110 protein-coding genes and 3 pseudogenes (2 of these 113 cut by a window edge) are annotated in these 115,343 nt (G+C 44.6%); 50 read left to right on the forward strand and 63 right to left on the reverse strand.

Annotation, left to right across the window (positions count from 1 at the left end; all coding sequences use genetic code 11):
* The 4 genes in view from IPL83_16855 to IPL83_16870 are tightly spaced (at most 18 nt apart) and all read right to left on the reverse strand, a layout consistent with a single transcriptional unit that may run on beyond the window.
* Positions 1–111, reverse strand: the beginning of a protein-coding gene (locus tag IPL83_16855) for a succinylglutamate-semialdehyde dehydrogenase (GenBank protein ID MBK9040795.1). Its footprint begins 1,407 nt before the window's first position; 111 of the gene's 1,518 nt are visible here — the first part of the coding sequence; the start codon lies at positions 109–111; its stop codon lies beyond the left edge, outside the window.
* Between the two features lie 18 nt (positions 112–129).
* Positions 130–1,143: an arginine N-succinyltransferase gene (locus tag IPL83_16860; GenBank protein ID MBK9040796.1), complete on the reverse strand. Its 1,014-nt coding sequence runs from the start codon at positions 1,141–1,143 to the stop codon at positions 130–132.
* Entirely contained in the window at positions 1,140–2,483 is a 1,344-nt protein-coding gene (locus tag IPL83_16865) for a M20/M25/M40 family metallo-hydrolase (protein ID MBK9040797.1), read from the reverse strand. The genes IPL83_16860 and IPL83_16865 overlap by 4 nt, the downstream gene beginning before the upstream one ends.
* Positions 2,480–3,853 carry an aminotransferase class III-fold pyridoxal phosphate-dependent enzyme gene (locus IPL83_16870; GenBank protein MBK9040798.1) on the reverse strand — a complete coding sequence of 458 codons (1,374 nt, stop codon included), beginning with the start codon at positions 3,851–3,853 and terminating at the stop codon, positions 2,480–2,482. Before IPL83_16870 ends, IPL83_16865 begins: the two co-directional genes overlap by 4 nt.
* Before the next feature lie 172 nt (positions 3,854–4,025).
* On the opposite strand from IPL83_16870, the gene IPL83_16875 reads away from it, so the two are divergent.
* From IPL83_16875 to hpt, 6 genes are all read left to right on the forward strand, one after another.
* Positions 4,026–4,814 (forward strand): tetratricopeptide repeat protein, encoded by a 789-nt coding sequence (locus IPL83_16875; protein ID MBK9040799.1) that lies wholly within the window; start codon positions 4,026–4,028, stop codon positions 4,812–4,814.
* The gene (locus IPL83_16880) at positions 4,808–5,356 is read left to right on the forward strand and encodes a cyclic nucleotide-binding domain-containing protein (GenBank protein MBK9040800.1); all 549 of its coding nucleotides are present in this window, start codon (positions 4,808–4,810) and stop codon (positions 5,354–5,356) included. The genes IPL83_16875 and IPL83_16880 overlap by 7 nt, the downstream gene beginning before the upstream one ends.
* Positions 5,353–6,414 (forward strand): AI-2E family transporter, encoded by a 1,062-nt coding sequence (locus IPL83_16885; protein MBK9040801.1) that lies wholly within the window; start codon positions 5,353–5,355, stop codon positions 6,412–6,414. Before IPL83_16880 ends, IPL83_16885 begins: the two co-directional genes overlap by 4 nt.
* 118 nt (positions 6,415–6,532) lie before the next feature.
* Positions 6,533–7,288, forward strand: a complete 756-nt coding sequence (gene bamD, locus IPL83_16890) for an outer membrane protein assembly factor BamD (GenBank protein ID MBK9040802.1) — start codon at positions 6,533–6,535, stop codon at positions 7,286–7,288.
* Positions 7,272–8,015, forward strand: coding sequence for a tetratricopeptide repeat protein (locus IPL83_16895; GenBank protein ID MBK9040803.1), 744 nt, complete (start codon positions 7,272–7,274; stop codon positions 8,013–8,015). Before bamD ends, IPL83_16895 begins: the two co-directional genes overlap by 17 nt.
* Before the next feature lie 6 nt (positions 8,016–8,021).
* Positions 8,022–8,537: a hypoxanthine phosphoribosyltransferase gene (gene hpt, locus IPL83_16900; GenBank protein MBK9040804.1), complete on the forward strand. Its 516-nt coding sequence runs from the start codon at positions 8,022–8,024 to the stop codon at positions 8,535–8,537.
* Positions 8,538–8,627: 90 nt separating this feature from the next.
* On the opposite strand, the gene IPL83_16905 is transcribed toward hpt, so the two are convergent.
* From IPL83_16905 to IPL83_16950, 10 genes are all read right to left on the reverse strand, one after another.
* A complete protein-coding gene (locus tag IPL83_16905; protein MBK9040805.1) occupies positions 8,628–9,869 on the reverse strand; it encodes a hypothetical protein in 1,242 nt (413 codons plus the stop codon).
* A 304-nt stretch (positions 9,870–10,173) separates the two neighbouring features.
* A complete protein-coding gene (rimO, locus tag IPL83_16910; GenBank protein MBK9040806.1) occupies positions 10,174–11,565 on the reverse strand; it encodes a 30S ribosomal protein S12 methylthiotransferase RimO in 1,392 nt (463 codons plus the stop codon).
* 11 nt (positions 11,566–11,576) lie between these two features.
* Positions 11,577–12,503, reverse strand: a complete 927-nt coding sequence (locus IPL83_16915) for an outer membrane lipoprotein carrier protein LolA (protein MBK9040807.1) — start codon at positions 12,501–12,503, stop codon at positions 11,577–11,579.
* 142 nt (positions 12,504–12,645) lie between these two features.
* On the reverse strand, positions 12,646–13,032 hold the full coding sequence (locus IPL83_16920; protein ID MBK9040808.1) for a hypothetical protein: 387 nt from the start codon (positions 13,030–13,032) through the stop codon (positions 12,646–12,648).
* A 368-nt stretch (positions 13,033–13,400) separates the two neighbouring features.
* Positions 13,401–13,874 carry a 23S rRNA (pseudouridine(1915)-N(3))-methyltransferase RlmH gene (locus tag IPL83_16925; GenBank protein MBK9040809.1) on the reverse strand — a complete coding sequence of 158 codons (474 nt, stop codon included), beginning with the start codon at positions 13,872–13,874 and terminating at the stop codon, positions 13,401–13,403.
* Entirely contained in the window at positions 13,871–14,929 is a 1,059-nt protein-coding gene (nadD, locus tag IPL83_16930; protein MBK9040810.1) for a nicotinate (nicotinamide) nucleotide adenylyltransferase, read from the reverse strand. The genes IPL83_16925 and nadD overlap by 4 nt, the downstream gene beginning before the upstream one ends.
* On the reverse strand, positions 14,919–15,953 hold the full coding sequence (obgE, locus tag IPL83_16935; GenBank protein MBK9040811.1) for a GTPase ObgE: 1,035 nt from the start codon (positions 15,951–15,953) through the stop codon (positions 14,919–14,921). Before obgE ends, nadD begins: the two co-directional genes overlap by 11 nt.
* Positions 15,954–16,070: 117 nt before the next feature.
* Positions 16,071–16,331 (reverse strand): 50S ribosomal protein L27, encoded by a 261-nt coding sequence (rpmA, locus tag IPL83_16940; protein MBK9040812.1) that lies wholly within the window; start codon positions 16,329–16,331, stop codon positions 16,071–16,073.
* Between the two features lie 70 nt (positions 16,332–16,401).
* The gene (gene rplU, locus IPL83_16945; GenBank protein ID MBK9040813.1) at positions 16,402–17,016 is read right to left on the reverse strand and encodes a 50S ribosomal protein L21; all 615 of its coding nucleotides are present in this window, start codon (positions 17,014–17,016) and stop codon (positions 16,402–16,404) included.
* Positions 17,017–17,170: 154 nt separating this feature from the next.
* Positions 17,171–18,694: an Rne/Rng family ribonuclease gene (locus IPL83_16950; GenBank protein ID MBK9040814.1), complete on the reverse strand. Its 1,524-nt coding sequence runs from the start codon at positions 18,692–18,694 to the stop codon at positions 17,171–17,173.
* Between the two features lie 224 nt (positions 18,695–18,918).
* On the opposite strand from IPL83_16950, the gene IPL83_16955 reads away from it, so the two are divergent.
* A complete protein-coding gene (locus tag IPL83_16955) occupies positions 18,919–20,274 on the forward strand; it encodes a PilT/PilU family type 4a pilus ATPase (protein ID MBK9040815.1) in 1,356 nt (451 codons plus the stop codon).
* Here the strand turns inward: IPL83_16955 and IPL83_16960 are convergent.
* Together IPL83_16960 and IPL83_16965 are read right to left on the reverse strand one after the other, a co-directional pair.
* Positions 20,271–20,687, reverse strand: coding sequence for a hypothetical protein (locus tag IPL83_16960; GenBank protein MBK9040816.1), 417 nt, complete (start codon positions 20,685–20,687; stop codon positions 20,271–20,273). The two genes, IPL83_16955 and IPL83_16960, sit on opposite strands and share 4 nt — an antisense overlap.
* Positions 20,672–20,974 (reverse strand): acylphosphatase, encoded by a 303-nt coding sequence (locus IPL83_16965; GenBank protein MBK9040817.1) that lies wholly within the window; start codon positions 20,972–20,974, stop codon positions 20,672–20,674. The genes IPL83_16960 and IPL83_16965 overlap by 16 nt, the downstream gene beginning before the upstream one ends.
* 93 nt (positions 20,975–21,067) lie before the next feature.
* Between IPL83_16965 and deoC the strand changes: the two genes are divergently transcribed.
* The 10 genes and pseudogenes from deoC (at position 21,068) to IPL83_17015 (ending at position 33,296) form a co-directional block, all read left to right on the forward strand.
* Complete coding sequence (deoC, locus tag IPL83_16970; GenBank protein ID MBK9040818.1) at positions 21,068–21,745, forward strand: deoxyribose-phosphate aldolase; 678 nt, start codon at positions 21,068–21,070, stop codon at positions 21,743–21,745.
* Positions 21,746–23,053, forward strand: a complete 1,308-nt coding sequence (locus IPL83_16975; GenBank protein ID MBK9040819.1) for a thymidine phosphorylase — start codon at positions 21,746–21,748, stop codon at positions 23,051–23,053.
* An 11-nt stretch (positions 23,054–23,064) separates the two neighbouring features.
* Positions 23,065–23,889, forward strand: a complete 825-nt coding sequence (locus tag IPL83_16980; GenBank protein ID MBK9040820.1) for a purine-nucleoside phosphorylase — start codon at positions 23,065–23,067, stop codon at positions 23,887–23,889.
* Entirely contained in the window at positions 23,889–25,214 is a 1,326-nt protein-coding gene (locus IPL83_16985; protein MBK9040821.1) for an amidohydrolase family protein, read from the forward strand. The genes IPL83_16980 and IPL83_16985 overlap by 1 nt, the downstream gene beginning before the upstream one ends.
* A 154-nt stretch (positions 25,215–25,368) precedes the next feature.
* A complete protein-coding gene (locus IPL83_16990) occupies positions 25,369–26,619 on the forward strand; it encodes a S8 family serine peptidase (GenBank protein ID MBK9040822.1) in 1,251 nt (416 codons plus the stop codon).
* A 148-nt stretch (positions 26,620–26,767) separates the two neighbouring features.
* Positions 26,768–28,057: an asparagine--tRNA ligase gene (asnS, locus tag IPL83_16995; GenBank protein MBK9040823.1), complete on the forward strand. Its 1,290-nt coding sequence runs from the start codon at positions 26,768–26,770 to the stop codon at positions 28,055–28,057.
* Between the two features lie 9 nt (positions 28,058–28,066).
* Positions 28,067–29,641 carry a methylmalonyl-CoA carboxyltransferase gene (locus tag IPL83_17000; GenBank protein ID MBK9040824.1) on the forward strand — a complete coding sequence of 525 codons (1,575 nt, stop codon included), beginning with the start codon at positions 28,067–28,069 and terminating at the stop codon, positions 29,639–29,641.
* An 11-nt stretch (positions 29,642–29,652) separates the two neighbouring features.
* Positions 29,653–31,154 (forward strand): annotated as a pseudogene (gene accC, locus IPL83_17005) (acetyl-CoA carboxylase biotin carboxylase subunit).
* Between the two features lie 2 nt (positions 31,155–31,156).
* Positions 31,157–31,681 (forward strand): acetyl-CoA carboxylase biotin carboxyl carrier protein subunit, encoded by a 525-nt coding sequence (locus tag IPL83_17010; protein ID MBK9040825.1) that lies wholly within the window; start codon positions 31,157–31,159, stop codon positions 31,679–31,681.
* Positions 31,678–33,296 (forward strand): annotated as a pseudogene (locus IPL83_17015) (methylmalonyl-CoA mutase). The gene IPL83_17010 and the pseudogene IPL83_17015 overlap by 4 nt, the downstream one beginning before the upstream one ends.
* Before the next feature lie 9 nt (positions 33,297–33,305).
* Here IPL83_17015 and tatC read toward each other — a convergent pair.
* The 4 genes from tatC to IPL83_17035 all read right to left on the reverse strand — a co-directional run bounded on the left by tatC (position 33,306) and on the right by IPL83_17035 (position 37,922).
* A complete protein-coding gene (gene tatC, locus IPL83_17020; protein MBK9040826.1) occupies positions 33,306–34,064 on the reverse strand; it encodes a twin-arginine translocase subunit TatC in 759 nt (252 codons plus the stop codon).
* Positions 34,057–34,395: a twin-arginine translocase TatA/TatE family subunit gene (locus IPL83_17025; protein MBK9040827.1), complete on the reverse strand. Its 339-nt coding sequence runs from the start codon at positions 34,393–34,395 to the stop codon at positions 34,057–34,059. The genes tatC and IPL83_17025 overlap by 8 nt, the downstream gene beginning before the upstream one ends.
* A 69-nt stretch (positions 34,396–34,464) precedes the next feature.
* Positions 34,465–35,094, reverse strand: a complete 630-nt coding sequence (locus tag IPL83_17030) for a hypothetical protein (protein ID MBK9040828.1) — start codon at positions 35,092–35,094, stop codon at positions 34,465–34,467.
* A gap of 227 nt (positions 35,095–35,321) precedes the next feature.
* Entirely contained in the window at positions 35,322–37,922 is a 2,601-nt protein-coding gene (locus IPL83_17035) for an insulinase family protein (GenBank protein ID MBK9040829.1), read from the reverse strand.
* Positions 37,923–37,938: 16 nt separating this feature from the next.
* Here IPL83_17035 and hemW point away from each other — a divergent pair, with 16 nt between their 5' ends.
* From hemW to IPL83_17080, 9 genes are all read left to right on the forward strand, one after another.
* Complete coding sequence (gene hemW / locus IPL83_17040; GenBank protein MBK9040830.1) at positions 37,939–39,120, forward strand: radical SAM family heme chaperone HemW; 1,182 nt, start codon at positions 37,939–37,941, stop codon at positions 39,118–39,120.
* An 81-nt stretch (positions 39,121–39,201) separates the two neighbouring features.
* Positions 39,202–39,777 (forward strand): nucleotide exchange factor GrpE, encoded by a 576-nt coding sequence (locus IPL83_17045; protein MBK9040831.1) that lies wholly within the window; start codon positions 39,202–39,204, stop codon positions 39,775–39,777.
* 16 nt (positions 39,778–39,793) lie between these two features.
* Positions 39,794–40,297, forward strand: a complete 504-nt coding sequence (locus IPL83_17050; protein ID MBK9040832.1) for a DnaJ domain-containing protein — start codon at positions 39,794–39,796, stop codon at positions 40,295–40,297.
* Entirely contained in the window at positions 40,258–40,818 is a 561-nt protein-coding gene (locus tag IPL83_17055; protein ID MBK9040833.1) for a hypothetical protein, read from the forward strand. The genes IPL83_17050 and IPL83_17055 overlap by 40 nt, the downstream gene beginning before the upstream one ends.
* Positions 40,815–42,527 (forward strand): ABC transporter substrate-binding protein, encoded by a 1,713-nt coding sequence (locus tag IPL83_17060; protein MBK9040834.1) that lies wholly within the window; start codon positions 40,815–40,817, stop codon positions 42,525–42,527. Before IPL83_17055 ends, IPL83_17060 begins: the two co-directional genes overlap by 4 nt.
* Positions 42,528–42,819: 292 nt before the next feature.
* Entirely contained in the window at positions 42,820–45,231 is a 2,412-nt protein-coding gene (gene lon / locus IPL83_17065) for an endopeptidase La (GenBank protein MBK9040835.1), read from the forward strand.
* 249 nt (positions 45,232–45,480) lie between these two features.
* On the forward strand, positions 45,481–46,251 hold the full coding sequence (locus IPL83_17070) for a hypothetical protein (GenBank protein ID MBK9040836.1): 771 nt from the start codon (positions 45,481–45,483) through the stop codon (positions 46,249–46,251).
* A 171-nt stretch (positions 46,252–46,422) separates the two neighbouring features.
* Positions 46,423–46,677: a hypothetical protein gene (locus IPL83_17075; protein MBK9040837.1), complete on the forward strand. Its 255-nt coding sequence runs from the start codon at positions 46,423–46,425 to the stop codon at positions 46,675–46,677.
* Positions 46,678–46,748: 71 nt separating this feature from the next.
* Entirely contained in the window at positions 46,749–46,973 is a 225-nt protein-coding gene (locus IPL83_17080) for a hypothetical protein (protein ID MBK9040838.1), read from the forward strand.
* 27 nt (positions 46,974–47,000) lie between these two features.
* Here IPL83_17080 and IPL83_17085 read toward each other — a convergent pair whose 3' ends face one another.
* Entirely contained in the window at positions 47,001–47,534 is a 534-nt protein-coding gene (locus IPL83_17085) for a hypothetical protein (GenBank protein ID MBK9040839.1), read from the reverse strand.
* A gap of 339 nt (positions 47,535–47,873) precedes the next feature.
* Between IPL83_17085 and IPL83_17090 the strand changes: the two genes are divergently transcribed.
* On the forward strand, positions 47,874–49,091 hold the full coding sequence (locus tag IPL83_17090; GenBank protein MBK9040840.1) for a patatin-like phospholipase family protein: 1,218 nt from the start codon (positions 47,874–47,876) through the stop codon (positions 49,089–49,091).
* Between the two features lie 238 nt (positions 49,092–49,329).
* On the opposite strand, the gene IPL83_17095 is transcribed toward IPL83_17090, so the two are convergent.
* The 7 genes from IPL83_17095 to IPL83_17125 are packed head-to-tail and all read right to left on the reverse strand — an operon-like array spanning position 49,330 to position 56,727.
* Entirely contained in the window at positions 49,330–50,805 is a 1,476-nt protein-coding gene (locus IPL83_17095) for an NADH-quinone oxidoreductase subunit N (protein MBK9040841.1), read from the reverse strand.
* Between the two features lie 16 nt (positions 50,806–50,821).
* Positions 50,822–52,390, reverse strand: coding sequence for an NADH-quinone oxidoreductase subunit M (locus IPL83_17100; protein MBK9040842.1), 1,569 nt, complete (start codon positions 52,388–52,390; stop codon positions 50,822–50,824).
* Between the two features lie 8 nt (positions 52,391–52,398).
* Positions 52,399–54,330, reverse strand: a complete 1,932-nt coding sequence (nuoL, locus tag IPL83_17105) for an NADH-quinone oxidoreductase subunit L (GenBank protein MBK9040843.1) — start codon at positions 54,328–54,330, stop codon at positions 52,399–52,401.
* A gap of 10 nt (positions 54,331–54,340) precedes the next feature.
* The gene (gene nuoK, locus IPL83_17110) at positions 54,341–54,667 is read right to left on the reverse strand and encodes an NADH-quinone oxidoreductase subunit NuoK (GenBank protein MBK9040844.1); all 327 of its coding nucleotides are present in this window, start codon (positions 54,665–54,667) and stop codon (positions 54,341–54,343) included.
* On the reverse strand, positions 54,654–55,190 hold the full coding sequence (locus tag IPL83_17115; GenBank protein MBK9040845.1) for an NADH-quinone oxidoreductase subunit J: 537 nt from the start codon (positions 55,188–55,190) through the stop codon (positions 54,654–54,656). Before IPL83_17115 ends, nuoK begins: the two co-directional genes overlap by 14 nt.
* 2 nt (positions 55,191–55,192) lie before the next feature.
* Complete coding sequence (locus IPL83_17120) at positions 55,193–56,359, reverse strand: NADH-quinone oxidoreductase subunit H (protein MBK9040846.1); 1,167 nt, start codon at positions 56,357–56,359, stop codon at positions 55,193–55,195.
* Complete coding sequence (locus tag IPL83_17125) at positions 56,356–56,727, reverse strand: NADH-quinone oxidoreductase subunit A (protein ID MBK9040847.1); 372 nt, start codon at positions 56,725–56,727, stop codon at positions 56,356–56,358. The genes IPL83_17120 and IPL83_17125 overlap by 4 nt, the downstream gene beginning before the upstream one ends.
* A gap of 205 nt (positions 56,728–56,932) precedes the next feature.
* Between IPL83_17125 and mfd the strand changes: the two genes are divergently transcribed.
* A complete protein-coding gene (mfd, locus tag IPL83_17130; protein MBK9040848.1) occupies positions 56,933–60,529 on the forward strand; it encodes a transcription-repair coupling factor in 3,597 nt (1,198 codons plus the stop codon).
* 14 nt (positions 60,530–60,543) lie between these two features.
* On the opposite strand, the gene IPL83_17135 is transcribed toward mfd, so the two are convergent.
* Positions 60,544–61,404, reverse strand: coding sequence for a hypothetical protein (locus IPL83_17135; protein ID MBK9040849.1), 861 nt, complete (start codon positions 61,402–61,404; stop codon positions 60,544–60,546).
* A 79-nt stretch (positions 61,405–61,483) separates the two neighbouring features.
* On the opposite strand from IPL83_17135, the gene nagZ reads away from it, so the two are divergent.
* Positions 61,484–63,199, forward strand: a complete 1,716-nt coding sequence (nagZ, locus tag IPL83_17140) for a beta-N-acetylhexosaminidase (GenBank protein MBK9040850.1) — start codon at positions 61,484–61,486, stop codon at positions 63,197–63,199.
* On the opposite strand, the gene atpC is transcribed toward nagZ, so the two are convergent.
* The 10 genes from atpC to IPL83_17190 all read right to left on the reverse strand — a co-directional run bounded on the left by atpC (position 63,181) and on the right by IPL83_17190 (position 71,429).
* Positions 63,181–63,585 carry an ATP synthase F1 subunit epsilon gene (gene atpC / locus IPL83_17145; GenBank protein ID MBK9040851.1) on the reverse strand — a complete coding sequence of 135 codons (405 nt, stop codon included), beginning with the start codon at positions 63,583–63,585 and terminating at the stop codon, positions 63,181–63,183. The two genes, nagZ and atpC, sit on opposite strands and share 19 nt — an antisense overlap.
* Positions 63,586–63,623: 38 nt before the next feature.
* Positions 63,624–65,024 carry a F0F1 ATP synthase subunit beta gene (gene atpD / locus IPL83_17150; GenBank protein MBK9040852.1) on the reverse strand — a complete coding sequence of 467 codons (1,401 nt, stop codon included), beginning with the start codon at positions 65,022–65,024 and terminating at the stop codon, positions 63,624–63,626.
* Positions 65,025–65,038: 14 nt separating this feature from the next.
* The gene (atpG, locus tag IPL83_17155) at positions 65,039–65,920 is read right to left on the reverse strand and encodes an ATP synthase F1 subunit gamma (protein ID MBK9040853.1); all 882 of its coding nucleotides are present in this window, start codon (positions 65,918–65,920) and stop codon (positions 65,039–65,041) included.
* Positions 65,921–65,929: 9 nt separating this feature from the next.
* Positions 65,930–67,456 (reverse strand): F0F1 ATP synthase subunit alpha, encoded by a 1,527-nt coding sequence (locus tag IPL83_17160; GenBank protein MBK9040854.1) that lies wholly within the window; start codon positions 67,454–67,456, stop codon positions 65,930–65,932.
* A 2-nt stretch (positions 67,457–67,458) separates the two neighbouring features.
* Positions 67,459–68,007, reverse strand: a complete 549-nt coding sequence (gene atpH / locus IPL83_17165; GenBank protein ID MBK9040855.1) for an ATP synthase F1 subunit delta — start codon at positions 68,005–68,007, stop codon at positions 67,459–67,461.
* Positions 68,004–68,576: an ATP synthase F0 subunit B gene (locus tag IPL83_17170; GenBank protein ID MBK9040856.1), complete on the reverse strand. Its 573-nt coding sequence runs from the start codon at positions 68,574–68,576 to the stop codon at positions 68,004–68,006. The genes atpH and IPL83_17170 overlap by 4 nt, the downstream gene beginning before the upstream one ends.
* A complete protein-coding gene (locus IPL83_17175) occupies positions 68,573–69,019 on the reverse strand; it encodes an ATP synthase F0 subunit B (GenBank protein MBK9040857.1) in 447 nt (148 codons plus the stop codon). The genes IPL83_17170 and IPL83_17175 overlap by 4 nt, the downstream gene beginning before the upstream one ends.
* A gap of 103 nt (positions 69,020–69,122) precedes the next feature.
* The gene (locus tag IPL83_17180; protein MBK9040858.1) at positions 69,123–69,509 is read right to left on the reverse strand and encodes a polymer-forming cytoskeletal protein; all 387 of its coding nucleotides are present in this window, start codon (positions 69,507–69,509) and stop codon (positions 69,123–69,125) included.
* A complete protein-coding gene (locus IPL83_17185) occupies positions 69,497–70,546 on the reverse strand; it encodes a ParB/RepB/Spo0J family partition protein (GenBank protein MBK9040859.1) in 1,050 nt (349 codons plus the stop codon). Before IPL83_17185 ends, IPL83_17180 begins: the two co-directional genes overlap by 13 nt.
* The gene (locus IPL83_17190; protein ID MBK9040860.1) at positions 70,539–71,429 is read right to left on the reverse strand and encodes a ParA family protein; all 891 of its coding nucleotides are present in this window, start codon (positions 71,427–71,429) and stop codon (positions 70,539–70,541) included. The genes IPL83_17185 and IPL83_17190 overlap by 8 nt, the downstream gene beginning before the upstream one ends.
* A 103-nt stretch (positions 71,430–71,532) precedes the next feature.
* Here IPL83_17190 and IPL83_17195 point away from each other — a divergent pair, with 103 nt between their 5' ends.
* Entirely contained in the window at positions 71,533–72,036 is a 504-nt protein-coding gene (locus IPL83_17195) for a hypothetical protein (GenBank protein MBK9040861.1), read from the forward strand.
* Positions 72,037–72,079: 43 nt separating this feature from the next.
* Here IPL83_17195 and rsmG read toward each other — a convergent pair whose 3' ends face one another.
* The 9 genes from rsmG to rpmH are packed head-to-tail and all read right to left on the reverse strand — an operon-like array spanning position 72,080 to position 78,992.
* Positions 72,080–72,742 (reverse strand): 16S rRNA (guanine(527)-N(7))-methyltransferase RsmG, encoded by a 663-nt coding sequence (gene rsmG / locus IPL83_17200; GenBank protein MBK9040862.1) that lies wholly within the window; start codon positions 72,740–72,742, stop codon positions 72,080–72,082.
* Complete coding sequence (gene mnmG / locus IPL83_17205) at positions 72,733–74,628, reverse strand: tRNA uridine-5-carboxymethylaminomethyl(34) synthesis enzyme MnmG (GenBank protein MBK9040863.1); 1,896 nt, start codon at positions 74,626–74,628, stop codon at positions 72,733–72,735. The genes rsmG and mnmG overlap by 10 nt, the downstream gene beginning before the upstream one ends.
* A gap of 9 nt (positions 74,629–74,637) precedes the next feature.
* On the reverse strand, positions 74,638–76,056 hold the full coding sequence (gene mnmE, locus IPL83_17210; GenBank protein MBK9040864.1) for a tRNA uridine-5-carboxymethylaminomethyl(34) synthesis GTPase MnmE: 1,419 nt from the start codon (positions 76,054–76,056) through the stop codon (positions 74,638–74,640).
* Between the two features lie 15 nt (positions 76,057–76,071).
* Complete coding sequence (locus tag IPL83_17215) at positions 76,072–76,626, reverse strand: hypothetical protein (protein MBK9040865.1); 555 nt, start codon at positions 76,624–76,626, stop codon at positions 76,072–76,074.
* A gap of 18 nt (positions 76,627–76,644) precedes the next feature.
* Positions 76,645–77,058 (reverse strand): membrane protein insertase YidC, encoded by a 414-nt coding sequence (gene yidC / locus IPL83_17220; GenBank protein MBK9040866.1) that lies wholly within the window; start codon positions 77,056–77,058, stop codon positions 76,645–76,647.
* Between the two features lie 37 nt (positions 77,059–77,095).
* Complete coding sequence (gene yidC, locus IPL83_17225) at positions 77,096–78,256, reverse strand: membrane protein insertase YidC (protein MBK9040867.1); 1,161 nt, start codon at positions 78,254–78,256, stop codon at positions 77,096–77,098.
* Positions 78,253–78,543 carry a membrane protein insertion efficiency factor YidD gene (gene yidD / locus IPL83_17230; protein ID MBK9040868.1) on the reverse strand — a complete coding sequence of 97 codons (291 nt, stop codon included), beginning with the start codon at positions 78,541–78,543 and terminating at the stop codon, positions 78,253–78,255. Before yidD ends, yidC (IPL83_17225) begins: the two co-directional genes overlap by 4 nt.
* A complete protein-coding gene (gene rnpA, locus IPL83_17235) occupies positions 78,476–78,853 on the reverse strand; it encodes a ribonuclease P protein component (protein ID MBK9040869.1) in 378 nt (125 codons plus the stop codon). Before rnpA ends, yidD begins: the two co-directional genes overlap by 68 nt.
* Positions 78,843–78,992 (reverse strand): 50S ribosomal protein L34, encoded by a 150-nt coding sequence (gene rpmH, locus IPL83_17240; GenBank protein MBK9040870.1) that lies wholly within the window; start codon positions 78,990–78,992, stop codon positions 78,843–78,845. Before rpmH ends, rnpA begins: the two co-directional genes overlap by 11 nt.
* A 189-nt stretch (positions 78,993–79,181) precedes the next feature.
* Here rpmH and dnaA point away from each other — a divergent pair, with 189 nt between their 5' ends.
* The 10 genes and pseudogenes from dnaA to IPL83_17290 all read left to right on the forward strand — a co-directional run bounded on the left by dnaA (position 79,182) and on the right by IPL83_17290 (position 90,547).
* Positions 79,182–80,615: a chromosomal replication initiator protein DnaA gene (dnaA, locus tag IPL83_17245; protein MBK9040871.1), complete on the forward strand. Its 1,434-nt coding sequence runs from the start codon at positions 79,182–79,184 to the stop codon at positions 80,613–80,615.
* A 228-nt stretch (positions 80,616–80,843) separates the two neighbouring features.
* On the forward strand, positions 80,844–81,962 hold the full coding sequence (gene dnaN / locus IPL83_17250; GenBank protein ID MBK9040872.1) for a DNA polymerase III subunit beta: 1,119 nt from the start codon (positions 80,844–80,846) through the stop codon (positions 81,960–81,962).
* A 20-nt stretch (positions 81,963–81,982) separates the two neighbouring features.
* Entirely contained in the window at positions 81,983–83,128 is a 1,146-nt protein-coding gene (recF, locus tag IPL83_17255; protein MBK9040873.1) for a DNA replication and repair protein RecF, read from the forward strand.
* A gap of 10 nt (positions 83,129–83,138) precedes the next feature.
* Complete coding sequence (gene gyrB, locus IPL83_17260; GenBank protein MBK9040874.1) at positions 83,139–85,589, forward strand: DNA topoisomerase (ATP-hydrolyzing) subunit B; 2,451 nt, start codon at positions 83,139–83,141, stop codon at positions 85,587–85,589.
* Between the two features lie 12 nt (positions 85,590–85,601).
* The gene (gene gyrA / locus IPL83_17265) at positions 85,602–88,052 is read left to right on the forward strand and encodes a DNA gyrase subunit A (protein MBK9040875.1); all 2,451 of its coding nucleotides are present in this window, start codon (positions 85,602–85,604) and stop codon (positions 88,050–88,052) included.
* Positions 88,033–88,866 (forward strand): tetratricopeptide repeat protein, encoded by an 834-nt coding sequence (locus IPL83_17270; GenBank protein ID MBK9040876.1) that lies wholly within the window; start codon positions 88,033–88,035, stop codon positions 88,864–88,866. Before gyrA ends, IPL83_17270 begins: the two co-directional genes overlap by 20 nt.
* A gap of 9 nt (positions 88,867–88,875) precedes the next feature.
* A complete protein-coding gene (locus tag IPL83_17275) occupies positions 88,876–89,094 on the forward strand; it encodes an AtpZ/AtpI family protein (protein MBK9040877.1) in 219 nt (72 codons plus the stop codon).
* A 2-nt stretch (positions 89,095–89,096) separates the two neighbouring features.
* Entirely contained in the window at positions 89,097–89,462 is a 366-nt protein-coding gene (locus tag IPL83_17280) for a hypothetical protein (GenBank protein ID MBK9040878.1), read from the forward strand.
* Positions 89,462–90,153 (forward strand): annotated as a pseudogene (atpB, locus tag IPL83_17285) (F0F1 ATP synthase subunit A). The gene IPL83_17280 and the pseudogene atpB overlap by 1 nt, the downstream one beginning before the upstream one ends.
* A gap of 19 nt (positions 90,154–90,172) precedes the next feature.
* A complete protein-coding gene (locus IPL83_17290; protein ID MBK9040879.1) occupies positions 90,173–90,547 on the forward strand; it encodes an ATP synthase F0 subunit C in 375 nt (124 codons plus the stop codon).
* A gap of 135 nt (positions 90,548–90,682) precedes the next feature.
* Here IPL83_17290 and IPL83_17295 read toward each other — a convergent pair whose 3' ends face one another.
* Positions 90,683–91,108 carry a response regulator gene (locus IPL83_17295; GenBank protein MBK9040880.1) on the reverse strand — a complete coding sequence of 142 codons (426 nt, stop codon included), beginning with the start codon at positions 91,106–91,108 and terminating at the stop codon, positions 90,683–90,685.
* Positions 91,109–91,485: 377 nt separating this feature from the next.
* Here IPL83_17295 and IPL83_17300 point away from each other — a divergent pair, with 377 nt between their 5' ends.
* Positions 91,486–93,381 (forward strand): hypothetical protein, encoded by a 1,896-nt coding sequence (locus IPL83_17300; protein MBK9040881.1) that lies wholly within the window; start codon positions 91,486–91,488, stop codon positions 93,379–93,381.
* A 75-nt stretch (positions 93,382–93,456) separates the two neighbouring features.
* Here the strand turns inward: IPL83_17300 and IPL83_17305 are convergent, their stop codons facing one another.
* The 8 genes from IPL83_17305 to IPL83_17340 are packed head-to-tail and all read right to left on the reverse strand — an operon-like array spanning position 93,457 to position 101,052.
* Entirely contained in the window at positions 93,457–94,821 is a 1,365-nt protein-coding gene (locus IPL83_17305; GenBank protein ID MBK9040882.1) for a phosphomannomutase/phosphoglucomutase, read from the reverse strand.
* Positions 94,822–94,838: 17 nt separating this feature from the next.
* Entirely contained in the window at positions 94,839–95,816 is a 978-nt protein-coding gene (locus tag IPL83_17310) for a 4-hydroxythreonine-4-phosphate dehydrogenase PdxA (protein ID MBK9040883.1), read from the reverse strand.
* An 8-nt stretch (positions 95,817–95,824) separates the two neighbouring features.
* Positions 95,825–96,787 (reverse strand): peptidylprolyl isomerase, encoded by a 963-nt coding sequence (locus IPL83_17315; protein ID MBK9040884.1) that lies wholly within the window; start codon positions 96,785–96,787, stop codon positions 95,825–95,827.
* A 2-nt stretch (positions 96,788–96,789) separates the two neighbouring features.
* Positions 96,790–97,740 carry a peptidyl-prolyl cis-trans isomerase gene (locus IPL83_17320; GenBank protein MBK9040885.1) on the reverse strand — a complete coding sequence of 317 codons (951 nt, stop codon included), beginning with the start codon at positions 97,738–97,740 and terminating at the stop codon, positions 96,790–96,792.
* 38 nt (positions 97,741–97,778) lie between these two features.
* Positions 97,779–98,597 carry a peptidylprolyl isomerase gene (locus IPL83_17325; protein ID MBK9040886.1) on the reverse strand — a complete coding sequence of 273 codons (819 nt, stop codon included), beginning with the start codon at positions 98,595–98,597 and terminating at the stop codon, positions 97,779–97,781.
* A 52-nt stretch (positions 98,598–98,649) separates the two neighbouring features.
* Positions 98,650–99,297, reverse strand: coding sequence for a lysophospholipid acyltransferase family protein (locus IPL83_17330; protein MBK9040887.1), 648 nt, complete (start codon positions 99,295–99,297; stop codon positions 98,650–98,652).
* Between the two features lie 7 nt (positions 99,298–99,304).
* Positions 99,305–100,270: an electron transfer flavoprotein subunit alpha/FixB family protein gene (locus tag IPL83_17335; GenBank protein ID MBK9040888.1), complete on the reverse strand. Its 966-nt coding sequence runs from the start codon at positions 100,268–100,270 to the stop codon at positions 99,305–99,307.
* A 5-nt stretch (positions 100,271–100,275) separates the two neighbouring features.
* Positions 100,276–101,052, reverse strand: coding sequence for an electron transfer flavoprotein subunit beta/FixA family protein (locus IPL83_17340; GenBank protein MBK9040889.1), 777 nt, complete (start codon positions 101,050–101,052; stop codon positions 100,276–100,278).
* Positions 101,053–101,231: 179 nt separating this feature from the next.
* On the opposite strand from IPL83_17340, the gene IPL83_17345 reads away from it, so the two are divergent.
* The 4 genes from IPL83_17345 to IPL83_17360 all read left to right on the forward strand — a co-directional run bounded on the left by IPL83_17345 (position 101,232) and on the right by IPL83_17360 (position 106,540).
* Complete coding sequence (locus IPL83_17345; protein MBK9040890.1) at positions 101,232–101,903, forward strand: succinate dehydrogenase cytochrome b subunit; 672 nt, start codon at positions 101,232–101,234, stop codon at positions 101,901–101,903.
* 2 nt (positions 101,904–101,905) lie between these two features.
* On the forward strand, positions 101,906–103,834 hold the full coding sequence (locus IPL83_17350) for a fumarate reductase/succinate dehydrogenase flavoprotein subunit (protein ID MBK9040891.1): 1,929 nt from the start codon (positions 101,906–101,908) through the stop codon (positions 103,832–103,834).
* Between the two features lie 54 nt (positions 103,835–103,888).
* On the forward strand, positions 103,889–104,635 hold the full coding sequence (locus tag IPL83_17355) for a succinate dehydrogenase/fumarate reductase iron-sulfur subunit (GenBank protein ID MBK9040892.1): 747 nt from the start codon (positions 103,889–103,891) through the stop codon (positions 104,633–104,635).
* Positions 104,636–104,893: 258 nt separating this feature from the next.
* The gene (locus tag IPL83_17360; GenBank protein ID MBK9040893.1) at positions 104,894–106,540 is read left to right on the forward strand and encodes a S8 family serine peptidase; all 1,647 of its coding nucleotides are present in this window, start codon (positions 104,894–104,896) and stop codon (positions 106,538–106,540) included.
* A gap of 45 nt (positions 106,541–106,585) precedes the next feature.
* Here the strand turns inward: IPL83_17360 and IPL83_17365 are convergent, their stop codons facing one another.
* Entirely contained in the window at positions 106,586–107,470 is an 885-nt protein-coding gene (locus IPL83_17365; GenBank protein MBK9040894.1) for an alpha/beta hydrolase, read from the reverse strand.
* Positions 107,454–108,263, reverse strand: coding sequence for an FHA domain-containing protein (locus IPL83_17370; GenBank protein ID MBK9040895.1), 810 nt, complete (start codon positions 108,261–108,263; stop codon positions 107,454–107,456). The genes IPL83_17365 and IPL83_17370 overlap by 17 nt, the downstream gene beginning before the upstream one ends.
* 203 nt (positions 108,264–108,466) lie before the next feature.
* Here IPL83_17370 and rpsF point away from each other — a divergent pair, with 203 nt between their 5' ends.
* From rpsF to IPL83_17390, 4 genes are all read left to right on the forward strand, one after another.
* Complete coding sequence (gene rpsF / locus IPL83_17375; protein ID MBK9040896.1) at positions 108,467–108,886, forward strand: 30S ribosomal protein S6; 420 nt, start codon at positions 108,467–108,469, stop codon at positions 108,884–108,886.
* 106 nt (positions 108,887–108,992) lie between these two features.
* Complete coding sequence (locus tag IPL83_17380; protein ID MBK9040897.1) at positions 108,993–109,358, forward strand: hypothetical protein; 366 nt, start codon at positions 108,993–108,995, stop codon at positions 109,356–109,358.
* Positions 109,359–109,375: 17 nt separating this feature from the next.
* Positions 109,376–109,822, forward strand: a complete 447-nt coding sequence (locus IPL83_17385; protein MBK9040898.1) for a DUF2232 domain-containing protein — start codon at positions 109,376–109,378, stop codon at positions 109,820–109,822.
* A 15-nt stretch (positions 109,823–109,837) separates the two neighbouring features.
* Positions 109,838–110,281, forward strand: coding sequence for a 50S ribosomal protein L9 (locus IPL83_17390; protein MBK9040899.1), 444 nt, complete (start codon positions 109,838–109,840; stop codon positions 110,279–110,281).
* 41 nt (positions 110,282–110,322) lie between these two features.
* Here IPL83_17390 and IPL83_17395 read toward each other — a convergent pair whose 3' ends face one another.
* From IPL83_17395 to IPL83_17410, 4 genes are all read right to left on the reverse strand, one after another.
* Positions 110,323–110,517: a hypothetical protein gene (locus tag IPL83_17395; protein ID MBK9040900.1), complete on the reverse strand. Its 195-nt coding sequence runs from the start codon at positions 110,515–110,517 to the stop codon at positions 110,323–110,325.
* A gap of 128 nt (positions 110,518–110,645) precedes the next feature.
* Positions 110,646–112,109 (reverse strand): replicative DNA helicase, encoded by a 1,464-nt coding sequence (gene dnaB, locus IPL83_17400; GenBank protein ID MBK9040901.1) that lies wholly within the window; start codon positions 112,107–112,109, stop codon positions 110,646–110,648.
* A 172-nt stretch (positions 112,110–112,281) separates the two neighbouring features.
* On the reverse strand, positions 112,282–112,593 hold the full coding sequence (locus IPL83_17405; protein ID MBK9040902.1) for a site-specific DNA inversion stimulation factor: 312 nt from the start codon (positions 112,591–112,593) through the stop codon (positions 112,282–112,284).
* A gap of 58 nt (positions 112,594–112,651) precedes the next feature.
* Positions 112,652–113,299 (reverse strand): radical SAM protein, encoded by a 648-nt coding sequence (locus IPL83_17410; protein ID MBK9040903.1) that lies wholly within the window; start codon positions 113,297–113,299, stop codon positions 112,652–112,654.
* Positions 113,300–113,446: 147 nt separating this feature from the next.
* On the opposite strand from IPL83_17410, the gene IPL83_17415 reads away from it, so the two are divergent.
* Positions 113,447–115,343: the 5' portion of a DNA translocase FtsK gene (locus IPL83_17415; GenBank protein ID MBK9040904.1), read on the forward strand. Its footprint extends 539 nt past the window's final position; 1,897 of the gene's 2,436 nt are visible here — the first part of the coding sequence; the start codon lies at positions 113,447–113,449; its stop codon lies off the right edge, out of view.

Consider the following 115,343-nt stretch of genomic DNA (forward strand, 5'->3'; position numbering starts at 1 on the left):
CTTCAGATTCGCAGGACTCAGATTGGACCAGCTTCCGTCCGGTCGCTCCGAAATAAGGAATCGCCCATCAATAAAATCCCCTAAATACTTATGATTCACCTGAGTGGACATAGTTCCTCCGATTCAGTTCTAAACTGGCGATACGAAAATCTCAGCGCCCAACCTCAACTTCAAAGCAGACCAGGTTTTATCTGGAAAGTAAACTGCGTCTCCCTGTTGCGAATATGATGAAAAGCCACCCCTAAAGTCATGACCCTTACCAAATCCTACAACGCCGATCTTATCGAATAAAACTCGCTTCTTTTTTCCAACCAAAGCCATTTTTCCGTTCCTGATCAAGCTTACTTCGCTCACTTTAACGCCCAGATGGGGGCCCCCATCAAAGGGATCCACTTCATTTTTATATTTAAATCCGAGTTTTTCCAGCATGTGCAGTGCCGCTTGAGTTTCTTCCCCAACTCTCCCCAACACTAAGCGTGCTCTCGAATCTAGCAGGCACAGATAAATATCTTCCTCTGGAAAGAGACTGTGAATAAAATTATTATTCTGCTGGCTCAGGAGATCCGCTTCCTTATAGGGCATCCCCGTAAAACGACGTCCCAACGATTCCCAAAATTCACTTCTCCCCTCATCCGTCAAGGGCGGAGCCATTTCAGAATGCAGCTCGGTTTCAAAGCGATCAGGGCACATGGCTATATAGGCGAACCTTGTGAGGCTGACTATCTTGCCAACTTTTTCAGGTCGCCTACGATAGCTACGATCCACCACCAAACCACCAACTTCTGTTGCGCCATCCGTATTTACTCGCAATCTGAGAATTTGATGTATAAATCCAATTCCCAATTCCTGGCTAAAACGCTCTTTCTTGAGAACTTGAAAACTATAGTTTGGAGAAGTTGGAGTGCCCGTTTTGGCTACAATGAGGGAACTGGCCGAAATAAAGTTATTCTCAAGATCCTCCGCAACGAAAATATATTCAGCGTCAGCAATTTTCTTTTTTCCCCGAAAAGACAATTGGCTGTTTTCGATCTTCTTTGCCAGGATCTTTTTATCTGCAGGCAAATTAAGAAGAGTAAACTGACTCGCAAGTTCAAAAAGTGCCGCTAAATCATCCTGATTCGCCACCCTTACAACAAAATTCATAGACAAAACCTCTCAACCACTCCTCGGTAAAATCTCCTGGCTACATCCAAATCATCGAGACTGACAAATTCATTCGGAGCGTGTGAGTTTCCAATGCTTAGTCCTGGCCCAAAAACCAAGCACTCTATCCCTAGCCGTTGAAACACACTCGCTTCAGTACTCGCGGATAGTTTGCCAAAGTCCTCCGAAATTCCCTGAGCTGCCAAAGCCTCATGACAAATAGAGTTAAATTCCGATTTCAATGGAGCCACAAATGCTGCCTTGTAATCTCGAAGAATAAATTCAGCTCCGACCTGTTCGCACATGAGGCGTAGCTGACTGATCCATCTATCATAAACATCTTGAGAAACACTGGGAAGGAGCCGACAACTTCCTGTGATAAGGATTCCAACCTCCGAAGTTCGGATGGCTCCGATATTGAGTGAAGGGTAGGGATATGCAAATCCTTCGTCCTTATACATGAGAAATTCCTCATTTAGCTCCTTCACCACGCTCCAAATTTTCATTATTTTATTAACCACTGAATTCCTCAATCCTCCTACCAAATCAAATTCGAGATAAGCATTAGCTGGGATAGAATTATAGTTCAATCCACCATCTAGCTCCATAATCGCTATACCCTCAGGCAAATATTCCAAGAACTGAAACATCTTAACAATTGCGCTCTCTCCCAAATGTGGAACTGTTGAATGAGCGGCCTTGCCCGAAAAGATTTTACTTTGCGACGAGCTGCTCTCAAATGTATCATGGTCCAGGCGATATTTTCGTTCTTCCGCAGAAAAAGGGACCCGGACTTCGACGACTGCAAGCCCTTGACCTGAACCCATTAGGCGTAAACCAGTAGGTTCGCCAACCAAGGCATATTTAACTGCAACCTTCCTTTTGCGAATCAAGCGAATGGCGCCTGCCATGGCAGATTGAGCGCCATAAGTGCCAACTAACACAAATGATCGTTTAAGGTCGCGTCCGCATAATTCGCCTGTCGCAAACATTTTACATAGAAAATCCAGTTTGGTATCGGCGGAACCAAGGCCAAAAAGTTCGCGATTATAGATGCTTGCATTAAACGGATTGGCACCTGTTTTGGTCCACATGGAATAGATTCCGGGATCTACCGTATCCAAATGAGTTTGTAACATTAATTTATCTCGTGGAGGCCCACCGCGAGGAAAAAGAAGCAAGTTAGCTTGTTCAACACCGCCGAGTGACTCCATCTGGATATCTGCTCGAAAACCGAGATCCTTGCCGACCTCAGCAAGATAGTCCACTGCCGCCCTGACGTCTCCAGCAGGACTTGTGTCCAAGGAAATTAAATGACGGCAACACTGAATAAAGCTCAATTCATCTCCAAAATAGACTTCTCAATGATGGACCCGGCGTTAACAATATCTTCTTTCGTCATAATGGCCGGAATGAGAAATCTAAGCCGAAACGGACCTCGTCCGCAATTAAATGCAATAAGTCCATTGGCATAAAGCCTTTTGAGCAAATCTCCAACCCGTTCTTTGCTTCCATCTAAGGGGGTGACAGCCACCATGAGCCCCATCCCTCCCGCATCTTGAAGCTTTCCTTTGCAAGAAGTTTCATTGAGTCTATTTAACATTCCAATAAACTCTCGATGTATTTTTATGACTTTCCCCTCGGGTCCCATATAGCCCTCAGTATCCATGATTTCGAGAATTTTTAATCCAACTCTCAGCTCTACACTTGCGCCAGCAAATGTCCCTGCGATGAGACCGGGCTTTGGGTTCATGTCTCCCGTAAACAGAGTAGCGCCCGTCTGCAATGTTTTAGCGACCGTGCAAACGTCGATGTAATCTCCTATATCGAGGGTTTCAAAAGCAAAGAACTGTCCGGTACGACAGAAAGTCTGAACTTCGTCAGCCCAGATAGGGATTCCCTCCCTTTTACACTCTTCGAATAGAGGTATAAAAAATTCCCTTGGAGCCGCATTGTAACCGCCTTCTCCTTGCATAGGTTCAAACATGAATCCACAAATATCTTTTTTATTATTGGCAATGTGACTCTTCAAAATATTCAGAGCTGAGGTTCCGCTGGCAGGATTTTTTTTGTCGTAAAAGGGCAGTCTCAAAATTTCATCATAGGAGGGTAGCCCTTGTTTGAAGGAAGGGTTATCTGTTATTTCAGCCATCATCGTCGTGCGGCCGGCAAAAGCGGCATCGAAAGCCAAGATTTTGCGAGCGGGAGAAGTTTTCTGCCGACAGGCTTTCAGAGCGTTCTCGTTCGCCATCGATCCACTCGTCGTCACCCAGGCATGCTTCAAGCGGCTCTTTCGACCTGCGATTTCCACAAGCTTTCTGGAAATCTCACCGTACTCGACGTTGGGCTGGAGATTACCTTGAATTGTTACATCTGAAAGACTTCCCCAAAGGGCCGCCTCTATCAAGTCAGGGTGACTGTGTCCCATGAGATGAATGCCAATCCCGTTTATGAGATCCATTTTTACACTGCCATCCCGTAACTCTACGTAAGGACCACGACCCGCTCCCGATCCGATGTAAGGATAAAAAAGTTCACGTCCTCGATAGCGACCAAATTCCTCCACCAAATTCTTATAGGAAACTTCCAGATCCGGATCAGAATTTTTTGAATGGCTCACCTGAGAACAGGTCGTCCGAACTTCAGCTACCAGCTCCTGGATCATCTTCTTTATCCGAGATGATTTTTGAATACCCTCTCCAATAAGCATTTCAAACTACTCCCATTTTGTTTAACACAGTCCTCTGATTCTAATCGTGAGCACCGCTTAACAGCAAGATATGGCACACAGCCATGCAGCAAATTAGCAAAGACTCAATGGACATCTTCCACGCTTCTCTTTAAAATGGCCGGACATGCGAAAACATCCTTGGATTATTTTTTTGCTTATTTTTTTGGTCACTCCTGGGTCTATTCTTGGAAGCGAAGCTGAAATTAACAAGGATCTCTCCAGTTTAGAGACCTATCAGGCCGCTATTCAAAGTTACCAACAAGGTCAAATAGCCAAAGCTCAAGAGCAATTTTTTCTATCTTTTGAAAAATCACCCGACAATACCTTCGTCCTCTACAACCTAGGGCTGGCCGACTATCAACTTGGCAAATATGGCCGAGCTTTAGGCGCTTGGCGCAAAGCATTATATCTTGATCCAAATTTTTCATTGGCCAGAAGGGCAATTGCCACAGCAAATAAAGAAAAGGGACCGATTCAGTCGGATGCCCTCTCAAGCTGGGAAATCATACGCAAGGAAGTTATTTTGAAGTTTTCGCTGAATGAATCCTTGGCAGCAGCCGCAATTATGCTGCTTCTCGGAGGAATCTTCCTTATTCGATACTCAGCCCAAAGACGTCAGGCTTTTAAAATGGAATTGCCGCTGCCACCAACTCCCTATTTGGGCATACTATCTTCTGTGTTCTTTTTTCTTTTTGTGACACTTACTCTTTTTCGAGCAATCGATTATTTTTCCCCACGCGCAACGGTCATTTCAGGGCACATCGATATTCGTTCCGGACCTAGCGGTGATGATGCGAGTCTCTTCGAAATTTTGGAAGGCCACGAAGTTATTGTCAAAAAGGTCACCGGGGATTGGGTCCAGGTGGCTTATCCGGGAGGTCTCACCGGCTGGACTGAAAAATCTGTGCTCTTTCATCACTCTGGAAAAAAGCCATGGTAAACACCTTATGGGACAATATTTTTAAACGTTCGACGCAACAAAACGATATCGTTCGAGTCCTAAGTCGCAATTTTTTGTTCGAATCTCTCTCTCCCCGAGAACTGCGCTTTCTAAAAGAACTTGTTCACCTCAGAAGTTTCCATGCCGGGGAATCAATTTTTAAACAAGGAGAGCTGGGAATCGGTATGTATATCGTGGTGAGTGGTTCCGTTGATATTTTCGTGTCTGATCTGCAGCAAATTGAACCAGAGGCCTCTTCTGTGCATATCACCCGGCTCGGTCCAGACGATTTTTTCGGAGAGCTTTCGCTCGTAGAGGATAAGGGACGGCGAACAGCTACGGCTCTTGCCTGTGAAGAAACTAAACTCGTGGGATTTTTTAAACCGGATCTCATAGAGATCGCGGAAAGAAACCCGTCGACGGGCGTTCAAATTCTTTTTCGCTTGAGTGAAGTATTGGGACGACGTCTCAAGGAGACCTCTGACAAGGTCACTCGATTGAGGCAGGAAATTCAGACCTTCCATGAGCAGACAGATCAATGAAGGTTGCCAATAAAACTTCGATTCAGCTTCGCAGAGAAAATATCACACGGCTCTTGTTTTTTTTGGCGGCAGTCGGCCTCGTTTTCCTCGTTTTGATTATTGTCGAGAACCTGTTGTTGTCTACAGTTCTGGCCTTCGTATTCAGTTATTTACTCAGTCCTTTGGTGAATCGTCTTGAACGCCGCGGAGTTAATCGCACCCTATCTGTAACTCTCATCTTCGCTCTGGTGACATTGACTCTTGCCGTCTTATTGACTGCACTTTTCCCCTTTATTTCTGATCAAATGACTAGCTTTAAATCAGAGATCTCAATTTACATCGAAGGAATTGCCAGGCTCATCAAGGATAGCGAGGCAATATTTGTAAAGCTTTCTGGCACCTTTTTTAATATTGATATCAGCCAAAAAGTGGAGCTCACCCTGACCAGTTGGACGAGTTCTCTTTTTGATGATCTTCCTTCCATTCTACAGAAACTATTCACCACGCTTCTTTTGGCCCCATTTCTTACGTTCTTTCTTCTCAAGGACGGCAGGCGGTTTTCGAAAATTATCTTGTCATTGGTTCCAAATAACATTTTCGAAATGATTCTCAACCTTTACTCACAGGTTAATGATCAGATTGGCCAATTTGTTCGAGCTCGACTCATGGAATCCATTTTTGTTGGCTTATTGATGTGGATTGGCTTGTTCGCCATAGGAGCAAGGTATGCCTCCTTGCTGGCGGCATTTGCTGCACTTACAAACTTAATACCTTACGTCGGTCCTTTTATCGGAGCGGTTCCCGCGCTTGTCATGGCCGTGATCAATGGAGAGTCATCTCTTTTCTTTTTTTTGACGATTGTAGTTTATCTGATTACCCAGCTTGTTGATATGCTTTTCATCATCCCCTTGGTCGTAGCAAAGATAGTTGATCTTCATCCCGTAACTGTCATTCTAGCCATCATTGTTGGCGCCCAACTCATGGGAGTCTTGGGAATGATTATTTCTATTCCTGTCGCAAGCGCCCTGAAAGTGACAGTTACGAGCGTCTATGTGCATCTCGTAGGTTTTCGCAGCTAACTCACTAACTAATTGTAACTACCAGCTTTTGGCTTCATTCTGAAGCAAGCGCATGAAATCAAGCTCTCTCAGATTGAGACTATTGACTTCGTATGGGCCAAAACATTAGACTGCCGCAATGATGACAAAAAGTGGGGCTTTGGTGCCCATCCTTCTCGTTGGCATAATCTTCGGGTGCTCTTCGACTGATAAGATCAGCTCGGATACTCCCGAGGGAGCGTATGAAATTGGTCAGAAATTTGAAAAGGACGAGCGCTACGAAGAAGCCATCTCTCAGTATCAAGAGGTGGCAAATAAGCATCCCTATAACAAATTGGCTTTGGACGCCAAACTTCGCGTGGCGGACATCCATTTTAAACGTGAAAATTACATTGAGGCGCAGACGGCCTATCAGATGTTCAAGGATTTCCATCCTCGTCACCCCAGATCCGATTACGTGACTTATCAGTTGGCGCTCAGCTATTTTTTTCAACTCCCCGAAACGATCGATCGCGATCTTTCAATCGCGAACAAGGCCATTCTATACTTTGATGAGGTGGTGCAAAGCTATTCCAACGGAGAGTTTGCCCCAAAGGCCAAGGACTATAAAATCAAGTGTTTAAAAATGTTGGCCGACAAAGAACTTTATATAGCTGACTTCTATTTCATTCGCGATCAGTACGGAAGTGCTTTGGGACGATTTGAAGACCTCCTTGAAAAATATCCTGCGCTGGGATACGAGCCTCGCGCTCTCTACGGAGCTTCAGTCAGCGCCCATCATCTGAAGGACAATTCCAAGTTTCTCAAATACTATAAAATGCTCGTTTCCCAGCATCCAAACTCCACTGAAGCACAAAGGATAGAGAGAGAATTGGGCAATGACATTACAAAATAGCGACCATGATGATTTGTTAGTTACGGCCAAAGAATATTTCAAAATAAATAAGTATTCAGCCGCAGAGCCTATTCTCAATCAACTCATCCTGCGTGGGACCAAGTCCGCCGACATATTTCACATGTTAGGCACAATCTATTACGATCAAGGGAAATTTAATAAAGCCATTCGTGCCTTTCGAAGAGCATTGGAAATCGAGCCATCCTTCACTGATGCATCAATTGGTCTCAGTATCATCTTAAATGACCTTGGACGATATGATGAAGGACGCAAGGTATTTGAAGAAGCCCAGGTCATGCTTGACCGCCATAGGGCGGATTCTGATCCCTATATAAATGAAAAATTAGCTATAAAACACGATGAATTGGGTGAACTTTATTTTCGCTACAATCGCATCAAAGAAGGTCTTGACCAATACTATAAGGCACTTAGTCTTTCGAGTCGGAAGGCTGAACTCACCATGAAGATTGCCGAGTGTTATGTAAAACTGGAAGACTATGGAAGAGCCATCAAGGAACTGAATCTTATAGTCAGAGATTTTCCCGCTTTTAGCACAGCACGCGTGCGTCTGGGACAGTTGTACTACGATTCAGGACAAGTTCCTGAAGGCGTTGCTCAATGGGAATCCGTATTGCAGCGCGATCCTAGTCACACGGAGGCAACACGACTCCTGAGACAAGCCCAATCCGTTGAACTCACAAATAATTCCGACCTTGCAAGTCAATGAGGAACCATGAAAAAGCTTAGAGAGCGAATGATCCCTTTCATAACAGCCCAAGAAATTGATGCAATGGTGAGCCGTCTGGCTGAGGAAATTGAGGGAGACTACGAGAAGACTGAGCTTGTGATGATCTGCCCTCTGAGAGGATCAGTCCTTTTTGTCGCTGACCTAATGAGAAAAATTCGTTTGCCACAAACTATAGACTTTGTTCACCTCACATCACCAAAAGGCAAAGGTGTTAAGATTGTTAAGGATATTAACATTGATATCACTGGTCGCCATGTTTTGATTGTTGAGGAAATAATAGATGCTGGCCGTACTCTCAGCTTTCTTGAACAACGCCTTCTTGCCTCTCGTCCGGCCTCGGTAAAGATCGTAGCACTTTTGGATAAACCGGCGAGACGTGAGTTACCGATCAAACCCGACTATGTGGGTCGTACAATTGAGGACCGATTTGTCGTTGGGTACGGAATGGATTCAGAAGATCTCGGACGCAATTACCGAGACATTTATATTTACGCTCAATAAATTCTCTCAGGCTCAGGTCGTCATAAACTTGCCCACAAGCCCTCGGTGAATCTGTTGCATCCGAGACACGCGCAGTTGGCCAGTTTACAATCAATACGCAAAGGATACTCCCAATTCAAATACTGAATTTGCAGAGGAATTTGCTCCCCACAACGGAACATAGGCATCGAAATGAGCACCTAGCAGACGTAGGCTGCGTGTCCAAATTTCACGAAGGCCTTGTTGTTCATAGGTTATTCCAAAGCGCCCCTCCTGCCTTTTAGCCGCCGTGTGATCACTCAGCAGCTCATATCGACCGCCTTCAAAACGACGACCTGAAAAACGGTCTGCTTCCTTTCTCGAAAAAGAAAATCCGGTACGAACAAGCCAAGATGAGGTCAGCTTTCGAAAAACAATCAACTCTGCGCTCACCTCATCCCCCGGATTTCTCACAACATCCGAGTCGATATCCCCGTCCACAAATGATCGCCCCTTCTCAAGCACTCGCATTGCGATTACATCTGGTAGCTGCAGAAGGTAACCAAGAGAGGCTGTCACACTCCAGTTTGGACCCCACCACCACTGCCACAGACTGTCTAAGCCAAGATCAAGCTGTCCCTCGTTGGTCATGAAGGGGTCAATACTATAGGGATTCAAGGGGGGCGAGGTTGGAAGAACCAAAGCATGCCTCAAAACCCAAGATCTATTTGGGCTTTGATTCACCAAATAAGCCCCAAGAATTTCGACATCCCCGATGTGATAGCGAACGCCAGACGACAGACCCTCAAAAAGTTGTCGTCCCTCTTCTTCGTCCCCCGGGGCCGACGGCCCTATACCTGAAACAGATTGATATCGGCTGAGAACTCTCGATTGATTCTCTTCATTGCTCGTCCATTCCTTTTGTCGACTAACCAATCGGTTTTCAGCCACGATCGACAATCTGGCTCCCAGAGTCCATTGATCCGAGAGTCCAAATGCCCAGAAAGGACGAATCAATGTTCTTTCGGCCACTGAGTAAACTTTCTCCATAATTGCGATATCGTCTTCGAGTTTGCCTTTTTGGGCCTGTAAGGCCCGAAGCTGAACTCTCTCCGATTCTGGAGACTCTTGAATAAACTGTCGCCAAGTCAACTCCCGCAAAACCAGGTCATGACCATTAACTCTGATGCCACGATCATTGAATTCAGAGTTGAATTCAGTTCTGGTGCCTGAAATCGAAAAAGTCATATCACCGACGTCAAGAACCTTTGCTTGGCGGAAAGCGGAGGGAAAATCTATGCCCGCGGCAACACCCGCAGCGCAAATATGTATCACCAATAATATCAGCATCGGGGGCAGCCAAGAAATTCTCAAGCTTAACTTCTCTTTTGGTTCCGTTTAAATCCACAATGACTCTTTTGTGGCTAGCTGAGTATCACAAAACACTCAACTTAAAACAGCGGCCTCGACAGAATTTACAAAACTGCCCAATTGATAAACACAGCGGTCAATTGACACACCATTAGTTTACTAAAGCGTTAACGACAAAAAAAATGATGACTGTATATACAAACAATACAATTAAATTGCCCGAAAACATGACGCCTCCCCCGTGCCCATGTCCATCGAGCCAGATATGACCAATGATGTCAATGATTATCCTAAGAATCTCGACTATTTAGTAGGCATTCTCGTCGCTCACGATTTCTCCAACCAGATCGTAATCGTGAGAATCGGTAACCAAAACAGACACAATCTCTCCAACTGTTGCCTCACCGGCACTGATGTAGGTCAAGCCATCAATATCAGGGGCCTGCTGAGAATGACGACCTTGAAGTAAGAGTTCAGTTTCCTCACTAATTCCCTCTACCAAAACTCTGATCGTTTTTCCAATGTATGCCCGATGCCTGTTTTGGCTGATTTCTCTTTGCAACACCATGAGCTCATCCGCCCGACGCAATTTAGTTGCTTCGTCAATCTGGTCGCTCATTTCGCCTGCCTTCGTGTCTTCTTCTCGAGAATAAGGGAAGCACCCAACTCGATCAAACTTCTGACTTGCAACAAAGGCCTTTAGCTCCTGAAATTCGGCTTCAGTTTCACCTGGAAACCCAACAATAAATTGAGTTCTAATGACAGCATCTGGAATCTCTTGTCTGATCCTGTCCAAAGAATGTTCAATTTGCTCGCGTGTCATGCGCCGGTTCATTCGCTTTAAGACTTGGGAATTTATGTGCTGCAGTGGCATATCAAAGTACTTCACCAGATTTTTTCGCTCTTTGAAAAGCTGAAGTAGCTCGGTATTAATACCATCTGGGTACATATAAAGAACGCGAATCCAATCGGCTCCGGACTCATCCGAAAGGGCTCTTAAAAGGTTTGTCGAGTTAGTCACATCATCTGACGGGTTATTTTTTCGCAAATCCCAGCCATAATCAGTGAAATCATGGGAGATCACAATGAGCTCTCTGACTCCCCCTGCAACGAGCAACTTAGCCTCGCTGACCACTGCTTTGAGCGTCCTCGACTGGAGATTTCCGCGAATCAATGGAATGGCACAGAAAGAACATCGTTTTTTACATCCCTCCGAAATTTTTAAATAGGCTCGATGTCTGAGTTGAGAATTGGTCCTTGGTGAACTCTCTTCCTGGAGATAAGTTGGTAGATTAAAAAAAGTCTTTTGTTTTGATCCCAACTCCGAATTCTTTATGATTGTCGAAATATTTTGAAATTCCCCTGAACCAACAAATAAGTCCGCCTCGGGCAATCCCTTAACTAGCTCGCCTTTGTAGCGCTGTGTGAGGCAGCCCGCTACCACCAGTCTCGATAGTCGACCGCTCTTTTTTAATTCAGACAGTTCGAGAATTTTCGAAATGGATTCTTTTTTTGCTTCCTCAATGAACCCGCAGGTATTCACTATTATGGTTTCGGCATCTTCAGGATTCTCTACAACGACAAAGCCGTCATTCTTCAAAGTGCCCAGCATGATTTCTGTATCGACCAAATTTTTAGGACACCCAAGACTTACAAAATGAACTCTCTTGGGTTGGATCTTTTCATTCAACGTTTCCATGATTACCTTTCTTAAAATTCAGATATTTCTGCGTCCGGAGGAGGCGAATATTTAAAATCCTTAGCGGATAGGCTGACATCAAAATCTACATCGCTAAACTTGTAACTGGTTTCATTTTCCAATTCATCCCAATAAGTGATCTCTGCAATTTCTGATAGCGATTCTTTCACCACTATCTTTATCTTTGTTACATCTAAGAGTTTGGCCCCAGGCTGAGGCCTCAACTCTAGGTGCAAGTTCCCATTTTGACGATGAGAAGTAACAATTTCGAATTTGCTCCATACGGCCTCGTCTCCAAACAAAATGGCCAAAAGGGCATTTGACTTCCTGATCTGTGACGCCTTCATCTTTGTCACCTGCACCAAACTCAAAGGATCATCTGTTAGTCTCGACTCGAGCCAAACTGTATGATTGTCCACAACCAACAAAGACCCTTCCGGTTTATCAATTTGCACCTTAAGGCGTCCCTTCGAAAACCAGAGCCGCCCCTTCCCTAACTTCGTCTCATCCAACAAAGCAAGATGTATTTTCTTTTCAACCTTCATGCCAACTGCTTGAGCATCTTTGTACTTGCCGACTACGGCCTTGATATCATTGATTTCGGGCGCGACCTGAGAGCTATTCTTAGAAGTTTTCAAGGTTCTGGATTCTTTCGTTTTTTCTCCGACCTGTTGATGATTATAGTTACTCCCTTTTGGGCGTTTAGCTGATTTTTTGATCCCTGGACTTGGCTCTTCATTTTTATTCTCAGACTTCTTCTTGTCGCTTATCCTCGGTAAAATTGTAGCTGAGCCCTCTCCTGCATTTAAATCTACTTTTTCAGAGGGCGAAGTCGTTTCGATATCATCCCACATTTCATCTTGGACAGACTGCTTGGCAGGAGCGCTCATGCAAGAGGCCCCTGATATCAGGCTCAAAATCAATACAATGACTCTCATGATGCGGCTTCCTCTCAGGTTTTCCTTAGATATCTCACAACTTGGCGAATCCGCCGGCTCGTTGGATGCTTTTAACAACAAATTGGAGAGGATGAAAGGTCCAGTTCAAGGTTTTTCAGATGCAAATGATACTCGGTAGAGTTCACTCCAACCGCCTAGCGAGCACCCAAACTTGGAAGTATTCCGGATATCCCAAGAGGGCTCTCGCCCTATTGGCAGTGGCGCCCGTGGTGATGACATCGTCAACAAATATGACTCTGCTATAGGTTTTACTCCCCTCCCGTAAGTGAAGATTGGCCCTTGCAGAGCGATGTCGCTCTTGTCGATGGAGCTGATGATGAACGACCCCGGCGCTCCCTCCTCGTTGCAGCTGCTGGGACAATGGGATTCCAAGGCTCTGAGCGATCTCTTGTGCCAATTTGACCGCGTGATCCAGCTGACCATCAATACGTGGTGGGGCCGGAATGACTATCCAATCTTTTACGGATTCTTCAGGATTCCAATTTGAACGGGCTATGAGCCATTGCACTAATCCCTTCCTAAATGCCTCTAGGCCACCTCCTCCTTTCAAACTCATGAGCAAGCGCCTGATCGTTTGATCATTTTTCAAACCCCAATCCCATAATGCCAAGGTGTCTAGTCCTTTCAAGGGACTCCGGCCGCAGGACAAATCATTTATGGTGAGCCTCAATTTTCGGAGGCAAAACTTGCAAATCCCGTCGTTTACCGGTTCTGGCATGCCACAAATAGCGCAACTTCTCAAAAGACGAAAAATAAGATTCATAGTGGCAGGAGGTGTGCATTTATACGGCCCGTGTTTTGATCAACTCCTATCTTAACGGTGCCGCAAACCTCCGATATAGAAACCTAAGCCGTCTCTCCATTAAATTAAAACATCTAATCATTGTGATAGGGGATACCCTTCCATATGGTAAGGCCCCGATAAATTTGCTCCATAGCGACGATCATGGCGAGATGATGGTTGAGAGTGAGTGGTCCTAAACTAATCAAATCGCTAGTCCTTTCCCGCAAACCAGCTCCCAATCCGAAGGCCCCCCCGACCACAAAAACAATGCGAGGCTTTCCCATTTCAATTTTTTTAACTAAGAATGCAGAGAACGCCCGTGAATCAACAAAAGTGCGGCCTTTTTCGTCAAATGCCAACACGAGATCAGTCGCCTTGATGGAAGAAAGAATCAATTTGTCTTCAGATTTAACTTTTTGAGAGCGATCCATGCGAGAGGAGGAGTCCGATTGAATTCTCTTCACCTCAAAGCTAAAAAAATGATTAAGTTTGGTGAGATATCTCTCCAAAGCCTCATCAAACCAGAGGTCGCGGCTTGTTTGAATATGGAGAAATAGACCCTTCATACAGAAGGGATACTTCCTTTCGCCTTGTGAAATTCAGCATGGGGATTTAAAAAATCTAAGGACTTTTTATCCCGCCAAAGATCTTCAATGCGATATTCGCCTCTAACAAAATCATAAAAGATATGAACGATGAGAGCACCATAATCCAAAATCACCCATCGTCCCTCAGATCTGCCTTCAATATTCTGTGGCCAAATGCCAAACTTTTCGCGCACCTGTTTAGACAAATAGTCCGCTATGGCCACGGTTTGACGGGTGTTGCTGCCTGAGGAAACAACCACAAAATCAGCTAAGTGATGGTGGGAACCAAGATCAAATCCCACAACGTTGACAGCATTTTTCTCATTTAAAATCCTACCGACTTCTAAAGTAAAACTTCGATAGTCACTGATACGGCTATGAAGATCCTTGTACCATCCTCTTTCGACAATAAGATTCTCAACTTGCTCAGGCACCAATCCCACCAAAGGCTCTTTTGCTCGCAGACGCCGACGAATCTCGCTTCCTGAAACATCAACGTCCTTAATTTCATGAAACTCAATGCTCCGACCAGAGATTAAAGTCGCTATCTTCCCATCGAAACTTTTTACTTTGCTGCGTAAACCGGGCGGGAAATCCTCTCTCAATTTTGGGAAATCATAGCCGGGACGATTCGCCACGACCACATTCGCCAGCTCCAGTATCTCTTCGAAATTACGCCAATGATCAAATTTCTCAAACTGGTCAGAACCTATGATCAAAAAAAGATTTGTTCCGGGACTCTCTGACAAAATATCCTGAATTGTATCCACTGTATAACTGAGGCCTCCGCGACGAATCTCGCGATCATCTAAGATCAAGAATGGCGCATACGGCTTGATGGCCAACCCAGCCATTTCCAATCGATCCTCAGCACTAGGTCCCTCGATTGGGTTTCGATCAGGACTCTGATAAGAAGGAATTATACGTATTTCATCGAGGGCCAGTTCTTCAACAAGAGTCACAGCACAATTAAGATGTCCCATATGAAAGGGGTTAAAGGTTCCCCCAAAAACACCAATGGATTTACTGTTCATGTGTTCTCTCCTTAAAAACCCAGCTACCAGCTGCATAGACCAACTCTTTTAGGTTGTGTCGAGTCGCTGCTGAAATGATCATCGGTTTGACCCCGAGGCTATTAAATCTAGCCTCAAGCTCACTCAATTGCTCCTCGCTGACGACATCCGATTTATTCAAAGCTAAAATCTGAGGTCGCGAGGAGAGCGGAATGAATCCATCTTCCTTCTCATGAAGCTTGTCATATTCTCTCAACTCATTGTTGATATCTAAAAAATCTTGGATCGGATCGCGCTGACTCATTTCACTAATATCAACAAGATGAATGAATACCTGTGTGCGCTGAATATGTCGCAAAAACTGAGTTCCCAGACCATGCCCAAGGTGGGCCCCAACGACCAATCCCGGAATATCTGCCGCGACATAACTTCTGTCTTCCCCATATCTGACAACTCCCAAGTTCGGAGAAAGAGTTGTAAATGGGTAATCAGCAATCTTTGGCTTCGCTGCAGAAATAGCAGAGATCAGTGTTGATTTACCAGCATTTGGGAATCCGATAATTCCAACATCAGCAAGAAGCTTCAGTTCTAATTTAATCAATTTCTGAGCCCCTGGAAGCCCCTTTTGTGCAACTGAAGGGGCCTGATTGACAGAACTCTTATAGAAAGTGTTCCCTTTGCCCCCCAAACCACCTTCAAGGATGACAAAATCATCAATGGTACCAAGATCGGCCAATATCTTGCCATCTTCGTCCTTTACAATAGTGCCTTTTGGGACATTAACGATAAGGTCTGGCCCACGTTTGCCGCTCATATTTTGACGCAGACCCGGCTCACCGTTGGCCGCCTGTAAAAGTTTACGATGATGAAGGTCAAGGAGGCTATTCAGATGCTGATTGACTCGAATAATGACATTTCCGCCATCTCCCCCATCTCCCCCGTCTGGGCCTCCTCTAGGAATCATAGATTCCTTACGAAAGCTCACGCAACCGGGCCCTCCCTTGCCAGAGGCCACGACGATCAATACTTCATCTATAAATTTCATAAATAGCCTATCGGCAACAAAAGACCAGAAGCCCAAGACTTACTCTGGAGCTAGAAAAGGAGTTCTCTTAGGAATTAAGATTACTTATTCGATCCAGATTATCTCCAAAGCGGACAACTATGCCGCCTTGGGATACACACTCACTTTACTGCGGGTTTTGGAAAGACGTTCAAACTTCACCAAACCCTCAATCAAAGCAAAAATTGTAAAGTCACGACCCATTTTCACATTGTTACCAAGAAAAAACTGAGTTCCACGTTGGCGCAATATAATCGTACCTGGACGAACAAATTCACCGCCAAATCGTTTCACACCCAGTCTCTTGCTGTGCGATTCTCGACCGTTTCTAGTACTACCCGCTGCCTTCTTCGATGCCATTGAGCAAACCTCGGTTAAAATATAATCAATACAATCAAAAAACTCTCTCTTCACCTAGACAAAGTCCCCCTTAGGACTTTTTCTTCGCCTGCTTCTTTTTCGCACCCACTTTTGTGGCGGCCTTTTTCGTGACTTTGGCCTTCTTTACAATCTTTTTCGCCTTGCCAGCTGCCTTTTTTCGAACCTTCTTTTTGGTCACGGCAGCCGACGACGTCAATTCCACCTTTTTTGTTGCAGCCTTAGCCTGTTTTCCCTTTGGGCCGCTTTCTTTTCTAGCCTGACGCAATTCTTGACCTTTAGCCAATTGCGCAGCTTTTTTTGCAGGATCATGGACCTGAGCTGATTTATCACCCACGACGCCATCTGTTTGACCTTCGGGGGTCGTAATAGACTTCACAAAAAGCTCAGTGTACAGCTGACGGTGTCCACGCATACGACGATAGCCCTGGCGGCGCTTCTTTTTGAAAACAATTACCTTTGGTGCCTTTTCTTGGCGGGTGACTACAACCGTCACAAACGCACCCTTAACAATGGGCTCGCCGACAAAGGTCTTCTCCCCACCGACAACTAAAACCTCACTCAGATCAAATTCTGAACCCAATTCTCTTTCAAGTTTTTCAACACGAAGCGTGTCTCCCGCTTGAACTTTATACTGCTTGCCGCCCGTGCGAATAATCGCATACATGATAAAATACCTCCGAAGCCAAAGTCATGAGTCTGGAGTATCTGCCACGCTGCAAAAGATCTGTCAATTAATTCAATTATTAAACCGCAGTTAAACCCGCTCATTAAGCCCTGGGTCATTCATCTCGCTAGCCTCCCAAGGAGGTAGCTAGATTCTAGTATGAAGAAATTTCGAATTGCTCAATATGGTAACTTGGCTCGACCTTAAAAACAACGGAGTGTCCAAGTCTTTTCTCCATAAATTCAAGTGTTTCCTGATCCTCACCGTAGGCCCAGTCTGCAATTTCACTATGACAGTGAACCACAGTTGCCGTTCGCGAGCCTCCGCGTAGCGACTCACGTTCCAGTGCCGTGAATATCTCGTTAGTCACCGTGTCCCTCTTTTTAATGTACCCATTGCCTTCGCAATAGGGACAAGATTGACAAAGCGTGGATACCAAGGAAGGCCTAATTCGCTTCCGAGTCATTTCTACAAGGCCTAGCTCTGACATGGGTGAAATCGTCGTTCGGGCGCGATCCTTCTTCAGCTCTCCCTCAAAAAACTGAACCAGTTTTTCTCGATGAGCCATTCTCTCCATATCAATAAAATCAACAATAATAATTCCCCCACAATTACGAATCCGAAGTTGATGAGCAATTTCTTTTGCGGCCTCCATGTTGGTCTTTAAAATAGTCTCTTCTAAGTCCTTTTTTCCCACATAACGACCTGTATTGACGTCGATGACAACCAGGGCTTCCGCCTCATCAATAACAATGTAGCCGCCTGATTTGAGCCAAATCTTTCTGCCCAAAGAACGGGAAATCTCCAAATCAATTTCATAAAAATCGAAAAGAGGCTCCTCGGTTTGATAGTGGACGATCTTGTCCTTGTAGTTTGGCATAAATTGACTAACGAAGGCCTCGACTCTTTTGTAGGCCTGGATATCATCGACAATGACTTTATTGACTTTCTCATTGAGCATATCGCGAAGTGCTCGCAGTTCAACGTCCATTTCCGAATGGATAAGCCCCGGTGATTTCACTCCCTGATAGGATTTTTCGATCCCCTTCCAGATTCGGTCGAGGTATTCTATGTCCGCCAGCAAACTCTGCTCACTAGCCCCCTCACCCGCAGTCCTTATAATTATCCCACCTTGAGGACTGATTCCCTCCACCAAACGTCGCAGTCGCTCTCTCTCATTAGGGTCCTCAATTCGACGAGAAATACCCAAGTGAACGATGGTTGGCATATACACCAGATGGCGTCCCGGAAGCGAGATATGAGTCGTAATCCTGGCTCCTTTGGTGCCAAGTGGGTCTTTTGCGACCTGCACCAATATTGATTCGCCCTCCTTTAGGAGATCTCCAATATTGACGCTATGTTTTTTTTCCTCAGAATCAGAATCTGCCGAGTCCCTCGATGCCTTTTCAGGCCCCTCTTGAACAGAGGACTCTTCAAATAGAGCTGCCTGATCAACCTGAACATCTCCAACATAGAGAAATGCGGCTCGATCGAGACCAATATCCACGAAGGCCGCCTGCATTCCCGGCAAAACTCTCATCACTCGGCCTAAATAGATAGATCCTACCAACGTAGGCGATGTCCGCCGCTCCACATACAAATCGACGAGCTCACGATTTTCGACGTAGGCCACTCGAGTTTGGTTTGGCCTCACGTTGATCAAAATTTCCGCACTCACAACAAATCACCTTCCGCTGCTAGGATTCTCAAATCGAGAATGACTCCTCACATGCTATCGCTCAAGGGCTAGACTCTCATCGTTCTGATTCGGTGCTCTGGCAAGCCCCATAAACCAAATTTATGCAGTGAGTAATCAGAAAGAACCCAATTCCCTTAAAATATCTTAGGTTTCTTCCGATTCCTATATCAAGAGAATGCAACAGCTAAAGACAAAAGGATGTCATGGCAGCTCAGATAGACAAGCTTTTTCAGGTAATGGTCGCGCAAAATGCATCCGACATGCATCTCTCCGCAGGAGCCCCTCCCATTCTTCGTATTCACGGAGAAATGGTCCGCCTCGAACACCCCAGTTTAACAAATGAGAACGTGCAATCTCTCATCTTTGAAATTCTCAACGACAAACAAAAGCGACTGTTTGTGGAGAACTGGGAATTGGATTGTAGTTACCAGATTGCCGGCTTGGGACGATTTCGGGTCAATGTTTTTATGCAGCGAAAAGGAATGGGCGGGGTCTTTCGCGTCATTCCGGAGGAGATCAAAACTGTCCATGAGCTTGGACTTCCGCCAGACTTATTGAATCTCGTTGAGGTCCCTCGTGGCCTCGTGCTGGTAACTGGCCCGACAGGATCTGGCAAGTCGACGACCTTGGCCGCTCTGCTTCATACAATCAACTGCGAGCGGAAAGAGCATATCATCACTATTGAAGACCCCATCGAGTTTGTGCATGAAAACCGCATGTGCCTCATAAATCAACGCGAAGTATCAAGTCATACCAAATCCTTTGCCAATGCATTGAAGGCCTCCTTGCGCGAAGATCCAGATATTATCCTCGTGGGTGAGATGCGAGATCTCGAGACGATCCATTTGGCTATGACTGCCGCTGAAACGGGTCATTTGGTATTTGGCACCCTCCACACAAATAATGCCGCAAAGACAGTTGATCGCATCATTGATGTGTTTCCTGAAGCCCAACAAGCACAAGTCAGAGTCATGTTGGCAGAAAGTTTGAGAGGAGTTATCGCCCAAACACTCTTTCCTCGCGCTGATAAACCTGGCCGAGTCGCAGCCATTGAAATATTGGTTAACACGCACGCTGTTGCTAATCTTATTCGTGAGGGCAAGACTTTCCAAATTCCATCTGCAATGCAGACAGGAGCGACACATGGGATGCTCACATTCGAATCCTCCATTCGAGCGCTCATCCGCGATGGTAAGGTAGCAAAGGAAGAGGGCGAGAATTTTCTAGGAGTCTCGAAACATCGCAAAGAGGAAGATGCTGAACCCTCAGCGGGACAAGCTCCCTCAAAAGGGGGCAGCCCAGCCAGACCATCTGGCGCTCCTGCCCCTCAGAAGAATCCGGCGCACTCCCAAAAGCCACCTCCCTCCTCAATGGGAGGAGCTGCGCAAAGACCATCGAGCCCAACTGGGGCTGCTCCAGGCTCTCGACCTACAGCGTCACATCCTCCCATCGGGGGAGGAATAAAAATCACAAGTACAAGTGACAACCTTGGTTCTGCAACTTCTGGAACGGCCAAGCTTCTTGAAAGCTTTGGTATTAATAAAAAGAAAATTGGCTAGAAATCCCACTCAAACTGCAGTTGAACGGCCGGTCGACCGACTCTCATTGCGAGAGTCGAGCCCATTATCCGTTCTTCTTCAATGGAGGGAACTAAACCCTCAAAGTAGGTCTTTGGCCTCGTTGCGGCCAGATATGTTGTGTATATGGTTCCGCTGATAATCCCGACCGCCAAACCCATACCAATGTTTGGCAACTTGTCTTGAGGTCGACCATAAAAACTCAAAGTACTCAATCCCAAAATAGCTCCAGCTAAACCTGCGAAAATTATTGTTGCCATTTGCTTCCGAGGTCCTAGCGATGGCTGCTGACCCTGAGTTCCGCCCGAGCCTCCGTATTGGGCAAAGGCACTGGCTGGATAGAAAGTAAAAATTAGAATCACTGCGGTAATTGTCGCAACTAATCGAATTGGCACGGAACATCCCCATCAAGTTCAATTGTGAAATCACTCAAATTGCCCTGAAAATCCACTTCTTCGAAAGTGAGGTTTTCTACTCGCGAAGTCAAAGGTCCCTTTCGCAATTTAGCTATGAGCGTCTCTATTGTTTTTTCCGACCCTTGCACGAGGACTTCCACTCGTCCGTCAAGCAAATTCCTCACCCATCCATCAAGCTTTAGATTTTTTGCCTCGCGTAGCACAAAAAATCTAAATCCAACTCCCTGAACAAGCCCCTCAATTAAAAAGTGTCTGCAAACCGACATCAATATAGACTAAGATCGCCAGTGACATTTGCAAAGGTTTTTTAAAAATTACCTCTCTAACGAAGGGATTTTGCGGTGGGTTTTCCTGAAGGCGTGACGCCAAGCAGCTCTCTGGCTTCATCTATCGATCACACACTGTTACGTGCTGATGCAACAGAAAATGACATCAAAAGACTTTGCGAAGAAGCGATTGAAAACCAATTTTTCTCTGTGTGCATCAATCCTTACTGGATCTCTTTATGTAAAGAGATTCTGTCCCCTTCGCCTGTCATTGTCTGCTCAGTTGTTGGCTTTCCGCTCGGGGCCACAGCTACGCTTGTCAAAACAACGGAGGCCCATTGGTGCGTTGAACAGGGTGCCAGTGAGATCGATATGGTGATGGCGATTGGAGCACTGAAATCCAAACAGTTTCAGATGGTTGAGAGCGATATACGAGAGGTCGTTAAGGTCGCCGCTCCCGCGCGCGTGAAAGTTATTTTGGAAACAGCTCTGCTGACTCATGAAGAGAAGCGCCTTGCTTGTCAAATTGCAGTTCAAGCAGGGGCTCACTTCGTGAAGACCTCGACGGGCTTTGCAAAAGCTGGAGCAAACCCAGCTGATATTCTGCTTATGCGCGAATGTGTGGGAGACTTATTGGGCGTTAAGGCAAGCGGTGGAATTCGCACCCGCCTTGATGCGGAGGCTCTTATCAAGGCGGGTGCCTCTCGCCTCGGAACCAGCGCAGGCCCCGCAATCATGAACAGACAGACTCAGGCCTCAGAGGTTTATTGAGTGGAAAACTACATTCCCGCAGAACTCATTAAGAAAAAACGGCGCGGCTCAAATCACAGCCGTGAAGAACTCGCTTACATCGTGAATGAATTTACGGCTCAACGCCTTCCTGACTACCAAATGTCGGCCTGGCTGATGGCTGTTTGTTTTCAGGGGATGAGCGAGAATGAAACCTCCGAATTTACAGCTCTTATGCGCGATTCAGGACAGGTCTTGAATTTTAAAAACACTCATCCACTCGTCATTGATAAACACAGCACAGGAGGAGTGGGTGACAAAACTTCTTTGATCGTCGGCCCCCTCGCCGCGGCTGCGGGTGTGCACGTAGCCATGGTTGCTGGCAGAGGGCTCGGTCATACTGGTGGCACGCTTGATAAACTGGAAAGCATCCCAGGCCTTTCGGTCCAAATGTCGTTAAGTGATTTTCAACGAAATGTTGTTGAGAATGGGATTGCGATTATTGGGCAAACTGCTGAGCTCTGCCCAGCTGACAAATTTATTTATGCCTTGCGTGACGTCACAGGAACGGTGGACTCCTTGCCACTCATTTGCAGCAGCATTATGTCAAAAAAACTCGCGGAAGGGCTAGGTGGCCTTGTGCTCGATGTGAAATTTGGCAGTGGCGCCTTTATGAAGTCCTTTGAGCAAGCCCTTGTTCTGGCCAAATCCTTGCAGAATATTGGAAAACACAATGGACTACCAGTCACCGCTCTCCTCACCAACATGGATCAGCCTCTCGGTCAGTTCGTCGGCAATGCACTAGAGGTCGGGGAATGCCTTCAAATCCTCAAGGGTGAATTATCCCCTTCCTTTGCTGATACTCGCGAGCTTTCAATAGACCTCGCGTCTCACATGATTTATCTCGGGAAGAAAGCCTCTTCGGTCGCGGAGGGGCGAACGCTCGCAACAAAACTCTTACAAACAGGTCAAGCTTACGAGGTATTCTCCGCCCTCTGCAAACGCCAGGGCGCCAGAAGCCTAGATAATTTGCCACGGGCAAAGAATATTTTTGATTTGCATAGCGAAGCCGAAGGCTACGTTGTCGGCTTCGACACAGAAATGATTGGTGTCGCGTCAATCATTTTGGGAGCGGGCCGAACATCAGCAAATGATCAAATTGATCCTGCCTCTGGCATTGAATGCCTTGTTAAAATCGGCTCTAAAGTAAACAAGGGTGATCTTCAATTTAGAGTGCACGGGAATGACTCTCATAGGATAAATGAAGCCATGAATAAAATTCGCACAGCGATTCGATATTCTTCAGCTCCTCCAGCCCCAACTCCACTTGTAGCAAAAATTTTATATTAAGGAGTTCATTGATGACATCAGGAGAACAGGACAGAATAGAAGAAGCGGCCTCCTTTATTCGCTCTAAAACGAACTTTTTGCCAAAAATTGGGATCACACTTGGGTCTGGTCTCTCTTCTTTTGCTGAGCAGGTAAATGAAAAGGTCGAATTTTCGTTCAGTGAAATTCCCCACTTTCTCCCCCCGACCGTAGACGGCCACCCGGGCAAGCTTGTTCTTGGTACGATCGGCAGGAGTACAGTTGCCGTGTTTCAAGGTCGTATTCACTTTTACGAAGGTCATTCTCCAAGTGAAGTCGTTTTCCCAACTAGAGTCTTGAACGCCATCGGGGTGGAAACCCTGATACTGACCAATGCCGCTGGCGGTCTCAATCCAAAAATGAGTCCAGGGGATTTTATGGTGATAACTGATCACATCAATCTCATGGGATATAATCCTTTACTGGGTCCCAATCTCAATTCCCTAGGGCCGCGATTTCCTGACATGACAAATGTCTATCATTCCGACTTGAGAATGCGTCTTTGCAAACTTCTGAAAGAAGAAAATATTCCTTACCACGAGGGAGTGTATGTCGGACTAACTGGCCCCAGCTACGAAACTCCTGCCGAGATTCGCTTTCTGTCTGGTATTGGCGGCAGTGCAGTCGGGATGAGTACCGTGCCCGAAGCCATTGCCGCAAGGCACATGGGCATGGATATCTTGGGGATCAGCTGTATCACTAATTTGGGATCAGGAATTTCGACCACTCCCCTATCCCACAATGAAGTCACTGAAACGGGAAAAAGAGTCGAAAAAATTTTTGGCCGATTTCTCAGAAAATTCGTGGAGAATTTTTAATGCAAGAAGAGAACACTCAGCTTATTCAAGGCGGACTCCTCGTTACCATGAACGAGAAGAGAGACGTTTTGGCTGGAGACCTCAGGATAAAAGACGGCAGAATTAAGGAGATAGCTTCCCATCTCCCTCCCCTGCCGGGCGAAGTCATCACCGCCGCACGAGGTAATTTTGTTATTCCGGGGCTCATTCAAGCTCACACGCATACCTGTCAAGCGCTGTTCCGAGGTCTTGCTGACGACCTCTCCTTGCTCGACTGGTTAAAAAAGAAAATCTGGCCTCTTGAATCGGCCCATAACCATGCCTCCATGACTGCCTCAGCACAAATTGCAATGCTTGAAATGCAGCGACTCGGAACTTCATCAATTCTCGATATGGGCTCGAGCCGCCACACAGACGCACTTTTTGAAGTCGCTGATCAAACAAAGATGCGATACTGGGGTGGCAACTGTTGGGCCGATCTTAAATCAAGTTCTGGTCCGATTTACTTAGACACAAAGACTTGCAAACGAGAATCCCTTCGCATAATTAAAGACTGGCACCATCGATCTCCTTTGCTTGAATATGTGATTAGCCCCCGCTTTGGTCTTTCATGTTCAGAAAAAATCCTCGGTTGGGCTGTTGAAATGCAACAGCAAGGAAATTTTCTCATACATACTCATGCCTCTGAAAATCGTAAAGAAGTTGAGCTCATCAAAAAACGCACCGGATACTCAAATGTTGAATATCTCTTCAGGCTTGGACTTCTCAATGATCGGTTCATTCTCGTACATGGGGTCCACCTAACGAGCGGAGAGGTCCGCAGAATGGTGAAAACAAAAACAAAACTCGTTCATTGCCCTAGCTCTAATCTCAAATTGGCAAGCGGAATTGCCCCTATCGAAGATTACCGCTCGAAAGGACTTGTTGTTGGTCTCGGGTCAGATGGAGCTCCTTGCAACAACGTCATGGATCCCTTTATGGAAATGCGCCTTGCGGCTCTTCTACAGAAACCTCATTTTGGGCCTACGGCATTGCCCGCCCAAGCAGTTCTGGAAATGGCAACTCTTGCGGGAGCACAAATTCTCGGTCGGGAAAATGACCTTGGATCACTTGAGGTCGGGAAACTGGCTGATGTTGTCATTGTCGATCGGAATCATCCGAGTGCCTGCACTGTTGAGAATCCCTACTCGGCGCTTGTTTATTCCTGTTCGGGACGAGATGTTCAGCATCTCTGGATAAACGGAAAGCAAGTTGTTAAAGATTTTCAATCCACTATTCTCGATCAAGCAGAAGTGACTAAAAAAGCCAAATTAGAACTTAAAACACTTCTTCGACGAATTGCCTGATCCCTACTTCAGTTTCGCTCAACCTAAGTCCAATTTGGTAGAAAATCTCAATTCTGGCAGATTCCCAGTCTCCCAGACTAACGAAATCAACGGGATCGATCCATAATTAAAATGAAGCCTGGTCATAATTTCCAAGGAAGGAAAACCAAGCATCATGAATGTCATCCGATTGAATCTCAAATTCGCAATGTTCCTTTTCTTTCTCATTTCTTGCGACAAACCTCGATCTCAGGAAACTGTGTTTCCTAAACCAACTGAGGAATGCAAACCTTCAGCAATAAAAGATCAGTACTTGGTCAGGTGGTCAAATGGTCAAATCACCAAAGAGGGGGGAGCAAGCCGAGATTCATTTATTCAAACTTTTCTCCTACCCAACATGAATAGAATTGATTTTGTAGAAAGCGATCAGCGAATCCATCTGGAAAACACTTTAGATAATCTGGCGAGTCCCCTTGGTGAAAATTCTGATTACCCGGACAACTGGGGAATTGAACGAATTGGCGCAGCACAATCCTGGGCAGCGGGTATTCGTGGCCAGGGAATTACTGTCGCCGTTATAGACTCAGGAGTTGACCTTGAACATCCAAGTCTCAAAAATCAAATCTATGTTAACCCGGGAGAATCGGGCCTTGATCATTTGGGACGTGACAAAAACAACAATGGCGTTGACGACGACGACAATGACCTCATCGATGATGTCAATGGCTATGACTTTGCGTTCGATTCAGAAATACTGACCGATCATTCTTTTCATGGAACTCACGTTGCTGGCATCATCGCGGCTGAACACAACTACGTCTCTTATCAGAAGGGACACGTTCAGGGGGTCGCTCCGAGCGCCAGGATTCTCCCTCTCGCCTTTATCGATTCTTCCGGTGGTGGCTCACTCAGTGACGCCATTCGAGCCATCGACTACGCAGTTCTGATGGGTGCAAAAATAATCAACGCCAGTTGGGGTGGAGCACCTTGTTCAAAGATACTTGGCGCAAAGATATCGTCCTTGAGCGAGCTTAACGTCCTCTTTTTATCGGCAGCCGGAAATCGGGGAGTCAACATCGATGAACAGCCCGAATATCCTGCCTCGTATAACCTCAACTCTCAAATTACGGTGGGAGCCGTTGGCCCTCTGAATCTGATGGCCGATTTCTCGAACTATGGAGACAGAAATGTTCACCTCTTTGCCCCCGGCCTAAGAATCGTGAGCACCGTCCCCGGGGGCGGCTCGCGATCAGCCACTGGAACGAGTATGGCCACTCCCTTTGCCTCCGGCGTTGCCGCCCTTCTCTGGAGCTCAATGCCCAAAGCCACTGCGAGCGAAATACGCAAGGCACTGCTGGAATCAGTCGATAAGGACCCCTCTTACAGAAATTCCTCTCAAGGACGGCTCCTCTTAAAACAGAAGTGACTTGTGCCCCTATAAGGCCTCTTTAATGCCTTGCATTTTATGCGAAGCGCTGTGAAGCTCAGATTTTTGAGTGAACTTCTCAGAATGGGCATGATAGGAATCAATCTTTGTTAATAAAACCCATTATTTATATGAGCAAATTTACACTATGAAGGTCTACATATCCGATCTGAAAGATCACCTTGGTAAAGAGGTTGAACTGAGGGGCTGGGTTTTCAATTCTCGCTCGTCTGGAAAAATAAAATTTTTGCTCCTTCGTGATGGCACAGGACTTTGCCAATGCGTTTACTTCAAAGGAGAGTGCGAAGAGGCCGCCTTTGAAAAATTCTCGCAGCTGACTCAAGAATCCTGTGTCAGCATCAAGGGTATTGTTCGAGAAGAAAAGCGCAGTCCGGGAGGATTTGAGCTCGGGGCAAAAGATCTCACCATTATTTCTTTGGCGGCAGAATATCCCATCTCTCCAAAGGAACATGGTGTTGATTTTCTCATGGGCAATCGCCATCTTTGGCTTCGTTCTAAGAAACAACATGCGGCTTTGCGCGTTCGCGCAGAGATCATCAGTGCTATCCGTGATTTCTTTGACGGTCGTGGCTTTACCTTAACCGACGCTCCTATTTTTACCCCAAGCGCATGCGAGGGAACCTCAACTTTGTTTGAGACTCAATATTTTGACGAAAAGGCCTACTTGTCACAAAGCGGACAGCTCTACATGGAAGCAACCGCCGCCGCCTTTGGCAAAGTCTATTGCTTTGGTCCTACCTTTAGAGCTGAGAAATCTAAAACGCGCCGTCACTTGATCGAATTTTGGATGGTTGAGCCAGAAGTTGCCTTTAATGATCTTTATGACAACATGGAGCTGGCTGAACAGTTTGTGGAATACATCGTACAAAGAACATTAAAAAACAAAAGTGAAGAGTTGGCCGTATTGGAAAGAGACACAACAGGTCTTCAGAAGATTCAGCTGCCATTTCCAAGACTTCACTATAAAGAAGCGGCCGAGATAATTTTGAAGGAAAATCCTGAGTTCATTATAGGCAATGACTTTGGAGGAACTGACGAGACCATCATCAGTTCGAAATTTAGTAAACCGGTTTTTGTTCACCATTACCCTTCGGCTATCAAGGCCTTTTATATGAAGGAGGATCCTGAAGAAAAAGGATCTAGCATGAGTTGCGATCTTTTAGCGACCGATGGCTACGGAGAAATTATTGGTGGAGGTCAAAGAGAAGAAAACATTGATATTCTCTGTGCCAAAATCAAAGAGCATCAACTCAATGAGAAAAACTTTGAATGGTATTTGGATTTAAGGCGATACGGAAGTTTCCCACATTCTGGATTTGGATTGGGAGTAGAAAGAACGGTTGCCTGGATCTGCGGTCTAAATCATGTGCGTGAGACAATTCCTTTTCCGAGGATGTATGGACGGTTTTATCCGTAGGGAGAATAAATGGAGCAATTGAATACCGAGTCATCATCAGCCACTTATCGTTTGAAACAGCTTGAAACTCGCAACGAAGAGGCCTTGCAAGGCGGAGGCGACGATCGTGTCGTTAAACATAAGGAAGGTGGTCGCCTCACCGCTCGTGAACGTCTGGACGTCTTGCTAGATCCTGGAAGTTTTGTCGAAATTGACCGTTTTGTAACTCATCGTTGCATCAATTTTGGTATGAGCACAAAGAAGGCTCCAGGCGATGGGGTGATTACTGGCTACGGAAGAATCAACGGAAAGATTGTCTATGTCTACAGCCAAGACTTTACCGTTTTTGGCGGAAGCATGTCTCGCACTCAAGCCAACAAGATCTGTAAAATCATGGATCTCGCTCTAAAAAACGGATCCCCCATGATTGGTCTGAACGATTCCGGTGGGGCAAGGATTCAAGAGGGAGTTGAAGCTCTAGCTGGCTACGCTGATATCTTCCTTCGCAATGTCACCACCTCGGGCGTAGTCCCGCAGATCAGTGCAATCATGGGACCTTGCGCCGGTGGAGCCGTTTACAGTCCCAGCCTGACTGACTTTATTTTCATGGTAAAAAATTCTAGTTACATGTTCGTAACTGGCCCGGAGGTAATTAAGGCGGTCACCCACGAAGATGTGACCAAAGAAGCTCTGGGCGGAGCCGTCACTCATAGCCAAAAATCCGGAGTTGCTCATTTCGCGACTGAAGATGACAAGAACTGTCTTTTGATGATTCGGGAATTGCTCAACTTCCTTCCCTCGAACAATCTGGACGATACTCCCATTTTGCCTACGAAGGATCGGCCCGATCGCATCGAAGAGTCTCTTAACTCTCTTATCCCGGACAGCTCCCGAAAACCCTACGATATGTTATTGCTTATTCACAAGGTTGTCGACGAGAGCTATTTCTTGGAGGTTCAACAACATTACGCACAAAATATTATTATTGGTTTTGGACGTTTTAACGGGCGCTCAGTTGGCATTGTTGCAAACCAACCTAAAATTTTAGCTGGCTGTTTGAATATTCAGGCCAGTATTAAAGCTGCGCGCTTTGTGCGTTTTTGCGATGCTTTTAATATTCCCATCTTGACCTTCGTTGACGTCCCAGGATTTCTGCCGGGAACAGATCAGGAATGGAATGGAATCATCACTCATGGAGCTAAGCTGCTCTATGCCTACGCCGAAGCCACGGTCCCAAAAATTACGATTATCACACGCAAAGCCTATGGTGGTGCATACGACGTGATGTCTTCCAAACATCTTCGTGGCGATGTGAATTTTGCCTACCCAACGGCTGAGATTGCAGTTATGGGCGCTGATGGAGCTGTTAACATCATCTTCCGTCAAGCTATCAAAGAGGCCAATGATCCCGAGAAAGAGCGTCGTCGCTTAACCGAGGAATATGAAACTGCTTTTGCAAACCCCTATGTTGCGGCGGAATTAGGATACATCGATGAAGTGATTGAACCTGCCATGACTCGCAAGCGCATTATCGACTCTCTTGAAATGCTGAAGAACAAGCGAGATACCAATCCCCCTAAGAAACATGGCAATATCCCTCTATAAGGAAACCAACTATGTTATTTAAAAGAGTACTTATTGCAAATAGAGGCGAAATTGCGATCAGAATTATTAGGTGCTGTCGAGAACTTGGAATTGATACTCTCGCGGTGTACAGCGAGGCTGATCGCAACAGCGCTCACGTGTTACTTGCGGATCGCGCTATTTTAATTGGTCCAGGCCCTAGCAAAGATTCCTACCTGCGAAGTGATAAAATCATAGCTGTCGCAAAAGAATTTGGGGCTGATGCCATTCATCCCGGATATGGTTTCCTGAGTGAGAATGCCGAGTTTGCTCGCTTGGTCGAAAAGGCAGGGATTACTTTTATCGGGCCCACCCCTGAAAATATTGAAGCCATGGGAGACAAACTTGCCTCCCGCGAACTGATGAAGGCAGCTGGCGTTCCAACCGTCCCCGGATCAGCTGGTGCGATTGACAACGAACAGCACGCACTCTTGGAAGCCGAAAAAATAGGCTATCCCGTCATGATAAAAGCTTCGGCCGGTGGCGGAGGCAAGGGAATCCGAGTGGCCCACCATCCGGATGAGTTGCCCGCGGCCTTTCGCACTTGCCAATCCGAAGGGAAAAATTATTTCAAGGACGATCGGGTATTCATCGAGCGCTTCATTCAAAATCCCAAGCACATTGAAATTCAGGTCTTCGGCGATAAATTCGGGAATGCCGTCCACATGTTTGAACGAGAGTGTTCGGTACAAAGACGAAACCAAAAAATTATCGAAGAGAGTCCAAGTATAGCCGTGCCGAATGAAATTCGAGAAAAATGGGTGCAGTGGCCGTTCGAGCGGCCAAGTCGATCAATTACGTCGGGGCCGGCACCATAGAATTCATTTTTGACAATAACACCAAAGAATTCTTCTTCATGGAGATGAACACGCGCTTGCAAGTTGAACATCCCATTACAGAAATGGTAACTGGAATTGATTTGGTCCAGGAGCAGCTTCTGGTTGCTGCTGGCCAAAAATTGTCCTTCCGTCAGGAAGAAATCAAACAGAACGGACATTCGATTGAACTCCGGATATGCGCTGAGGATCCAATTTCTTTTGCCCCATGCCCGGGAACGATTCGTAAGTGTCGAATCCCTCAGGGGCCCTTTGTTCGAGTAGATGGTTATGCCTACCCTGGGTATGAGATTCCCATTTACTACGATTCCATGATTGCAAAGTTAGTTGTTTGGGGACCCAATAGACAAACCTGCATTCGCCGCTTGAAACGGGCCCTTGCAGAATTCATGTTAACTGGCGTGAAATCGAACATTGTTCTTCACAAGAATATTCTGGAGCACCCGACCTTCTTGGATGGTAGCTACACCACTCAGTTCCTAGATAACCAAATGAAGGGTCGCGAACAAAAGCAGCTATTTATGTTTGTTGACGAGCATGTTTTTTTGATTTCGGCAGCTATCACTGCTTATATCGATAGCAAATCGCGCAATATTGGTGAATTTAATTTGGCTAGCCGCTGGAAAGAACTTGGGCGCTCCAAAGGCATGAGGGTTTAGATATGTACTTCGAAGCAGAAAGCAATGGAATAAAATACGAAGTCACCGTCACTGAGAGTCGTCATTCCTGGCAGGTTTCTATTCGTGAGGGAACCTCTGATTGGATAAATCACAAGATTCCCAAAGTAGACTACCAATTTGCAGAGGACACGATCAGTTTATTGTTTAACAACAGTTCCTACCTCGTGGATTGCATCGGTAAAGACACTGATTATACCGTTTTCACGCGCGGTACCTTTCGAAATATTAAAATTTACAACGAAGAAAAGCTACTTCATGAGAGTCTCAAGGCAGGAGGATCTTTTGGTGGTGGAGTCAGCCTCGACTCAGGAATGCCAGGAAAAATTGTCAAAATTTTGGTGGCGGAAGGAAGCATTGTTCCGGCAGGCACTCCTCTGCTGATCATGGAAGCGATGAAAATGGAAAACGAAATGCGAGCTCCACGTGAGGTGCAAATTAAATCCATTGAAGTAAAGGAAGGCGAAAACGTCGATAATGGAACCGTACTGATTCGTTTTGAGTCATGAGTGAAGTCAATAAGACTGAAAATGACAAATCGACTTTTTTCAATTCCAGCCGAATAGAACTGAAGACCTGTTACGATCAACGCGACCTCGCACCGATAAATGAGAACCAAGCTGATTCTTCTCTTCCTGGAGAGTATCCCTTTTCTCGCGGAATTCAGCCCAGTATGTATCGGGGCCGTCTCTGGACCATGCGCCAGTATGCAGGCTTCGGTTCTGCCCAAGAAAGCAATCGACTGTACAAGTCTCTGCTCGCTAAAGGAACCACCGGACTCAGTATTGCGTTCGATCTCCCCACACAAATGGGTTACGATTCCAATCACCCCATGGCAAACGGCGAAGTCGGAAAAGTAGGTGTCGCCATTTCGACCATTGAGGACATGAATTTACTTCTGGAGGGAATTCCTCTCGAAGAAATCTCATCTTCTATGACTATCAACTCAACTGCAGGAATATTACTTGCCTTCTACATTGCGATTGCCAAACAAAGAGGCTTTAGCTAAAGAAGCTGAGGGGCACCATACAAAACGATATACTCAAGGAGTACATTGCACGGGGTACCTATATCTATCCTCCTCAGCCATCCATGCGTATTATTACAGATATATTTGATTATTGCGGGCGGGAACTTCCGGAATGGAACACAATAAGTATATCGGGATACCATATTCGCGAGGCCGGGGCCACAGCGGCCCAAGAGATTGCGTTCACTCTTGCTAATGGAATTACCTACGTTGAGGCAGCCTTGTCTCAAGGGCTCTCTGTAGATGATTTCGCTGGACGACTTAGTTTTTTCTTTAACGTGCAAAATAATTTTTTTGAGGAAATTGCAAAGTTTCGGGCGGCCCGACGAATGTGGGCAAAGATCATGAAAGAGCGATTTGGAGCTAAAGATCTTCGCTCTATGAAGCTTCGTTTTCACAGCCAAACAGCAGGAGTCACTCTGACCGCCCAGCAACCAGAGAATAATATAGTTCGAGTGACACTCCAGGCCCTCGCAGCTGTTTTGGGTGGAACTCAAAGTCTACACACAAACAGCATGGATGAGGCCTTGGGTCTACCTACTGAAAACGCGGTCACTATTGCCCTTCGTACCCAACAAATTATCGCTCATGAATCTGGGGTCACCGATGTAGCGGATCCCATGGGCGGATCCTTTTTTATCGAATCACTCACCAATCAACTGGAAACCTTGGCAACGGGATACATCGACCGCATCGAAGCATTGGGAGGCGTGATCGCTTGCATTGAGTCCGGTTGGATTCAAAATGAAATACAAAATGCTGCCTACAAGTTCCAGCTGGACGTTGAGAGTGGCAATCAAAAGATTGTGGGCGTTAACTGCTTTGAGACGTCAGAGCAATCAAAAATTGAAACTCTGAGAATTTCAGATGAGATCTCCAGGGACCAGATCTCCAGGCTCAATATTTTTATAAAAAAGAGAAACGCCTCACTTGTAAAGACTTCGTTGGAGAGAATTCAAAATGCGGCTCAAGACAGTCGACAAAACCTTATGCCCCTATTTGTCGAAGCCGTTGAAAACAAAGTTACTCTAGGTGAAATTTCTGACACCCTTAGGAAAGTGTTTGGGCAACATAAGGAAACCCTGACCCTATAGATTCTGAACTCATGATTTTGTGGTCGGCTCGCTGCTCGGAATTTTTTCAAATATTTTTACCAAAAATATGGACATCTCATATAGAAGGATAAGGGGAACAAGCATCAATATCATGCTCAAGGCATCTGGCGGAGTGAATATTGCTGAGGCGACAGCCAATATCACATAGGAATATCTCCTGTATTTACTTAAAAATGAAGAAGACACGAGGCCCATAATTCCCAAAATTGTCAATATGAGCGGCATTTCAAAAGCAAGACCAAAAACCAAAGTCGTCGTCACAAAAAAGGAAAGGTACTCTCCAATAGTTATCATTGGAGTGTCCGTGCTGCCTCCAAAGGTCATCAGAAATTTAAACGCCATTGGAAGAACAATGAAATACACAAAACACATCCCGAGCATAAACAAGCCAGTGCCAAAGCCCACAAATGCGACGGCGTACTTTTTTTCCTTTTCATAGAGCCCAGGAGCCACAAATTTCCAGACATGGTAAAGCCAGAACGGCGAAGACACCAAAGTCCCCGCCAAAACAGCCACCTTCAAATGAGCCAAAAATTTGTCCATTGGGGCCGTAAAAACCAAGCCTCCAGCCGTGTTTTTCAGATAAGGCGAAATAGGCCCCCTTGCGATATCAAATAAGAAATCACTAAAGCCCCAGCAAACAATAAATCCAAGAAAAACCCCTAAGATTGACCACATCAACCTTATTCGCAATTCCGACAGGTGCTCCACAAGAGTTTGATTTGGTTCGTCGCTAAAATTATTCATATTTTAGTTTGTTCGCTTCAATTGGTTTGGATTCTTCCGAACTGACCTCGGCCTCAACCTTCAAACTATCGAAGTTGCTGTCGCCCTCGCCATCGCCATCTGGAGTTGCCTTATCCGCCTTACCTAATTTATCTATTGATAGCTGCTGGCGTACCTGGTCCTCAGTTTTATGCACAAAACGATCCGTTTGATGCTTGATATCAGTGAAAGAGGAGGTTAGTTCTCCCGTTGCCCTCTTAAACTCATTGAGCAAACGGCCAACAACCCGAGCTAACTCGGGCAACTGCTTCGGGCCAATAAATATGAGCGCTAGAACAGAGAGTAGAACCATCTCTGAAAAACCTAAATTAAACATAAGGGGATGCTACCATAGGGAAATTTGAAGGTCCATTGACCTTTCTTACTGCTTAACTACTTTTTTTGCGTAAGTCGTTGGAGTGAAAAGCCCTCGATCCAACAACTGATCCTCGGCTTGTCTTGAGCCAGTTAGAACATAACGATCATAAAGACGCAGCAAGTCCTCTTGATTTACAAAAAAGGCCTTTTGGCTCACACAAGTCAATACGTCCACAAAATCCAAAAATCTCAGAGAAAAATCATTGAAAACACCCGCCTTCAATGTCCGACCTGAAAGAGAGGCCAAGTGTCTGTAAGCAGACCCACCAATTCCGGCATAATAATCTACGTCCACAATCTTTCTTTTTAGCGAGTCTCCAAAGAACCCACTGATATATAGACTCGAATCGGCAAGCCTTTTAAACATCTCAAAGCTAACTGGAGGTTGGGCGCCGATAGCTTTCAAATAGAGCTCAGCCAACGTCTCCTGGCTCTTCTTCCCGTCCTCTTTAGACAGATAAAAAAGATTTCCTGTATGCAAATAGAATTCAAGTAAATCAACGATGTAGGTTTTGACGTCTGCAGAGGCTTCCAATTTGCATTCTCGAAACGCATCAGTGACTGACTCAGAAAAATACTCCCTGGAACTGGCGACAAGATCTGGACTTGCTACCTTCTTCTTCGTCTGATCCATCCTTCTTTCCTTAATGAAAGAGAGCCAATCAACAGCCAATACTCTCATATAGAATATCGGAACAATTACTCCTCGATTTTATCAAAAATAGTTTGATTTTTGCCAAAACCAAGACCTAATTGAAGAATGGACGGCCCCAGCGACTCAAAATGGATCATTTTTTCAAGTCTCGATAAGTATCCATTATCGATTTCATAAACGCCAACTATTGGTCTGACTGGCCTTGCCTACCAGGGTCGGTCTCTCCCAATCGCTGTGATCACTGAGGGCTGTGAAAATAGGGTTTGGGCGAGTTCCCGAATATCCTTGGCTGTGACGACCTCAAGCTTTTCGGCGTAACGAAAGGCTTCCCGATAGTCGAGACCATAGACCTCGTCAAAAAGAATCGCCGCTGTGATGGCCGAATTTTTTTGAAGATCAATATCATAACGACCAATCAAATAACTTCGTGCGCGAACAATCTCTACCTCAGAAACCAATTGGTCGCACAGTTTATCAAACTCTGTTTGCATCATTTCAATTGCCTTTGCGCCCTTTTCTGGGAAGCACCCAATGTACGCGCCGAAATAGCCCGCATCAATCCCTTCCATTCGCAAAGGAGCCACTGAATAAGCAAGAGATGCCTTGTCTCTCAGTTCAAGAAATAGGCGCCCTCCTTGACCGGCTAAAATTGACTGCAGAACTTGTAGCGTATAACGTCTCTTGTCTGTGAATGTTATTCCAGGATAACCAACAACAATGTGGGTTTGTTCTTTATCGCTTTGGAGATAAGATCTGATCGGAACGCTTGGTTTTTTGAACTCAAAGGTTTCCCCCTTGATTTCTCCCTCGGGCAATTTTTCTAAGAAAGCAGTTAGGCTCTCTCTGAGTTTGTCTTCGTCCAAGTGCCCCGATGCCACCGCCGTAAAGTTCTTCCTTGATACCATCTTTTTATAATGTGAAACCAAATCTTCTCGGGTGATAGATTTTATGCTGGATTCCTCACCAAGTGGATCACGACCATAAGGATGATTGCCAAACATGTTTGCCATGAAATCATGGATAGCCACCTGGGCTGGATTGTCATTTCGGTTCTTAAGCTGTTCCAGAATTACAATTTTCTCTCGTTCAATAACCTCCTCGCTAAATGAAGGCTCCAGCAGAACCTTACCAAAAATATCCAAGCTCTTTGACCAAAAGGCCGACATGGCAGTGAGATTAATCCCAGCTGTATTACGTCCTCCAAACGAGGACAGCCCGGCGGCCATGCTCTCCATGGTTTTATACATTTCGGATTCCGATAGACTTTCTGTGGTCGTCGCCCAAGTTCGCGCCAACAGTTCAGTAAGACCACACTTATTGGGACTTTCGAGTCGCAATCCACCTCGAAAGGCACATCTCAAATTAACGACAGGGGTGTCATGAGCTGTTCGAACAATAAAAATTCCTCCATTAAGGCGATGCCTCTGTGGAATGTTCTCGCCCGAATCCTTAATACCGGCCATTTTCCATTTTAGCTTAGGTGCACTTTTTTGTGCTCTCTTTGATCCAGCTTGGATTTTTGAGGGTATCGAAAAGGATTTTGCCCATTTTTTTAGTATTTCTTCAGCCGTCTTCTCTCCGCGCGACGTCGTCAATATCATGCTGAGGGTTTTGGGTTGAATATATTTTCTTGCAACTCGAAGAATGTCTGCTGAAGTCAAAGAATAAACCGATTTTATAAATTCACTAAAATACCGGTAGTCTCCAAAAAGATGTTCATAGGAGCCAAACTTCCTCGCCATGCCATCAACAGTTTCTAAGGCATAAAACTCCTCACTCGCCAAATTGACGACGGCTTTTTTTATTTCCTCCTCTTCAGGTGGTTGAGAAAGAATAACATGAAGCTCTTCACGAATTCCGTTCAAGGCCATTTCCAAATTTTCCCTTGTCGTGGAGAGTGAGACTGCGAAAAATCCAGGATCAATAGGAGAAAAATTACTCGCGCCAATGTAGTTTACCAATGGACGATCGAGCCTGAGTCGCTTTGTTAATCGGGAGCTGTCCCCTTGACCAAGAATGAGGGCTAGCACCTCAAGAGCTGGAGTGTCCTTGTGACTAATGGGTGGTGTCTTCCATGCTAAAGTTAAAAGCGTTTCTTCAAAAGACACTTTTTCTATCTTTATTCTTGGCGATTTCTGGACTAGTTCCTTGGTGCGTTTCACTTTTCTTAGCTTGAAAGGCTGTAACTCTCCGAACAGTTTTTCCACCTTCTTCTTCATTTCATTGTGTTGAAAGTCGCCAACGACCAATAGGGTCATATTTTTAGGAACATAACGACTCTGGTAATACTCAATGATTTTTCTTCTTGAAATGGATCGTATCACTTTTTCAAAGCCTATAACCGGAGTGCCATAGGGATGCTTCTTATAACTTGTCGAAAACAAAAGCTGACTGGAGCGACGATGAGGATCGTCCTGACCACGTTTGATTTCCTCAATCACAACTTCTCGCTCATTGTTAATTTCCTGTTCGTCAAAGAGCGGAAATCCCATCATTTCGACGATGGCGTCTAAAGCCGTGTCGGAAAAATGTTTTGAAATCGTTATATAAAATACCGTTTGATCAAAAGAAGTATAAGCATTGAGCTCGCCCCCGGCCCCTTCAACAGTCGAAGCAATTTGGCCAACCCCATATTTCCTAGTTCCCTTAAAAAGCAGATGTTCAATGAAGTGACTGATTCCTTCTTCTCCTTTGCGTTCGTCTGCACTCCCCGTTTTCACCCACATCTGCACTGAGACGACAGGTGATTTGTTGCTCTCTACAAATAGAACTTTCAAACCGTTTTTTAATTGAAATTTCTTAGACATCGTTTAATACCTGCCTATGGACTTTGGTGTTTATGTCCACATTCCTTATTGTTTACAGCGTTGTCGTTACTGCGACTTCACTACTTTTGAATTCAGCGAGATCATGCCTCCCGAAAAATACCTGCAAATTCTTCTCCGTGAAATTCAGCAACGATCCTCCTTATTTGAACCGACTAAATTGGCGAGCCTCTACTTTGGAGGAGGAACTCCAAGCCTTATCCCCGCTGCCTCCATTCTATCCATTATTAGTGAGCTTGCCAATTGCGGCTTTGAGATTGATTCGGATTCAGAAGTGACTATTGAAATCAACCCCGCCACAATTGACGAGGAGAAGCTAGACTTCTATATCAAATCTGGCATCAATCGGTTCAGCGTTGGTGCTCAATCCTTTGATGATGACCTATTAAAACTTTGTGGAAGACGCCATCTCGCTGAGGACACTCGTCACACGCTGAGATTATTGAGGGAGAGAAACCTCAATTATTCCTTCGACCTTCTGTTTGCCCTCCCCAGCCAAACCTTGGACCAGCTCAAGGAAGATTTGGATGAAGTCGAGCTGTTTGACCCGCCGCATTTGAGCGCCTATTGCCTGACAGTTCCAAGCGGCCATCCCATGGCCAAGAACCGGCCACCGGAGGGAACTCAAATTGACATGTTTGAGGCTATAGAGGAACGACTCAGAACAATGGGGATTAACAAATACGAAATTTCAAATTTTTCAAAGCCGAAAAGGGAGTCTCGCCACAACCTGCTCTACTGGAAGAATGGAGCTTATTGGGGTCTAGGCCTTAGCGCCCATTCCTATGATCCTCGAATTCAGCAGGGAGTGCGATTTTGGAACCTTAGTGGGCTGGACACTTACGAAAGCCAAATATATGGTCTTCAAGGTAACGAAAGACATCTTGGTTTTCCCTCGAGCCAGATTGAGTATTTGAAGGTCCACGAAGCTCTGACCGATTTCTGCCACACTTCGCTACGAATAAGGGAAGGACTTTCCTTTGTTCGTCTCTTCTCCGAATTTGGTCACTCCATAGGAGAAATAGTGGTCCCCAAATTGATAGATCTTGAGAAATCAGGCTTCCTTGTTAAAAATGAACAGGCTTGGACTTTGACGTCAAAGGGAGAACGACTGAGCAATCGGATATTTTTGGAGCTGACTTTTGAAAGGCAGGATTTTGCTGCAGAAAGTATGACCTAACTGGATTTGACGCATTGACAAACGGCGTTTTGCCTCCATACTTTGGCCTATAATAACGATACTATTTCTTTGGAGGCTCTCTTGTCGGGTGATGGTAGAAATCGAAGCAATGGAGACGGATCAGATCACAATGAAATTGCAAGCGAGGCGGGGGAGGTCTCAGTAGAAACTTCTCAGGATTATTCCTCCACTCAACTCAATGAAGAATTGGAAAAATGCAAAAGCGATTTCCTTTACTTAAAGGCCGAGTTCGATAACTATAAAAAGCATATGATTCGTGAAAGATCTGATTTGGTTAAATACGGATCAGAGAGGCTTATTCTTTCTTTGCTGGATGTACTGGACGTGCTGGACAGAGCACTTGAGATGAACGTCAGTCCTGATACGATTGAGGCCTTTGTGAATGGAGTCCGGCTGACAGCGGAGGAGTTGCGCGGAGTTTTGGCTCGTTTTGGAGTTCTGGGGACAGACCCGATTGGTGAGCAATTTGACCCTTCATTGCACGAGGCATTGAGCAGTGAGGAAACGAGTCAGATCCCTCCCGGGCATATAAGCAGGGTCTTTAGACGAGCCTATAAACTTCATGACCGCGTGATTCGACCCGCCCAGGTTGTGGTGGCAAGAGAACCTAAATCTGGGAATAGTGATCGGCAATAATGCAGCAGTAAAGAGGTTGATTTTGTCCAAACGTGATTACTACTCAGCGCTAGGAATTTCTCGCTCAGCGACCGTTGAAGACATTAAGAAGTCCTACCGTAAATTGGCATTAAAGTATCATCCGGACAAGAATCCCGGCAATCATCAGGCAGAAGAGCGCTTCAAGGAAATCAGCGAAGCCTACGAGGTTCTTAGGGATCCGAAAAAGCGCCAAATGTACGATCAATTTGGCCAAGTGGGAGCTCAGGCCGGAGGCTTCGGAGGCGGTAAGAATCCTTTTGGAGGAGGGGCTGCTGGCGGAGCGGGCTTCGGCGATTTTGGAGGATTTGGAGGCGGTGACCCCGGCTCAGCCAATGACATATTCAATGAATTTTTTGGCGAGGGCTTTGGTGGTGGTGCTCGGCGAGGTCGCGGAGGCCCAAGACCAGAGGCACAAGGATTTGATCGTCAGCAAGGTGTGACCTTCGATATACGCTTTCAATTAGTTTTGAAGAGGCCTCCAAGGGTTGCGAAAAAATGATCTCTTTCATTCGGAGAAGAGGCAATAAGGAAGAAACCGCAAAGCTTTCTATCACGGTCCCCTCAGGTGTTCGTAATGGTCAGCGTTTGAAGCTGCGGGGTGAAGGTGATTCAGCGCAAAAGGGCGGAGCTCCAGGAGACCTCTGCGTCATAGTGACTTTGCAGGACCATCCGCTTTTCAAGAGGGATGGAAATGACGTGACTTTGGATCTGCCCATTTCTTTTGTAGATGCTATTTTGGGCACAGAGACTGAAATTCCAACTCTGCTCGGAAAAGCCAGTCTAAAAATTCCACCGGGAACTCATACGGGTCAGGTCTTCAGACTTAAAAATAAAGGTTTTCCTGCAATTGGCGAACATGCGGCTGGCGATATGCTCATTCGCATTGTTATAGATATTCCACAGGAAGTAAATGAGTCAGAAAGAGCGGCTATCTCTAAGTTATCACATCTTACTCAGAAATCCCCGATGGTGGCAGAATTTATGACCAACGCTCAACAAGTTATAAAAAGCCGAAAATGAAATCAAAAATCTTCCATTTTTTTTCGAATTTTCTGATTTACCTGATGCTTCTGAGCTTGGGTTCTTGTGTCAGTACTCCAAAAAAAAAGGAGCCTACTGCGGCGGCTCGCCCTGTTCAGGATGTCCTGAGCAAAGTGCAAATTGATATGGCTGCAGGTTCCTACGAAAGAGCCTTAACAAAACTCAAGGGAATCGTTCAAAAACACCCCGAATCTGACCTGGCTGACGATGCCTATATTCTTATGGGTCAGATTTACATGGATCGTCGTGACTATCGGAGCGCCTATGAATCCTACATTTCTGTCGTCAATAGCACGGTATTTAGTCCGCGGGAAACAGATGCTCTGTTGGGAGCCGCTCGTGCCTTAGCTAAACTTGGCAGTTATGATGAAGTGCTTAGCCTAACCAATAAATGTCTGGCTGTTCAGGGGCTTTCGGATTCTGCTCGTCTGGACATCTATCGATTGAGGTTTCAGGTGTTGAGCGAAGTTGGGGATCGACTTGATGCCTTGAGAACATTGATCTTTCTCGCTGAAAACGATACCGATCTCAAACTCAGGGAAGTACACAGAAATCGGGCTTTGGATTTTGTTGAATCTCATTTGAGCGATCCTGATTTGGAAATTGTCGCAAGGGACAAAAATTTTGGCTTCGTCCGCAGTATTGCTGTATTGAGAATCGGTACTCTACTTTTTGAACAAAGGGATTTTTCGAGATCCTACGATTTTCTCGTCGAGGCAGTAGAACTCGCTCCAGAAAGCGATATTTCAGAAAAAGCCTCAAATCTTCTCAAACAAATTGAAGCCCGACGTAAAGTTGATCCTTTCACGGTGGGGGCCGTCTTACCCCTTTCGGGCAAAGCCTCCACCTACGCTTATAAAACATTAAGGGGCATTCAGCTCGGTCTGGGAATTTATGGACCCAATCCTTCAAAGATAAAGTTGGCTGTTCTCGATAGCGAGGGCAATCCTGATATTGCGAGAAGATCTGTCGAAAGACTCGTGACGGAAGACCATGTCATCGCATTGATTGGAAGCCTTCTTAGCAAAACAGCGGTCGCCGTGGCCTCAAAATCTGATGAGTTGGGTGTTCCAAGCTTTGAGGATCGTTTAGAGGAATATAAGCACAGATTAAAAGAGTGGCATAAAAAGATTGGTTCTGTTGGCGGACGTGTTTCTCCTCCTGAAGAAGTTCTACAGCCTTTGATTGATTTTGAGGCTTTGTTTATTCCAGATGGAGTTCGATCCGTCAGTCAGATTGCCCCAATGCTTGCGTATCAGGAAGTAAAGGGAATAAAATTGCTTGGAACCAATCTTTGGAATACACCTGAACTGGCTGAAAAGGGTGAGAAATTCGCTGAGGGGGCGATTTTTGTTGATGGCCTCCTGACGCACGATCCACATTTTAGAGAATCTCATTTTTTTCGGGATTTCGTTTCGACATTTCAGGACGAGCCCGGACTATTTGAAGTTCAGGGTTACGATGCGGGTTTAGTTCTTAGAGAGCTTATTGAAGATGGTGAACGCACTCGCATTGGGCTTACCGAACATTTGGCACAATTGAAGGCCTTCAGGGGAGTTCTGGGAACGCTCTACACAAATAAATCCCGGGAAGTTGAACGCCCGACCTTTCCTCTCTTTATTGACAAGGGAGTTATCAATGGGTGGAAAAATGTTACGCCCACTCAGTCAGAAAAGCGAACAAAGTAGTCCGTCAGATAAAGAGACTGATTGTGTCTTCTCGAAATGGACTTTCGGGACTTAGGTCCAAAATTTTTTTATTTGAATCAGAAGTATTTTTTATAGATAAAAATTAACAACATTTCAAAGCACCTGTACAAAGGTATCATCGATCTAACTTCCGCCCGCAAAAGGGCTGAGGCGATTTGTTAAAATTCTTCATTTCCAGACCATTTCTCCCCTTTTGCCATTAAAGGGATCCTCTATCGCTCCGAGAAGAGAGAGGGAGATTTATTGATTTCCCGCCAATTGCGGAGGCTATATGAATTTTGACGATAAGGTCATCGACATACCAAAAACCCTGCCAATGTTACCTGTGCGTGACATTGTCGTTTTCCCTTACATGATACTCCCACTGTATGTTGGAAGAGAGTCATCGATAAGGGCCGTAGAAGAGTCGCTCGCTAAAAATCGTCTGATCTTTTTGGCCTCCCAAAAGGAAATAACAGAAGAAAACCCCACCGAAAATTCAATTTATCGAGTGGGCACTATTGCTATGATCATGAGAATGCGAAAACTATCGGACGGCCGTGTTAAGATCCTGATACAGGGCGTGTCCAAGGGACGAATAGTTCAATATAGCAAATCCAAGCCGAGTTTTGAAGTCGAGGTCGAGAAGATCGACGATCCACAACAGGCTGGTGCTGCGATTGAATATGAGGCCATGATTCGCAATTCAAAGGAGCATCTTGAAAAAATCATAGCCCTGGGCAGAATGCTCTCGCCCGACATTCTATTGGTGTTGGACGACGTCACTGATCCGGGTCGCTTGGCTGACCTCATTGCTTCAAATTTAGGTCTCAAAGTCTCAGACGCACAGAGTGTTCTTGAAACAGGGGACCCGAAGGTACGCTTGAAACTTGTGAACGAAATTTTGGCGAGCGAATTAGAGGTCCTACAAATGCAAGCTCGCATTCGTAATACCGCTAAGGATGAGATGTCGAAAAGTCAACGCGAGTACTTTTTGCGCGAACAAATGAGAGCGATCAAAAATGAGCTCGGCGATACCGATTCAAAAACTGAAGAGATCGACGAACTCAGAGAAAGAGTTGGCAATGCTGGAATGCCGGAGGAAGTTCTGAACGAGGCCCTGAAACAGCTTGGTCGACTGGAACGCATGCATCCGGACGCGAGCGAAGCCTCGATGGTGAGAACTTACCTCGACTGGATGGTGGACTTGCCTTGGAATAAGGCTACTGTGGATAATCTGGACATTGATAGGGCTCAAAAAATTCTCAACGATGACCACTATGATCTACATAAAGTTAAGGATCGAATTCTTGAATTTCTTTCCGTAAGAAAGCTCAAAGTTAAAGATCTAAAGGGACCTATCCTTTGCTTTGCTGGCCCCCCTGGGGTTGGCAAGACCTCTCTAGGTAAATCTATCGCGAGATCTATGGGCAGAGAGTATTTCCGTCTGTCTCTTGGAGGCGTTAAAGACGAGGCTGAGATTCGCGGACATCGACGCACTTATGTGGGTGCAATGCCAGGAAAAATTGTGCAAGCACTCAAACAGGTAAAGACAAACAATCCAGTTATCGTTCTCGATGAAATCGATAAACTGGGGTCAGATTTTCGAGGCGACCCAAGCTCTGCAATGTTGGAGGTTCTTGACCCAGAACAGAACGCCTCTTTTCGAGACAATTATCTGAACGTTGACTTCGATTTGAGTAACGTGCTCTTTATTGCTACAGCTAACGTTTTAGAGAACGTACCTCCAGCTCTCCGGGATCGAATGGAAATCATTCACATCTCTGGATACACTGAAAACGACAAGGTACTTATCGCAAAAAAACATCTTGTTGATCGCCAAATAGAACAAAATGGAATCACCAAAAATGACCTCGAGTTTCTTGATGATGGGATCAAATATCTTATTTCGCATTATACCCGTGAAGCAGGGCTACGAAATTTGGAGAGAGAGATTGGTTCGATTTGCCGAAAAGTCGCTAAGCTTGTTGTGACTGGACATAAGGATAAGGTTGTTGTAGATGCGGAGAGAGTCTCAGACCTTCTTGGGCCGCCTAGATTTATCAGAGACGAAAAAATGAAGGAACATCAGATCGGAATATGCACAGGACTCGCTTGGACCCAAGCGGGGGGTGAGATCCTTTATGTTGAAGCTCTTAAAATGAAGGGAAAAGGTGCACTCGTCCTAACTGGTCAGCTCGGAGACGTAATGAAGGAATCTGCTTCTGCAGCTATGTCGTATGCAAAATCTCATTCAGCTGAATTAGGAATTGACGAAGACTGGTTTGACAAAAACGATGCTCATGTTCACCTTCCGGCTGGCGCGATTCCCAAAGACGGTCCTTCGGCAGGGGTCACATTGGCCACTTGCTTGACAAGCTTAATGACTGAGACACCCGTACGAAGCGACATTGCAATGACTGGCGAAATAACTCTATCGGGCCGAGTTTTGCCGGTCGGCGGAATCAAAGAGAAGGCGCTCGCGGCTCTGAGTCACGGAATCACCAAGGTCATTTTGCCATTGGCAAATAAAAAGGATTTATCAGATATTCCTGCGGAATTTAGAGAGAAGATGAGTTTTATTTTCGTGGAAAATCTGGATGAAGTCTTTGCTTTAGCTTTTGATAAAAAGCCAAAGAAAAAGAAGGACCTCATAAAGAGCACGAAAAAGCAGAAATTAGGTGCGAACCCTTCTGCTGCGTGATCCGCAGAGAAGGGTCTTTATCAAGTTGCTCGGATATCATACACCGCATAGGCCGATTGGATTGGCTTGGTTTTTTAGATCCAAGCCCGAACCCTCTCGTTTCATTATGAATGGTCTAAAACGATAAATTCTACCACACATCGATCCTCGCTGAGCAGGCCTGATTCGCCCTTCAATTCAGGGCAACTGGTCGAAGATCATGTTATCATATAATCTTGGGAAATTTGCAGTACGTGGGGGGATGATCTGATGAAATCGAGACGAAGCTTCCGATCTACGGAAATGTTGTTGCTTGCTGTCCTGTTTCTCAAACTCTTTGGTTGCAAAGTTAACAATACGATACAGGGAAATATCGGGTCGGATTCAAATAAGATTTCTGTTAGCTTACAAGGTGGAAGCTCTTCAGTCACTGTCGCAGAGGGGTCAAATACAAATTTCGTTTTAATTTTATCTTCGCCTCTTGCTGCGGAGGCTTCACTTGAATGGTCAATATTAGATGTAAATGGAACGGCCGCAACTCTTGAGTTCCCCATATCCTCAGGCACACTTGTTTTTCCCGCAAATCAACTTTCAGGGTACTTTAGTATACAAGGCTCCAATGATGCCCTACAAAAGGGAACTCGTCAGTTCTCCCTTCATTTTTCAAATCCATCTACGCCTCGCTTGGATATTGGATCAGTTGTTATTGCACTTTCAGTGACTGATGACGATTTTGTTCTTAGCTCAACAAAACTGGCATCCAATTCAACTAATTCATATGTTGATATTGATGTTGATTGGGATCTTAACTACGCATATTTGGGGTCACGTTTTACAAGCACCTGCTTTCAGGTTGTGGACTTTGCGAATATTTTGGCTCCAGTCGTTGTGAAAACTATCGGGTCTGCCACCACTCCCTCTCCGACCGGAAATACCTGTTTGGGTGTAAAACTATTTGCGTCCAATAGGCGATTGATCGTGACAAGCAATTCAGGTAATCGCGCTGAGGTCTGGAACTTGGGAACAAATCCATCTGTATAGAATTTTACAAGAGTTATTGATTTAGCCGTTACATCAGCTCGTGTCGTTGCTGGCATAAATGAAGCAAATGGACTTAATGACACAGATATTTCAATTGTAAGGACAAGTGGGGTTGCAAAGCTGAAATACAATGAGGGCGCTGCGAGTTTAGTTTCAACATGGAATACCGCTTTGGCCGGCTCTCGAAATGGAGGGGTGGTCGTAGATGGAAACTTTGTGTTGAGTGGCGGCTGGGCCAACGCGGATCCAATTCTCTCCCATGATTTTTCAACTGGAAACTTGTTGAGTACCTTTCCAATGGACAATGGCGGCAGCAGTGGGCTCTGGTCCGCTGCCATTTCTCCTGACCAATCAAAAGTATTCTTCGGCGGCTGGGTCTCAGGCTTTTTAAGTATTCCCCTCTCCCCTCTCCTGCCCTCTCTGTAACCAAGCGAGTTGATAACCCTAGCGGGTATCGCTCGACGGCATATGCTCAGATTGACGGCAAAGATTACTTTGTGGCTGTGTCTTCGGATCACTATGTTGATGTCTATGATGCGACTGATATTGATAGTCCCCAGCTCGCGTATCGCACTCTCGTCCCGGGCATGGAAGGCGAATTGTATGGCGTGAGGGTCAACCAGAATTCAAAGCGGTTGGTCATTGTGACAAACAAGGGAGATTTTGTCTTGGCCGATTGGGACAAAATGTTACCGGCACAGGCCCAACATCCTCAATTCTAATTCACTTTTTGTGGGATAATTCTGTGCTTATTTATCGAGCGAGAAAGCCCAATCAACGAGTGCCTCTGGATTTGCAGTTGCGATTGTGGTCTTTTTACTCGTCTCGGTCTTTAAGGAGAGAGTCGCGTTATTTTCCTCAAGCACCCGAACCAAGGTTTTCAGATCAGTGACCTCCTCTTTGAGCAGAATAATTTGCTCTTCCTTCTCCTGAAGGATGACGGCGTAAGCCTTTTTTATTTCCTGAAGCACAGAATGTACAGTCTGAGCTAATTGGTCAGACTCTACCCCTTGATTCAGTGGCAAATCCTGAATCAAGGGGCGGCCCTTTATCTCTGATATTGGCTCCGGCCCGATTGGATCTCTACTTACAGATGGGGGAGCGCTGGAAATCACACTGGCATGAAATTGGTGCATCATTAGGGGAATGTCCTTCAGCCAATATTTTCCATTTTCCAAATTATACTCTGCGGCATCTTCTTTTATTCTCCGCCTCAGAGTTGAAATGCTGACTTTGTATTTGCTTGAGTAGTCGTTTAAACTGATCCATTCGGGCCCGATCAAAGGACACCCCCTTTTGACTATTCAAAATTATCATAATTTTGTTGTATTGACACCTTGTTTGAATACTCAGCTCAATGTCTGGCCCTTTGTCCGTCCGGTGTTTTAGTGTGTATTTCTGGTTCCCATAGGAACCATTTGGATATCCATATCATCTCTGACTATTCAGACTATCCAAATCTGTGAGAAATTGCTCACTTTTGATGAATATTCTCTGGATATGATCAAGATGAGTATTCAATCCTCTCGCTTACTCTTACTCAAGGAGGCTAAGCCAGGCCAACTTCCCATCAAGTTGAGAATTCATTTCCTTTGTTAAAAAAATTTAATAAGATCAGCCTCATGCGCCTAAGTGAAAAAAAGCATCCTTCATTGGTACTGAGTGGAGGCGGGATTAAAGCCGCCGCCTTTCATATTGGCGTGTGTCTGGCATTGCAAGAGAAGGGCTTTAGCTTTGAGGGTGGATTTCGTAATTCGGAAGAGACTAAGAATCAACCTGACCCATCTGTTCCTCTTAGATTCCAAACTTACGTAGGATCTAGTGCAGGATCGGTGATCAGTACTCTGTTAGCAGCTGGCTATGATGTCGATGCGATCATCCATGCCTTTACTCAAGGTGCCGGACTAACTTCAGCGATCTGGAAGGCCAAAAGTACTGGCTCATATTTAAGACCTCTCACCTACCGCGATATTTTTGCTTTGAATATCAAAACTCCACGAGCCACTCGTATCCTCCCAAGCTTGTTTCGAAAAAAGCCAGTTATTTCAGGTGGTATTGAAGTTTTACTCAAAAGAGGTGTTAAAGTTAATGGGATTTTTACGACCGGTAACATAGAGAAGTATCTTCGGGAAGACGTATTGCTCTCCAATGATTTCCACTCGCTTCGTCCCAACCTCTTCATTATTGCCACCCAACTCAATCATTCAAGAAAGGTTGTGTTTGGGGCCTATGACAAGACCGTTAAAGAGAAGACAATTAAGTACGCTTCTTACTCCAATATCAGTGAAGCCGTCGCAGCCTCCGCCAGCCTACCTCCATTTTTTGCCCCTTACGGGATTACTAATTCAGAAGGAAAGGAAATCTACTTCTTTGACGGAGAAATTCGGGACACCTTGAGCACTCATGTCGCAGCTGATCATGGATCAGACCTTGTCATTTCTTCCTATTCAATCCAACCCTACCATTTCAATGAAGAGATTGGTTCGCTTCACGAATACGGAATGCCCATTATCGCCAACCAAGCTCTCTACCAGGTGGTCCAACAGAAGATTGCTAAGCATATTGAACACCAACAGGAAATCCGTGGCTTGATAAATGCTGTAAATGGATATCTAAGACAAGCCAACATCCCCCCTGAACACCGCGAAAAGTTAATGGAAATTTTGGTTTCTCGCACAAACTACAAGCCGAACGTTGACTATATTTATATTCACCCTAGTCCCCATGACTACGAAATGTTCTTTTTTGATCACTTCAGTTTGAATCCCAAAATCCTATCCAAAATTGTGAAAATTGGATTCAAGGCCGCAATGGCAACTCTCAGACAGTATAACATCTAAAGCAACGCAATAAGCTGAGCTGAAGCTTTAGACCGGACTCCACCGATCATCAGATCAAACTGCTAAAAAAAAGAGCCAATATGAACACACCCAAAAAAAAGACTCTCGACTGTTTCACGAAGACACCCCCATATTTGACCCACACAGAAGGTATCTCAAATGAATATACTTTACGAATCGAATAGTTTTGTAACTGCGATAACTGCCTGTTATAGACCGATAGGAGAGCAGCGAATTCTTAGAATAGTCCGGCAACAGCCTTTCGAATTTCTTCATAAAAGGGGTTTGAAAAAATCCCCAGGACTAAAGTCGCCAGAGCACATGCTCCCACAAGCCAACGGCTCAATATTCGTGATTGATCGACCTCAATGCCTCCGCCTTCCGACATATACATGTAAACAACTGGGCGCAAGTAATAGAAGACACTGATTGCGGAACTCACAACTCCCCAGAACGATACCCAAAAAAAGCCCTGCTTGATCGCTGCCGAAAAAATATAAAATTTCCCAAAAAATCCCAAGGTTGGCGAAAGACCTGCCAAGCTCAACATAAGTACTGTTAGGCAGGCAGCCAACATGGGGCTGCGCGCACCCAGCCCCTTAAGATCATCCGCAACTACTTCTGAATTTTCATTCTTCTCCAGTAAACTCAATATTCCAAAAGATCCCAAGGTCATGATCATGTAACCAAAAACATAAAACATCACGCTGGAAGCGCCAAGATGCCCTAATTCCCCAATTCCTGCAGCTAATACCCCAACCAAGATATACCCCGAATGGGCAATACTCGAATAAGCAAGCATCCTTTTCAGATTTCTTTGCAGGATCGCCGTCACATTTCCAGCGATCATCGTAAGGACCGCCAGCCACTGAATACCCACGATGAGGTCCTCCGTTCTCTCTCCGTTAAGAACTTGAGTCCCAACAAGGCGCAAGAACGCTGCAAATATGGCTAGCTTTACTCCGGCGGCCATAAAACCTGTAAGAGGCGTCGCCGACCCCTGATAGACATCAGGAGCCCAAAAATGAAACGGGACTATCGCAACTTTGAATGAAAGTCCCACCACAACCATTACAATCCCAAACAAAAACAGTCGATTTGTTCCAATCAGGTCAGCCCCGATCTCAGATAGATCAAGTAAATAGGTCCCACCTGCCGTCCCATAAATGAAGGCACACCCATAAAGAAATATCGCAGAAGCAAAGCTTCCTAATACGAAATATTTAAATGCGGCTTCTTTCGAAAGTCGTTCTTCTAAGCTCAATGCGATAGCCAAATACAAGCACAAGGACATGACCTCGATTCCTATAAACAACATAATTAAGTCATTGGACCACGCGACCAGCAACATTCCCATCGCAGCATTCAAAATGAGAAACACCAGCTCCTCAAACTGCCGTGTTGATGTAGCCAAATTATCTTTAGCAAAAATCAAACTCATTGCGGTTGCAATAATCACCAAAATGGCAGACCAACTACCAATTCCATCAAAGACCAGAGACTTGGAAAAAGCCGTTTGATTAATTCCATAATTCGAAATCGTCAACCCACCCGCAATTGTCAGCCCAATCAGCCCGTACAATACCGATGACATCGACTTTGGCGTCCGCCCCTTACCAAAAACCTTGACGCTCAAAGGAATGAGGCTCGCAATAAAAAGTGCAATCGCTGGGCTAACCAGTAACAAATCAACCAATTGAAAATTTACCGACATGAAAAGACTCCCAAGTCTATTTACTTAATCCGTTCGTTAAATAACGAGTAACAGATTCCCGCAAGCTCTCTTTACCTGAAATACTGAGCTCATAACTCGTACGATTGGCTACGATGTGGTCAACACTCGCATTCGACCACCGAAGAAAGTGTCCCGGAAACAACCCCATCCAAAAAATTAAAATAACCAGTGGCGCTATCACCAAAATCTCTCGAGAATTAAGGTCCAAGCCATGTTTTTCATGCTCAACAACCAAAGGTCCCTTTTCGCCATAAAAAATACGCTTAAACATCCAAAGCATATAGGCTGCTCCTAGAACAACTCCCGCTACAGCAAAGTAAGCGTAGGGCCGCGCTCCCATAAATGCCCCCATCAAAATGTAGAATTCACCAACAAACCCGTTTGTCATCGGTACTGCTATGCTCGAGAGAGTCACAACGAAAAAGACAATGGTAAAAATTGGTGCAGCAGAAGCCAATCCCCCATACTTGGTGATTTCACGACTATGAGTCCTCTCATAAATCATTCCGACAAGTAAAAACAAGGCCCCTGTGCTAATTCCATGATTTAGCATTTGATACAGACCACCATTAACGCCGTATACGTTAAAGGAAAAAAGACCCAATACAATATATCCCATATGAGAAACCGAAGAATAGGCGACCAATTTCTTCACATCGGGCTGAACCATGGCCACCAAAGCACCATAAACAATTCCAACCGCTCCAACTAAAAGAAAAACCCACGAATAGTATTCTGAGGCTTGAGGAAACATTGGAATCGAAAAACGCAACAGCCCGTAAGTTCCCATCTTCAACATCACACCGGCTAAAATCACAGAACCCGGAGTTGGCGCTTCCACGTGTGCATCAGGCAACCAGGTGTGGAAGGGGAAAAGAGGAATTTTTATCGCAAACGCAAGAGAGAACGCGAAAAAAAGCAAGGTTTGTGTTGATAAAATCTCCGCGGCCACAAATGGTATTTTCAATTTGTAAAAATCAAGGAGACTCGCCGAAATCACCCCGAGTTGGTCTTGGGCATAAAACATCATTGCAATTATTCCCAGAAGCATGAACAGAGACCCAAGCATCGTGTAGATAAAAAACTTAAGGGTCGCATAGATTCGTCTCTGCCCTCCCCAAATGCCGATCAGAAAATACATTGGCACAAGTGACAGCTCAAAAAACGTATAGAACAGGATGGCGTCCATCGCCACAAAGGTTCCTAGCATCGTTGTTTCAAGCACAAGCATCGCCACCAAGAAGCCACGAAGCTTTTTTTCAATCGAGGTCCAACTGCCCAAAATCGTCAATGGAGTCAGAAAAGTTGTAAGGAGAATCAACCAAAAGGAAATTCCATCTATACCCAGAAAATAAGACACCCCCGCAGAAGGAATCCATGGATACTGCTCTACCAACTGCAGCCCAGAGTGACTGGGATCAAACTTAATAAAAAGAATGAGACTAAGAACAAATTCAACCGTCGCAAAGCTCAGAGCCAAAGGCCTCAAGATTTTTTCACTTGGAGCAAACCACAGCACACCAGCCATCAACAGAGGAAGAAAAATTAAAGTCGTCAAAAACATGAATCACCTCAAAGGGAATAAATCATCAACGAGATCAGTCCTATCGCAATAAAAAGGGCATATTGTTGGAGATTTCCATTTTGAAGGGAGCGAATCCCCCTTCCTGTACTATTTATAAAATCAGAAACCCAATAGGTTATCTGATCAATAAATCTGACATCAATGTAAACCCATAGACCCTTACTCAAATTCACGAGCGGATTGATTAGTTTCCCAAAGTAAATTTCATCTATCCAGTATCTACCTTCGACAAGTCTATAAATAGGACCAATCTTTCTCGTAATTATCGCAGTTCGATCAGGATTCAAAATATAGGTGTCATACGAGAACCAAGCGGCCAAACCAGCAATACCCACTGAAACTCCCATTAAAGACCACTCTAAGATCGCGCTTCCCGGAGCTTTGCCAGGTAACTTAGCTAAAACAGGCTCGAGCCACTCTGAAAGGAAATGACCCGGATGCCCTGGCAAAATAGCAGATATTACGTGGGGAATACCGATCCATCCACCTATGACTGATAAGATAGCCAAGACAATCAATGGCAATGTCATAGAAAGAGGAGATTCGTGAGGATGAGTTTCAGACGAAAATCGAGGCTTACCCCAAAAAACAAATGCCATCAATCTCGTCATATAAAATGCAGTTGCGGCTGCAGTCAAAGCCCCCACAATCCAGAACAGGGGACCTACTTTTGGAAGGTTGAATGCATGCCAAAGAATCTCGTCCTTACTAAAAAACCCAGCAAAGGGAGGCAGTCCTATAATGGCGACCCAGCCGATCACAAAGGTCCAATATGTGATTGGCATGTAAGGTTTAAGACCCCCCATTTTTCGAATATCCTGCTCGTGATGCATGGCATGTATGACACTTCCCGAACCCAAAAACATCAGAGCCTTAAAAAAAGCATGGGTCATCAGGTGAAACATCGCCGGCATGAAAGCCCCTACGCCCACAGCTAAAACCATGTATCCCAACTGAGAAACCGTCGAATAAGCTAAAACTTTCTTAATATCCCATTGTGTCATTCCAATTGTCGCAGCCAACAAGGCTGTGAGGGCACCAACAATAGCCACAACCATCATGGCCTGAGGAGCCAGGACAAACACCGCACTTAACCTGACCATCATGTACACGCCGGCAGTTACCATTGTGGCAGCATGAATCAGTGCTGAAACAGGCGTGGGACCCGCCATAGCATCAGGAAGCCAAACATAAAGTGGTATTTGAGCTGACTTCCCTGTGGCACCAATGAAAAGAAACAAACAAGCAAGGGTAATTGGCCCAGACCAGCCGGTTTCAGCGGTGGCCGGCAATAGATGACTCAATTGAGAAAATTCAACTGAACCAAAAGTCGCAAAGAGAAGAAATATTCCCAATAAAAATCCTGCGTCTCCAATTCGATTTGTAATAAAGGCCTTCATTCCGGCCGCAGATTTTTCTTTGTCAGTAAACCAAAAACCAATCAGAAGATATGAACAAAGGCCAACCCCCTCCCATCCAACGAACATGACTATCAGGTTATCGCCGAGCACCAAAAGCAACATATTGAAAAGAAACAAGTTCAGATAAGCAAAGTACTTGGATGGCCTTTCATCATGAGACATATAGCCCACGCTAAAGATATGAATGAGCGAGCCAACACCCGTTATGACCAAAATCATGATCGCACTGATCTGATCCACCAGAAAAGCTGCATTGGCTTTGAATTCGCCAACAGCCATCCATTCAAAAAAATGGACCCTCAGAAATCGCCCCTCTCCGGCCGGCATTTGTATCAATAGAAAAACGAGTAGAGCCGAACAAATGAATGAAATGATTGCTGCGCCACTGGCAACAGACCCAGCTAATACGTAATTTGGATTTTTAAACCTCAAGCCATTAAACAGAAAACCAACCAGGGGCGCTGCTAACAGTATTGCAAACAAAAGCTGAATTACCATTTTTTCGGCCTTAACCTTTCAGTTGTTCAAAAGACTTAATGTCCACTTTTTTGAATTGCTTAAAAACCGTCACCGCAAGGGCCAGCCCAACTCCCGCCTCTGCTGCGGCCACTGTCATAACAAAAAAAACCATCAATTGGCCGTGAATATCACCCATATGATATCCAAAAGCCACAAAAGCAATGTTCACCCCGTTCAACATCAATTCCACTCCCATCAATATTACAATAACGTTTCTTCTCAGCAAAACGGCAATCATCCCCATAGTGAAAACCAAGCCAGACAAAGCTAAATAGTGATTTAATCCAACATATTTTAATGCCTCAAGTGCGTGCATGAGTGCCCCCCTTGCTGCGTGAAACTGCCACTACTCCTACCGCAATCAGAAGGAGTAGCACTCCAAGAATCTCAAATTCTAACAGATACTCCGAAAACAGTATTTGGGTCAGTTGTTTCATTTCTGATGAATAGCCTGAGGCTGCCGTCGAAGAAGAAATCGAGGGAACTTTCATCATCTCGGTAGAACGCTCCGCCGCCCCAAATATCAAACCCAAAATGGCTCCGGCGCTTGTGAGTTTTAAAAACCCAGAGAAAATTCCTCGCGAGAACGCCATCATTTCCCTTTTTAGATCAAATAGCATCAGGACCATCACAAAAAGGACCATCACTGCTCCGGCGTATACAATCAGTTGTACCCCAGCAATGAAATAGGCCTCCAAAAGATAAAAAATTCCAGAAATAGCTACCATCGCCATAACGAGAAACAAAGAGGAGTAGATCGGATTAACCACGACCACCATCAGAAATGCACTCAGCACAATGATCCCAGACAATATATAAAACAGTATGCTGTTCTCCATATTTACACCCACTTCGTTCGCAAAATTAATACGACCACAGCCGTCAGAATCGTATTAGCCAAAGCCCACGGAAGCATTGTCTTCCATCCTAAATCCATCAATTGATCGTATCTAAATCTCGGCAATGACCATCGAACCCAAATGAAAACCCAAAGAAAAAACAAAACTTTAATAAGAAATACCACATGAAGAATAAGGGCCGTTAACAGACTAGATAAAGTCACCGAAGACCCAAATCCAATCAGCACATCTTGAATCTGCTTCGGCTCTACCAAGGGAATATTATAACCACCTAAAAAAAATGTCACCATGATCGCTGACGCAACCAACATGTGCCCATATTCACCAATATAAAACATGAGCATCTTCAGCCCCCCATACTCAGTATGGTATCCGGCAACTAACTCAGATTCCGCTTCGGGAAGGTCAAAGGGCAGTCGGTTCGTTTCAGCAAACATGGCTGCAAAAAAAATGAGAGCTCCCAATGGTTGAAAAAATATTCCCCAATTGGGCAGATAGGAAAAAACAATGGGCTCTCCAAACGCAGAAAAGGTCAAAGGCCCCTGCTGAGCGAGAACCATTTCAGAAAAGGAAAAGGTATTGTATATTAAAAGGCTTCCCACAAGGGACAACCCAAGCGCCAATTCATAACTAATCATCTGAGCCGTGGCACGAAGGGCTCCAAAGAGAGAATATTTGCTGTTTGAGCTCCAACCCGCCAAAAGCAATGAGTAACTGCCCAGCGAAGAAATCCCAAGTACAAAAACAATACCTATTCCAATTTCAAAGCCCTGAAATAAAAATGTATAAGGTCCCCATGTCTTGCCAAAATACTCAAATGCTTCAATTTGAAAAGGTGTTGAAAGAGGTATCGCACTGAAGGCCAGAGCCCCAGGGATCAATGCCAATATGGGAGCAGCGTAAAACAACCAGGGACTGGTTTTGTCTGGAACGAATTCTTCCTTAAAGAGAAACTTCACAGCGTCAGCAAGGAGCTGTGTCAATCCCAAAGGTCCCACTCGATTTGGTCCAAATCGATTTTGGATAAAGGCGGAGCCACGCCGCTCTATCCACACCAACACAGGCACAAGTTGAACCATCATAAGAAAGATAAAAAGTATTTTGATAATATTAATAGAGATCTCAAATACATCGTGACCCATACTTATTCCCACTCCAAAGCCTTAGATCTAATCTCCCAAGCCAGTCCGAAAATGAAAATGGCCAAAAATATGGCCATCGCGATAAAAATGTAAATCCCATGTCCAGAGGAAATGAAATCACCATAAGCTACGGCCCACGGATACATAAAAATAATCTCAATATCGAATAAAATGAACAAAATCGCAGTAAGATAATATTTGACTGGAATTTTTGTGTCTTCCCTTATATCCCCTTCTAAACCACACTCGTAAGGTCGCTTCTTCATCGCAGATTGAATGGAACGCGGTCCGAGAAGAGAGGAGACCATGACTAGGGCAGCACCAAAAAGCGCAACAAAAACACCTAAAAATAAAACCGAAACCAAAGGTGACATTTAATTTCTCCGAGTCAATGAAGTGACAAAAGAGGATGTGTCTTTATATATACAGACTGCGCCAAAAGAGTCCAAGAAAATTGAATGGAATCAAGAAGATATCGTTTGTGGGAAAAATCCTCAAAACCCATTGCGCAAGAGATGATGGAGCATGGCGCAATAGTGGAGCATAGCCTCAGAGATCCCTCAGATCACGGAAGGAAATATGGATATTAAAGGAACTGCAAAGGACTCAATGCTCACCAATTCGAGCTCCTTAGATCTAAAACTCACAAAGCTAATTTCTGACCGACTTTTGAGGTTACCAGACAACAAAGTAAGGGTGATCGGAACTTCTTCCTACTCGCTCGCGTCTGCTCTCGCAACAAGTGATATTCCTTGGGACGAGCGAAGAGCTCGCCTCCTGCTCGTCCCCTCAGACAGCGAGCTTCGGCCGCTCACAGAATGCCTTAATTTCTTTGACCCGAACCGTAAGATCATGGAACTGCCCAGTTTTGATGTGAACCCCTATTCTGGCCTGTATCCCAATCCACGACTTGCTGCGGCTAGAGTGCGATGGCTTTTTGAAGCCCAAAATGCAAAACCTGGACAAGTCTTCATTGCTTCTATGGCTGGCCTCCTGCAAAAGACGCTTCCTTTCTCTCTCCTTGCTCGGACAAGCCTCAGAGTTTCTAGGGGTCAGACCTTGGATAGCAACTTTTTCAAAATATTGGAAGGCTTCGGATACCATGCGTGCAGCATTGTTGATGAGGTTGGTGGCTATTCCAGGCGCGGGGGGATCGTAGATCTCTTTTCCCCTTCATCTGATCAGCCCTTTCGCCTTGAATTGTTTGGCGATGACATTGAATCAATCCGGAATTTTGACCCGGAATCCCAAAGAAGTCAGAGCGATGAGATCAGCGAAATTGTTATTTTACCCCCTCACGAAATCATTTATTCAGAGGATGATCTGCAGCAGACAATCAGTCGTTTCCGAAATATGACGGATGGACGCAAGGTTGATTCAGCCGATCTTGATGCCATCTTGTATTCGCTCAGCCAACAGCAGTATTTTCCCGGAATTGAGTTTCTCCTCTCTCAATTTTACCCTCTTGCCGAGACTCCCCTTGATCATTTTTGCTCTCCCCTTACAATTATCTCGCTTGACCCGCTGGAGATTGCTCGGTCCCAAGATATGTATTGGGAATCATTAAAAGCCGGATTTGAAAACTCCCCTGACATGGCATTGCGTCCAACTCCTGAAGATCTCTACTCGAAATTGGAAACCTTGAACTGGCCCGAGGCCAGATTTGAGATTGAATTCTCTCGTATCAACTTTGAAAATGACGATCAAAATCATCCTCAAAGCAATTTAGGCCAAGATATTATCGAATACCCTGCTCCAGACATGGTTGAGTTTCGACAGCAGGCCGTTGCGCTGATGAGCAAGCCCAATGAGCAGGCCTCATACGTCAAAGATAAAATGTCCCATTTAAGAGATGAGGGTTTTGCCATTTTCATCTGTACCCATTCTCATTCAAATGCAAGTCGACTGAAAGTTTTTCTCGAAAAGTGCAGTTTTGAATCTCATATCATTGAAGAACGCAAGGCCTCTTGGGATGATCTTCGTTCAGACCAGAATCAAAACCGACGCCTGATTCATCTTCTTGTAGGGCCTTGTCCTAAGACGACTAAATCCAATCCGGACAAACTGATTTTTTTGAAAGACTCTGATTTTTGGGGATCAAAACTTGGAAAAAGAGAATATAAAAAGGAAGGTACTCTCACTCAACGGGCCAATGCCATCACGTTTGGAGACATGAAGCCAGGCGACTTCATTGTTCACAAGCTCCATGGAGTTGGAATTTACGAGGGTTTAAAAACGATGCCCATCCAGGGAGTTCCGACCGAGATGATTCACCTGCGGTATAAGGACAAAGATAGTCTCTATTTGCCTATCTATCGCATTGGGCAGATTCAAAAGTATTCGGGTCCCACCAATCCTCTTTTTATCGATAAATTGGGAGGGACTGGCTGGGAAAAAACCAAAACAAAAGTCCGACACCACTTGCGTGATATTGCTCTTGAACTTCTGCAGCTGTACGCAAAGCGCGCACAAATTAAGCGGCCTCCTTTTGCCTCTCCTGACAATGATTATTTTGCTTTTCAGAATGCATTTCCTTATGAGGAAACGGATGATCAATTAACCGCTATTCGTGAAATCGAGGGGGATCTTTGTAAGGATCAACCCATGGACCGGCTGATTTGTGGCGATGTGGGATTTGGAAAGACCGAGTTAGCAATGAGGGCCGCATTTTTAGCTGTATCCAGTCACAAACAAGTTGCCATCGTTGCTCCAACGACAGTTCTAACTTTTCAGCACACTCAAACTTTTCGAAGTCGATTTAAAAATTGGCCCATCAATATCAAACCTCTAAATCGCTTTGTTTCTAACAAAGAAACCAAGGAAACATTGACTGATTTGGCATCAGGTAAAATCGATATCATCATCGGCACTCATCGGCTGCTAAGTAAGGATGTCAAATTTCGAGAACTCGGCCTAATCATTTTGGATGAGGAACAAAAATTTGGGGTTAGGCACAAAGAGGCACTCCGCAAAATGAGGGCAAGTGTCGATACATTGGCCCTCTCAGCCACTCCAATTCCTCGCACTTTGAATATGAGCCTCATGGGAATACGGGACCTGAGCTTGCTCAGCACCCCGCCGCTTGATAGATTGCCGACGCGTACATTTGTCTGCAAGTTTGACAAAGAAACCATTCGCAAGGCAATTCTGGCCGAAGTCAGTCGTGGCGGACAAATATTCTTTATTCACAATCGGATCCAAAGCATCTACGGACTATCCGACGAACTTCGACAAATTGTACCCGAGGTCCGTATGGCCGTTGCACATGGCCAGATGGACGAAGACAATTTGGAGAAGACCATGGTTCGCTTTTTTAATCACGAAATTGACATGCTCCTTTGCACGACGATCATTGAATCCGGAATGGATATTCCACGTGCAAACACAATGTTTATTGATCGAGCGGATCAATTTGGATTGAGTCAGCTTTACCAATTGCGGGGAAGAGTGGGACGAAGCAAAGAGCGGGCCTATTGCTACCTCCTCATACCACCTCATCGACGACTTGATCCCGAGGCACTGGAAAGATTACGTGTGCTCCAAGAGAACACCTCCCTCGGAAGTGGAATAAAAATCGCCCACTACGACCTTGAGCTTCGCGGTGCTGGTGATTTATTAGGGGAGGACCAGTCCGGACACATTAATGCTGTCGGTTACGAATTCTATATGGAACTCATGGAAGATGCCATCAGAGCTGCCAAAGGAGAACCCGAAAAGGCAAATGAAATTGATCCTGAAATAAATCTGAGAATTCCTGCCTTTATTCCTGATAAGTACATACCGGACATACGGGTTCGCCTCTATTACTACAAAGCCCTGACAGAAATTTCCAGCCCCGAGGATCTGGAACGACTGGAAGATGAACTTCGCGATCAGTTTGGAAAGCCACCGGATGAAGTCCTCAATTTGCTAGGAGTCATGCTGATTCGCAAAATGTGTTGTGATTTGGGAATTCGCGATATTTCGGCTGGGCCAAAACGACTTTCTTTGGCATTTACGGACAATACACCCTTGCCTGTGGTCCGAGTTATAGAGCTCACTACGAGAGAAAATAAGAAGTTCAGTCTTACACCAGATAGCCGATTGGTTATCAGAATGAATAATATTTCCTGGCCTGCGATTTGCGATGAGCTCAATTTACTTAGCGGGATGTGTCCGAAAGATACTGTTCATTGAGTTGGCCATTCTTTTCAGTATTCCGCTCGAATACCAGCTGTGGGGAAGAAATCCGTTTCGAAGTCTGGATCCTTAGTTGCAGATGACGAAAGAAATTTTCGGCCCTCTAAAAAGAGAAAGGTATTTTCAACTCCCGATTCCAAATAGAAATCAAGGGCTGTATGAGGATCACACCAATTCAATTGAAAAAGAACTCCAAGCCCTGCATAGAAAGCAGTCTGAGTAAATCCATTGAAGGAGCTACTTGCCACTGATTCCGAATAGTGAATCGTATAGAGACCACCGGTAAGATAAGGGACAAGGTAGGGCTCAGAAGACAGGCCATCAATGGCGAAAACACCGCCCAATCGAATGGGGTAGATTTTAAGAGTCGAAGGCAGTTCCTCGACGTCGGACTCGTTTTGATAGGCTCCTAGGCCGAGTTCTACCCCCAGTGATCCAAAATGAAAATTTCGCTTCCAAGAGAAAGTCATTTCAATGAGCGGCAAGTCGTCGCTTGAATAGATTGTGTCAAAGTTCTCCGAATAAAAATTTGGCTCATAATAAATTGGAGTGAATTGACTATAGGAAAGGCTAAATGTCTTCCCCCAGTCTCTTCGTCGCTCTAGATAGGGACGCAGCACAGCGCCTTCGCCTCGAGTAGAAGCAATAAACTGATTCTGAGGCTCAACAACAATGAATCCGTCTTTCAGATTTTCTGCTGAATCCGGACGACGATTCTTGCCGACTCGAGACGATCTCGAAGAGCCAGAACCGAGAGGGCTTTGGTCCAAACCCATCGCTTTATCGTCAAATTCTATCAAAAGAACGCCGAGAAGTACTGCAATAAGAACAATGCGAATTGGTTGATCCATGCACTCCATCGTTAGAATCATATCCGAAAAGACCCTCTTTCTCCTTGGACAAATCTACCGAAGGTGCTCTGCGTGTACAATCACATCTTTGGTCCTGCTTATGCCCACGCCAAATGCCACAAGCTATGCCCAGATAATACCCCTTCCTAAGGACCAAGAGACAGAAATCGAAGTACAGGACAAATTGGCTTCTATGACGGTTAGGGACAAGGTGGGCCAACTCTTTGTGCTTGGTTTCAGGGAAACTGAAATGGATCATTCACTTCAAAAACGATTTGATCGCCTTCGACCTGGTGGAGTCATTGTCTTTGGTAGAAATATCAAGTCCGCAACTCAGATTTCGATTCTAAACAGAAATTTGCAAAAGGTATCTCAAAAGCACCTGGAGCTCCCCCTATTTATCATGGTGGATCAGGAAGGGGGAAACGTTGCTAGAATCAAAATCAATCCTTCCGCTCCAAGCGCCTTGGCTTTAGGAATGTCTCAAAACACCAAATTGATTCGAGAGGTTGGAGAACTCACGGGAAAACTTCTTTCACTTTTGGGTTTCAATATGAATCTGGCGCCCGTTCTTGATCTTTCTAATCCATTCAAAAAATCATTTATTGGCAATCGATCCTTCGGAGAGAATCCACACAAAATTAAATTCATGGGTGAAGCATTCTCTACGGGACTCATGTCTTCAGGTGTAATCCCTACTGCCAAACACTTTCCTGGCCATGGAAATATTGTTTCCGATAGCCATAAGTTGCTTCCCGTCAAACATGACACTCTAGAGGAACTCGAAAAATCCTCTCTGATTCCATTCAAATGGTTCGGCAATTTTCAATATCCTAGCGCCATTATGGTCGCTCATGTCGCATTTCCCAAGATTGATCCATCGGGCCTTCCTGCCACATTTTCAAAGGTACTTCTTCATGATCTCTTAAGAACCACCCTCAAATATCCTGGTTTGATTATCACCGATGATGTAGAGATGGTTGGTGCCGGTATCGGAGGAAATGTTGGGGAACGAGCTGTTCGTGCCTTAGAAGCAGGATGCGATCTTGTGATGGTAGCTTGGACCGCCGCTAAGCAGGAAGCCGCATTCAAGGCTGTTTTTCAAGCGGTTGAATCAGGTCGTCTCTCTGTTCCACAACTTGACGAGAAAATTAAGCGAATCCTTACCTTCAAGGTTGCAGTTAGGTCGTATCTTCCTAAAGAGAGAACACGCGAGCTCCCACTTTCTCAAAACTTGGCTTCGGTGATTTTTGACCTAAAGAAACTTTCCGAAGAAATCGCGAGAGAAAACTTCAATGAAAGTCTCCGCAACTCTCCTCAAATAATTGGTTCGGCCGTCGAAATTCAGAAAGCGATCATCTTCACCGCCGATGCCAAATTCTATTATAAATTTCGAGAAGCCTGGGGGGGGGGTGCGTCCATTAAACTCATGTCTCCACGCCAAGATCCCAGAATATCGGAGATCCTGAAAAATCATCCTCAGACGCTGGGCATATTCTATGTCACCGGAATTGGAAGCGCGCGAATACTAAATAACCTGAATTCATCAACAAAAGCGCGCCTTGTCGTAATCAACACAACGCACCCAGGAAATATTTCAAACAGCAGTGATTACCAAGGCGTCATCAACATCAACGCTCCGAATTTCAATGCGGGCACTTGGCTAGCAGAATCTCTAAAAAACCCTGATACAAATATTGAGGCTCACAGAGAGCCCTCAACTAAAGACCTGGAATCCAGACAGAATCCACTCAAATCCACTCAAATCAAATCAAACCCCAATCAATTGAAATACAACTATTTGCCTTCCAACTGAAGGCGGGTTCGCGCTCGTTTGATTTTTCGTTGAAATTTAATGATCTCATTTTCTGTGAGATTACCTGATTTTATTTTGCTTTCTGATGCCTTCAGACTGAGGCGCACTCGATCAAAATCAACTTCCTCTTGAGTTTCGGCCGTCTCAGCCAAAATATTAATTCCCTGAGGATTCACTTCACAATATCCCCAACTGATTGCCGCAGATTCAAATTTCTTAGAATCCTTGAGACGATACCGAAGAAGTCCAATCCCTAATGTAGACATGAGCGGTGCATGCCCAGGAAGTATATTCAACTCACCTCTAAAGGCAGGGACGATAAGTTCTTCAATCTCGACATCTGTGAGTAACTTCTTCTCCGGAGTTACCAGAGTGAGAGTAAACATATGAGGTTCCTCCAAAACAATCTCCGCCCTTCTCTAGATTAGAGGCGTTTTGCTTTTTCCTTTACATCTTCAATCGTTCCAACCATATAGAAGGCCTGCTCGGGCAGACTATCATGAACACCATCCAAAATCTCACGAAAGCCTCGTACGGTGTCCTTGACGTCAACGTACTTTCCCTTCATGCCCGTAAACTGCTCAGCAACAAAAAAAGGCTGACTCAGGAAACGCTGTGCTTTACGCGCACGAGTCACAACCATTTTGTCGTCCTCTGACAGCTCATCCATACCAAGAATTGCAATAATATCCTGAAGCTCACGATATCGTTGCAAAAGAGCCTGAACATCTCGAGCTGTGCGGTAGTGCTCTTCTCCAACTACATCAGCTGACAAAACTCGGGAAGTTGAAGACAATGGGTGCACCGCCGGATATATACCGAGAGCCGCGATATCTCGATCCAGATTTGTCGTCGCATCCAAGTGCGTAAATGTTGTCGCCGGTGCAGGATCTGTATAGTCATCTGCAGGTACATACACTGCCTGGACTGATGTGATGGATCCCTTCTTTGTTGATGTGATTCGCTCCTGAAGAGCTCCCATCTCTGTTCCAAGAGTTGGCTGATATCCCACAGCAGATGGAATCCGACCGAGCAAGGCCGAAACTTCAGCACCTGCTTGAGTAAATCGGAAAATGTTATCCACGAAGAGCAATACGTCCTGTCCTTCAACATCACGAAAATATTCAGCCTGAGTCAATCCAGTCAATGCCACTCGTGCCCGCGCTCCAGGAGGCTCATTCATCTGTCCGAACACCAGAGATGTCTTGGCAATAACACCAGACTCCGTCATTTCTCTATAAAGATCATTTCCTTCACGGGTGCGTTCACCAACCCCGGCAAATACAGAATACCCTCCGTGTTCTGTGGCAATGTTACGAATCAACTCTTGAATTAGAACTGTCTTGCCCACGCCTGCTCCACCAAAAAGTCCAATCTTCCCACCCTTTACATAAGGAGCAAGAAGATCAATCACTTTGATTCCCGTCATGAGAATTTCCTGAGCTGTAGCTTGGTCTTCAAATTTGGGCGATGGACGATGAATTGGCCAAAATTCCTTTGCTTCTATCTTACCGCGCTCATCAATCGGTTCGCCAATGACGTTCATAATTCGACCCAAAACCGCATTTCCTACGGGAGTTGTAATGGCCTGACCTGTATCTTCAACATGGGTTCCCCGAACGAGTCCCTCAGATGAGTCCATCGCAATTGTTCGAACAACTCGATTGCCAAGATGCTGGGCAACCTCAAGAACAAGGTTTCCTGATCGATCATCAATCGATTTATTGGTTGCTTTAAGAGCTGTATAAATTGCGGGCAGCTCTCCCTCTTGAAACTCAACATCTACCACTGGACCCAATACTTGTAATACTTTTCCGTTAGCCATTTAAAACTCCCTTTCTATTCCTTCAATGCCTCGGCTCCGCTGCAGATCTCAATTAGTTCTCTTGTGATAGAGGCCTGGCGAAGCTTGTTATAAGTTAGTGTCAAAGAAGAAATCATATCTCTCGCATTGTTAGTTGCATTTTCCATCGCCGTCATTCGAGCTGCGTGTTCTGCCGCAATACTTTCAGACATACAACGATAGACCTGCACAGAAAAATGCTTATGCAGAAGATCCTCTATGATATCTTCGGGAGGCGGCTCAAATATGAGATCCTTAGAAAAGCGCGCCCCTTCTTGGTGATCAAGACTCCCCTTACTGAGATCCACTGGGAGAAGCGTTTCAACCGTGAGATTTTGTGAAATTGCTGACTTAAATTCATTATAAACAAGGCGAATCTCGTCATACCCACCATCAGAGTAGCTCTTCAATAAACGCTCTGAAACTTCGGCGGCAAGTCCGTAGGAGATATCGCGGGCCAAATTTGTTATTGTCTCAATCCCGTGAATTTCTCGTCGCCGGAAATATTCAGACCCTCTGCGACCAATAAACAAAAAATCTAAAACTTCGTATTTGCCCTTGTTTTCCTTGTAAAACTTCTCAGCGAACTTGCTCACGCTGCCGTTGAAACCACCACAAAGTCCACGATCACTAGTGATAACAACCAATAATGTCTTTCGGGGGTGAGCACTGGGACTCAGAAGCGAATGATTCACTCTGTGCGTTGTGGCAATATCGGCAATGACGGAAAGAATTTTTCGGGAGTATGGACGCATATTGAGAATATTATTTTGAGCGCGCCTGAGCTTTGCCGCAGATACCATTTTCATGGCTCGCGTGATCTGTTGAGTGTTTTTCACACTCGCGATCCTGTTTCTAATATCCTTCAAACTAGCCATGGACTACCTTTATTTCTTTGAAGACGCTACAAATATGGAATTAAACTCTTCGAGAGCTTCTACAATGGCCACCTTCACGTCATCTTTAATGGCCTTGTGCTCATCTAAAAGATGAATAACCCGACTGTGCTTGTGAACCAGAAAATCCATCAATTCCGATTCGTAGCGCTTCACATCAGATTCTGGTATTTTGTCAATATAACCGTTTGTCGCCGCATAAATGATCACGACCTGCTGGGAGGCAGCATACGGGCTATACTGCCCTTGTTTTAAAATCTCGACAAGTCTTCTGCCACGAGCTAGCTGAGCTTGCGTCGCTTTATCTAAATCCGAGGCAAAAGCAGCAAAGGCTTCTAGCTCGCGAAATTGTGCAAGCTCAAGCTTTAAAGTTCCTGCCACTTGCTTCATGGCCTTGATTTGGGCTGATCCGCCTACACGGGAAACAGATTTACCTACTGAAATCGCCGGTCGCATCCCTCTGTAGAACAAGTCTGATTCCAAGAAAATCTGGCCATCTGTGATTGAAATGACATTGGTAGGAATATAAGCGGAGATATCCCCAGCTTGGGTTTCAATAATAGGTAAGGCCGTCAGTGACCCCGATCCCGCATCCTCGCTCAACTTAGCCGCACGCTCTAAAAGACGCGAATGCAAATAGAACACGTCGCCCGGAAAAGCCTCCCTTCCCGGAGGTCGGCGAAGGAGCAATGACATTTGTCTATAGGCCTGAGCTTGTTTGGTTAAATCATCATAAATGATGAGCGCGTGCCTTCCAGTATCTCTAAAGTATTCCGCCATTGTACAGCCGGCGTAGGGTGCAAGAAATTGTAAGGGAGCCTGTTCATTCGCAGTCGCCGCAATAACCGTCGTGTATTCCATTGCTCCGGCTTGTCGAAGCTTTTCAACGACCAGTGCCACTGTTGATTGCTTTTGTCCAATCGCTACATAAAAGCACTGAACATCTTTGCCCTTCTGATTAATGATTGTGTCAATCGCAATTGCGGTTTTTCCCGTCTGACGATCGCCGATAATCAATTCCCTCTGCCCTCGCCCAATTGGGATCATCGAATCTATGGCCTTAATTCCAGTTGCCATAGGCTCATGCACAGGGTGTCGTTTAATTATGCCTGGTGCCTTCAATTCAACAATCCGATGATGGGTTGATTCAATCGGACCACAACCATCAATAGGCTCACCCAAGGCATTTACAACTCGGCCCAGAAGCCCTTCCCCCACAGGCACTTGCACAACCTTGCCCGTTCGCTTTACCGTATCGCCTTCGCGAATTTCCTTGTCTTCACCAAATATCACAATTCCAACGGAGTCCTTCTCCAGGTTAAGAATCATTCCTGAAATATCACCCGGAAACGTAACCAATTCTCCGGCCATGGCATTATCGAGCCCGTAAACTCTGGCCACTCCATCTCCAACAGAGAGCACAGTGCCGGATTCTGAAACTTCCACGTTCTTTTTATAGTTCTTTATTTGTTCTTTTAGGACTCGACTAATTTCGTCCGCTCTTATTGAGATTTCCATTTTCAGTGAGCTCTCCTCTTAAGTTCTTCTTTCAATCTTTTTAAATGAGTCGCGAGTGTATCATCAAAAATAAAACTGCCTATTCGCGCAACAAGACCACCCAATAGCTTTGGATCCTCTTTGTAGGTGAGAATCACCTTTCTGCCAAGATACGAAGCAACTACATTCTCAATAGCACTTCGATCCTCTTGCATTAAAACAGACGCAGAATGCACAACCCCACGGGTCACTTCATTTGCCTGGTCAGTTAATTCTTGAAAGGACTCTACTATTTCTGGGAGTAAGGCCATTCGCCCCTTCTTTGCCAACAAAAAAACAAAAGACTCCACATGCTCGTAGAATCCTTTCTCTTTAAGGGCTTTTTCCAGAATTTTTCTTTTTTCGTCAGATTTGATAATCGCCGACTTGAAAAATAATTCGATGTCTCTGTCCCCGTTACAAAGATTGCTCACAACTCGAATTTGATCAAGAACCTGAGATACTTTCTTATGATCAACAGCTATTTCAAAAAGAGCTCGGGCATATCGAGTGGATACTTCAGAGACCGTCATTGCCCCACCACCTTAATTTTTGCGGCAAATTCACTGTGGAGCATTTTATGTTTGCCTGCATTAACATCTGTGGAAAGAATCGAGACAGCTCCATCAAAAGCCTGGGAAATCATTTCATTGCGGAGTTCCGTTCTAGCTCGTTCCAGCTCGAACTGGCTAAAGCGGGCAGCATCCGTCTCAAGTCTCTTTGCGATCTCCTGTGCATCACGGATAATATTTCTCTTTATATCAGAGGCCTCAGCTTTGGCCCTCTGAATGCTATCCGAGGTCGTCTGGTCCAACTTCGTGAGTCTTTCAACGATTTTTTGCTTATGATCTTCGGCCTGATTTTTGGCCAATTGAGATCTTGTGACAAGATCTGCATACATTGCCTTTCGCCCGTGAAAGTGAGCCGCAATTTTTTTTCGACCAAAAATCACAATCAGAACAATCACGGCTGTAAAATTCAAAAATTGCGGATAAAGGGCCGCCCAAGGAATTTCATGTTCACCACCACCGTGCCCCCCAGAAGAAGCCCAGGCCGCCGAAAATGATAACAACAAATTGAGGAGGAGGATCATTTTGTTCATTTCTCTACCTCAAACCCTATTAATTTATCCACTACGCCACGAGAAATATCTGGAGTCCCTGCTTTCATGAACTCACGAGCTCTGGCAAGTTCTCGCACTATAGAGATTCGATTTTTCTCCATTGTCGATTTGGCTCGCTCTCGCGCCTGACTTACTGTTCGATCGTATTCTTTCATTGCTTCAGATCTTTCGCTATCAAAGATGCCTTTGGTCTCATAGTTCAGCAGCCTTGCCTTCTGTTCAAATTCGATTTCAAGCTCCTTGGTTTCAGCAAGAATTCGCTCGGCAAATTCCGCGTTGCCAAGTGTTCTTTTTACCCGCTCCTCGTAGGCTCGGTGGTAAGGCTTAAAAACAACATTGACCAAAAAAACATATGAGACCAAAAATATTATAAACTGGATCCCCAGTGTGGCATCCACGCCAAGAGCTGAAAGAATATCCATAGCACTGAATTCCCCGTAAATAAGAACCAATAAACTGCAACAGCGCGATAGCATTTATCAATTCATTGAATGACGGGTCAAGGCAAAAGGAGGCGATAGTCGCTTATGTTTTGGGCATGTAAGAGGCGCCTTCGAAAACAACCCCCTCATCTATCCTCAAACTCGGCGTTGTAACTGTTCCCTTGAATACTGCGGGGGGATGCATGACAACTCGGCTGCGCGCAAATATATTGCCCTTTACAATTCCGCTTATGATTACGACGTCCGCTTCTATCTGAGCTTCAACTTTTGCCCCTGGATTAATTACCAGAGTGTCGTTAGTAAAAATTTCGCCTTGAAAGGTACCGCCTATTCGGACTGTGCCTTCAAAAGAGAGGCGACCCTCAAAAGAGGCCCCATGATCAAGTAAAGCGGTCACCTGGCCAATATGGACGCTATCTGAGGCTTGTGCCAATGCCGAAAATGATGGAAATCTGTCTACTTCTGCCATGCTGACTTAATCTTTTCTGCAAGGTTATTGAGATCATCATCGGAATAAAAACTGATAGAAATTTTACCTCGTCCTGACGAGTAATCAATGTCGACCTTGGTTCCGAGTAGTTTTTGCATTTCGTCAGCCAAACCACGCGCCGTTTTTTTTGCTAAGTTTTCTCCAGACTCAGTCGCTCGCTCAGCCTGATCCAGCTCTTTAAACGCCTTCAGCACTAATTTTTCAGTGGCCCGAACTGAGAGCCTATCGTTTTTAACCTTATCAGCAAGTCGACGCTGTGAGGCAAAGTCTTCGACAGACAGCAATACCTTCGCCTGGCCAAGGGACAGCTCGCCTTTTGATACCATGTTGCGAACCTCGGGTGCCAAGTTGAGTAGACGCATGGTATTAGCTATCGTTACTCTTTCTTTGCCAACTTTCTCTGAGAGCTTTTGCTGAGTTAAGTTATATTTTTTTATGAGGTGGGCGTAAGCTTCGGCTTCTTCCATGGGATTCAAATCCGAGCGTTGAATATTTTCAATTAGTGCCAGTTCCAGGGCCTCCTGATCATCAATTTCTTTTAAAATTACAGGCACATCGTGGAGACCAGCCAATTGAGCAGCCCGCCACCGACGCTCTCCAGCAACGATTTCGTAACCTCCGTCTTTCATCTTTCTCGCAACGATAGGCTGCAGAATCCCCTTTTCTCTGATTGAATCAGACAATTCCTTTAAGGCATCTGACGAGAACAATTGCCGAGGTTGATTCTTGTTTGGAAATACGTTTTCTATAGCAACTTGCCACACTCTGGCTGTGTCCGGCACCTTGGCTTGTATGAGCGGGAGCATTTGGAGGCCTTCAGATGCCTGCGTGTCAAACTCTGCCTCAGTTTTTGATGGATCAGACCGATGAGACATCCTGAACGAATCAATGGGATTCATATTGATACGCTCAGTCAAAGGTTCTGAAGCGGGCTCTCCGAGCAAACTCCCGAGCCCTCGACCCAAGGCCTGCTTCCTTGCCGGTCTTTTTATTTGATAATTCGATGACTCAGACATTTGCTTCATTCTCCGCGTAGTTGGGTGAATCATTCAGTCTTAATTCAGAATGAGATCGGCTTTCATCTCTCATCGATGATTGCTCAACGGACACCTCTGGTTCATTGCCAAATTTGCCAAAAACTTTTGCATCCAGCTCATGAGCTAAATCTAAATATTTTTGGGCTCCAATCGATTTGGGATCATAATCAAGGATAGATTTTCCATGACTTGGAGCCTCACTCAAACGGACATTTCGGGGTATTACAGCCTTAAACACCTTATCTCCGAAATGTGTCTGAATTTCCTTTACAACTTGATGACTTAGGTTGTTTCGAGTATCAAACATAGTTAATAAAATACCCTCTATTTTCAACTGAGGATTTAAATTCTTTTTTATTAGGCCGGCCGTATTGAGCAATTGGCTAAGCCCCTCGAGAGCATAATATTCACATTGGAGAGGGACAAGAAAAGTGTCTGCTGCAGACAGGGAGTTCACCGTCAAAAGTCCTAAAGACGGGGGACAATCTATGATGATATAATCAAACTGTGAGGAGACCGTGGCGATTGCCTGTTTTAAGCGATATTCTCGCTGAGAAACGTCCACCAACTCAATTTCTGCTCCAACCAAATCTGGGTTAGCTGATGCTACGCATAATCGAGGATTTTCAGTGGTTTGAATAACTTCTCGTAATTCTCTTTCTCCTATCAGGGCGTGGTAGATACTGCTTTCCTGATTCTCATATCGTTTAACTCCCAATCCGCTTGAGGCATTGCCCTGTGGATCCATATCAATCAGAAGCACCCTGCGCCCCAAAGATGCCAGCGACGAGGCAATATTCACCGAAGATGTGGTTTTGCCAACGCCCCCTTTTTGATTCGCGATGCAAATCGTTCTTGCCATACTATTTTCCCCATTCTTTGCGGTCTCAATTCGAGCCTGAAGGCTAATAAAAACCTAGAATTCGTCCGATTGTTCCACGTGGAACACCTGGAGTCTATAAGAAATGAAGCCTGACACTAGCTGCATTCAAACTATCTGTCTTACCTTCATGCCTCTCATCTTAATTGGCTGTAAATCGCGCAATCCGAATCCAGAATTATTGGATCCGATCTACAAGGATCTCACATCTGTTTATAAAGAATCCGAAAAATCGGTCAAGGAGCTCGAAAAGAATCAACTCGAAAATATGAAAGAGCTAGAAATGGCGGGTGCTAACGGTATGGACTTGAAGGTTGCGAGAAAAAAGATTCGCGAAACAGGCCACAAGATTAGCCAGGCTACTCAGATGCGTGAATATTCACGCATCCGCATGGAAATGCGCAGAGTTAACGGAAGAAGGGCCTATATTGAGGCCTTTGATAAGGATAGGCCTTGGCCTGAACCTAGCGAATATCAGTACTATTTGACAAATAAGAGGTTAAAAGAGGCCCCCATGAATTGGTCCTCTCGAGTTCCGAAAAACAATGACAGGTATATAGCTTCAAAACCAGAAAAAACTAAAAAATGACCCTCAATCAATGTTCCACGTGGAACAAGTTGACCAAATTTGGCTAAGCCATCTTTTTAGTGGCTACCAAAGATAACTTTGCATTGCCTAACGGAAGTGAGTAATCAGCGACATGCATAGGTATCCAAAAGCGACACATCTGGGAAGGGATATCCGTGACTTCCTTCACCCAGGCCTCACCTTTAAAATGAAAATATTTGGCATTCACACGGCAAGATCTCCTAGCTAGGAGGAGAGATTTCTGAATAGACGCAAATCCTCTCGACACAACGGCGTCAACTGAGTCCGCTGGCAGGTCCTCAACCCTCGAAAGGTGAATAATCACGTTCCTTAGACCTAGCTTCGCAACCACATGCTTCAGAAATTCAACCTTTCGAGCGTCTGATTCAACCAAATGAACTCGATGACTAGGAGCAAGCGTTGCCAATACAACCCCTGGCAATCCATTTCCAGAGCCAAAATCATAGATCTCACTCCCATTGAAGTCATTTAATACTAACTTTGATCCCAATATAGCATCTGCAAAATGTATCAGGTCCGCATCCAATTCAGTACGAGATGAAATCAGATTGATTGCTCTATTGAAGGTCAAAAGCTCCGCATGAAAACTACTTAACTGTAGCAAGGTCTTTTCAGATAGATCTGGGAACCACTCTCGAACGCGCCAATTTCCAGATCTCGTATGTGAAGATACTTCTATTGCCATGTTTCTCTTTCCCGCCTACGTTCCGCAGCTTTCAAATAAACTACCAATGCCTGGACTGCCGAAGGATTGACCCCACTTATTCGACCCGCCTGTCCGAGGGTCCTGGGCTTTACTCTGGTCAACTTCTCGATTTCCTCAAGGGACAGCCCACAGACTTCATCATATCGCATATCGTCAGGAAGCGAAAGTCTTTCCATTCTTTGAGCCTGATCAATCATTTCCTTTTGTCTCAATAAGTATCCGGAGTACTTGATATCGATTTCAACAGCCTCCCAGACATTGCTCTCCGCATTAATCTGAACTCCAAACCGCTCCATATCTAAACAACTAATCTCGTTTCTCCTGACTAAATCACTCAAACTAAGGGGCTTTACCAAAACTGGGCTTCCTAAGGCTCTCAAAATATTCTGGGTTTCCACATTTGGAACAATTTGGGTAGAGTCCAAAGCGATCTTTAGATTGCTGCGCTGAATTAATAGAGATTCCTGACGTTTCCGATGTTCCCCAGTTATAATGCCAAGCGCCACACCTTTATGATGCAATCTCTCTACGACGTTGTCCTCTCGGAGGTGCAACCGAAATTCAGCGCGTGCTGTCATCATCCGGTATGGTTCACGTGTCCCCTTGGTCACCAAATCATCTATCATCACCCCAATATAGGATTCGCTTCGTTCAAGAATCAGGCTTTCGCATGACTGAGATTGAAGGGCAGCATTTGCCCCGGCGACGAGTCCCTGTCCAGCAGCCTCCTCATAGCCACTTGTTCCATTTATCTGGCCGACTAAAAATAGCCCAGGAATAAGCTTGGTCTCCAAGGTGTGCTTAATCTGAGTTGGCTCAATACAGTCATATTCAACTGCATACCCTGGCATCAGCATTTCAACATTTTCAAGGCCCACAATTGACCTCAAAAACTCTTCCTGAATGGGGGCGGGTAGGGAGGTAGAGATTCCCTGTAGATATATTGAATTTGTAGTTAATCCTTCGGGCTCTAAAAATGTTTGATGACGATCCCGATCCGGAAATCTCACAATTTTATCTTCGATACTAGGGCAATACCGAGGACCAATCCCCTCAATAATTCCACAATACATCGGGGATTTATCCAGATTGTCCCTGATAATCTCGTGGGTTCGTTCATTGGTATATCCGATATGACATTCAATTTGAGCCAATTTTAATTCATTTTTACTCCGCAAACTGAATGGCACAAATTTCTCATCGCCCCTCTGAGCATTTAGCTTGCTCCAATCTATACTCTCGCTTTTGAGCCTCGCAGGGGTGCCTGTTTTCAAACGAATTACATCAAAACCAACCTCAGCCAACTGATCGGAAATTCCTATTGTCGCTCTATCACCAACTCGACCTCCCTCTTTCCGATCCAAGCCAATGTACATCACTGCCTTCATAAAAGTGCCGGTTGTCAAAACAACCGACTGAGAGCAAATGATGGCGCCATCTCCCAGCACGATCCCACGACAATACCCATTTTCTAAAATGAGTTCCTTCGCTTCCCCCTCAATCAACTTTAACCCGGGAAGCCCACTCAACTCATCTTTCATATAATTGCAATACAGGTCCTTGTCACACTGAGCACGAGACCCGCGCACTGCCGGACCCTTACGCGAATTGAGTCTTTTGAACTGAATGCAATTCTCGTCTGCAGCAAGACCCATCAGACCACCAAGAACGTCTATCTCTTTTACGATATGCCCTTTGCCCAGCCCGCCAATAGAAGGATTACAACTCATGTAACCGATACGGGAGATATTTGTGGTAACCATTGCGACACTACAGCCAAGACGGACCGCAACAGCTGCCGCCTCTATCCCAGCATGTCCAGCCCCAACAACTACCACATCATAATCGCGCTTTTGAAAGCTCATATTTTTTTCTCACTTGCCCAAGCAAAACTCACTAAAAACCCGATCAAGCACTTCATCGTCAAATTGTTTCCCCAGCAACTCATGAAGTCCAAAAAGAGCTTCTCTCAACTCAAAAGCAATAAAATCGGGACTTTCATTCCTGATCAGCAAATCCAATCCTCTCTCTAAACTCAGACCGATTTTATTGAAAAGCTCATAATGACGGGCCTGAGCCACAACAACAGAATTTTCGCTCGACTCAAAGACCGTGCATTGCTTAAGAGCGGCCCAAATTTCATCTAAACCACCATCACTAACAGAGGAACCAATCACCATTCTCGGCTCAGAACTCCATTCCAACTTGGCAAGAGATTTTGCCTTCTTCCACCAATCATTCAAACGTCCCAACGCTTCGCTCTTGGAAACTAAATCGGACTTGCTTCCAATCACCCACATCCGACTCGCACCCAACTCGCCAATCAGCTCCGCTTCCCTAAAGTCAGGCTCGCTGCTCAAATCCACCACCAACCAAACAAGGTCGGCCGTTTTCAAAAGCTTCTTCGTTCGTTCAATTCCCAACAACTCTACCTGATCTGCTGTGTCTCTGAAACCCGCAGTGTCCACAAGGTTTACTCGAATGCCATCAAGAAGAAAACTCCCCTCAACTTGGTCACGAGTGGTTCCTGGAACACTAGTGACTATTGATTTCTCCTCGCCGATCAAAGAATTCAATAAACTTGATTTTCCTACATTTGTTTTACCAATTAACGCAATTTGCATGCCCTCCTGCAAAAGCCGACCAGAGCTGTAGCTCGCCGCAGCCCTCTTGGCTCCCTCAAGAATTACCGATAATCGATCTATGAGGGAAACATTCGAAGCTGACTCAATGTCCTCGTATGCAAAATCAATATTGGCTTCAAGATTTGCTAAAACCCAATGGAGTGAGTTTTCCAATTGCATGGCGTACTCTGAAAGGGTCCCTCGCAACTGACGAAGTGCAAGTTTTGCAGCCCTTTTCGAATTGGCTTCAATGAGACTCAACACTCCCTCAGCCTGAACCAAGTCAATCCTTCCTCCGCAAAAAGCTCGATAGGTGAATTCACCTCGTTCTGCTAACCTACCACCTGCTTCATTTATGGCCTGAAGTATGCTACCAGTGACAACAGGTCCACCATGGCATGATATTTCGATAGTCTCTTCGCCTGTAAACGACTTTCCCACAGGAAAATAGGTAGCCAAAACTTCATCAAGCTTCTCGCCAGACGAGCTTTCTATCGCAAATCCATAATAGACACGATGGGATTCAGGCTGCTCAGGTAGAAAAGAACAAACTCTCCGGGAAACACTCAGAGCTAAAGCACCACTCACTCGAATAACCGCAATACCGCCGGTTCCAGGCGGCGTGCAAATCGCGCTAATTGTATCGCTGTCTCGCGCCAATCTAAACATTAATAAAGTAGCTGATTATAGCACCGATTCATTTAAAGAACCGACATCACGATCATTCTCCTTCGTGGGATAAATCTTAATTTTTTTAAAATGACCATCCCCAACGGACCTGCTCTTTACTCTTCCATCTTCGGCGAGATACTGATGCACAAGCTTTCTATCCTTCGGAGGTAGAGCTCTGATATAAACAGACTTTCCTTTAGATACAGCGATATTCTTAAGCTTATCAGCCAAATCCATCAAAGCCTGACTCGATTCCTCACGAAAACCGTCACTGTCTACCAAAACATGAATGTTTTGATCAGGAATCTGATGTTGCAAGACTCTTTTAACAAACAATTGAATTGCATCCATCAACTGGCCCTCTCTATCCCGAAGAAGGTCAACATCTTTACCCGTGAGTTCAACGTGAATTTCTGTTTCTAATTCACTCGTTACAACAAAGGAAAGATCAAGGCCACCCCGCTGGATCAATCCGTCCAAAATATCTTTTACAATTTCTACTCCCGCGCTCTCAGTTGATTCCTTCTTCTTTCCCCCACCAAATAATCTACTAAAAAATCCACTCATGATTCTCTCCTCTGATTCCTATGATATTGCTAAATTCGGTTTATCTCTCATAAAATATAGCTGCTGTAACACTCCAAACAGCGAACTAATAAAAATATACAAAGTTAGTCCGCTCGGCAAAGACACCATAAAAAAAGTAAATATAATCGGCATAAACATGAGAACTTTTGCTTGAGCAGGGTCCATTGTACTTGGAGTCATCTTTTGTTGGAGAAACATAGTTATACCCATCAAGATTGGCAGTATGTAAAACGGATCCTTCAAACTCAAATCATGAATCCAAAGGGCGAATGGTGCTTGATAAAGCTCAATGCTTTGACCTAAAACCTGATAGAGGGCTATAAAAACAGGAAATTGCAAAAACATCGGAAGACAACCGCCAAGAGGGTTCACCTTGTTGGTTTTCATTAAAAGCATCATTTCCTGATTCAACCGCGCTTGATCCTCCTTATATTTCTCCCTCAAAGATTTAATTTGGGGTTGAATGGCTTGCATATTCTTCATTGACTTGAAGGAAACCATTGCAAAAGGCAACACAATCAAACGAACAATGATCGTCAGTAAAATAATCGCCAGACCCCAGTTTCCTAAAAAGAGAATAAAACCACTTCATCATCTTGAGAATATATTTCGCGATCCAACTAAACATTCCAAAATCGACTAAAGAGGCTAGCTCCGCGCTGATCTCATCGAGTTTTTCATACATCTTAGGGCCAGCAAATGCCTTATACTGAATTTTCGAAGCGCTTGTCTTATTTAAAAAAGTGTACTGAAGACGGCCGAAAACCGAATCCTTAACTGCGTCCCCATAAGTCTTAAATTCCGGAAAAATCTCTGATTGATCAACGATGGCCTGTCCAAAATACTGGGTCCCAAGTGCCGCAACATGGACTTGAGTTTTTGTTGCGTCAAGTTTACCCAAATCCTCCGAGGATATTTTCAATCGATCTTTACCAGATTTAGAAGAAGTAAAAAACTCCTGGTGATCAAATTCTGGCAGCATAAAGTGGCTCCCAGAACTCTTGTGAATTAAATCACCCATCGAAACAGAAATACCCACAAAATTAGATTTAATATCGGTGACAAAAACTTCAGTATCTAAAACATATTGCGACGACTTCACGCGAACAATCTTAACAATACTTGTTCCGTCGACCCATCCCTCTCCCTTAAACTCCGTCGGGCTCATTTGCGAAATACCAAACTTAATAGGACTATTGCTCCCTATTGCAGCGGTAGCAAAAATTGGCTCGACAGAATCCAACCCGATGCCAACATGATCTCCTTTTCGATCTTTGTATTTCTTCAATCTCAAATTTCTAATACCCATGCCCTGTGAGCTAAAATCGAAGGACCATTCTTCGTCCTCGAAATGGGTCAACTTCTCTGGTTCAGACAAACTTGCTTCTTGAGGAACCAAACTATTTCCGTCTTGCACCACTTTGGCTGGATCAACCTTAAGTTCATTAGAATTTGCAGATTCTGCTACCTGAACATCAGCCTCTTTATTTAAAGATACCGGATACTTCTTTTTCATGTAGCTTTGCCAAGCGATCCAACTCACTCCAACCAAAACTATCGCTAGAATTGTTTTGCTATCAAAAAACGAACCATCAGAATTTCGACTCATTTTACCCTCTCACTTGTAGGAACAGGATCAAACCCGCATCCACCACACGGATGACACCTCAGAACCCGCCGAAAAATCAGCCTGATGGAATGCCCCAAACCAAGGCTTGTCAGCGCTTCAAGAGCATAATTCGAACACGAAGGATAAAACCGACAATTTCCACCCAACCAAACACTCAAGTGAACTTGATAAAAACCAACCAACATCACAAACAAAGACCTAACCACTCGCTGGCCTTTCTCTCTCAATTCTCCTGACAGCTCTCTCCAAAAATCCAAAAAATTCATCACGTCTGACATTTTTGAAAAATTCCTTATCCTTTCGACGGAAAATGATACAAACATCGCGGTGGCAGCTTTCCGAGAATGATTTCCCCCGAAAAAACTCTCTGCACCATCTTCGCAACCGGTTTCTAATCACCGCAATTCCGACATATTTAGGAATCGTCCAACCATAGCGATTAAAATCCTGATTATTTGATCTGTACGCTACAACAAACCAATCACAGGACCTAATCTGCCTACCATTTTTCGAAATTTCTAGAAAATCAGACCGTTGCCGCAAAGTTCGAAGCCGTCCCGAAGGATTACTTACCACCAATCGACACCGTTAACACTCTGCGTCCCTTCGCTCGCCGGCGCGAAAGAACATCTTGTCCATCCTTTGTTGCCATACGGCTGCGAAATCCATGAGTTTTTTTTCTACGTCTACGACTTGGCTGGTATGTTCTTTTCATATTTATTCGTCTCCCGAATTACGACTGTATTTATACGTCTTATTCAACACTTAGAACAGGCGTGGCATAAAACCACACGGCGGCATTCCCGTCAAGATATTGAACGAACTCCATTAGCATGCTAGATGCTTCAGTACTTATCCACATTATCAGGAAAAATATCAACATTTCTCTTATCAAGAGGCGTTCGTGGGCAGTGAAAAGGAAATCTGGAGTCAGATCAAATCGAGCCTGATTTCTAAAAACCGCGACAACAAGCCTTTTCAGGCTTGGTTTGAGGAAACCGACCTCCTTGATATTCGTGAGAACACTGACGGCGTTTCTACTTTCCGCCTTGGGGTTCGTTCCGAGCTCCATCGGGATTGGATATCAGCCTTCTGCTTTGATCGAATTTGTTCTGAAATATCAGCAGTTTATAAGCAACCATACGAAATTGAAATGGTCGTGACGGGCGCACCGATAACATCCCAGCAGCCAACTGCTCAAAATGAAAACCTGATTGCCGCCAGCTCTCAAAAAGATCAAAAAGCCCCTTTACACGAGGCTTCATCTGAGGCCAAACAACAAATTCGACCATCTTCTCCTATTTCCAGAGATAATCTCAATCAGGAGTTTACATTTTCAACCTTTGTGGTGGGTCGCAACAACGAATTTGCTCATGCGGCTTCCTTTAGTATTTCTGAAAACCCCGGCCAACAGAATTATAATCCCTTGTTTATATGCGGCCCAACAGGGATGGGAAAAACCCACTTGCTCAATTCGGTTGGGAACCACATTCGCAATAAATTTCCAAATCTTCGGATATGCTATGTGTCCGCTGAACGCTTTTTGAACGAATGCATTTCAAGCATTCGGCGACAAGAGATGCCAAACTTTAGAAAACGCTATCGCGAATCCTGTGACGTCCTGTTGATTGACGATATTCAAATTCTCGGACGCGGCGAAGCTGTGCAAGAAGAGTTTTTTCACACGCTCAACAATTTTTTCGAAAAAGGTCAACAGGTGATTGTCGCATCGGATCGAATGCCTCGTGATATCAAAGGATTAGAGGATCGTATCCGGACTCGTTTGGAGTGGGGTCTGATTGCGGACATCACTATGCCAGAACTGGAGACCCGAGTTGCTATATTGCGTTATAAAGCTGAAAAGAGAGGAATTCGGTTACCCAATGAAGTCACTAACTACATTGCCCGAATATCTAAAAGGTCTATCAGAGAGCTCGAAGGTAATTTAAACCGGATAAAGATGTTTTCAGATCTTCAAGGGCTTGAAATCAGCCTTGAACTTGCAAAACGGGTATTGGCTGTCAATGACGATACGGCGACTCTTTCAATTGACGATATCCAAAAGCTCGTCTGCGAACATTTTAAAATTCGGCCTAGCGATTTAAAATCCAAAACAAGAACAAAGCCTCTCGTTGTCGCTCGGCAGTCCGCTATGTGGCTGGTTAAGAAGCACCTTGACAAGTCCCTTGTAGAGATAGGTCGATCCTTTGGAGGCAAGGACCATACAACTGTGATCAATGCGGTTCGGAGAATCAGTTCTCAACTCCTAAAAGATCCAGATTTAAAGAGAGATATCGAGGACTTAGAAATGCGTATCCACAATATCACAGGGCTGTGAATTACGTCTGTGTATAAGTCTGTGGAGAAATCTGTGATTATTTTGGGGACTTAAATCTATCAACAAAAATTGGGCTTTTTTACCCAGATAGTGTTAGGTACTTATCCACGGGGAAACATAAATGTTCTTAGGGTTTTAGGTCGTAAAGTGAGTTATTAACAGCCCTACTATTACTACTGTTATTAATTTATTATAATTAGATAATAGTTAATGAGAGGATTGAAGCGTATGAAGTTGCAAATAGAACAATCCGTTTTTTTGACTCTCCTTTCTCGAACACAAAACATTGTTGAGAAGCGCAACACCATGCCTATCTTGATTAATGTCTTGTTGGACGCCGAGGGGAGCAGTTTGAGGATTTATGCAACCGATCTTGAGGTTAGCCTGACGGACCAAGTCTCCGCCTTGATAGAGACTCCAGGAAGAGTAGCGGTGAATGCAAAAAGCCTTTTTGATATTTTAAAGGAAATCCCCAGCGGCTCTATCGAAATTGAAAAGAGAGATAACAACTGGTTAAATATTCGGCAGAACCAAATAGAATCCAACATTGTTGGGATAAGTCCGGATGAGTACCCAGTATTCCCAAGTTTTTCCACAGAGTCGTTCATTAAATTGGATTCGGCGATTCTTTCTGAAATGATTGAAAAAACGATCTACAGTGTTTCTAACGATGAGACTCGATATCATTTGAACGGGGTTTATTTTCATCCCTATAAAGAAGGTGCTAAGCGAGGATTTAGAATGGTTGCCACAGATGGCCATAGACTCAGTTTAATTGAACGCAATTCAGGAGACGAAGGAGATCGTCTTGGAGAGGTAGGAATCATTATTCCGAGAAAGGGCCTTAATGAAATTCGTAAACTTCTTGATCAAGTAGATAGACCTATAGAAATGGCAATAGACGGAGCCCAACTGATAGTAAGGAGTGGGACGACAGTTTTGATGATTCGCCTCGTTGAAGGAAAATATCCGAATTATCAACAGCTTATTCCACGGGATCTCACTCAACAGATGTTGGTTAACAGAACCGCGCTTCTATCTTCACTTAAAAGAGTCTCGCTGTTCTCAAATCAGAAATCAAAAGGTGTTACTTTGAGTTTGAGCAAGAATCGCATGGAGATTTCGTCAAACAGTCCGGAATTGGGAGATGCGAAAGAGACAATTGACGTTGATTATACAGGAAGGGATCTCCGCATCGCCTTCAACGCAAAATACATTCTCGATGTACTAAATAGCATGCATGAAGAAACGGTTCAGATGCAATTTAACGATCAGCTATCGCCAGGCTTGGTTCGTCCTATTAACGACGATACTTACACATGTGTCGTCATGCCAATGCGGATTTAAATAATAATGATGATAATGAAATGATCATTAAGCGGTTGCGAGCCACGAATTTTCGGAATTATTCTCAACTCGACGTTTCGTTAAATTCAGGGGTAAATATACTTCTTGGCGAAAATGGCCAGGGGAAGACAAATTTTCTCGAAGCAATTTTTATTACTGCGAAGGGATCCTCTTTTCGGCCGGGGACATCTACAAACTGGATACATACTGGTAATAATATTGGAGCCTCTGTTGTCGCCTCTATGAAAAAGCAAAACAATTTTAAACATGAACTTAAACTTTCCTTAGATGGCAATAGAAAGGTGTTTTTCATTGACAACAAGAAAGCAACTCGATCAAAAATATTGAGGGAGTTTCCTTGTGTTCTTTTCAGTCCGGAAAGTCTTTCTGTCGTAAAGAGCGGACCTGAAGCGAGACGAGAGTTAATCGATGACTTTCTGATCTCGCACACACCAAGCTCCCTAGATTTCATAGATGCCTTTGGGAGGATTTTGCGTTCAAGAAATAGATTGCTCAGGGACACAAAGAGGGGACTTTTAACAAATAAGTTGGAAATCAATCAAGTTCTGGATTCTCTTGATCCAAAATTCATAGAGACAGCCATTCAATTTACTGAGGCTCGTTTGACAGCGATTCGAGCTATTCAGCCGGACCTCAACGAAATGCTAAAAAGATTGTTTCCACTTCCAGGGAATGTGGACATATCGGTGGACTATCTGATCAGCGGTGAATCTGCTCAGAACTGGAACACCGAGCAAATCAAACAGGCCATCGAATGTAGATTGAAATCTTTACGCTATGCCGAGCTCGAATCAGGAGTATCCTTAGTAGGACCCCAAAAACATGACATCCGGTTCCTGTTTTCAGGTCAAGATGCAAGGTATTTTTGTTCACAGGGTCAACAAAGAGCTATAATTTTATCTTTCAAGATGGCTCAAATCATGTATCATTACAGGGTTCACCACGAATACCCAATTTTATTACTGGATGATGTTTTATCTGAGTTAGATCAGGAGAGAAGGACCAATCTTATTGAAGCTCTGAAAAGCATAGAGTCTCAAATTATTGTGACAACAACAGATTTGTCTTTTTCTAGAGATTTTGGCGGTAGTGAGTTGATGGTTTATCGGGTAAAAAAGGGAACAATATTAGAATCTCGTTTTTAAGTTGAAGGGAATGACTGTGTCGGAACAGGGACAAATAGTTGGTGAGAAGGCAAAAGCTGGCGTCTATGATGCCAGTTCTATTCAAATTTTAGAAGGACTTGAGGCCGTTCGCAAACGACCAGGAATGTACATTGGCGATACGACAGCTCGCGGATATCATCATTTGGTTTATGAGGTTATTGATAATTCTGTTGACGAGGCACTAGCTGGTTTCTGCAAATCAATAAAGGTTATAGTTCATGTGGATGAGTCTGTAACGATTGAAGATGATGGAAGAGGAATTCCGATTGATACTCACAAAGACGGAAGATCGGCTCTTGAAGTTGTGATGACGGTTCTTCATGCGGGGGGCAAATTCAATTCGGATAGCTACAAAGTTTCAGGTGGGTTGCACGGAGTAGGAGCCTCAGTTGTTAATGCGCTTTCAAGTCGGTGTACGGTTGAAGTTAAGCGCGAAGGACATGTCTGGAGGCAGTCATTTCAAAAAGGTATTCCAAACGGGCCTCTTGAAAAAGTGGGAGATTCTGACAGGACCGGGACAAAAACCACGTTTAAACCTGATCGAGAAATTTTTAAGGATGAAACAATCATTTTTGATTTGAGCATTTTGTCTAAAAGGTTTCGCGAGCTAGCATTTTTAAACGCGGGACTTCTGATACACCTTCTAGATGAAAGAACAAATAAGGCTTACGATTTTCAGTACCATGACGGACTTGTTCAGTTTATTCGGTATATGAATGAAACTAAAAAGCCATTGCATCCTGAAGTAGTGCATTTTAAGGGAGAAAAAGACGGAGTAGAAGCCGAAATAGCCATGCAATGGAATGATTCATATTCCGAATCTGTTTATAGCTACTGTAACAACATCAACACGATTGAAGGTGGAACTCATCTTTTTGGATTTAGGGGTGCGCTTACCAGGACGGCAAATGCCTATGCCACCCAAAAGAATCTTCTGAAAGACCTCAAAGAAAATCTGGAAGGGGAGGATATTCGCGAGGGGTTGACGGCAGTTGTAAGCGTGAAGGTTAAGGAACCACAATTCGAAGGCCAAACAAAAACAAAACTGGGAAATAGCGAAGTCAAAGGGATTGTTGAATCGCTTGTTAATGATAAATTGGCGGATTGGTTTGATCGTAATCCGGCTACCGCAAAAAACATAATAGGTAAATGCGTAGAATCCGCGCGTGCTCGCTTGGCGGCAAGGAAAGCCAGAGACCTTGCCAGACGAAAAACAGCCTTGGATGGGGGATCTTTGCCAGGAAAAATGGCGGATTGTCAGGAGAGAGATCCTGCCTTATGCGAGCTGTATTTGGTAGAGGGTGATTCTGCGGGTGGATCTGCTAAACAGGCCAGAGACCGAAGGACACAGGCCGTTTTGCCTCTTCGTGGAAAAATTTTAAACGTTGAAAAAGCCCGGTTTGATAAGATGCTTTCAAATGAAGAAATTAAGATGATGATTTCAGCTCTTGGTGCTGGAATTGGTCGTGATCACTCCAATATTGATAAATTGCGATATCACAAAATCATTATCATGACGGATGCGGATGTCGATGGGTCACATATTCGAACTTTATTGCTGACTTTCTTTTATCGCCAGCTTCCGCAACTCGTGGAACGCGGTCATGTATATATAGCCCAACCCCCTCTTTATCGCGTCAAGAAGGGTCAGATCGAAACATATCTTAAAGACGACAGGGCTCTTACTGAGCATTTATTGAAGTCCTCTTTGTCTGGTATTAACATTAAAAGTTTAGCAACAGGTACCACAGAGGAGAAACTTAAAGCTTTTATTCTTAAAATTCATAAATGGGATCTTTTGGTTAAAACATTGGCTTCCAAGTATGATCGCGAAGTTCTAATTCATTTTTTGAAACAGAGCAAAGATCTCTCTGAGATCTTAAAAGCAGAGGAAACCCTGAAAAGCGTTTTTGCAGATTTTCAAAGAATAGCTAAAGAGGACAAGAGCCTTGGGATAACCGAATGTTCTCTCGTTGTAACTAAAGACGAATTAAACAGTGGAAATCGGGCTCTTATAGAAACTGTTAAATTTGGACATAGGTTTGCTTCCTCCTTTTCTCTTGAAACCTCCGAATCGCCGGAGTGGATCGAGCTAAAAGCCCTATGGGGCGATCTCTTTTCCACAGTTAAACTGCCAATAGAATTGAAAATTAACAACCATGACCATGTTTTTGCGGATTATACTGCATTTTACGATTTTGTTATGGAAGAGAGCAAGAAAGGTAGCTATGTTCAGCGCTATAAGGGGTTGGGAGAAATGAATCCTGAGCAATTGTGGGAAACAACCCTCAATCCTGAGTTCCGTTTGCTGTTGAGGGTAACAATTGATGATGCCATGGCGGCAGATGAAACCTTCAGTATTTTGATGGGTGATCAGGTTGAACCAAGACGTAAGTTCATTGAAGACAATGCTTTGCTCGCGCGTGAATTGGACGTGTAGAAAAGGTCCATTATGATGGAAAAAACAGATTTAAAGAACGTGATTGATGTTGATATTAACCGTGAAATGCGGGAGGCCTACCTTCAATACTCAATGAGTGTGATTGTCGGACGGGCTTTGCCGGATGTTCGAGATGGCCTCAAGCCTGTTCATCGCCGGATATTGTTTTCTATGCATGAGTTGGGAAATACCCACGACAAGGCGTACAAGAAGTCTGCCCGTGTTGTGGGGGATGTAATTGGTAAGTACCACCCACATGGTGATATGGCTGTGTATGATACGATCGTGAGGATGGCCCAGTCGTTTTCACTGCGTGAACCGCTTGTGGATGGACAGGGCAACTTCGGTTCGATCGATGGAGATGCCGCTGCAGCTCCGCGATACACAGAGATTCGAATGACGGCTCTGACCGAAGAATTATTGGAAGATATTGAGAAGGAGACGGTCGCTTTTGGTCCCAACTATGACGAATCTTTGCTTGTGCCGTTGGTGCTGCCAGCTAAATTTCCAAATCTTTTGATCAACGGCAGCTCAGGTATTGCGGTGGGAATGGCGACGAACATCCCGCCTCACAATCTTTCTGAAGTAGTAGACGGCTGTATTGCTCTTATTAAAGAACCAACAATTAAGACGGATGATTTAATTAAAATTATTCCAGGCCCCGACTTTCCAACGTCCGGAGTTATTGCTGGAACGCAGGGGATTCTTTCCGCTTATAAGAAGGGCCGAGGCGTCATCACTCTTAAGGCTGTTGCAGATATTGAGGTAAAAAAGGATCGAGAGGAGATCATTGTTACGGAGATCCCTTATCAAGTGAACAAGGCAAGGCTCATTGAGAGTATTGCAGACTTGGTTAGGGATAAGAGAGTTGAAGGTATTTCAGATATTCGCGATGAATCTTCTCGTGAAGGGATGAGAATAGTTATTCAGCTGAAGAGAAATGAGAATGCACAAGTCATTCTCAATCGCCTTTACAAGTTCACTCAATTGCAAGTTAGTTATGGCATTATTATGTTGGCTCTTGATTCTAGGTTACAGCCCAAGGTTTATAGCCTCAGGGGGATGCTAGAAGACTTTATTGAGCATCGTAAGGACGTGGTAACACGGCGGTGTATATTTGAATTGAAAAAAGTTGAGGCAAGGGCGCATATTCTTGAAGGCCTAGGCAAGGCTCTTGATGAGATCGAAGCGGTTATTCAAACGATTCGATCTTCGAAAGAAGCGGGAATAGCCCGTCAAAACTTAATTTCCAAGTTTGGCTTTTCAGATAAGCAAGCTCAAGCCATCTTGGAAATGCGCCTTCAGCGGCTAACGGGACTTGAACGGCAAAAAATTCTTGATGAATTGGATGAAATTGTTAAACGAATTGCTTGGCTTCGGCAGGTTTTGGGGAATGTATCGGAGATATTTGCGATCATCATTCAAGAGCTTGAAGATATTAAAAAGCGATTTGGTTCTCCACGAAGGACACGGATTGAGGCTTCAGAGGGAGAAATCGAAGATGAAGATCTGATTGCTGAAGAGGAAATGATCGTAACAATTACTCATACGGGCTATATCAAGCGTATTGCTGTTGATGAATATCGTGTGCAGAGGCGTGGCGGAAAAGGATTAAAGGGAGCTGAAAATCGTGAAGAGGACTTTGTTTGGAGAATTTTTACAGCATCTACTCTGACAACCTTGCTTGTGTTTAGCGATCGCGGAAAGCTTTATTGGCTGAAAGTGCATCGATTGCCCCTCGGGTCTCGCACTTCAAAAGGAAAGGCCATTAATAATGTTGTTAACCTTTCACCAAGCGAACAGGTCAGAGCGATTTTACCAGTAGCCGAATTTGCTGAGAATAGTTTTGTAGTGATGTTAACTGAAAACGGAATCATTAAGAAAACATCTCTTTCGGCTTTCTCACGACCGCGACCCAGTGGGATTATTGCTCTCACCACAGATTTGGACGATATTGTGATAGAGACCAAAATTAGCACTGGTAGTAATGATATATTTATTGTCACGAAGGAAGGCATGTCGATTCGTTTTGATGAATCCGATGTCCGCGCTATGGGACGATCTGCTCGAGGCGTAAAAGGAATAACCTTAGGTAAAGAGGATAAAGTAATAGGTGCTGAAGTCATTGAAAAGGCCGCAAAAGAGACGATTTTGATCGTGACGAAAGGTGGCTATGGGAAGCGAACGCCATTGTCAGAATACAGAACACAGAGCCGTGGTGGAGTTGGGGTGATTACTCAGAAAATAACAGAAAAAGTTGGTCCCGTGGTAGCGGCGAGATCAATTACTGACCAGGATGAAATTATTATTTCTACAAATGAGGGTCAGGCCATTCGTATGAAGGCCACAGATATCTCAGTTCTTGGTCGCAACACTCAGGGAGTTAGGCTCATCGACCTTAAGGATCAAGAATATGTGACTGGTTTCGCCATAGTGACCGAAGATGATAGAGAAACAGAATAATCTTTTCCGCCAGAAATTTATTTTTGCACTTTTGGGGTCATTGGTCGCTTTTTCTGGATGTCGATACAGCATCCAGACTGTAGAATATCAGCGGGCTGAACAGGCCTTTGAAGAGCAAAAATTCAAGGAAGCTTTGGTTCATTTAGAAAAAGTTGTTGTGGCCAAACCGAAAACCGCTATGGCTCTGGAAGCTGCTCGTCGTGGGGCGAGAATTGCCCACTTAGAAACAAATGAATTTCAAAAGGCAATCGCCTTCTATCGACATTTAGTTCTTTATTCACAAGATGAAAATGAAAGAATGGATGCCCAGAAAAAAATCGCGTCGGTTTATTTTGAAAAGCTGTCGGACTATTCGAACTCAATCAAGGAATATAGTCGTTTGGTTCAACTGCCGCATTCTCAAAGTGAGGATATTGAGTACCGATTTTCAATAGCAAAATCTTATTTCTACCTCAGTAACTTTTATCAGGCAGCAATTGAAATGAAGGAGATTCTGGATAGAGTCAAAGATAAGAACTCTCGATTTGAGTACCTTGCCTTTCAAGGAAACATCTTTTTAACGACAAAAAAGCTAGATGAGGCGATTGAGGTCTTTAGATTCATCATGGAACAATATCCGGAGGAGTCAATGAAGGAAAATGTTCCAATTAGTTTAGCGGTGACCTACGAAGAAAAAGGTGATTTCAAGGAAGCGATACAGGTCCTAGAAAAGATTAAGAAAATTCATCCATCCCCTGAGTTTCTGGAACTTAGAATCAAGCGCCTGAGAGAAAGAGTTCTCAATCAGCCAGGAGCACGGGGCCTTACAAAGTAGGACGTTTTCATGCAAAAAAATAAGGGAATTGTCTTTGCGGGCCTTGGGTTTGAACTCGTTGGAGTGGTTCTTGCCTGTCTTTATTTAGGTCAGTTGATAGATAAAATTTACGGATGGGGTGGCCTTGGAGTCGCTTTGATGATAGTGCTCGGCACAGCTGGATGGTTTTTCCATCTTATTATTTTACTCAAGCGTTTTATGAAAAACGACTGCAATACTAAGGAATAATCTTGGTCCTCAAGACTCTTGCCATACAAGCCTTATCAACTCTAGTTGCTATTTTAGGGGCGCTGATATTCTACGCGACGCATAAAATCCCATCGATCGTTATTGGCTCAGGTGTCATGGTGTTTTGTTGGATCATGCTCATTTGGTCGTGGTCAGAGATAATTCAAAAAAAATCAATTGCATTGGGCGTCAGTATCATTGTAATCAAGTACGCAATTTTAGGGCTAATTCTCTTCCTCGTTGTGACCAATGATAAATGTGACATGGCGGGCTTCTTAGTCGGTATTTCGACGACTGTAGTCACGGTAATTGGGTATGCAGCAAGTGAAAAGGTCCCCGGTATATTCAAACGGAAATTGGGATATTAATGGTACATTTCAATTGGACACAATTAATTCCAGGAGTCGGCCACCATTTCATTCATGTGGCCACTGTTCTTCTTGCATGCTTACTTATGTTCCTAATGGCTGTGGCCGCCCGTATTGCGTTGGGCTCAGGAGAGAAGGCGATAGCACCGGCAGGCAGTTTCTCTTTGAAGGGCTTTTTTGAGATCATTCATGAGTTTGTCGTGAGTCTCTCTGAAACCGTCGTTGGTCATGAAGGCAAGAAGTTTGCCCCGATGTTTGCAACAATTTTCTTTTTTATATTTATTAACAATCTGCTCGGCCTGGTTCCTGGAATGACACCAGCGACAGACAATTTAAATACCACGATAGCCATCGGATTATTTTCATTCTGTGCCTATAATTATTATGGATTTAAGGAACATGGGATTTCTTATCTGAAGCAATTTCTGGGTCCGGTGATATTTATGGCTCCGCTGATGTTGCTCATTGAGTTGATATCTCACTTTGTTCGCCCCCTTAGCTTGGGCTTGCGTCTTTACGGAAATATGGTTGGTGATCATACGGTTTTATCTATTTTTCTCAGTCTTGCTGGATACTATTTTGTTCCAGTGATTTTTTATTTTTGGGCATCTTTGTCTGTTTCATGCAGGCTTTTGTTTTTATGATGTTAACGATGATTTATGTGTCCATGGCGATTTCCCATGACCACTAACTACAAGGGAGTAAGGTAAATGAAAAAGGCGATCTTTTTAGCAGCTCTATTTGGTGCATTTTCAGCGTTTGCTCAAGAGGCGGCAGTAGAGGCAGCAGTAGCAGCGGCTCCAAATGCGGCAGCGGCGGCGGCAGCGGCAAAGGCGGCAAATGCTGCAATTTCAGCGATTAACACAGGATGGTATGCGCTTGGTGCGAGCTTGGCGATTGGACTGGCGGCCTTCGGTGGGGCCTTCGCACAAGGTAGGATTGGCGCGTCTGCAATGGATGGTATTGCCCGCAATCCCCAGGCTCAGTCAAATATGTTTGTTTCAATGATCATTGGCTTGGTTCTCATTGAGTCTCTTGTCATCTATTCATTGGTTATTGCATTTATGTTGGTTGGAAAAATTTAGATAAGAAAAAGGAATTGGGAGAGTTCGAGATTTACTATGCTCTCCATTCTTAGCTGGCTTAGAAAAGCTGCGTACTCGCGGCTTTTTTGTTCAGGAACTAAATGTATCTTCTGCCTCGTTGGGCATTGGGTAGTTTCAGTTAGATTGAGCTGCCTTAAGGTAGCCTTGGATGGATTCGACAAGATTGTATATTCCGGAAGGCTTGCGAATAATTCCGGCAGCCTTACAAGTTGGAATCTGATCGCTTCCAGTCAGAAAAATAACTGGAACAGTCTTTGCCAATTCGGGCATTCGGATCTGTAGGATATCCAAAAAATCTTGGCCCGTCATATCCCCCAGATAAAAATCAATCAGAATGATGTCAGGCGTATTCATTTGAGAGAGAAGAGTTGATAGCGCCTCTGTACCACTTTGGGCCGTTAACACACAAAAACCTCCCATTTCAAGAATGGATTGCTCGAGGAACAACAAATCTGGGCTATCATCAACCAGAAGTACTTTCTGCCTCATCGAAGAAGCAATCTTGGACTCAGCTAAAATGCACTTCTCAAATAAAATCAAATTCTCACCCTCCATCGGTCTGGGAAAAACTGGGAGGCGACGACACTATAGACGATAAAAATGCCCTAAGTCGAGTAAAAGTTAATGATATGTCGTTACTATGTACTTAGTGCGATTTGGTATCGTTGACCTGAGACACTCTAAGTAATTGATATATCAGGAAATTACAAATATATTTAGGAATGATAAAAACTGCCATTATGACAGACCCGTTTGGTTGAAGTACCGATGGTCGGCAGTCACACTTTGGTCGAATCCAATTTTCTAGACTTCTCAGGCATTTATGGGTCGTGACGTACTTATTTAGGGGCATTTTGCCGATATATTGCATGGCGATACAGTAAATGTCCAAACCCCTCCGAGATACAAGAGGATAGATGTCAGACGAAAAGAACACTCTGCCAAAGCCTCCCCACATCGATCAAAATGAAGATCTAGATTCTTCAGCAGGGAAGGCACCGACTACAGACTATCAGAACGAAATTCTGGCGGAGTATGGAATATCAAATTTATCTGAAATTGATAGCATTCAGCTTTCAATTTTAATTATTGCCAAAAGTAAAAGCCAATTGGAGCCGGCTGGGCTATTTCTTTCACGCCGGGGTTGGCCAACGGTGGTGACGTCCTCGATGTCGGAAGCGATCAACACAATGGTGAGTAGGAAACCAAAGTTTGTATTGATCTCTGCCAATCACCCAAACCCGAAGATAGCAAAACTTCCAGGAGTTTTAGGCCAGGCTTTCAATACAAGAAGCATCGGATTTGCTGAGAAGGGGGATGGCATTAGCCAAGGGCTCCTCAATAGCATGAGGACGACGTTAAAGTTCTTCGGCCAGCTCAGTGGTCCTAGTATACATCGGCAGATAAAAAAAGTAATTCTTGATGAAGTTGAATCGGCTAAGGATCGCAGTAATGCTTCACGTGAAAGTGAATCTAATGGGGGACAAGATCAGATTCGAGTTATGGGAGAGGCAGGGGGTGGAAACGATACTTTTATCCAATCCGGTGGCCAATCAAAAACAGTTGGGCCCGGTCTATTAAAGGGAAGTGCCCCTTCAGATGTTGCGAGTTTGCTCAAAATGTTTGGAGAAAATTCCTCTGACGAAGCAGAGAATGGGGGAACAGGTGATAGGAACGGAGATTCTGCAGAATCCCTCGTCTATCAAGAATCAGGTAGGGGAGGGGCTAAATCTAAAACCATTACAGCGCAGTCTGGAACAGCAGAGAAGACTGTTTCAAAACAAGCGAATTCTAATCAGGATTTTGATGGGGCGTTGGACCCTGAATCGTCCGCGAAAACAGGATCTCCAGGAGAGCATCCGATCAATCCAAGAGGCCAAGATATTCCAACTGGTTCTCAGGCAAGTTCGGCAGGCGATGGATCCTTTTTAGCATCAAATTCTGGAAGCTCCAAAACTCCAAATTCACCATCCCATGATGATGTTCAAGATTCTAAGATCCCTCTTGCGAGCATATCTTCAGCTTCTTCTTCAGCTCAAACCGATGTTCACACAAAGAAGGAGCATGAACCATCGGATGCTTCAAAAGGACTTCACGGAAAAGGGGTACCTGATTTAAAATCTCAGGAATCTCTTGGCTTGGCAAAGGCCATCAAAAAATCTCTCGAAGAAGTTTGTAGAGAGAGCTCTTCTCAGACAAACTACCTCGTAAAAGTTGAGAATCTAGGAGTGATTCCCTATATTTCGGCAAATAAGAAGGGCTTTGTGGCTGTAACCTGGGCCGAACCTATGCCAGAAAAAAATCTTGTCTTTCTTGAGGCCTTTAAGTATTCGCTCCTGAATTTTTTGGCGAATGAAGGCGTTGAAGCCTCTTTAGATCATGAATTCCTAATGGCTATTCCCAGCATTGAGTTCATGACTTGGGCGAGGAAGACTGGTGAAATGCTTGTCGTGAGGGAACACGAAGGCGTCGAAGTTGGAGTATCGTTCTTTGAGGGTATTCCCGATAGTTCTGCAAAGCCTCTGATCGAGAATCAAATGATTAAAATTGATATTGTGAATATCTTCCCAGAAAGAACTGTGTGTTTTAAGGCCTACCTAAAAATGGAACTAAATAACAAATATATTTTATATCTAGCCGAGGGTCGTAAGATTTCTGAAACGCAGAAAAAGAGACTCATAGGAAATTCAGTTAATTTTCTTCACATCAGAGATGAAGATTTCGAAAATTTCAGAAAGTATCAAAACGAGGTTGAAATTTCGAGACTTTTAAAAGCCTTCACTACCGATTTAGCCAAAAAGAAATCAGCATAAGTTCAAAAAAAATCAAGGAACAGAGCCGTCTGTTTACTTCGATCGGTGGAAGGCTACAACTCTAAGCAATGAGTTTTACAACAAGGGGTTAACAATACTCTCAAATTCCTTCTGAATCGTCTCCAAATACTCCTTTGAGTTTGCTTCAAATCGAAGGACAAGAACGGGTTGGGTGTTTGATGCCCTGGCCAATGCCCAGCCAAACGGATAGCTGACACGAATTCCGTCGATGAGGTTGACAGAGACATCTTTTCTCGGAACGGCAAAACTTTGTTTTAATTTTTCTACGATCAAATGCTTCTTTTCCTCTGTCGTATCAATGCGAATCTCGGGTGTATTAAAGGCCGGTGGAAAATCTGCCAAGAGGTCATCAATATTTTTTCCCGTTTCACCAAGTATTTCTATAATGCGTAGTCCAGCGTAGAGAGCGTCGTCAAACCCATAATTTCGATCCGCAAAAAAAATGTGGCCGCTCAATTCTCCACCAAACGGGGCTCCTTCCACTTTGATTTTTTCCTTAATGAGTGAATGGCCAGTTTTCCACATAATAGGGTGGCCACCATGTTTAGAAATATCGGTAAAGAGCCGGTCTGAACATTTCACATCACCAATGATTTTCAAACCCGGTTTTTTTGACAAAATAGACCTACTAATTAGAACCATCAATTCATCGCCGTAATACATGCGTCCATTGTGTCCGACAACTCCAATGCGATCGGCATCACCATCAAACCCAATTCCCAGAACGGCATTGCTTTTCTTAACGGCCTGAACGAGATCCACAAGATTCTCTTCGACAGTTGGATCAGGATGGTGATTAGGAAAAGTTCCGTCTGGCATTTCAAAAAGTATTTCAGGATGCAATCCAACGGCTTCGTACAATCGGCGTAAAACAGTTCCAGCGGCCCCATTTCCGCAGTCGACAACGAAAGGAATGTTTTTTAACTGACCAAACTCCTTTTTATATCTCTCGATATATTCGGGAATAATATCATATTGGCTCTCAGATCCATCACCCGTAACAAAATCAGCCTTCTTAATGAATTCCTCAAGCTTTTTAATTTTGTCTCCAAATATTGTGGATTTTCCAATTGAAATTTTGAAACCATTGTACTCGGGAGGGTTATGACTGCCAGTAACCATGATCGCACCAGTTACGCCAGGCACGTTAAAAGTTGAAAAATAAGTGATTGGACTCGTCACCGATCCCAATAATAAAACTTCTGCACCGCTTTCTGCCATTCCTCTGGAAAGTTCGCGGACCAATTCTGGACTGCTCAGTCGAGCATCTTGTCCAATACAGATCTTGGCTCGTTTAACGCCACATTCTTTGATCAGATAACTGACGTAGGCTCGGCCGAGGGCGCGCGCAAATTGGCTATCGTAGTCTTTTCCAACGACTCCACGAATATCATACTCTCTAAAAATGACAGAATTCATTAGCATGGTAGGACTCCTTAGATAATGAGAGATGGTCTATCAGCCGCCTGTTTAGCTAACATGATGGCCCACTGGATGGCCTCTCTCATAGAGTTGGGGTTTGCCTTATTTTTTCCAAATATATTTTTTGCTGTTCCATGGTCCACGCTTGTTCTAACAAACGGAAGTCCCATGGTGATATGTACGCCGGATTTTTGCCCGTGCACCATTTTAAAAGGGATCAGTCCTTGATCGTGATAGGGACATACGAAAACACTGTATTTGCGCCAGTTTTCCTCAAAAAAGGCAGCGTCTGGAACGAGAGGTCCTTCAATAGGAATCTTATGACGGCGAGCGTCCTTAATGGCCGACTGAAAGACGAAATCTTCCTCGTTTCCAATAATCCCACCTTCACCGGCATGAGGATTGAGGCCCACAAGTCCCAAGGGCCTTTCCTTTTTAGAACCACCGAGAAGTTTGCGAAGGCGATTGGCGGCAGATATAGCCTGACCAAGTAGTTCATGGTTCAGTTGGGCAGGAACATCCTTGAGGGGAATATGGCCAGTAACAAGAAGAACATTAAATCGTTTTCCAACAAACGCCATAAAAAGGTGTTTGGCATCTGCGACCTTCCTTAAAATTTCGGTGTGTCCAACGAGATCATATCCAGCATTCACAATCTCTAGTTTTGAGAGTGGTGCAGTGGCTATAGCGTCAACATGACCAAATAAACTTCCTTTGGCAGAGAGCTCGACCCAGGCAGGAGGGCGGAGATTGGAACAGATATCAACAATGTCTTTGTGACTTCCCGGTGCCACTCGAAGAGCCTCCGGCCATGTAGCCACTCGAATTCGTGAAAATTGAGAATCAATGAGTCTTAGATGTTTGGATGGACAACGAGGAGATCGCCAAAAAATAAAGTGAATACCCTTTTGAGGTTTCAGTTTTGTTAGGGCCTTGGCAGTGATTTCAGTTCCAATACCGTCACTGTCACCAGTCGTTATAACGATCTTAATGGGTCGATTCACGAAGGGTTAACCCGAATAAAGGCATCCTTGCGTTTTGCATCTAGCCATTGCCTAAGGCCACTCTTAAATGCCTGTGCAAATAAAATTCCTCGAATCTCGTCCTTTTTTGCCTCGAAATTTGGGTTGGCGACCACGGATTTTTTCGTCACTTGAACTATGTGGTATCCAGCCTTCGTTTTAATGATTCCGGTTATATCGTTGACTGCAAGCCCCCTTACCGCGGCCTCAATTTCAGGCAACATCTCCCCCGCCTTGAAGGTGCCTAGAAATCCTCCCTGTGAAAAATTTGGATCTTCGCTGAATTGACCAGCAAGTTTATCAAATGAAACAGTGCCAGATTTCAGTTTATCAATGATCATCTGGGCATTGTCTCTGGCGACCTTATCTCCCTTTTTTGTAAGAAACAGAATATGTGACAAGCTGTAACTGTATACATTGGCATTTTTATCGCCCATGTGATTCACATAATAAGAAGTGATGTCATCATCAGAAATCTTAATTTTTGAGCTGACCTCCTTCTCAATGAGCGACTGACGCTCCAGTGTTGTTTGAATAAATTCCTGATAGTCAGAAAAATTGACTCCCTTCTCTGTGAGAGCTGCCTTCAAATTTTCTCGTGATATTCCATTGCGACGTGAAATCGAGCGAATCTCCTGTTCCACCTTCTCTATTGGAACTTCAAGACCCTGACTCTTAACTTCCGAATCCAGAAGTCGTTCGTCTATGAGGTGGTTGATCAGAGCCTTGCGATCTGAAAGTAGCGCCGCTTTGTCGCTAATTCTCAGAACCGCGTCGTCAATGAGCCCGCCGGTATTTAATTTAGTCCTATAGGAATCAAGATCCGTTTGGATAATTATTTCATCATTTACGACAGCCAAAATCCTTTCAATTACCCGGGCGTTCGCAAAATACAAATTTGCCCCGAAAATAAAAGCTAAGGTTGCAATCCATCTTCCCATTTTTACTCATCCTTCGTTTCAACTGTCAGAGATCTTATCAATTCTTGATCCTTAAAGACGCGCGAGGATCTCAATTTCTCTTCTAGCCAGGCCGAGTAAACTTGCTGCTCAGCCTTTTCAACAAGGCGCCGTTTGATTCTGTCTTCAGTTGCCTTTAAGGTTTCTAGTGTCGCTCGTCTTTTATCAACAACCTCAAAAATATGGTAGCCATAAGGGCTTTTTACGACCTCACTTCTTTGTCCCACGCGCATTGCGAACGCCGCATCAAAAATATCGAGGGTTCCCTTTGCAATCCACCCGATATCTCCTCCTTTTTCGGCTTCTGGGGCAATTGAAAAGCTTGTCGCGAGGTCCTTGATGGAACGACCGCGACGAACTTCGTCATAGATGCGTTTGGCGTTGCTCTCAGAGTCAAGCACAATTTGACGCAAGCGAACTCGCTCCTGGCTCTGGAATTCTTCCTTGTGAGTGTCATAAAAACTCTTTATTTCGGCCTCTGTGGGAGGAGACATACCCTTCTTGATTTCGCTCAACACCTTCTTTTGGAGGAGGCTGAACTTAATTTTCTCCTGCCAATAGTCGAAGGTGGTACCTTGATTGCTGAGAGATCTTCGAAAGGCGAGATCATCTGGATACTGACCGCGGATAGATTTTACCTCAGACTCAAGTTCTTCGGTAGTGACATAGATCTTGTTTTTGGTTGCCCAATCTCGAGTTAATGTTTCGATAATGAAATCATTGATGACTTGATCTTTAGCTTGTTGCAAGACTCGTTCTTCCTTGACTCTAATCGCATCGAAATCCCTTAGTCGCAGAGCGAGTTGCTCTGCGAATTCCTTGGTAGAAAGAGATTGTTCATTGACTCGAACTATCGGTTTGTCGGTGATTTCAGATTTTTTATTGAAACATCCACTAAGGCAGATCAAAGTTGCAAAAAAACTTGCTGCTTTCATCCTTGGACGGAGGATCTCAATTACCCGAACACATTGAATCATTTCAAGTTTTTAACTAGTTTCGGATTTGATTCGATTTTATATTTCTTTTTGATATTTGCAAAGTACTCGTCAAAAATTGCCTTTCTCTTCTCATCGAATGTGGCGGCTCGAAGGTGTTGCTTGTTAGCATTTTGAAAACGCCCACGTTCGTTGAGTTTTAGTATGTGAAAGCCGTAACGTGTTTCTACCAGACCTTTGATTTCTCCCGGGGTCATTTTCACAACTGTATCATAAATTGGAGGTAGGAGAGTCACCTTAGATTGAAAGCCAATATCACCACCATTTTCCTTGCTTATCGTGTCGTCAGAATAGAGTTTAACGAGCTCTTCAAATGGGCGCTTGCTTGCTTTCACTTCGCGGAGAATTTCTTCCCCATGCTTTCGGGCCTCTTCCTTTTCCTTCTCTGTGGCAGTGGGCTTAAATTCAATGAGAATATGGCTAATTCTGAAATCAGGATTTTTCTTGTACTGGGCTTTCATTTCCTCTTCTGTGACTTTGATGGCCTTGATCTTATCGCCAATGGCCTTTTCAATGAGAACTTTGTAAAGTTCCTGGTTAATTCTCTCTAATACGACTGGATCGCTGCGAAGGCCCTTCGCTTCGGCCTCCTGCACGCCGATTTCGTAGCGAATGAGGTCCTCTAGAAACAGCTCTGGCGGAGGCGGATTAATAGTCTGCTTTTTAATCTCATCATATTTGGCGTTGAAGTCTTGAGTGGTGATGGTTTTTTTTCCGACTTTGGCGACAACATCAGCGCTTGCCTTGAATCCCAAACAAAATAAAACAAGGGACAAAACAAACTGCTGTCGAAGCATAGACCATCCTCTTTTTACTTAGGTTTCCTAGTTAAAAACGCTAGCACTCGTCCTATGGGACCGCAATGAATTTAAGAGCTTGCTGTTTTGCATTATCAAGAGACAGTGAGAGCCGCTCTGCCAGTTCAGAGGACCGAGGGTCTGCTTGTTTGCTCACTGGGGCAAGAGGTTTATCAAAGACGATGGCGATTCGCGAAAATGGAAAGGGTAAAATCGCTTTATTCCAGGATTTTTTGAAAACAAAAAAATTTGTGCAGAAAACACCAACTGGAAAAATGGGTGCATCAAGAAGTCTTGAAATCTCAAAAACACCGCTTTTGACTTGGTGCAATGGGCCTTTGGGGCCATCAACGGCCATCGAAAGAGGCCTTCCTGATTTTCCCCACCGCATGAGTCCTTTTAAGGCCGCAACGCCGCCTCGGGTGGAAGATCCCTTGGAGGTGACACCTCCAAGACGACGAATAACATAGTCAATGATTTGACCATCGGAACTGGTTGAAGTCATGGTAGCCAAATGGAGCCGGCCAACCAGATGCAACACCGCCAACTCATCTCCGTGCCAATGGGCAAGCACAGTCGGCAATCCAGCCCCCTTCCTACTTACAAAGAGAGGATCTTCTGTAACATGAACCCTCCATGTTGCTGACAGAAGGCGATAAAAGATCCAGGCAAGGCGAGAAAGAAGAACTGTTCTAAACACCAAGGAGTTAACTCAGCGTTCGTTTGAATTCTGCAGTCAGTTGGGGCACGACCTCAAAAAGATCGCCCACAATTCCAAAAGTTGCCTTTTGAAAAATGGGAGCTTCGGGATCTTTGTTGATCGCAACTATAACTTTGCTACCCATGATACCCGCCATGTGTTGGATGGCCCCCGATATACCCACAGCGATATAGAGGGAAGGATTTACCGTCTTTCCAGTTTGACCAACTTGCATTCCGTGAGGAACCCAGCCGGCATCTACCACTGCACGAGAGGCACCAACGGAGGCGCCTAAGGTATCTGCGAGAGCCTCCAATAAAGAGAAGTTTCCGGGCTCCCTCAGACCTCTTCCTCCAGAGACGATGATATTGGCCTCTGTAAGGTCGAGTTTTTTTGATGTTCCCATTACAACCTCTTTCACGAGAGTCTTCAAGTCAGACGAGGGTACTTTTACAGTTACGACCTCTCCTGTCCTCGTGATATCAGGCGCAAGAATAGGAAGCTGATTTTGCTTCATCAATACAAGTTTTGTCGCACAGTTTTTGAAATTAACAGAGGCCGAACATTTTCCAGAATAGAGAGCTCTTCGAACATGAAGGCCCCCCTCTTTCAAATTCAATTCGGTGCAGTCAGACGTATAAGCAGAATCGGTACGAGCAGCAACTCGAGGGAAAAGATCTCGGGCTAACAAAGAGGAAGAAGCGAGAACTAATTCCGGCCTGTGTTCCGATATAATTAGACTGAGCAGGTCTGCATAAATTTCCGAATTATAGAGCACCAGATCCTTGCTATCGCAAACGAGTGCCTTCTGAGCCCCATAGTGAAAGGTCTGCAATGCCACCGACGGGGCTTCCGGACCGAGTACCACAGAGACAACGGGACGACCCGATTGCTTTGCGGCACCGAGCAACTCAAGAGCTCCCTTTTTTAGTTGCCCATGTTGGAACTCACAAAAGACGAATACTGACACGATTTACCTCACAGTACTTTCGATTCATTTTTTAACAGTTGGACAAGTTCGGCAACCTGCGCGCTCATGTCTCCCTGCAGGATTTTGGTCGCAGCCTTCTCGGCAGGCAAAAGAAAAGAACCAAATGAAACCTTTTGGGTCTCTACTTCAAGCTCAAGTTCACCCAAACTGATTTCCTTGACGGGTTTCTTCTTGGCTTTAATAATTCCCGGAAGATTGGCGTAGCGAGGAGTATTGAGACCTTTGTTTGCCCCGATCAGACAAGGTCCCTTGAGCTGAATGATTTCACGCGTGCCTCCTTCAGTTTCGCGCTCCACGGTGGCGCTAGTTCCCTCGTATGCTAATTTTGAAACGACCGTCGCATGAGGTATCGAAAGGGCTTCAGCAATGGCCTGACTGACAAAGGAATTATTGCTATCAATAGCAAGTTTTCCAGTAAAAATTAAATCGAATGGTCCTTCGGCTTTAATGACCTTGGCCAAGGCCTTGGCCGTTAAATATCCATCTACAAAATCGGGAGAATCAATGAGTATCCCATCATCGGCACCCATTGCCAGAGCCGTGCGAATAGCATCTATGACACGTTTTTTGGGGCCTAGACTCAGGACAGTCACGGAAGATCCCGGCTGAGCCTCCTTTAACTTGAGTGCCTCTTCCAAGCCAAACTCGTCGTATGGATTTAAGACCCACTTTATTCCTGTTTCATCGATTCCTGAGGAGTCACTCTTAAGTCGAATTTTTGACTCGGTATCCGGAACCTGCTTTATGCAGACAAAGATTTTCATCGTGTCCTCTTGTCGGAAAAAATAAGAATTTATATTTTATTGGCTTTCAAAAGGCAAACGAGAGCTATGTGACTCTCTGCTTCTTTTTCGGCTGTTGTTGTTCCTGAGCAATAGACAGCTCGCCTTTGGAGAGTTAGCTTATGGAGCGCGAATATGAACTCCTTCGAGGATCTTTTAGAATGATTAAGAAGTCTTGTTTTATCAGTTCGAATATTGGGAAGAAATATCTCGTTGCAATAACTGGGATTTGTCTGAGTTTGTTTGTATTGGCTCACATGCTGGGCAACCTACTCATTTTGGTCAGTCCTAGGGCTTACAATCTCTATGGGCATGCACTGGTGACAAGTCCACTGTTGTATCCGGCAGAAATTGGGCTTGTGTTGTGCTTCTTTTTTCACATCGGTTTGGCGATAAAGTTAACTTTATCAAACAGAATGACTCGTTCGAGTCGTTACGCAGTGCCCGCTGCGGGCTCAAAGGCCACAGGCCTTATTTCTAGAACCATGTGGGCTCAAGGACTATTGATACTGGCGTTCATGATTCTGCATTTGATTACGTTCAAATATGGAAATGTCTATGAAGTGGAATATGGTGGTGTGGTTGCACGTGATCTGCATCGCTTGGTCGTAGAAGTTTTTCGCCAGCCGGGGTACGTGGCTTGGTACATTGTGTGTCTATTGGCTCTTGGCCTTCATTTGGCTCACGGTGTTTCGTCCTCCCTACAAACTCTTGGAATACATCATCCAAGATACCAATGTTTAATGAAGAAAATGGGGATTGTTTATGGGGTTGTGGTTATGTCTGGCTTTCTTTCTCAACCTCTTTACGTATTTTTTATCTATAGGGGTTAATCATGGCCACAAATAAATTGGATAGTAAATCTCCCTCGGGCCCGATTGAATCATCCTGGGAAAGACACAAATTCAATCTGAAATTGGTGAACCCAGCAAATAAAAGAAAATTTAATATTGTTGTTGTAGGGACTGGTTTAGCCGGTGGCTCTGCAGCGGCGAGCTTGGCTGAACTTGGGTACAACGTAAAGGCCTTTTGTATCCAGGACTCACCTCGCCGGGCTCATTCGATTGCGGCTCAGGGCGGCATTAATGCTGCGAAAAATTATCGCAATGACGGAGATTCCGTTTACCGCCTGTTCTATGACACGGTCAAGGGAGGAGATTTTCGCGCTCGAGAAAGCAATGTTTATCGATTGGCTCAGGTCTCAACTCAAATTATCGATCATTGCGTGGCATTGGGCGTTCCTTTTGCGAGAGAATACGGGGGGCTGCTCGATAATCGATCGTTTGGGGGAGCCCAAGTGTCGCGCACCTTCTATGCTCGAGGCCAGACTGGTCAGCAGTTATTGATTGGGGCTTACTCTTCCATGATGAGACAGGTGAAGGAAGGTGGGGTTACCCTTTATCCGCGACGAGAAATGTTGGACTTAGTTTTGGTTGATGGCATAGCCAGAGGGATCACTGTCAGAAATCTGACCACAGGTCAGATAGAATCCCATGTTGCCGACGCTGTGGTGCTAGCCACTGGCGGTTATGGTAACGTTTTCTATTTATCGACAAACGCAAAGAATTCAAATGTCACAGCGGCCTGGCGCTGCCATAAAAAGGGTGCTTATTTTGCTAACCCTTGTTTTACTCAAATTCATCCGACATGTATCCCGGTTTCGGGTACCTATCAGTCGAAGCTAACTCTTATGTCTGAGTCTCTTCGTAACGATGGTCGAGTTTGGGTTCCCGCACAGAAAGGTGATAAGCGACAACCTCAAGGAATACCTCTGGCAGAACGTGATTACTATCTAGAGAGGATTTATCCGAGCTTCGGAAATCTTGTGCCTCGCGATGTTGCTTCTCGGCAGGCCAAGTTTCGCGTTGATGAGGGGCGCGGAGTGGGGGCTTCTGGGATTGCTGTATATCTAGATTTTAAAGATGCCCTCGATCGGTTGGGAGAGGCTGCGGTTGCCGAAAAGTACGGCAATCTCTTTCAAATGTATGAGAAAATAACTGGAGAAAATCCGTACTCTGTACCCATGAGAATCTATCCGGCCGTTCATTATACGATGGGGGGGCTTTGGGTTGATTACAATTTGCAAAGCACAATTCCGGGACTTCATGTTTTGGGAGAAGCCAATTTTTCTGATCATGGCGCCAACAGGCTTGGAGCTTCGGCGCTGATGCAGGGACTTGCAGATGGTTTCTTCGTGATTCCCTATACTATAGGAAATTTTTTGGCATCGACCAAACTGCCAAAAATAGATGAAAATCATGATGCCTTTAAGGCAAGTCGAGAGGAAGTAACGCAGAAATACAATCGCCTTTTGGCTATAAAGGGGTCTTCTACCGTTGACGATTTTCACCGTCAATTGGGACACTTGATGTGGGAGCATGTGGGTATGTCGAGGAAGGCGGATGGGCTGAAGCAGGTTGGCTTGGAAATTCGAAGTCTTCGGGACCGTTTTTGGCAGGACGTGAAAGTGACCGGTGAACCCACTTTCAAGAATTCTGAACTTGAAAAGGCGGGCCGTGTGGCTGATTTCTTAGAACTGGGTGAGCTGATGGCCTTAGATGCCTTGGAGAGAAATGAATCTTGCGGAGGACATTTTCGAGAGGAGTATCAGACCCCCGAAAATGAAGCGATGCGCGACGATGGAAACTTTTGTCATGTATCTGCTTGGGACTACTCTCAAGATGGAGGGAAGATGCATTGGAATTTACACAAAGAGGCTCTTTTGTTTGAGCATGTGAAATTATCAACTCGTAGTTATAAGTAATTTAGAATTTTGAAACTACAGGAGAGAAATGTGGGCGGCACTTCACAAAAAAATATAAATTTAAAGCTTAAGGTGTGGAGGCAAAATGGTCCTGAAGATAAGGGCTATTTTATGGAATATGAATTGAAGGAAATATCCACTGATGCTTCTTTCTTAGAAATGCTCGATGTGATGAATGAGCAATTGGTAAAGATCGGTGAGGCAGCTGTTGAATTCGATCATGATTGCAGAGAGGGAATCTGTGGAGCTTGCTCTCTGGTCATCAATGGTAACCCTCATGGACCGGATGGGAGCACCACGACTTGTCAGCTGCATATGCGTCGATTTCAAGATGGAGATACTGTTGTTATCGAACCATTTAGGGCAAAGGCCTTTCCTGTCATAAAGGACTTAATGGTTGATAGATCTGCATTTGATCGAATTATATCTGCAGGCGGGTATGTATCAACTTCGACAGGAAGTGCGCAAGATGCGAATGCCATACCCATCGGCAAGGATAAGGCTGATCGCTCTTTTTCGGCTGCGACCTGTATCGGCTGCGGAGCTTGTGTTGCTGTTTGTATGAATGCTTCTGCAAATTTATTTGTTTCGGCAAAATTAGCTCACCTCTCTCTTCTTCCACAAGGTGAGGTTGAGAAACACGGAAGAGTTCTAGAAATGGTGAGACAGATGGACAAAGAGGGATTTGGCGGATGCACGAACACAGGGGCCTGTGCCGCAGCATGCCCAAAAGATATCTCTCTCGAGAGCATTGCTCAAATGAATCGCCAATTTTTGATTGGTTCAGTTCTCGAAAGATAGTTCAAGCAGATTGGCCGGATCTGGAATTCGTGGATAGATGTACCTGGTTGCGGCTATTGCTATACTCTCAGTCAACATGAACCCACAGAATTTTCCACAATTGTGATTTTGCCTTATTAATACTTAAGTCTAAATTGGGATGCTGAAGGAAGAAGCTTATTCGTTATCGAAACAGCATTTGGTACCATTTTGGAACTTGATCCTGAATAAGTGCGCCAGAATAGAGACCGTCGGAAAAAATTTAGCAGGGAGATCTAGATGCTCAATCATGGAAGATTGCTGCACAGTACTAAGCTTTTGGCTTTCCTTTTGTGTTTGAATTTAGTTTGCACATTGGCACTTGCAGAAGGGGACGTTCCCGCGGTACCCGGAGAATTTTTGGTTAAATTAAAAACGGGAAATAGCAGAAAATTGCCACCAAGTGTTCTGGGGAAAATGTTGGGTGGACTCGTTCGCTATTTGTCTTCACAATCCGGTTCCGTATTGGTGAGAAGACCTGCTATCGAAATAGCTTCTTCAGCCCTTCAAAAATTGTCTGAAAGCCCTTTTGTTGAATATGCGGAGCCAAACTATATATATAAAATAAATCGGCTTCCGAATGATCCTGAGCTATCAAAACTATGGGGATTGATCAACGTGGGACAGCCCGATTCTGCAGGCTCGGAGGGGATATTCGGTGTCGATATTGGCGTTGAAAGTGCCTGGAATTTGTCAGTTGGTTCCTCCGCCGTTGTGGTTGCGGTGATCGATACCGGAGTAGATGAAACTCTGCCTGATCTGAGTCCCAATATGTGGGTGAATGCACAGGAACAAGATGGCGTGGCAGGTGTAGATGATGACAATAATGGATTCGTGGATGATGTCCATGGATATGATTTTGCGAACAAAGATGGTAGTCCCAGAGATGATCATGGCCATGGCTCCCATTGTTCTGGAACTATTGGGGCCAAAGGAAATGATAATTTGGGGATTGTGGGCGTAGCGTGGAATGTGAAGATCATGGCAGTGAAGTTTCTTGGAGCCGATGGGTCTGGAAATTTAGCAGATGCTGTTGAATCCATTGATTATGCGACCGCCATGGGCGCAAATATTATGAATAATTCATGGGGTGGTGGAGGCTACAGCAAAGCTCTTGAGGAAGCAATTCAGCGCTCTGAGAGAGCGGGTGTACTTTTTGTCGCAGCAGCTGGCAATTCATCTTTAAATAGCGATGTGAAACCTTCCTACCCTGCGAGTTATACTGTGGGAAATATTATTTCAGTCGCTGCCGTGGACAACAAAGGAGAACTGGCAGAATTCTCTAATTGGGGCAAAGCTTCAGTCCATGTGGCTGCGCCTGGAGTGAATATCTTTAGCACAACACCATCTGGTTATGAATCTTGGTCCGGAACCTCTATGGCAGCACCCCATGTCTCAGGGGTTGCGGCTCTCCTTTTGGCTTCAGACATGGGCTTGAATGGCATTGAACTCAAAAGGAGATTGATTTCATTTGCCAAACCAAGCCGCCGGTTGAGAAATAAAGTCATATCTGGAATGGTAAATGCTTATCATGCTATTACCCAAACCCCTCATCAGCCAGATGCGGAGGACCCGTTTAACTGGATGCAGGAGTCGTATTCAATATCTTCCCCTCATCCTTATACAGATAACTACACTGAGACATGGAAAATCAGCCACCCTGGCGCAAGTAAGATAGCTGTTCTATTTTCAAAATTTGAAACTGAATTAAACTATGATGTGGTGACGTTTAGCGATCTAAATGGAACAATTGTCGGTTCATGGTCAGGAGACAATGAAGACACCTTCTCCCCAGTGGTCAACGGAGACACAATGATAATAACAATAAAGAGTGATAACAGCGTTGGTAAGTATGGATTTGATATCAAAGCAATAGCCTTTAAATAATGAATCCATTTTCAATGTTTCATTGAAGGCTTGATCTTTTTAGGGTTATTTTGCAAAGTGACCGTTTTCTTTCAAAAACTTATCAATCCTGAGGTTTACAAATTCTGGCATATCCAACTGTGTGCAATGAGAACCGTAGGGAACAACTAAAAGTTGGCTATTGCAAATTCGACGGTGCATTTCTTCTTGGAATTTCAACGGAGTTACGGTGTCTTTACTTCCAGCAATAATTAAAACTGGGCAGGTGATTCTCTCAAGAATTGGTAGGCCGTCAAACTTCATCATTTGTTCAAAGATAGTGATAAATGAGTCGAGATCCATTGAAGCGATACCACGAACATAGATCTCGATATCCTTCAAGCTCGTCAAGCTTAAGTTGAATCCACCTGCAAGAGTCAAAGCCTGAATGGCCATGGGATTGTTAATGGCTCGTTTCCATATATAGGATATAGTTTCTGGCAAAGTTTTATAACCGGCCTTAAAGAAAGTGAATACGGAGCTAGCTAAATCGTTGCCAAACATCCCTTTGATTGGGTCGGTCACAAAGCCGTTTATAAAAATCATGTTGGCTATGGATTCTGGGAACATGTCGTAGGCCCGAGTAATTACCTGCGCTCCAAAGCTGTGACCCCAGAGGCTCGCCTGTTCTATTTCCAGGTGATCGAGGAGGCCTCGAATGTCTCTGGCCATCCCGTCTACGTTAAGATCCTTACGGTCGGCGGGAGTATCGGATAAATGGTGAGCTCGGTAATCAAAAGTAATTGTTTGGTAGCTTCTGGAGAAATATTTAATTTGGTGTTGCCAGTGGTTGATGAGGCAACCGATCCCGTAGGCAAGAATCAAAGGTTTGCCGCTGCCGCGAACCTCAAAATAGATTCGAGTTCCGTCAAAGCTTTTGAAATAGCCGGTACTTTTACTGAATTTTTTCATCGAAGCCCATCTTAATCTGACAGTCGAATATAGAGATCATATCTCCAGATTTCAAGTGTGCATTGGCTATGGGTTTGTTATTTAGCAAAACGATATTGGGGTGATGGGTTTTAAATGTAGGACCTTGAGGCGTGGGCCATATTTCAAAGCAAAGACCTGGAGCGCCCGTTTCGAGAATAGGCATATCAAAGGACTCAGCCCCAGCGGTTCGAGGTCCGTACCCCAGGTACCAGGTCGTATCGAATTGGAGTCCCCGCACAAAAGTGAGTATGAGGGGGGGACTAAAGGGTACAAGAAGCTTTGGGCGATTTTTGATTCTATTTTTCTTAGATTTGAGAAATTCAACTGCTATCTCATTCCACTTGAGCTGTTTGTTCTCTTCTGCGGCTTTGGGCTGGACTTTGATTTTAGAGATTGCGTGAAATTCGCCTTCTCCTCTTTCGCGGCCAGACTTCTCGTTTAGGTTGGAGAGAGGCTCTTGTGAGTTCTTTAGGATATTTTCAGTTGTGTAGATTTGAACCTCAAGCAGAGAACTTCCGAGCTGGATGCGCAAGCCTGGATTGAGCTTAATAGACCCGACCTTTTGACCATCTATCTTGATACCGTTCGTGGATCCAAGGTCAATGAGAGTCAAACCTCCTTGATTGTCCCTCTCCACCCGAGCGTGTTTACTTGAGACCTTTAGATCAGAAAGGACGATGTCTCCCTCCAAACGGCCGACAGTGACTCCTGGTTGGATGGGGAAAAGCCGCCCCTTGGCCGGGCCTGTTAAAACAAAAAATGCAAGCTCCATGACTTAATATAATCCAAGTAACTAGAAATATTAATAAATTTCGATATTTTCAGGTCCGAAGTTGAGGAGAGGGAGCTCTTGTCGTTGGGCATCAAGCATGTTAGAGATGGTCACCGTAGTTTTTACTCATCATCCTTGCTCTCGTAATTGGACGAGGGCCATTAACCGAAAGGATATCTTAAGTGACGGTTACTCAGGAAAATATTTTGAAGAAGTATGAAGGTGTTGTGATTCTTCACCCGGATTGCACCGAATTAGAACAAAAGGCCATTTTGAAGAAAAATGCAGGAACAATCGCAAGTTTTCGAGGAAAAATAAATCACCTCGATACGTGGGGAAAGCGTCGTTTGGCCAATCAAATAAAGAAGAATACGATGGGCATTTATTTTCATACGACATTTGAAGCGGATGGGGATGTTATTGCTGAACTCGAGCGAACGATGAAAATCAATGAGAGAGTGTTGCGATTCATGCATCTGCGATTGGATGATCGCGAGAATCTAACGAAATATTTAGAGCGCTACAGAGATGCCTTACAAGAGACGGCCAATCGCGAAAAAGAGCGAGAGGTAAAAATTCAGCAACGTAAGGCAGCCGGGACTCAACGGAGAGAGCGTTTTTAAGTAAGCGAGCTGAGAATTCACCTGATTTATTTTATAAGGAGAGAAAGTGGCTCTATCTAGGAGGATGATCTTTAGGTCCTCTTTTTTGGCGTTGTGGGCGGTTGTCATGACAACTATTACAGTTGTTTTGGGGGCGCCTCCACTCAGGGTGTTACGCTTAGTAATGGGCCGTTTTTTGTTTTGGATTTTAACCGTTGGCTTGAGTCTCGTTATGTTTGGCCTGGGTTGGAAGCCAATTGCCATCGTTTTTCTTCTTTTAACGATTCTGGTGGGTTTTTATAGCGAGTTGCTAGAGAGCAGGTGGAGCCCGCTTTCAAGTGCAGCGGTGGCGGTCTCGCTCACGAGTATTATAGGGAGTCTATGTTTTGTTTTTTGGACTTTGAGGGTTGGAAAAGGTTGGTATCTTTTATTGCTCGAGTCCGTTAAATCAAAATTTGAAGGCGTGTCTCTATTTAGGGGGATTTCAACTTAGGAGTTGAAGACGTTCTGTTGCAGGCTCCTTCGGGGGTTGTCGTTCTCTTGCTGCTCGCTTCAGCTCTACTTTTGGTGACTGAACCGCGTATAAGGGAATGGGCTGGCAAAGGGGAAGAATCGGAACTTGCATATCTAAAGCATTTTCGTCTTCCAGATGTCTTTGTTTGGGTTGTTATTGTTTCCCTTCTAGGGAGTTTTTTGAAGTCAGACTTCAAATGGATTCAGGTTCTTGCTATCAACTTCCTGAATGTTTGCGTGCTTCTCTATTTTTTTCAGGGGTTGGCCGTATTTACGTCACTCTTTGATAAAATGAAGCTGTCAGCATTTTGGAGGGTCATATGGACGATCCTGTTGATTTTGCAACTCTTCATCATAGTTAGTGTGGTGGGATTAATTGATTATTGGATGGATTTTCGTAATAGATTTGAAAAGCGAACAAAGCAAATTAATAAGACTCTTTGAGAGATGGAGATTAGCATGAAAGTCATCTTACAAAAAGATGTGAAAGATCTGGGAAAAATTGGCGATCTGGTTTCTGTAAAAAATGGTTTCGCGAGAAACTTTCTTTTTCCTCGTAGGCTCGCCATAGAGGCTACAGAGAAGCGCGAAAAGGAATGGGCGCATCTCAGCAAGGTTGCAGAAATAAAGAAGAAAAAGGCAAAGACTGAGAGACAAGAAGTAGTCAATAAACTTCAGGGAATAACTGTCACCTTTAAGCGCGCGGCAGGAGAAACTGAAAAGCTGTTTGGAAGTGTCACAACTTTAGAAATTTCAACGGAACTCGAAAAGAGTGGAATTGAAGTGGATAAAAAGGACATCCATGTTGAAGAGCAGATTCGAGTGCTAGGACAGCACAAAGCAGTCGTGAAACTTGGCGATGGTTTGGAAGCTGAGATTTCTATTAACGTCGAGCGCGAATAGGCATAGGTCTGTTAAAAAACTGATATAATGTGAGCGGGGTTTTATCGAGAAGTGTTTCTGGCTTCTGTTAGTATGTCTTGAAGATAGTCGGCCAAAACTTCTCGGAGCTCGTCGAGCGTTAATTGATCAAGCGGATAGTGTTCTTTTTGTACTAATTTATTCAATTCAGAAAGGATGAGGTTGTTGGGAAGTCCAGTGGCTTCGGCTATTGCTTCCAGAAGCTCAGAACCTTTCACGTGAAAGCCCTCCCACAAAACATCATTAGAACAAGGCCGTGGTCAATCGAGCAAGGAAGGACAGGTAATCGTGAGGAGTTCTGGACGCTAATCCAGCAGGAATTAGTAAGAGCTACTTGATTATTGTGCTAAGCACTTCCACCAGGGGCGTAGTTTCTTGGCTTTCCACCTTCTCCTGAATGTGGGGAGCGGGGATTAAATGAACCACGCGAGCCGCCCTCCCTGCCCTGATTTGGTTCGTCAGGAGTTGGAGGCATTGGTCCTCTGGCTCTCTCTTCGAAACTGCGAAATTCTCCAAACTCAGGTTTCCACAGGAGCTTTACGGTGTCGGTGGGTCCGTTACGCTGCTTTGCAATAATGACTTCTGCGACACCCCGAATATCAGAATTGTCCTTTTCATAATACTCCTCGCGATAAAGCATCATAATGACATCGGCATCCTGTTCAATGGATCCTGACTCCCGGAGATCGGAAAGCAGAGGTCGTCTGTTTTGTCGCGCCTCGACCCCACGATTCAATTGAGCCAATGCAATGACTGGGATTTTCAGTTCCTTTGCGATAGCTTTGAGAGTTTTGGAAATTTCAGAAACTTCGCGCTCGCGATTGTCCACCTTTGCCTTAAGACTCATGAGTTGGAGGTAATCAATGATAATCATGTCGATTCCCTGGCGGGCTTTCAGACGCCTGCATTTTGAGAGAATCTCAAAAGGACTAATTCCCGACGAATCATCGATAAATAAACTAGATTCACTTATTTGGGCCGCAGCATTGATCAGCTTTGGCCATCCATCGTCTGCGATGTGAGCAACCCGCAGATCACTCATCGATATGCGGGCAACGGTAGAAAGAAGACGCATCATGACTGATTCAGAACTCATCTCCACCGAAAAAAAAGCGACCTTCTTTTTGTTGTGAATCGCGGCGTAAGTTGCCAAATTCAAGCAAAAAGCAGTTTTTCCCATCGAGGGTCGAGCGGCGATGATACACAACTCTCCCGGTTGAAATCCGCTGGTGAGATCGTCTAACTCAGGCCAACCAGAGGACACACCTGTTACACTCAAGTTTTTTCCGTAAAGGCCTTCTAATCTTTCTAAACTGCCCTTAACAATTTCGTTGGCTTGCACAAGGCCCGTGCTCTGCTTCTCTTGGGCAAGAGCAAAAACCTCGGATTCCAAATTATTGATAAAGGCCGGTAAATCTTCAAAGTCCTGATCAAATGCTTTCTGAACAAACTGTTGGTTGAGCTGAATAATCTTTCTCAAAAGAGCCTTGTCATGAACAATTTTTGCCCAATTTCCTATATTGACAGAAGTGGGAGTCTGTTCAATCAATTCAGCAAGGTAAGGAATTCCGCCGACAGACTCCAGATCTCCTCTGTCGTTTAGCCAATTGCCAACGGTAACCAAATCCGTCGGCAAATTTTTTCGGTTCATTTCTTTGAGGCAGGCATAAATTCGCCTGTGACTTGGTTTGTAGAAGTCAGTCTCAGACACAATTTCACAAACTTCATCCCAGACGGGAGGGTCCAAAAGCAAGCCACCAAGAATGGCTTGTTCTGCTTCCATATTTTGTGGGGGAATCTTTTTATCAATCACTTCAGTAAATTCCTTTTTCTGAAAGAGATCTAGCATTCAAAAACGGAATGGAAAATAAAAACAACATGACCTCGACCCTACCGAAGATTCGACTATTTTCTGTTTTAACATCAAGGTGCGGGCCAAATTCAGGCTGCTATTTTTAACAGGACCCGCTGGTGCTCGTACATTAAGTTTCCGAATGTTTTATACTTCTAATTCTAATCTTGTAAGTATCAATCTTTTTCTTGAGAGTGTTGCGGTTTATGCCAAGCATTTTTGCAGTACGGACTTGATTGCCAGAATTAGCACGTAACGCTTCCTCCAGAAGAGGTTTTTCAACCTGTTCCAGGTAAATTCTGTAGAAGTCATTCAGCTCGATTTGAGCATCTCGTTGCTGAGCAAAAAATACTTCAAGTTTGCTCTTTACTAATCTTTCAAGACTTACAGACTGAAGATTGGCCACGAACAAATGATTTGAACTATTGAGGTTCGGTGCCATGCGAATCCCCACCCCCCCGGTTAACCCGAAACAATAAAAAAAGCAGAACAAGCTCCAGCTAGACACCGCGCTCTGCATCCCTCCAGATATACTTATGCAATTGCAATTGCAACCGCGCACTTGATTTCTCAAAAAGAATTTTATTTGCAAGCCATTTTTCTGAGACTTTTCCATATGATGGGCTGTATAAAACGCGCGATCCCATCGACAGGCCAGTTCTGCGTATAAATCTCTCAGCCCATTCAAAATCTTCGTCTGAACAGATAACAAATTTGAATTCAGAATTGACGTCTTCCAGCAACTGAAGATTTTCTGAGCAGAAGGCCTGAGGCTCGCCACTATCGGGAGTCTTGACATCAATAATTTTCTTAACGCGTTCATCAACATTCAAGCAGCTCAAGTCCCCGCTTGTTTCAAGGGACACAATATAACCCAAATCACACAACTTCCTCATGAGCCCTAAGGAATTTTTTTGCAAAAGAGGTTCGCCCCCAGTGACGCAGACATGGCGGGTTTGAAAGGACTTCACCTGGGCAATGATTATGTCCATTCCCATCAGCTTGCCCTCGTTGTAGGCATATTGAGTATCACAGTAAGAGCAGCGCAAATGGCAGCCAGACGTACGAATGAAAACGGTTGGCCATCCGACGAGCGAAGATTCACCCTGAATACTGAAAAATATCTCATTGATCTTTAAATCGTCCATTTGTTCAACTTCTCTCTATAGAGCTGGACGAAAGGACAGTCAGAGCGGAGTGATAAACCAGCTTGATAGTCTCCCCTTTTCATTCTCCTCAATCGAAAAGTCAAATCCAGACTGGCAAGCCAGAAAAATATGCCATAAGCTATTGGAATGAATCATTTATTTAACAAATTTAGGGGTGATATTCTGGGACTCGTGTGGCTGGCTATGGGCGTATTTGTGGCCCTTGCGTTGATGAGCTATCACCCCATGGATCCCTCCTTTAACTCAACCGGGAGCGTTCATAGAGTAGCCAACTATTGCGGCTACTTTGGGTCTTTCATGGCTGATATTTTTTATCAGTGTTTAGGTGCTTCTGCATGGCTGATCGTGATTTCTTTTTTTCGAATTTCATGGATTTGCTTTTTGAATCGAGAAAGAAGCTTTAATGGCAGCCGCTGGGTTTGGTCGATCCTCCTGTTCGCTACAAGCTGCTCATTGATAGGGCTCTATTTTCCAAATACACGAATGTTTGCTCAACAAATTCCTGCTGCTGGCTTGGTAGGAATGATGGTTTCAAAAGGCTTGGTAAGGATATTCAACTTTGCTGGAGTTGCAGTCATTCTGTGGACAGCAACTGTCGTTCTACTGATTTTTTATTCCGAACAAACATTGAAGGATTTATTTTTTCTTCCATCGGCTTTTCTGAAACTTATTGCTACGAAATCAAGAAAGAAAATAAAGGGCTTACTAAGTTTGGAATTCTTGCCCTCGTTTCGTGAGTCCCATACAGTCGGAGAGTCAGTAGATACCAAGATATTTTTGAAGGGAGAAAAAAAACATCCGGAAAGGGTAGGAAGATCGCTCTTTGCAATAAAAAATGAGAGCGGAAAATCCGCGGCGCCTTTGACTCAGAAATTGCCTATGAAATCATTCGCAACAGAAAAACCAAAAAACCTTGATAACTCTCTTTTTCCCACAAAACTAGGGGAAAACCAGACGGAAGAGCCTGCATTGTCTGGTTTTTTAGTCAATAGAACAACAAATATGACAAAGAGACACAATGTTGGTGTTTCCAAAAGAGCCATTGAACGAGTTGAGAATTGGTCTCTCCCAAATTTGTCGATATTGGCAGATCCTCCTCCAGGGAGAAATCTTTTGGATGAAAAAGAAGTCAAAATCAAAGCAAAGATCTTGATTGATAAACTTGGACAGTTTTCAATACGCGGAAACGTCGTTGGAATAAAGCCAGGTCCGGCCATTACGATGTTTGAATTTAAGCCTGCTGCCGACGTCAAAATCAGCAAAATAACAGATTTGGCGGACGATTTATCCTTGGCATTAAGCAGTGAATCAGTCCGTATCATTGCTCCTATACCAGGTCGTGACGTCGTCGGAATTGAAACATCGAATCCCCATCGTGAAACAGTGTTTCTTAAAGACATTTTGATGCAAGAGGAATTTTGGGATGAAGAAATGAAATTGCCGATCGCTTTGGGTCGCCAGGCTGACGGTGAACCAAAAGTAGTGGATCTTAGAAAAATGCCACACATGCTTGTGGCTGGCTCGACGGGTTCTGGGAAGTCTGTGTTTGTGGTAGGGTTCTTGGCGGGTCTCTTGTTTCGTCATTCACCTAAAACGCTGCGACTCATTTTGGTTGATCCAAAGCAAGTAGATTTAGCTGCTTTTAGCCACTGCCCTCACCTCATAATGCCTCCCATTCGAGAGCCTCAAAAAGCCGTTGGAGCACTTAAATGGGCTATTCGGGAAATGGAAAAAAGATATCGATCGATGTCGAAATTTGGCGCTCGAGGTCTTGAGGCGTTTAATGAAATAGTGAGTAAATTGAGTGGGCCAGAGTTAGCGCAACATGAGAAATTTCAGTCGGAATTAACTGGGGCAGCCAGACTCGATGATTATTATTATGAGGCTCAACCCTATCTGGTTATTGTTGTGGAGGAGTTTGGAGATTTAATGGCCGTTGATAAGTCCAATGTTGAGAATTCCGTTGTGCGTTTGGCTCAAATGGCTCGGGCTTGCGGTATTCATCTTATCCTAGCCATGCAGA

The organism is Bdellovibrionales bacterium (assembly GCA_016716765.1).
In the GTDB taxonomy this organism is placed as follows: Bacteria; Bdellovibrionota; Bdellovibrionia; order Bdellovibrionales; family UBA1609; genus JADJVA01.

Coding starts and splice junctions, on each gene's coding strand:
- IPL83_16860 (MBK9040796.1), bottom strand. CDS start 1,143: ATGAATTTTGTTGTAAGGGTGGCGAATCAGGATGATTTAGCGGCACTT.
- IPL83_16870 (MBK9040798.1), bottom strand. CDS start 3,853: ATGCTTATTGGAGAGGGTATTCAAAAATCATCTCGGATAAAGAAGATG.
- IPL83_16880 (MBK9040800.1), top strand. CDS start 4,808: ATGGTAAACACCTTATGGGACAATATTTTTAAACGTTCGACGCAACAA.
- IPL83_16885 (MBK9040801.1), top strand. CDS start 5,353: ATGAAGGTTGCCAATAAAACTTCGATTCAGCTTCGCAGAGAAAATATC.
- bamD (MBK9040802.1), top strand. CDS start 6,533: ATGATGACAAAAAGTGGGGCTTTGGTGCCCATCCTTCTCGTTGGCATA.
- IPL83_16895 (MBK9040803.1), top strand. CDS start 7,272: ATGACATTACAAAATAGCGACCATGATGATTTGTTAGTTACGGCCAAA.
- hpt (MBK9040804.1), top strand. CDS start 8,022: ATGAAAAAGCTTAGAGAGCGAATGATCCCTTTCATAACAGCCCAAGAA.
- rimO (MBK9040806.1), bottom strand. CDS start 11,565: ATGGAAACGTTGAATGAAAAGATCCAACCCAAGAGAGTTCATTTTGTA.
- IPL83_16915 (MBK9040807.1), bottom strand. CDS start 12,503: ATGAGAGTCATTGTATTGATTTTGAGCCTGATATCAGGGGCCTCTTGC.
- IPL83_16925 (MBK9040809.1), bottom strand. CDS start 13,874: ATGAAGGGTCTATTTCTCCATATTCAAACAAGCCGCGACCTCTGGTTT.
- nadD (MBK9040810.1), bottom strand. CDS start 14,929: ATGAACAGTAAATCCATTGGTGTTTTTGGGGGAACCTTTAACCCCTTT.
- obgE (MBK9040811.1), bottom strand. CDS start 15,953: ATGAAATTTATAGATGAAGTATTGATCGTCGTGGCCTCTGGCAAGGGA.
- rpmA (MBK9040812.1), bottom strand. CDS start 16,331: ATGGCATCGAAGAAGGCAGCGGGTAGTACTAGAAACGGTCGAGAATCG.
- rplU (MBK9040813.1), bottom strand. CDS start 17,016: ATGTATGCGATTATTCGCACGGGCGGCAAGCAGTATAAAGTTCAAGCG.
- IPL83_16955 (MBK9040815.1), top strand. CDS start 18,919: ATGGCAGCTCAGATAGACAAGCTTTTTCAGGTAATGGTCGCGCAAAAT.
- IPL83_16965 (MBK9040817.1), bottom strand. CDS start 20,974: ATGTCGGTTTGCAGACACTTTTTAATTGAGGGGCTTGTTCAGGGAGTT.
- IPL83_16980 (MBK9040820.1), top strand. CDS start 23,065: ATGACATCAGGAGAACAGGACAGAATAGAAGAAGCGGCCTCCTTTATT.
- IPL83_16985 (MBK9040821.1), top strand. CDS start 23,889: ATGCAAGAAGAGAACACTCAGCTTATTCAAGGCGGACTCCTCGTTACC.
- IPL83_16990 (MBK9040822.1), top strand. CDS start 25,369: ATGAATGTCATCCGATTGAATCTCAAATTCGCAATGTTCCTTTTCTTT.
- asnS (MBK9040823.1), top strand. CDS start 26,768: ATGAAGGTCTACATATCCGATCTGAAAGATCACCTTGGTAAAGAGGTT.
- IPL83_17000 (MBK9040824.1), top strand. CDS start 28,067: ATGGAGCAATTGAATACCGAGTCATCATCAGCCACTTATCGTTTGAAA.
- IPL83_17010 (MBK9040825.1), top strand. CDS start 31,157: ATGTACTTCGAAGCAGAAAGCAATGGAATAAAATACGAAGTCACCGTC.
- tatC (MBK9040826.1), bottom strand. CDS start 34,064: ATGAATAATTTTAGCGACGAACCAAATCAAACTCTTGTGGAGCACCTG.
- IPL83_17025 (MBK9040827.1), bottom strand. CDS start 34,395: ATGGTTCTACTCTCTGTTCTAGCGCTCATATTTATTGGCCCGAAGCAG.
- IPL83_17030 (MBK9040828.1), bottom strand. CDS start 35,094: ATGGATCAGACGAAGAAGAAGGTAGCAAGTCCAGATCTTGTCGCCAGT.
- IPL83_17035 (MBK9040829.1), bottom strand. CDS start 37,922: ATGTCTAAGAAATTTCAATTAAAAAACGGTTTGAAAGTTCTATTTGTA.
- hemW (MBK9040830.1), top strand. CDS start 37,939: ATGGACTTTGGTGTTTATGTCCACATTCCTTATTGTTTACAGCGTTGT.
- IPL83_17060 (MBK9040834.1), top strand. CDS start 40,815: ATGAAATCAAAAATCTTCCATTTTTTTTCGAATTTTCTGATTTACCTG.
- lon (MBK9040835.1), top strand. CDS start 42,820: ATGAATTTTGACGATAAGGTCATCGACATACCAAAAACCCTGCCAATG.
- IPL83_17070 (MBK9040836.1), top strand. CDS start 45,481: ATGAAATCGAGACGAAGCTTCCGATCTACGGAAATGTTGTTGCTTGCT.
- IPL83_17090 (MBK9040840.1), top strand. CDS start 47,874: ATGCGCCTAAGTGAAAAAAAGCATCCTTCATTGGTACTGAGTGGAGGC.
- IPL83_17095 (MBK9040841.1), bottom strand. CDS start 50,805: ATGTCGGTAAATTTTCAATTGGTTGATTTGTTACTGGTTAGCCCAGCG.
- IPL83_17100 (MBK9040842.1), bottom strand. CDS start 52,390: ATGTTTTTGACGACTTTAATTTTTCTTCCTCTGTTGATGGCTGGTGTG.
- nuoL (MBK9040843.1), bottom strand. CDS start 54,330: ATGGTAATTCAGCTTTTGTTTGCAATACTGTTAGCAGCGCCCCTGGTT.
- nuoK (MBK9040844.1), bottom strand. CDS start 54,667: ATGCACGCACTTGAGGCATTAAAATATGTTGGATTAAATCACTATTTA.
- IPL83_17115 (MBK9040845.1), bottom strand. CDS start 55,190: ATGGAGAACAGCATACTGTTTTATATATTGTCTGGGATCATTGTGCTG.
- IPL83_17125 (MBK9040847.1), bottom strand. CDS start 56,727: ATGTCACCTTTGGTTTCGGTTTTATTTTTAGGTGTTTTTGTTGCGCTT.
- mfd (MBK9040848.1), top strand. CDS start 56,933: ATGGATATTAAAGGAACTGCAAAGGACTCAATGCTCACCAATTCGAGC.
- IPL83_17135 (MBK9040849.1), bottom strand. CDS start 61,404: ATGATTCTAACGATGGAGTGCATGGATCAACCAATTCGCATTGTTCTT.
- nagZ (MBK9040850.1), top strand. CDS start 61,484: ATGCCCACGCCAAATGCCACAAGCTATGCCCAGATAATACCCCTTCCT.
- atpC (MBK9040851.1), bottom strand. CDS start 63,585: ATGTTTACTCTCACTCTGGTAACTCCGGAGAAGAAGTTACTCACAGAT.
- atpD (MBK9040852.1), bottom strand. CDS start 65,024: ATGGCTAACGGAAAAGTATTACAAGTATTGGGTCCAGTGGTAGATGTT.
- atpG (MBK9040853.1), bottom strand. CDS start 65,920: ATGGCTAGTTTGAAGGATATTAGAAACAGGATCGCGAGTGTGAAAAAC.
- IPL83_17160 (MBK9040854.1), bottom strand. CDS start 67,456: ATGGAAATCTCAATAAGAGCGGACGAAATTAGTCGAGTCCTAAAAGAA.
- atpH (MBK9040855.1), bottom strand. CDS start 68,007: ATGACGGTCTCTGAAGTATCCACTCGATATGCCCGAGCTCTTTTTGAA.
- IPL83_17170 (MBK9040856.1), bottom strand. CDS start 68,576: ATGAACAAAATGATCCTCCTCCTCAATTTGTTGTTATCATTTTCGGCG.
- IPL83_17175 (MBK9040857.1), bottom strand. CDS start 69,019: ATGGATATTCTTTCAGCTCTTGGCGTGGATGCCACACTGGGGATCCAG.
- IPL83_17180 (MBK9040858.1), bottom strand. CDS start 69,509: ATGGCAGAAGTAGACAGATTTCCATCATTTTCGGCATTGGCACAAGCC.
- IPL83_17185 (MBK9040859.1), bottom strand. CDS start 70,546: ATGTCTGAGTCATCGAATTATCAAATAAAAAGACCGGCAAGGAAGCAG.
- IPL83_17190 (MBK9040860.1), bottom strand. CDS start 71,429: ATGGCAAGAACGATTTGCATCGCGAATCAAAAAGGGGGCGTTGGCAAA.
- IPL83_17195 (MBK9040861.1), top strand. CDS start 71,533: ATGAAGCCTGACACTAGCTGCATTCAAACTATCTGTCTTACCTTCATG.
- rsmG (MBK9040862.1), bottom strand. CDS start 72,742: ATGGCAATAGAAGTATCTTCACATACGAGATCTGGAAATTGGCGCGTT.
- mnmG (MBK9040863.1), bottom strand. CDS start 74,628: ATGAGCTTTCAAAAGCGCGATTATGATGTGGTAGTTGTTGGGGCTGGA.
- mnmE (MBK9040864.1), bottom strand. CDS start 76,056: ATGTTTAGATTGGCGCGAGACAGCGATACAATTAGCGCGATTTGCACG.
- IPL83_17215 (MBK9040865.1), bottom strand. CDS start 76,626: ATGAGTGGATTTTTTAGTAGATTATTTGGTGGGGGAAAGAAGAAGGAA.
- yidC (MBK9040867.1), bottom strand. CDS start 78,256: ATGAGTCGAAATTCTGATGGTTCGTTTTTTGATAGCAAAACAATTCTA.
- yidD (MBK9040868.1), bottom strand. CDS start 78,543: ATGAATTTTTTGGATTTTTGGAGAGAGCTGTCAGGAGAATTGAGAGAG.
- rpmH (MBK9040870.1), bottom strand. CDS start 78,992: ATGAAAAGAACATACCAGCCAAGTCGTAGACGTAGAAAAAAAACTCAT.
- dnaN (MBK9040872.1), top strand. CDS start 80,844: ATGAAGTTGCAAATAGAACAATCCGTTTTTTTGACTCTCCTTTCTCGA.
- recF (MBK9040873.1), top strand. CDS start 81,983: ATGATCATTAAGCGGTTGCGAGCCACGAATTTTCGGAATTATTCTCAA.
- gyrB (MBK9040874.1), top strand. CDS start 83,139: ATGACTGTGTCGGAACAGGGACAAATAGTTGGTGAGAAGGCAAAAGCT.
- gyrA (MBK9040875.1), top strand. CDS start 85,602: ATGATGGAAAAAACAGATTTAAAGAACGTGATTGATGTTGATATTAAC.
- IPL83_17270 (MBK9040876.1), top strand. CDS start 88,033: ATGATAGAGAAACAGAATAATCTTTTCCGCCAGAAATTTATTTTTGCA.
- IPL83_17275 (MBK9040877.1), top strand. CDS start 88,876: ATGCAAAAAAATAAGGGAATTGTCTTTGCGGGCCTTGGGTTTGAACTC.
- IPL83_17290 (MBK9040879.1), top strand. CDS start 90,173: ATGAAAAAGGCGATCTTTTTAGCAGCTCTATTTGGTGCATTTTCAGCG.
- IPL83_17300 (MBK9040881.1), top strand. CDS start 91,486: ATGTCAGACGAAAAGAACACTCTGCCAAAGCCTCCCCACATCGATCAA.
- IPL83_17305 (MBK9040882.1), bottom strand. CDS start 94,821: ATGAATTCTGTCATTTTTAGAGAGTATGATATTCGTGGAGTCGTTGGA.
- IPL83_17315 (MBK9040884.1), bottom strand. CDS start 96,787: ATGGGAAGATGGATTGCAACCTTAGCTTTTATTTTCGGGGCAAATTTG.
- IPL83_17320 (MBK9040885.1), bottom strand. CDS start 97,740: ATGAAAGCAGCAAGTTTTTTTGCAACTTTGATCTGCCTTAGTGGATGT.
- IPL83_17325 (MBK9040886.1), bottom strand. CDS start 98,597: ATGCTTCGACAGCAGTTTGTTTTGTCCCTTGTTTTATTTTGTTTGGGA.
- IPL83_17340 (MBK9040889.1), bottom strand. CDS start 101,052: ATGAAAATCTTTGTCTGCATAAAGCAGGTTCCGGATACCGAGTCAAAA.
- IPL83_17345 (MBK9040890.1), top strand. CDS start 101,232: ATGATTAAGAAGTCTTGTTTTATCAGTTCGAATATTGGGAAGAAATAT.
- IPL83_17350 (MBK9040891.1), top strand. CDS start 101,906: ATGGCCACAAATAAATTGGATAGTAAATCTCCCTCGGGCCCGATTGAA.
- IPL83_17360 (MBK9040893.1), top strand. CDS start 104,894: ATGCTCAATCATGGAAGATTGCTGCACAGTACTAAGCTTTTGGCTTTC.
- IPL83_17365 (MBK9040894.1), bottom strand. CDS start 107,470: ATGAAAAAATTCAGTAAAAGTACCGGCTATTTCAAAAGCTTTGACGGA.
- IPL83_17370 (MBK9040895.1), bottom strand. CDS start 108,263: ATGGAGCTTGCATTTTTTGTTTTAACAGGCCCGGCCAAGGGGCGGCTT.
- IPL83_17380 (MBK9040897.1), top strand. CDS start 108,993: ATGACAACTATTACAGTTGTTTTGGGGGCGCCTCCACTCAGGGTGTTA.
- IPL83_17390 (MBK9040899.1), top strand. CDS start 109,838: ATGAAAGTCATCTTACAAAAAGATGTGAAAGATCTGGGAAAAATTGGC.
- IPL83_17405 (MBK9040902.1), bottom strand. CDS start 112,593: ATGGCACCGAACCTCAATAGTTCAAATCATTTGTTCGTGGCCAATCTT.
- IPL83_17410 (MBK9040903.1), bottom strand. CDS start 113,299: ATGGACGATTTAAAGATCAATGAGATATTTTTCAGTATTCAGGGTGAA.